Origin of the sequence: Tardiphaga sp. vice154 (genome assembly GCF_007018645.1) — a bacterium.
In the GTDB taxonomy this organism is placed as follows: Bacteria; Pseudomonadota; Alphaproteobacteria; order Rhizobiales; family Xanthobacteraceae; genus Tardiphaga.
The window spans coordinates 2693109-2806330 of the sequence record NZ_CP041399.1 but is presented as its reverse complement, the minus strand read 5'-3'; the positions used below and the strand labels follow the sequence as shown (position 1 = coordinate 2806330).

Annotated in this window: 106 protein-coding genes and 1 pseudogene (2 of these 107 cut by a window edge); 28 read left to right on the top strand and 79 right to left on the bottom strand. The window is 64.5% G+C overall.

Annotated features, from left to right (window positions below; genetic code table 11):
- A protein-coding gene (alr, locus tag FIU28_RS13115; RefSeq protein WP_143573547.1) for an alanine racemase crosses the window boundary here: on the top strand, positions 1-939 show its 3' portion. It extends 228 nt beyond the left edge of the window; the window shows 939 of its 1167 coding nt (coding positions 229-1167); its start codon lies off the left edge, out of view; it ends in the stop codon at positions 937-939.
- Here the strand turns inward: alr and FIU28_RS13110 are convergent.
- Both FIU28_RS13110 and FIU28_RS13105 read right to left on the bottom strand, forming a co-directional pair.
- The gene (locus FIU28_RS13110; RefSeq protein WP_246660959.1) at positions 912-2507 is read right to left on the bottom strand and encodes a hypothetical protein; all 1596 of its coding nucleotides are present in this window, start codon (positions 2505-2507) and stop codon (positions 912-914) included. The genes alr and FIU28_RS13110 overlap by 28 nt on opposite strands.
- Before the next feature lie 149 nt (positions 2508-2656).
- Entirely contained in the window at positions 2657-3031 is a 375-nt protein-coding gene (locus FIU28_RS13105) for a hypothetical protein (protein ID WP_143573545.1), read from the bottom strand.
- A 387-nt stretch (positions 3032-3418) separates the two neighbouring features.
- Here FIU28_RS13105 and radA point away from each other — a divergent pair, with 387 nt between their 5' ends.
- The 5 genes from radA to FIU28_RS13080 all read left to right on the top strand — a co-directional run bounded on the left by radA (position 3419) and on the right by FIU28_RS13080 (position 9540).
- A complete protein-coding gene (gene radA, locus FIU28_RS13100) occupies positions 3419-4897 on the top strand; it encodes a DNA repair protein RadA (RefSeq protein ID WP_143573543.1) in 1479 nt (492 codons plus the stop codon).
- Between the two features lie 169 nt (positions 4898-5066).
- Positions 5067-5699 carry a CvpA family protein gene (locus FIU28_RS13095; RefSeq protein WP_143573542.1) on the top strand — a complete coding sequence of 211 codons (633 nt, stop codon included), beginning with the start codon at positions 5067-5069 and terminating at the stop codon, positions 5697-5699.
- Positions 5700-5760: 61 nt separating this feature from the next.
- Positions 5761-7272: an amidophosphoribosyltransferase gene (gene purF / locus FIU28_RS13090; protein ID WP_143573540.1), complete on the top strand. Its 1512-nt coding sequence runs from the start codon at positions 5761-5763 to the stop codon at positions 7270-7272.
- 163 nt (positions 7273-7435) lie between these two features.
- On the top strand, positions 7436-8185 hold the full coding sequence (locus tag FIU28_RS13085; protein WP_143573538.1) for an SDR family NAD(P)-dependent oxidoreductase: 750 nt from the start codon (positions 7436-7438) through the stop codon (positions 8183-8185).
- A gap of 221 nt (positions 8186-8406) precedes the next feature.
- A complete protein-coding gene (locus FIU28_RS13080) occupies positions 8407-9540 on the top strand; it encodes a hypothetical protein (RefSeq protein WP_143573536.1) in 1134 nt (377 codons plus the stop codon).
- A gap of 59 nt (positions 9541-9599) precedes the next feature.
- On the opposite strand, the gene der is transcribed toward FIU28_RS13080, so the two are convergent.
- The 5 genes from der to FIU28_RS13055 all read right to left on the bottom strand — a co-directional run bounded on the left by der (position 9600) and on the right by FIU28_RS13055 (position 13848).
- Positions 9600-10988, bottom strand: coding sequence for a ribosome biogenesis GTPase Der (gene der, locus FIU28_RS13075; RefSeq protein WP_143573534.1), 1389 nt, complete (start codon positions 10986-10988; stop codon positions 9600-9602).
- A gap of 59 nt (positions 10989-11047) precedes the next feature.
- Positions 11048-11575 (bottom strand): hypothetical protein, encoded by a 528-nt coding sequence (locus FIU28_RS13070; RefSeq protein ID WP_143573532.1) that lies wholly within the window; start codon positions 11573-11575, stop codon positions 11048-11050.
- Positions 11576-11609: 34 nt separating this feature from the next.
- A complete protein-coding gene (locus FIU28_RS13065) occupies positions 11610-12263 on the bottom strand; it encodes a tetratricopeptide repeat protein (RefSeq protein WP_143573530.1) in 654 nt (217 codons plus the stop codon).
- A 148-nt stretch (positions 12264-12411) separates the two neighbouring features.
- Positions 12412-13260, bottom strand: coding sequence for a 3-methyl-2-oxobutanoate hydroxymethyltransferase (gene panB / locus FIU28_RS13060; protein ID WP_143573528.1), 849 nt, complete (start codon positions 13258-13260; stop codon positions 12412-12414).
- Positions 13261-13263: 3 nt separating this feature from the next.
- Positions 13264-13848 (bottom strand): NnrU family protein, encoded by a 585-nt coding sequence (locus FIU28_RS13055; protein WP_143573526.1) that lies wholly within the window; start codon positions 13846-13848, stop codon positions 13264-13266.
- Between the two features lie 114 nt (positions 13849-13962).
- Here FIU28_RS13055 and FIU28_RS13050 point away from each other — a divergent pair, with 114 nt between their 5' ends.
- On the top strand, positions 13963-14943 hold the full coding sequence (locus FIU28_RS13050) for a Bug family tripartite tricarboxylate transporter substrate binding protein (RefSeq protein WP_143573524.1): 981 nt from the start codon (positions 13963-13965) through the stop codon (positions 14941-14943).
- Positions 14944-15857: 914 nt separating this feature from the next.
- On the opposite strand, the gene FIU28_RS13045 is transcribed toward FIU28_RS13050, so the two are convergent.
- The gene (locus tag FIU28_RS13045; protein WP_143573522.1) at positions 15858-17477 is read right to left on the bottom strand and encodes a peptide chain release factor 3; all 1620 of its coding nucleotides are present in this window, start codon (positions 17475-17477) and stop codon (positions 15858-15860) included.
- 155 nt (positions 17478-17632) lie between these two features.
- On the opposite strand from FIU28_RS13045, the gene sugE reads away from it, so the two are divergent.
- On the top strand, positions 17633-17947 hold the full coding sequence (gene sugE, locus FIU28_RS13040; protein ID WP_143573520.1) for a quaternary ammonium compound efflux SMR transporter SugE: 315 nt from the start codon (positions 17633-17635) through the stop codon (positions 17945-17947).
- 104 nt (positions 17948-18051) lie between these two features.
- On the opposite strand, the gene FIU28_RS13035 is transcribed toward sugE, so the two are convergent.
- Together FIU28_RS13035 and FIU28_RS13030 are read right to left on the bottom strand one after the other, a co-directional pair.
- Positions 18052-19065 (bottom strand): inorganic phosphate transporter, encoded by a 1014-nt coding sequence (locus tag FIU28_RS13035; RefSeq protein WP_143573518.1) that lies wholly within the window; start codon positions 19063-19065, stop codon positions 18052-18054.
- A gap of 14 nt (positions 19066-19079) precedes the next feature.
- The gene (locus tag FIU28_RS13030; protein WP_143573516.1) at positions 19080-19724 is read right to left on the bottom strand and encodes a DUF47 domain-containing protein; all 645 of its coding nucleotides are present in this window, start codon (positions 19722-19724) and stop codon (positions 19080-19082) included.
- A 341-nt stretch (positions 19725-20065) separates the two neighbouring features.
- Between FIU28_RS13030 and FIU28_RS13025 the strand changes: the two genes are divergently transcribed.
- Positions 20066-21976, top strand: a complete 1911-nt coding sequence (locus FIU28_RS13025; protein WP_246660958.1) for a methyl-accepting chemotaxis protein — start codon at positions 20066-20068, stop codon at positions 21974-21976.
- Between the two features lie 69 nt (positions 21977-22045).
- On the opposite strand, the gene FIU28_RS13020 is transcribed toward FIU28_RS13025, so the two are convergent.
- The 6 genes from FIU28_RS13020 to FIU28_RS12995 all read right to left on the bottom strand — a co-directional run bounded on the left by FIU28_RS13020 (position 22046) and on the right by FIU28_RS12995 (position 28038).
- Positions 22046-23014 carry a branched-chain amino acid ABC transporter permease gene (locus FIU28_RS13020; protein WP_143573512.1) on the bottom strand — a complete coding sequence of 323 codons (969 nt, stop codon included), beginning with the start codon at positions 23012-23014 and terminating at the stop codon, positions 22046-22048.
- A 1-nt stretch (position 23015) separates the two neighbouring features.
- Positions 23016-23891 (bottom strand): branched-chain amino acid ABC transporter permease, encoded by an 876-nt coding sequence (locus tag FIU28_RS13015; RefSeq protein ID WP_143573510.1) that lies wholly within the window; start codon positions 23889-23891, stop codon positions 23016-23018.
- Between the two features lie 66 nt (positions 23892-23957).
- Positions 23958-25178, bottom strand: a complete 1221-nt coding sequence (locus FIU28_RS13010; RefSeq protein WP_143573509.1) for an ABC transporter substrate-binding protein — start codon at positions 25176-25178, stop codon at positions 23958-23960.
- 81 nt (positions 25179-25259) lie between these two features.
- The gene (locus tag FIU28_RS13005) at positions 25260-26483 is read right to left on the bottom strand and encodes an ABC transporter substrate-binding protein (RefSeq protein ID WP_143573507.1); all 1224 of its coding nucleotides are present in this window, start codon (positions 26481-26483) and stop codon (positions 25260-25262) included.
- 60 nt (positions 26484-26543) lie between these two features.
- Positions 26544-27275, bottom strand: coding sequence for an ABC transporter ATP-binding protein (locus FIU28_RS13000; RefSeq protein WP_441351657.1), 732 nt, complete (start codon positions 27273-27275; stop codon positions 26544-26546).
- Positions 27276-27282: 7 nt separating this feature from the next.
- A complete protein-coding gene (locus FIU28_RS12995) occupies positions 27283-28038 on the bottom strand; it encodes an ABC transporter ATP-binding protein (RefSeq protein WP_143573503.1) in 756 nt (251 codons plus the stop codon).
- A 351-nt stretch (positions 28039-28389) separates the two neighbouring features.
- On the opposite strand from FIU28_RS12995, the gene FIU28_RS12990 reads away from it, so the two are divergent.
- Positions 28390-28992, top strand: coding sequence for a hypothetical protein (locus FIU28_RS12990; RefSeq protein ID WP_143573502.1), 603 nt, complete (start codon positions 28390-28392; stop codon positions 28990-28992).
- A 17-nt stretch (positions 28993-29009) separates the two neighbouring features.
- Here FIU28_RS12990 and FIU28_RS12985 read toward each other — a convergent pair whose 3' ends face one another.
- The 18 genes from FIU28_RS12985 to FIU28_RS12900 all read right to left on the bottom strand — a co-directional run bounded on the left by FIU28_RS12985 (position 29010) and on the right by FIU28_RS12900 (position 46214).
- Complete coding sequence (locus tag FIU28_RS12985; protein WP_143573500.1) at positions 29010-29363, bottom strand: ArsC family reductase; 354 nt, start codon at positions 29361-29363, stop codon at positions 29010-29012.
- Between the two features lie 402 nt (positions 29364-29765).
- Complete coding sequence (locus FIU28_RS12980) at positions 29766-31886, bottom strand: sodium-translocating pyrophosphatase (RefSeq protein WP_143573498.1); 2121 nt, start codon at positions 31884-31886, stop codon at positions 29766-29768.
- Positions 31887-32117: 231 nt separating this feature from the next.
- Complete coding sequence (gene thiL / locus FIU28_RS12975) at positions 32118-33098, bottom strand: thiamine-phosphate kinase (protein WP_143573497.1); 981 nt, start codon at positions 33096-33098, stop codon at positions 32118-32120.
- A 149-nt stretch (positions 33099-33247) separates the two neighbouring features.
- Complete coding sequence (nusB, locus tag FIU28_RS12970; protein ID WP_143573495.1) at positions 33248-33760, bottom strand: transcription antitermination factor NusB; 513 nt, start codon at positions 33758-33760, stop codon at positions 33248-33250.
- Positions 33761-33763: 3 nt separating this feature from the next.
- The gene (gene ribH, locus FIU28_RS12965; RefSeq protein ID WP_143573494.1) at positions 33764-34255 is read right to left on the bottom strand and encodes a 6,7-dimethyl-8-ribityllumazine synthase; all 492 of its coding nucleotides are present in this window, start codon (positions 34253-34255) and stop codon (positions 33764-33766) included.
- A gap of 81 nt (positions 34256-34336) precedes the next feature.
- A complete protein-coding gene (locus FIU28_RS12960) occupies positions 34337-34945 on the bottom strand; it encodes a riboflavin synthase (protein ID WP_143573492.1) in 609 nt (202 codons plus the stop codon).
- A complete protein-coding gene (gene ribD, locus FIU28_RS12955; RefSeq protein WP_143573491.1) occupies positions 34946-36097 on the bottom strand; it encodes a bifunctional diaminohydroxyphosphoribosylaminopyrimidine deaminase/5-amino-6-(5-phosphoribosylamino)uracil reductase RibD in 1152 nt (383 codons plus the stop codon). It abuts the gene before it with no gap.
- Positions 36094-36588 carry a transcriptional regulator NrdR gene (nrdR, locus tag FIU28_RS12950; protein ID WP_143573489.1) on the bottom strand — a complete coding sequence of 165 codons (495 nt, stop codon included), beginning with the start codon at positions 36586-36588 and terminating at the stop codon, positions 36094-36096. The genes ribD and nrdR overlap by 4 nt, the downstream gene beginning before the upstream one ends.
- A gap of 24 nt (positions 36589-36612) precedes the next feature.
- Positions 36613-37914, bottom strand: a complete 1302-nt coding sequence (gene glyA, locus FIU28_RS12945; RefSeq protein WP_143573487.1) for a serine hydroxymethyltransferase — start codon at positions 37912-37914, stop codon at positions 36613-36615.
- Between the two features lie 184 nt (positions 37915-38098).
- Entirely contained in the window at positions 38099-39517 is a 1419-nt protein-coding gene (gene lpdA / locus FIU28_RS12940) for a dihydrolipoyl dehydrogenase (protein WP_143573485.1), read from the bottom strand.
- Positions 39507-39944, bottom strand: a complete 438-nt coding sequence (locus FIU28_RS12935) for an endonuclease domain-containing protein (protein WP_143573483.1) — start codon at positions 39942-39944, stop codon at positions 39507-39509. The genes lpdA and FIU28_RS12935 overlap by 11 nt, the downstream gene beginning before the upstream one ends.
- Positions 39945-40038: 94 nt before the next feature.
- Positions 40039-41433 (bottom strand): pyruvate dehydrogenase complex dihydrolipoamide acetyltransferase, encoded by a 1395-nt coding sequence (locus FIU28_RS12930; protein WP_143573481.1) that lies wholly within the window; start codon positions 41431-41433, stop codon positions 40039-40041.
- Between the two features lie 2 nt (positions 41434-41435).
- Complete coding sequence (locus FIU28_RS12925; protein ID WP_143573479.1) at positions 41436-41741, bottom strand: DUF5076 domain-containing protein; 306 nt, start codon at positions 41739-41741, stop codon at positions 41436-41438.
- A gap of 4 nt (positions 41742-41745) precedes the next feature.
- On the bottom strand, positions 41746-43140 hold the full coding sequence (locus tag FIU28_RS12920; RefSeq protein WP_143573478.1) for a pyruvate dehydrogenase complex E1 component subunit beta: 1395 nt from the start codon (positions 43138-43140) through the stop codon (positions 41746-41748).
- A 31-nt stretch (positions 43141-43171) separates the two neighbouring features.
- A complete protein-coding gene (gene pdhA, locus FIU28_RS12915) occupies positions 43172-44203 on the bottom strand; it encodes a pyruvate dehydrogenase (acetyl-transferring) E1 component subunit alpha (RefSeq protein WP_143573476.1) in 1032 nt (343 codons plus the stop codon).
- Positions 44204-44389: 186 nt separating this feature from the next.
- On the bottom strand, positions 44390-45046 hold the full coding sequence (locus tag FIU28_RS12910) for a TetR/AcrR family transcriptional regulator (RefSeq protein WP_143573474.1): 657 nt from the start codon (positions 45044-45046) through the stop codon (positions 44390-44392).
- Positions 45047-45271: 225 nt separating this feature from the next.
- On the bottom strand, positions 45272-45592 hold the full coding sequence (locus FIU28_RS12905) for an FtsB family cell division protein (RefSeq protein WP_143573473.1): 321 nt from the start codon (positions 45590-45592) through the stop codon (positions 45272-45274).
- 67 nt (positions 45593-45659) lie between these two features.
- The gene (locus FIU28_RS12900) at positions 45660-46214 is read right to left on the bottom strand and encodes an NADPH-dependent FMN reductase (RefSeq protein ID WP_143573471.1); all 555 of its coding nucleotides are present in this window, start codon (positions 46212-46214) and stop codon (positions 45660-45662) included.
- A 219-nt stretch (positions 46215-46433) separates the two neighbouring features.
- On the opposite strand from FIU28_RS12900, the gene FIU28_RS12895 reads away from it, so the two are divergent.
- Complete coding sequence (locus FIU28_RS12895) at positions 46434-47045, top strand: LysE family translocator (protein ID WP_143573469.1); 612 nt, start codon at positions 46434-46436, stop codon at positions 47043-47045.
- Positions 47046-47052: 7 nt separating this feature from the next.
- On the opposite strand, the gene FIU28_RS12890 is transcribed toward FIU28_RS12895, so the two are convergent.
- The 4 genes from FIU28_RS12890 to FIU28_RS12875 are packed head-to-tail and all read right to left on the bottom strand — an operon-like array spanning position 47053 to position 51341.
- Positions 47053-48309: an MFS transporter gene (locus FIU28_RS12890; protein ID WP_143573467.1), complete on the bottom strand. Its 1257-nt coding sequence runs from the start codon at positions 48307-48309 to the stop codon at positions 47053-47055.
- Positions 48306-49448, bottom strand: a complete 1143-nt coding sequence (locus FIU28_RS12885) for a zinc-binding dehydrogenase (protein ID WP_143573465.1) — start codon at positions 49446-49448, stop codon at positions 48306-48308. The genes FIU28_RS12890 and FIU28_RS12885 overlap by 4 nt, the downstream gene beginning before the upstream one ends.
- A gap of 33 nt (positions 49449-49481) precedes the next feature.
- On the bottom strand, positions 49482-50069 hold the full coding sequence (locus tag FIU28_RS12880; protein WP_143573463.1) for a protein-S-isoprenylcysteine O-methyltransferase: 588 nt from the start codon (positions 50067-50069) through the stop codon (positions 49482-49484).
- An 18-nt stretch (positions 50070-50087) separates the two neighbouring features.
- Positions 50088-51341 (bottom strand): alpha/beta fold hydrolase, encoded by a 1254-nt coding sequence (locus FIU28_RS12875; protein WP_143573461.1) that lies wholly within the window; start codon positions 51339-51341, stop codon positions 50088-50090.
- 301 nt (positions 51342-51642) lie between these two features.
- On the opposite strand from FIU28_RS12875, the gene FIU28_RS12870 reads away from it, so the two are divergent.
- Entirely contained in the window at positions 51643-52254 is a 612-nt protein-coding gene (locus FIU28_RS12870) for a thioesterase domain-containing protein (RefSeq protein WP_246660957.1), read from the top strand.
- A 77-nt stretch (positions 52255-52331) separates the two neighbouring features.
- On the opposite strand, the gene FIU28_RS12865 is transcribed toward FIU28_RS12870, so the two are convergent.
- Both FIU28_RS12865 and eno read right to left on the bottom strand, forming a co-directional pair.
- The gene (locus FIU28_RS12865; RefSeq protein ID WP_143573458.1) at positions 52332-55163 is read right to left on the bottom strand and encodes a glycoside hydrolase family 113; all 2832 of its coding nucleotides are present in this window, start codon (positions 55161-55163) and stop codon (positions 52332-52334) included.
- 202 nt (positions 55164-55365) lie between these two features.
- Complete coding sequence (gene eno, locus FIU28_RS12860; protein ID WP_143573456.1) at positions 55366-56649, bottom strand: phosphopyruvate hydratase; 1284 nt, start codon at positions 56647-56649, stop codon at positions 55366-55368.
- A 125-nt stretch (positions 56650-56774) separates the two neighbouring features.
- Here eno and queF point away from each other — a divergent pair, with 125 nt between their 5' ends.
- Together queF and pstB are read left to right on the top strand one after the other, a co-directional pair.
- A complete protein-coding gene (gene queF, locus FIU28_RS12855) occupies positions 56775-57272 on the top strand; it encodes a preQ(1) synthase (protein ID WP_143573454.1) in 498 nt (165 codons plus the stop codon).
- A 117-nt stretch (positions 57273-57389) separates the two neighbouring features.
- Positions 57390-58277 (top strand): phosphate ABC transporter ATP-binding protein PstB, encoded by an 888-nt coding sequence (gene pstB / locus FIU28_RS12850; protein ID WP_143573452.1) that lies wholly within the window; start codon positions 57390-57392, stop codon positions 58275-58277.
- 284 nt (positions 58278-58561) lie between these two features.
- Here pstB and FIU28_RS27350 read toward each other — a convergent pair whose 3' ends face one another.
- From FIU28_RS27350 to FIU28_RS12840, 3 genes and pseudogenes are all read right to left on the bottom strand, one after another.
- Positions 58562-59077: a caspase family protein gene (locus FIU28_RS27350; RefSeq protein WP_365947788.1), complete on the bottom strand. Its 516-nt coding sequence runs from the start codon at positions 59075-59077 to the stop codon at positions 58562-58564.
- Positions 59046-59411 (bottom strand): annotated as a pseudogene (locus tag FIU28_RS27345) (caspase family protein); the annotation flags it as partial. The gene FIU28_RS27350 and the pseudogene FIU28_RS27345, both read right to left, overlap by 32 nt.
- A 15-nt stretch (positions 59412-59426) precedes the next feature.
- Positions 59427-59837 (bottom strand): hypothetical protein, encoded by a 411-nt coding sequence (locus FIU28_RS12840; RefSeq protein WP_143573450.1) that lies wholly within the window; start codon positions 59835-59837, stop codon positions 59427-59429.
- A gap of 14 nt (positions 59838-59851) precedes the next feature.
- Here FIU28_RS12840 and FIU28_RS12835 point away from each other — a divergent pair, with 14 nt between their 5' ends.
- Entirely contained in the window at positions 59852-60109 is a 258-nt protein-coding gene (locus FIU28_RS12835; RefSeq protein WP_143573448.1) for a hypothetical protein, read from the top strand.
- Positions 60106-60519: a hypothetical protein gene (locus FIU28_RS12830; RefSeq protein WP_143573447.1), complete on the top strand. Its 414-nt coding sequence runs from the start codon at positions 60106-60108 to the stop codon at positions 60517-60519. The genes FIU28_RS12835 and FIU28_RS12830 overlap by 4 nt, the downstream gene beginning before the upstream one ends.
- A 59-nt stretch (positions 60520-60578) precedes the next feature.
- Here the strand turns inward: FIU28_RS12830 and FIU28_RS12825 are convergent, their stop codons facing one another.
- The 3 genes from FIU28_RS12825 to FIU28_RS12815 form a co-directional block, all read right to left on the bottom strand.
- Positions 60579-61769, bottom strand: coding sequence for an MFS transporter (locus FIU28_RS12825; protein ID WP_143573445.1), 1191 nt, complete (start codon positions 61767-61769; stop codon positions 60579-60581).
- Positions 61770-61803: 34 nt separating this feature from the next.
- Entirely contained in the window at positions 61804-62655 is an 852-nt protein-coding gene (gene kdsA / locus FIU28_RS12820) for a 3-deoxy-8-phosphooctulonate synthase (RefSeq protein ID WP_143573443.1), read from the bottom strand.
- A 74-nt stretch (positions 62656-62729) separates the two neighbouring features.
- Positions 62730-63056, bottom strand: a complete 327-nt coding sequence (locus tag FIU28_RS12815; RefSeq protein ID WP_143573441.1) for an NIPSNAP family protein — start codon at positions 63054-63056, stop codon at positions 62730-62732.
- 121 nt (positions 63057-63177) lie between these two features.
- Between FIU28_RS12815 and FIU28_RS12810 the strand changes: the two genes are divergently transcribed.
- Together FIU28_RS12810 and FIU28_RS12805 are read left to right on the top strand one after the other, a co-directional pair.
- On the top strand, positions 63178-63432 hold the full coding sequence (locus tag FIU28_RS12810) for a BrnT family toxin (RefSeq protein ID WP_143573440.1): 255 nt from the start codon (positions 63178-63180) through the stop codon (positions 63430-63432).
- Positions 63422-63709, top strand: coding sequence for a BrnA antitoxin family protein (locus FIU28_RS12805; protein WP_143573438.1), 288 nt, complete (start codon positions 63422-63424; stop codon positions 63707-63709). The genes FIU28_RS12810 and FIU28_RS12805 overlap by 11 nt, the downstream gene beginning before the upstream one ends.
- A 10-nt stretch (positions 63710-63719) precedes the next feature.
- Here FIU28_RS12805 and FIU28_RS12800 read toward each other — a convergent pair whose 3' ends face one another.
- The 3 genes from FIU28_RS12800 to tpiA form a co-directional block, all read right to left on the bottom strand.
- Positions 63720-65351 (bottom strand): CTP synthase, encoded by a 1632-nt coding sequence (locus FIU28_RS12800; RefSeq protein WP_143573436.1) that lies wholly within the window; start codon positions 65349-65351, stop codon positions 63720-63722.
- A gap of 166 nt (positions 65352-65517) precedes the next feature.
- Positions 65518-65898: a preprotein translocase subunit SecG gene (gene secG / locus FIU28_RS12795; RefSeq protein ID WP_143573434.1), complete on the bottom strand. Its 381-nt coding sequence runs from the start codon at positions 65896-65898 to the stop codon at positions 65518-65520.
- A 179-nt stretch (positions 65899-66077) separates the two neighbouring features.
- Positions 66078-66833, bottom strand: a complete 756-nt coding sequence (gene tpiA / locus FIU28_RS12790) for a triose-phosphate isomerase (protein WP_143573432.1) — start codon at positions 66831-66833, stop codon at positions 66078-66080.
- Positions 66834-67073: 240 nt separating this feature from the next.
- On the opposite strand from tpiA, the gene FIU28_RS12785 reads away from it, so the two are divergent.
- The 6 genes from FIU28_RS12785 (at position 67074) to lexA (ending at position 73813) form a co-directional block, all read left to right on the top strand.
- Positions 67074-68987 (top strand): peptidylprolyl isomerase, encoded by a 1914-nt coding sequence (locus tag FIU28_RS12785; RefSeq protein WP_143573430.1) that lies wholly within the window; start codon positions 67074-67076, stop codon positions 68985-68987.
- A 140-nt stretch (positions 68988-69127) separates the two neighbouring features.
- Positions 69128-70147, top strand: a complete 1020-nt coding sequence (gene trpD / locus FIU28_RS12780; RefSeq protein ID WP_143573428.1) for an anthranilate phosphoribosyltransferase — start codon at positions 69128-69130, stop codon at positions 70145-70147.
- A 3-nt stretch (positions 70148-70150) separates the two neighbouring features.
- Positions 70151-70948 carry an indole-3-glycerol phosphate synthase TrpC gene (gene trpC / locus FIU28_RS12775; RefSeq protein WP_143573426.1) on the top strand — a complete coding sequence of 266 codons (798 nt, stop codon included), beginning with the start codon at positions 70151-70153 and terminating at the stop codon, positions 70946-70948.
- Between the two features lie 205 nt (positions 70949-71153).
- Positions 71154-71681 carry a cyclic pyranopterin monophosphate synthase MoaC gene (moaC, locus tag FIU28_RS12770; protein WP_143573424.1) on the top strand — a complete coding sequence of 176 codons (528 nt, stop codon included), beginning with the start codon at positions 71154-71156 and terminating at the stop codon, positions 71679-71681.
- A gap of 23 nt (positions 71682-71704) precedes the next feature.
- The gene (locus FIU28_RS12765) at positions 71705-72913 is read left to right on the top strand and encodes a molybdopterin molybdotransferase MoeA (RefSeq protein ID WP_143573423.1); all 1209 of its coding nucleotides are present in this window, start codon (positions 71705-71707) and stop codon (positions 72911-72913) included.
- Positions 72914-73075: 162 nt separating this feature from the next.
- Positions 73076-73813, top strand: a complete 738-nt coding sequence (gene lexA, locus FIU28_RS12760) for a transcriptional repressor LexA (protein ID WP_143573421.1) — start codon at positions 73076-73078, stop codon at positions 73811-73813.
- Here the strand turns inward: lexA and FIU28_RS12755 are convergent.
- The 4 genes from FIU28_RS12755 to FIU28_RS12740 all read right to left on the bottom strand — a co-directional run bounded on the left by FIU28_RS12755 (position 73807) and on the right by FIU28_RS12740 (position 78736).
- Positions 73807-76083 carry a ComEC/Rec2 family competence protein gene (locus FIU28_RS12755; RefSeq protein WP_143573420.1) on the bottom strand — a complete coding sequence of 759 codons (2277 nt, stop codon included), beginning with the start codon at positions 76081-76083 and terminating at the stop codon, positions 73807-73809. The two genes, lexA and FIU28_RS12755, sit on opposite strands and share 7 nt — an antisense overlap.
- A gap of 244 nt (positions 76084-76327) precedes the next feature.
- On the bottom strand, positions 76328-78004 hold the full coding sequence (locus FIU28_RS12750; RefSeq protein WP_143573418.1) for a glutamine--tRNA ligase/YqeY domain fusion protein: 1677 nt from the start codon (positions 78002-78004) through the stop codon (positions 76328-76330).
- An 81-nt stretch (positions 78005-78085) separates the two neighbouring features.
- The gene (locus FIU28_RS12745) at positions 78086-78394 is read right to left on the bottom strand and encodes a transcriptional regulator (RefSeq protein WP_143573417.1); all 309 of its coding nucleotides are present in this window, start codon (positions 78392-78394) and stop codon (positions 78086-78088) included.
- Between the two features lie 12 nt (positions 78395-78406).
- On the bottom strand, positions 78407-78736 hold the full coding sequence (locus FIU28_RS12740; RefSeq protein WP_143573415.1) for a type II toxin-antitoxin system RelE/ParE family toxin: 330 nt from the start codon (positions 78734-78736) through the stop codon (positions 78407-78409).
- Positions 78737-78839: 103 nt separating this feature from the next.
- Between FIU28_RS12740 and gltX the strand changes: the two genes are divergently transcribed.
- Positions 78840-80264, top strand: a complete 1425-nt coding sequence (gene gltX / locus FIU28_RS12735; RefSeq protein WP_143573413.1) for a glutamate--tRNA ligase — start codon at positions 78840-78842, stop codon at positions 80262-80264.
- 150 nt (positions 80265-80414) lie between these two features.
- Complete coding sequence (gltA, locus tag FIU28_RS12730) at positions 80415-81719, top strand: citrate synthase (protein ID WP_143573411.1); 1305 nt, start codon at positions 80415-80417, stop codon at positions 81717-81719.
- Positions 81720-81787: 68 nt separating this feature from the next.
- Here the strand turns inward: gltA and lpxB are convergent, their stop codons facing one another.
- The 14 genes from lpxB to FIU28_RS12660 form a co-directional block, all read right to left on the bottom strand.
- Positions 81788-82945, bottom strand: coding sequence for a lipid-A-disaccharide synthase (lpxB, locus tag FIU28_RS12725; RefSeq protein WP_143573409.1), 1158 nt, complete (start codon positions 82943-82945; stop codon positions 81788-81790).
- A complete protein-coding gene (locus FIU28_RS12720) occupies positions 82942-83799 on the bottom strand; it encodes an LpxI family protein (RefSeq protein ID WP_143573408.1) in 858 nt (285 codons plus the stop codon). Before FIU28_RS12720 ends, lpxB begins: the two co-directional genes overlap by 4 nt.
- A gap of 32 nt (positions 83800-83831) precedes the next feature.
- The gene (gene lpxA, locus FIU28_RS12715) at positions 83832-84635 is read right to left on the bottom strand and encodes an acyl-ACP--UDP-N-acetylglucosamine O-acyltransferase (protein ID WP_143573406.1); all 804 of its coding nucleotides are present in this window, start codon (positions 84633-84635) and stop codon (positions 83832-83834) included.
- Between the two features lie 136 nt (positions 84636-84771).
- The gene (gene fabZ / locus FIU28_RS12710) at positions 84772-85251 is read right to left on the bottom strand and encodes a 3-hydroxyacyl-ACP dehydratase FabZ (protein WP_143573405.1); all 480 of its coding nucleotides are present in this window, start codon (positions 85249-85251) and stop codon (positions 84772-84774) included.
- The gene (gene lpxD, locus FIU28_RS12705; protein ID WP_143573403.1) at positions 85248-86327 is read right to left on the bottom strand and encodes a UDP-3-O-(3-hydroxymyristoyl)glucosamine N-acyltransferase; all 1080 of its coding nucleotides are present in this window, start codon (positions 86325-86327) and stop codon (positions 85248-85250) included. Before lpxD ends, fabZ begins: the two co-directional genes overlap by 4 nt.
- Positions 86328-86359: 32 nt before the next feature.
- A complete protein-coding gene (gene bamA, locus FIU28_RS12700; RefSeq protein ID WP_143573401.1) occupies positions 86360-88897 on the bottom strand; it encodes an outer membrane protein assembly factor BamA in 2538 nt (845 codons plus the stop codon).
- A 173-nt stretch (positions 88898-89070) separates the two neighbouring features.
- A complete protein-coding gene (gene rseP, locus FIU28_RS12695; RefSeq protein ID WP_143573399.1) occupies positions 89071-90222 on the bottom strand; it encodes an RIP metalloprotease RseP in 1152 nt (383 codons plus the stop codon).
- Between the two features lie 44 nt (positions 90223-90266).
- Positions 90267-91490: a 1-deoxy-D-xylulose-5-phosphate reductoisomerase gene (locus tag FIU28_RS12690; RefSeq protein ID WP_143573397.1), complete on the bottom strand. Its 1224-nt coding sequence runs from the start codon at positions 91488-91490 to the stop codon at positions 90267-90269.
- Between the two features lie 4 nt (positions 91491-91494).
- Positions 91495-92208, bottom strand: coding sequence for a phosphatidate cytidylyltransferase (locus tag FIU28_RS12685; RefSeq protein WP_441351297.1), 714 nt, complete (start codon positions 92206-92208; stop codon positions 91495-91497).
- Between the two features lie 5 nt (positions 92209-92213).
- Positions 92214-92969 (bottom strand): isoprenyl transferase, encoded by a 756-nt coding sequence (locus FIU28_RS12680; RefSeq protein WP_143573396.1) that lies wholly within the window; start codon positions 92967-92969, stop codon positions 92214-92216.
- 95 nt (positions 92970-93064) lie between these two features.
- Positions 93065-93631 carry a ribosome recycling factor gene (gene frr / locus FIU28_RS12675; protein ID WP_143573394.1) on the bottom strand — a complete coding sequence of 189 codons (567 nt, stop codon included), beginning with the start codon at positions 93629-93631 and terminating at the stop codon, positions 93065-93067.
- A 57-nt stretch (positions 93632-93688) separates the two neighbouring features.
- Positions 93689-94405 carry a UMP kinase gene (gene pyrH / locus FIU28_RS12670; protein WP_143573392.1) on the bottom strand — a complete coding sequence of 239 codons (717 nt, stop codon included), beginning with the start codon at positions 94403-94405 and terminating at the stop codon, positions 93689-93691.
- Between the two features lie 73 nt (positions 94406-94478).
- Positions 94479-95402: a translation elongation factor Ts gene (gene tsf / locus FIU28_RS12665; protein ID WP_143573390.1), complete on the bottom strand. Its 924-nt coding sequence runs from the start codon at positions 95400-95402 to the stop codon at positions 94479-94481.
- Positions 95403-95552: 150 nt separating this feature from the next.
- Complete coding sequence (locus FIU28_RS12660; protein WP_143573388.1) at positions 95553-96548, bottom strand: 30S ribosomal protein S2; 996 nt, start codon at positions 96546-96548, stop codon at positions 95553-95555.
- A gap of 293 nt (positions 96549-96841) precedes the next feature.
- Here FIU28_RS12660 and FIU28_RS12655 point away from each other — a divergent pair, with 293 nt between their 5' ends.
- A complete protein-coding gene (locus FIU28_RS12655) occupies positions 96842-97045 on the top strand; it encodes a hypothetical protein (RefSeq protein WP_143573386.1) in 204 nt (67 codons plus the stop codon).
- Between the two features lie 57 nt (positions 97046-97102).
- Here FIU28_RS12655 and FIU28_RS12650 read toward each other — a convergent pair whose 3' ends face one another.
- Positions 97103-98317 carry an amidohydrolase family protein gene (locus FIU28_RS12650; protein WP_143573384.1) on the bottom strand — a complete coding sequence of 405 codons (1215 nt, stop codon included), beginning with the start codon at positions 98315-98317 and terminating at the stop codon, positions 97103-97105.
- Positions 98318-98415: 98 nt separating this feature from the next.
- Entirely contained in the window at positions 98416-101949 is a 3534-nt protein-coding gene (gene dnaE / locus FIU28_RS12645; protein WP_143573382.1) for a DNA polymerase III subunit alpha, read from the bottom strand.
- A gap of 494 nt (positions 101950-102443) precedes the next feature.
- On the opposite strand from dnaE, the gene FIU28_RS12640 reads away from it, so the two are divergent.
- On the top strand, positions 102444-102722 hold the full coding sequence (locus FIU28_RS12640) for a DUF3551 domain-containing protein (RefSeq protein WP_143573380.1): 279 nt from the start codon (positions 102444-102446) through the stop codon (positions 102720-102722).
- Positions 102723-102757: 35 nt separating this feature from the next.
- On the opposite strand, the gene FIU28_RS12635 is transcribed toward FIU28_RS12640, so the two are convergent.
- The 10 genes from FIU28_RS12635 to FIU28_RS12590 form a co-directional block, all read right to left on the bottom strand.
- Positions 102758-103456, bottom strand: coding sequence for an ABC transporter ATP-binding protein (locus FIU28_RS12635; RefSeq protein ID WP_143576165.1), 699 nt, complete (start codon positions 103454-103456; stop codon positions 102758-102760).
- Between the two features lie 10 nt (positions 103457-103466).
- Positions 103467-104747 carry a lipoprotein-releasing ABC transporter permease subunit gene (locus FIU28_RS12630; RefSeq protein WP_143573378.1) on the bottom strand — a complete coding sequence of 427 codons (1281 nt, stop codon included), beginning with the start codon at positions 104745-104747 and terminating at the stop codon, positions 103467-103469.
- 76 nt (positions 104748-104823) lie between these two features.
- Positions 104824-106143, bottom strand: coding sequence for a proline--tRNA ligase (gene proS / locus FIU28_RS12625; protein WP_143573376.1), 1320 nt, complete (start codon positions 106141-106143; stop codon positions 104824-104826).
- Between the two features lie 573 nt (positions 106144-106716).
- Positions 106717-107115 (bottom strand): DUF5413 family protein, encoded by a 399-nt coding sequence (locus tag FIU28_RS12620; protein WP_143573374.1) that lies wholly within the window; start codon positions 107113-107115, stop codon positions 106717-106719.
- A 46-nt stretch (positions 107116-107161) separates the two neighbouring features.
- Complete coding sequence (locus FIU28_RS12615; RefSeq protein WP_143573372.1) at positions 107162-107437, bottom strand: DUF1467 family protein; 276 nt, start codon at positions 107435-107437, stop codon at positions 107162-107164.
- Positions 107438-107440: 3 nt separating this feature from the next.
- Positions 107441-107845, bottom strand: a complete 405-nt coding sequence (gene mce / locus FIU28_RS12610) for a methylmalonyl-CoA epimerase (RefSeq protein ID WP_143573371.1) — start codon at positions 107843-107845, stop codon at positions 107441-107443.
- A 33-nt stretch (positions 107846-107878) separates the two neighbouring features.
- Complete coding sequence (locus FIU28_RS12605) at positions 107879-109558, bottom strand: ribonuclease J (RefSeq protein WP_143573369.1); 1680 nt, start codon at positions 109556-109558, stop codon at positions 107879-107881.
- Positions 109555-110373 (bottom strand): biotin--[acetyl-CoA-carboxylase] ligase, encoded by an 819-nt coding sequence (locus tag FIU28_RS12600; RefSeq protein ID WP_143573367.1) that lies wholly within the window; start codon positions 110371-110373, stop codon positions 109555-109557. The genes FIU28_RS12605 and FIU28_RS12600 overlap by 4 nt, the downstream gene beginning before the upstream one ends.
- Positions 110374-111810 (bottom strand): NADH-quinone oxidoreductase subunit NuoN, encoded by a 1437-nt coding sequence (nuoN, locus tag FIU28_RS12595; RefSeq protein WP_143573365.1) that lies wholly within the window; start codon positions 111808-111810, stop codon positions 110374-110376.
- A gap of 25 nt (positions 111811-111835) precedes the next feature.
- On the bottom strand, positions 111836-113222 hold the 3' portion of the coding sequence (locus FIU28_RS12590) for an NADH-quinone oxidoreductase subunit M (RefSeq protein ID WP_441351228.1). 122 nt of this gene lie beyond the right edge of the window; 1387 of the gene's 1509 nt are visible here — the last part of the coding sequence; its start codon lies off the right edge, out of view; it ends in the stop codon at positions 111836-111838.

Genomic DNA, 113222 nt, shown 5'->3' with positions numbered 1-113222 from the left:
TTCGTCGCCACGCTCGAAGAGGCCCGCGCCGCCCGCGCCGCGTCAAAGGAAGCCACGATCTATCTGCTCAGTGGCTTCCTGCAAAACTCCGGCGACGCGCTGGCCGCCATCAACTGCCGCCCGGTGATCGGCGACCTGCCCGAACTCGCCGAATGGGACATTTACTGCCGGCAATCCGGCTGGCGCGGCGGCGCGGCACTGCATATCGACACCGGGATGAACCGGCTCGGCCTAAGCCTTTCCGACGCTGAAAACATCGTGCCGCGGATCGCGGCGGGCAATCACGGCATCACGCTGGTCATGACGCATCTCGCCTGCGCCGAAAACATCAAGCACCCGCTCAACGCCCGGCAGCTCGCGAATTTCCGCGCGGTCGCCGGGCGCTATGATGGCGTGCCGGCCTCTCTGGCGAATTCTTCCGGCATCTTCCTCGGCGGTTCCTATCATTTCGACCTGATGCGTCCGGGGGCCGCACTGTACGGCGTCAATCCGACACCGGAGGCCGACAATCCGATGGCGCCTGTGGTCGATCTCAAGGCCCGCATCCTGCAGATCCGCCAGGTCGAGCGCGGCGAGACCGTCGGCTACAGCGCGACCTGGACGGCGCGTCGCGCGTCGCGCATCGCGGTGGTCGCGGCCGGCTATGCTGATGGTTATCTGCGCGCCGGCGGCTCCAGCGATGGCACCCGCGGCGCCGATGTGATCGTCGCCGGGCAGCGCTGCCCGGTCGCCGGCCGCGTCTCGATGGACCTGCTCGCGGTGGATATCACCGACCTGCCCGCGGGCACCGCCCGCCGCGGGCAATGGGTGACGCTGATCGGCGACGGCATCACGGTCGATGAGCTGGCACGTCCGTTCGGAACCATCGCCTATGAGGTGCTGACCAGCCTGGGACGCCGTTACCATCGGGTCTACAAGGGCGGCGCGGCGACCTTGTAGAGAATGGCCGAACTGGTTTTCGTGACCAGGGACAGACCGTCTAAAGGCATGACGTCCGCAGGCAGGTCGGTCAGCAGGACGTAGTCGAACTTCGAGCGCCAGTTCGGGAGATAATGCGCGTCTTCCAGTTCCTTCGCCGTGTAGCTGTCCCGCCGCAGGGTTGCCCACAGCACCGGTTCCTCCAGCGGCTGCGCGATCGCCGCGTAAGCCGGCTTCACGATCAACGGCTGCTGGCTGTTGTCGGCAAACAACAAAGGCCAGGCAGCGCGCCGTTCGATCAACAGCAGGGCGGGCAAATGACCGTCCAGCCGGAAGATCGATGCCAGCGCCCGCGACGGCCGGCCGACAGCGGTCTCAACGCTAGGTCGCGCCCGGGCTGTGAGAACGCGGGCGCCGGACGGAACCGATGCAATGGCGCTGCGGAGTTCGGCGACGTCGTGCCGGTGATCGATCCAGACCCATGAAATATAGGCGCTGCGCGCGCCGATCAGGGTCGCAAGAACCACGGCGGCGACCACGGCGCGCTGCGACGTCATGCGCGGCGCGGCGCCCGCAAAGCCGACAAAGGCCAGCATCACGCAGAGCCGGGAATCGACGAAGCTGCCGCGGCCCACGGTGATCGGTGCTGCCGCGTAGATCAGCAGAAGCGCGATCATCACCAGCCCGATGCCCGGCGCGATCTCGAAATATTGCCGGTTCAACACCAGCAGGATCAGGACCGCAACAGCGGTGATGGCTGTGACAGCCATACTGTAGGTGGCGAACGGCATGAGCAATGCGCCGATCTTGTCGATGCCGCCCCAGTCGCCAAGCAGCAGCCCCTGCGAAACCGGACTGGGGAGGTACAGGCCGACCAGAGGAACGAGCACGGCGGCGGCCAGCCCCACCGTCTGCAGTACCTGTGACGTATCGAGCCTGCCCGATCGCCGCAGGTCGAACAGCCGCGTCAGTTCAAGCCCGGCCAGCATCAGCGCGAACAATACAACGCCGAAGATGTGGCTGAAGAAGATGATCGCGACCGAGACGGCGCCCACGAGCGCGGTCACCGCCACGCTGCCGCGCCGGCGCAGCGCCAGCCAGCCGGCGGCGGCGACCAGCGCCAGCCCGAGCGACAGCAGAAAATTCATGAAGCCGAGATGGAAAATCCCGTTATAGGCGATCACCCCGGACGCCAGCGGCCAGTACAGGAAGCGGCCGAAGGCCACGCGGCTGAAGACGATGACGCCGATCACCGGCGCGTACAGGCTGAGGGCCAGCAACATGCGTCCGCCGACATGGACCGGCACCACCTTGAGCAGCTCCGCACCGAGCACGTCGAACGCCAAATTGGGCAGAACACGCCAGGCCGGCGCGTAGATTTGCGAGAGTACGGGATCGTCGGGATGGGCGAGCACGAAATAGCGCGCAAGGTGGTTCGGATAGTCCAGCACCGGCGGCACATCGACGAGGAAGAACGGCACCGCCAGCACGACCGCCAGCGTCACGGCCGCGAGCCACCACAGCGTATCCTGCCGATGCGCCGGTGTCCCCGGCCCGGCGATTTCGTGAAACTCGGCCGCATCAGCCATGCAGGGCGCTCCTATCGCGCCGATCCTACCGATGCGGTGTTATGATCCGGTGAATGCCGGCCCGGTGGCCACCATGCGCTGGCCTCCCCATGGCAGATCGGCCGCACATGGCGGCCGATTGTCGTCGTCCCGAATGTTATGCCGATCGTTCAGTAGCCGCACGATCCGCAGCGCGGCCGCACCGGCACGTAATAGGTCTGCGCCGGAGCGACCATCTGGACGCGCTGCTGCGTGGCGTATTCCGGCGGGATCTGCTCGTATTCGACGCGCGACGGCGCGACCATCACGGTCTTCGGAACCATCACGGTCTCATACTGCGCCGGGGTGCGGCGGGCGATGGTGCGGCCGGGCGACACCATCACCGTCTCCTCGACGGTGCGGTACTGCGGCGGCACCACCTGCTGCTGGTAGCAGGTCGGGCACGGCGGCGGCGCGTAGCAATTGTAGCAGCCGGCCGAAGCGGAATTCGGCAACGCCATCGCGGCGAGCCCGGCGAACAGTGTAGCAGCCATCAATTTCTTCATGATCAAATCCCGTGACGAGCGTTGAAAGGGCCTTATCGTGTGATGCGCGAGACTTAAGCGAACACCACCTGCCGTCAACGACGGGTTGTTATTTACCTTGACGAACATGCTTAAGGACGGATGCGCCAGCATCGTGCGGTTTGCATTGTTGCGGCATGCGCGCCGCGGACCGAGCCGCTACCGTCCTGGAATTCTGCCCGATGTGGCGACGTCCTCTCAAGGTGAGGTGAGAGACGAGGCCACCGCCGGACAACCGCACAGCCGAACGTCAGCTATTGCAGCCCGTCCCGGCACGTTCGGCAGAGATTGCCATTGACGTGCCGCTTCATATACAGAAGAACAAACCGGAAACTTCGACAACCGCCCTCCCCGACAGCGATTGCCCCAATGGCCAAGAACTCCCTCTCCTTCGTCTGCCAGAACTGCGGTGCCGCCTATAACAAGTGGCAGGGCAAGTGCGAGGCGTGCGGCGAGTGGAATTCGCTGGCTGAGGAAGACACCACCGGCGCCACCACGATTCCGGTGTCGGCGCGCTCCAAGCGCAAGGGCCGGCTGTTCAACCTGGAAAGCCTGACCGGCAAGAGCGCCGATGCCCCGCGCATCCCGTCGGGCATGGCCGAGCTCGACCGCGTCACCGGCGGCGGCTTCGTGCGCGGCTCGGTGCTGTTGATCGGTGGCGATCCCGGCATCGGCAAATCGACGCTGCTCACGCAAGCCACCTCGCTGATGGCCCGCGCCGGGCACCGCGTCGTCTACATCTCCGGCGAAGAAGCCGTCGCCCAGGTGCGGCTGCGCGCCGAGCGGCTCGGCCTGTCGGATGCCTCGGTGCAATTGGCCTCCGAGACCTCGGTCGAGGACATCGTCGCGACCCTGTCGGAAGGCGCGGTGCCGCGGCTGATCGTGATCGACTCGATCCAGACCATGTGGACCGACACGGTGGAGTCGGCGCCGGGCACCGTGACCCAGGTGCGCGCCTCGGCGCAGGCGCTGATCAGGTTTGCCAAGAAATCCGGCGCCACCATCATCCTGGTCGGCCACGTCACCAAGGACGGCCAGATCGCCGGGCCTCGCGTGGTCGAGCACATGGTCGATGCCGTGATGTCGTTCGAGGGCGAAGGCTCGCAGCAGTTCCGCATTCTGCGGGCGGTCAAGAATCGCTTCGGGCCGACCGACGAGATCGGCGTGTTCGAGATGACCGGGCTGGGGCTGCGCGAAGTCTCCAATCCGTCGGAATTGTTCCTGTCGGATCGCGATCTGGGCTCGCCGGGCACCGCGGTATTCGCCGGCATGGAGGGCACCCGCCCGGTGCTGGTGGAACTGCAGGCGCTGGTCGCCCCCACGACGCTGGGCACGCCGCGCCGCGCCGTGGTCGGCTGGGATTCCTCCCGGCTGTCGATGGTGCTGGCGGTGCTGGAGGCGCATTGCGGCGTCAAGCTGTCCGGCTACGACGTCTATTTCAACGTCGCCGGGGGCCTGCGCATCAACGAGCCCGCCGCCGATCTGGCCGCCGCCGCCGCACTCGTCTCCTCGCTGTGCAACGCGCCGCTGCCGCCGGATGCGGTGTATTTCGGCGAGATCTCGCTGTCCGGCGCGGTGCGCCCGGTGTCGCTGACCTCGGCGCGGCTGAAGGAAGCCGCCAAGCTCGGCTTTGCCCGCGCGGTGCTGCCGGAATCGACCCGCGGCGACGCCGGCGGCGATGCCGGCCTGTCGCTCAATGCCGTCGGCGGCCTCACCACGCTGGTCGCGGATATCGCGGCGCGCGGCGTCAAGCCGGCCCGCGACAATGCCAATGGAAACGGCGACAGCAAAAGCACAGCGGCGGAGAAAAACGCCGCCCCCGCCCGATTCAAGCGCCAGGACGGCTGATCCGGCGTGACGCCAGCCGTCTCCGCCGCTATAGCGGGAAGCAACAAGGCTGTGGCGGAGTTTGGCTTTGCTGTTTTCCGCCCCTGCCGGACGTGCCATATCACCGTCACGCGGACCGGCCGCCTTGCGCCGATTCGCCTGAACGCCACCGAGCGGACCTGACCAGCCGATGCCGATAACGATTCTCGATCTTGTGCTGCTCGCGGTGATGCTGATCTCCGGCTTGCTCGCGATGGTCCGCGGCTTCATGCGGGAGATCCTGTCGATCGCGGCGTGGGGCGCCGCCGCCGTGGTCACGCTGTTCGCATTCCAGAAGCTGCTGCCTTCCGCCAAGACCTATATCGACAATGACACCGTCGCCACCGTCGTGGTGATCGCCGGCGTGTTCATCGGCACGCTGGTCGTGGTCTCGATCATCACGGTGCGGATCTCGGACATGATCCTCGATTCGCGGATCGGAGCGCTGGATCGCACGCTCGGCTTCCTGTTCGGCCTCGCCCGCGGCCTCCTGATCGTCGTCGTCGCTTTCCTGTTCTTTGCATGGCTGGTGCCCGACAAGCAGCGTCCGGACTGGGTCACCGCCGCCAAATCGCGCGTGGTACTCGAATCCACCGGCAACTGGCTGATGTCGCTCTTGCCGGATGACCCCGAGAACACCATCTTGAAGAGATTCAAGAAGGACAAGCCCGGCGAGGATGCCACTGAAACCGGACCGGCTTTGCCGGGTGCGGGCGATGGCTATTCGAAGCCGGCACGCGACAGCCTTAAAAAGCTGATCGATGGTAAACCTGCCACAAAGTAATTGTTGGTAGGCTTGTTAAGTTTTCTCGCTGAGTTTCTTGCGACAAGAGAGGCGTTGACCAATGCAAAGCCCTTTTCACGACGCAGCGAAGCCGAGCCTGGAACCTGACAGCAACCACAACCTGCGCGACAACGATCTAGACGGCGACATGCTGCGCGAAAAGTGCGGTGTGTTCGGTATCTACAACCACCCCGACGCCGCCGCGATTACCGCCCTCGGCCTGCACGCCTTGCAGCACCGCGGTCAGGAAGCCGCCGGTATCGTCGCCTTCGACGGCGCGCGGTTTCATTCGGAACGCCGGCTCGGCCTGGTCGGCGATACCTTCTCCCGCCGCGAGGTCATCGACCGCCTGCCCGGCACCGCCGCGATCGGCCACACCCGCTATTCGACCACCGGCGAAACCATTTTGCGCAACGTGCAGCCGCTGTTCGCCGAACTCAATGCCGGCGGCTTTGCCGTCGCGCATAATGGCAATTTGACCAATGGCCTGACGCTGCGCCGCGAGCTCGTCAGGAACGGCTCGATGATGCAGTCGACCACCGACACCGAGGTGATCCTGCATCTGGTCGCGCATTCCAAGCGCAACCGTTTCATCGACCGCTACATCGAGGCGCTGCGCGCCATCGAGGGCGCCTATGCGCTGGTTTCATTGACCAACAAGAAGCTGGTCGGCGCCCGCGATCCACTCGGCATCCGGCCGCTGGTGCTGGGCGATCTCGACGGCTCGCCGATCCTGGCGTCGGAGACCTGCGCGCTCGATATCATCGGAGCGAAATACATCCGCGACATCGAGCCCGGCGAAGTCATCGTGTTCGACGAGCAAGGCGCGCAGAGCCACAAGCCGTTTGCGCCGCAGCCGCCGCGCCCCTGCATCTTCGAATACATTTACTTCGCCCGTCCCGACTCGGTCGTCGGCGGTCGCTCGGTCTACGACACCCGCAAGGCGATGGGCGCGCAGCTCGCCCGCGAGACCCATGTCGAGGCCGACGTCATCGTCCCGGTGCCCGATTCCGGCGTGCCGGCGGCGATCGGCTATTCCCGCGAATCCGGCATCCCGTTCGAGCTCGGCATCATCCGCAACCACTATGTCGGCCGCACCTTCATCCAGCCCACCCAGAGCGTTCGCGAACTGGGCGTGCGTATGAAGCATTCTGCCAATCGGGCTGCGATCGAAGGCAAGCGCATCGTCTTGATCGACGACAGCCTGGTGCGCGGCACCACCTCGAAGAAGATCGTCAAGATGATGCGCGACGCCGGCGCGAAGGAAGTGCACTTCCGCATCGCGTCGCCGCCGATCACCCATCCCGATTATTACGGCATCGACACGCCGGACCGTAACGGGCTGCTCGCCGCCACCCATACGCTGGAAGAAATGTGCGAGCTGATCGGAGCCGACTCGCTGGCCTTCGTCTCGGTCGACGGCATCTACCGCGCGATGGGCGAACCCGGCCGCGATCCCGCGCATCCGAAATTCGCCGACCATTGCTTCACCGGCGACTACCCGACCCCGCTCACCGACATGCACGAGATCGAAGCGCCTAGGCAGCTGTCATTGCTGGCGGAAGCGAGCTAGCTCGCTTCCTTCGCCGTCGTCCCCGCGAACGCGTGGACTGATAGCCTCCGACCCTTTGGCTTTCGCACAAGATTAGACACGGGCCGTGTTCCGCATCATAACCCTCGGCGTGTATAGGTCCCCGCTTTCGCGGGGACGACCACCCCGAGTTATGAGCCCGTCCATGCCTGATCCCGCGCTTCCCCTCGCCTCCCGCATCGCCCTCGTAACCGGCGCCTCGCGCGGCCTCGGCCGCGCAGCCGCGCTGGCGCTGGCGCGCGCCGGCGCGCATGTCGTGGCGGTCGCGCGCACGCAAGGCGCGCTGGAAGAACTCGACGATGCAATCCGTGCGCTGGGCGGCAGCGCCACGCTGGTGCCGCTCAACCTCACCGACGTCGACGGCATCGCGCGGCTCGGCGCCGCGCTGCACGAGCGCCACGGCAGGCTCGACATCCTGATTGGCAATGCCGCCATGCCCGGCCCGTCATCGCCGCTCGGCCATATCGAGCTGAAGCCGTGGAACGAGGTGATAGCCGTCAACGCCACCGCCAACTTTCAGTTGATCCGCTGCATGGACCCGCTGCTGAAACAGTCAGACGCGGGACGCGCGGTGTTCGTCACCGCCGACGCCGCGCACCTCGCGCCGGCCTATCGCGGCCCCTACGCCGCCGCCAAGGCCGCGCTGGAAGCGTTGGCGCGGAGCTGGGCTGTGGAGACCGCCTCGACCGCCATCCGCGTCAATCTGTTCGACCCCGGCCCGATCCGCACCCGCCTGCGCGCCACGGTGTTTCCCGGTGAGGACCCGATGACGCTGACGAAGCCCGAGGACGTCGCGGAGCTGATGGTGCCGATGTGTTCGCCGGAATGGACACAGACCGGCAAGCTCTACGACTACACAACGCGAAGCCTGCTCAACTTTATGCCGCCGGCGTAAGCGACCGCGCGCACCACGCGCCTCACGCTCCCCTGTCGTCGCCCGGCTTGACCGGGCGATCCAGTAAACGCTGCTGCTTGCGTTTACTGGATCCCGGCATCCGCGGGGATGACAATCTGAGTCTGTTGACGTGCGTGCGCCGCAAGATTGACACTGCATGCTTGCGGTACTTCACTCCCTGCCAAGCGGGACCAACCCGCAACGCAAACAGGGAGGCTGCCATGAAGCCACTGTCGCGACGTGGTCATCTGGTCGGGTTGCTCGCCTGCAATGCGCTGGCATGGGTCGCGATCGCCCTCACCACCCTCTCCGCTTCCGCCGCCGACATCCCGCGCTTCGAGGTCGAGGCATCCTGGCCGAAGCCGCTGCCGAACAACTGGATCTTCGGCCAGGTCGGCGGCATTACGGTCGATGCGCAGGGCCACATCTGGGTGATCCACCGGCCCCGTTCGCTGACCGAGGACGAGAACGGCGCCGGCCTCACCCCGCCGCGCTCCAAATGCTGCGTCTCGGCACCGCCGGTGCTCGAATTCGATTCCGACGGCAATTTGCTGCGTTCGTGGGGCGGCCCCGGTGAAGGCTACACCTGGGTCGGCCGCGAACACGGCATCGAGGTCGACGAAAAGGGCTTCGTCTGGGTCGGCGGCAATCTCGACAACGACAATGCGATCCTGAAATTCACGCTGGACGGCAAGTATGTGATGCAGATCGGCACGATCGGGCCGAGCAAGGGCAGCAACGATACAACCCAGCTCGGCAAGCCCGCCGAAACCGCGATCGACAAGGACGCCAACGAGATCTACGTCGCCGACGGATATGGCAACCGCCGCATCATCGTGTTCGATGCCACCACCGGCGCCTACATCAGGCACTGGGGCGCCTATGGCAACAAGCCGAATGACGACAAGCAGGCCGCCTACGATCCGAAAGCGCCGGTATCGCAGCAGTTCGCCAACCCCGTGCATTGCGTGAAGATCGCGAACGACGGACTCGTCTATGTCTGCGACCGCATCAACAACCGCGTCCAGGTTTTCAAGAAGGACGGCACGTTCGTGAAGGAGTGGTTCTTCGAGAAGAACACGCTCGGCAACGGCGCGGTGTGGGATCTCGCATTATGGCCGGATCCGAAGCAGACTTGGCTGCTCACCGCCGACGGCGAGAACAATGAAGTCCGCATCCTCAACCGCGATGACGGCCGCGTGGTCGGCAGCTTCGGTCGCAGCGGCCGCAACGCTGGCCAGTTCCACTGGATTCACGCGATGGCGGTCGACGCCAAGGGCAGCGTCTACACGGCGGAAGTCGACACCGGCAAGCGCATCCAGAAATTCAGGCTGGTATCGGACGCGCTGAAGTAGCAATGAGCGCAGTCGCCTTGACCTCTCCCCGCAAACAGCGCGGAAGGGTCATGAGGGCCTTACCTCGTCGGTCGCTTGCGCTTGTGGGCGAAGGGGTTGGCCTTTTCGCGCAGCGTGATGCGAATGGGCGTGCCCGGCAGATCGAAGAAGGTCCGCATCGAATTGACGAGGTAGCGCAGGTATGATTCCGGCACCGCGTCGGCGCGCGAGCAGAACACGATGAAGCTCGGCGGCCGCGCCTTGGCCTGCGTCGCGTAGTTCAGCTTGAGGCGGCGGCCCGACACCGACGGCGGCGGGTTGGCATCGACCGCCTGCTCGAACCAGCGGTTCAGCGACGCGGTCGGCACCCGCCTGTTCCACACCGCGTAGGATTCCTCGATCGCCTTCATAAGCTTGTCGATCCCCTCGCCCATCAGGCCGGAGATCGGGACGATCGGCACGCCTTTGACCTGCGGCAGCATGTGGTCGACGTCGGTGCGCAAATCGGTGACCAGGCTGCCCTTCTGGCTCATCAGGTCCCACTTGTTGACCGCGACGACCAGCGCGCGGCCTTCGCGCTCGATCAGGTTGGCGATGCGCAGGTCCTGCTCCTCGAACTTGGTCTGCGAGTCCATCATCAGCACGACGACTTCGGCGAAACGGATCGCGCGCAACGCGTCGGCGACCGACAGCTTCTCCAGCTTCTCCTCGATCCGCGAGCGGCGGCGCAGGCCGGCGGTGTCGAAGATGCGGAATTCGCGGCCCTTGTGGTTGACCTCGACGGAAATCGAGTCGCGCGTGGTGCCGGCCTCCGCCGAGGTCAGCAGCCGCTCCTCGCCGAGCAGGTAATTGATCGTGGTCGACTTGCCGGCGTTGGGACGGCCGACGATGGCGACGCGGATCGGCCGCTTGGCGATGTCTTCTTCGCTTTCGATGATGTCGTCGTCGTCGAAATCTTCGACGTCCTCCGGCGGCTCCGGCATGATATCGCGCAAGGAATCATAGAGGTCGGACAGGCCTTCGCCGTGTTCGGCGGAGATCTGGATCGGTTCGCCCAGCCCCAGCGCGTAGCTCTCCATCGCGCCGAGCTCGCCATGGCGGCCTTCGGACTTGTTGGCGACCAGCACCACCGGCTTGTCGGCGCGGCGGGCGAAATCGGCGAAGGCGCGGTCGTTGGGCGTGAGGCCGGCGCGGGCGTCGATCACGAACAGCAGGGCGTCGGCGAGGCCGATCGCGGTTTCGGTCTGCTCCTGCATCCGCGCCGTCAGCGAGCCCTTCGGGCCCTCGTCCAGCCCGGCGGTGTCGATCAGGGTGAATTCGAGGTCGCCGAGCTTGCCTTCGCCCTCGCGGCGATCGCGGGTGACGCCGGGCGTGTCATCGACCAGCGCGAGCTTCTGCCCGACCAGACGGTTGAACAGCGTGGATTTGCCGACATTGGGTCGGCCGATAATGGCAATCGTGAAAGACATGCTGTTCCGTGCGCCCTTTCGCGGACGCCTGTCAATGCAATCGGCCGGAATGCGGCGATCTAGCGGGTAAAGGTGCCGGAGGGGACCGGTGCCGGGAATGGCGTGGTGGCCTGGGCCGGGGCCGGCGCGGCGGCCGCCGGGGCATCGGCGGGAGGTGCCGTGGTACGGCGCCGGGTGATCTTGCGGCCCTTCGGCTCGGCCGGCACGGCGGCAGGCGCGCCTTCCTCAGCCGCTTCGGGGGCAGCCCCCGGCTCGCTGCGCACCGCGCCGACATTGACACGGGCCTTCGACTTGCGGCCCTTCGGCTCGGCGGCCGGCGGAGCCGCGGCCGCCGCAGCAGCCCTTGCCGCCTCGTCGCGCTGCTGCTGCTCGACGCTGTCCTTGTAGAGCTCCTTCGGCACGCCCTGCTGCAGGCCGGGGACGCCTTCCGGGAAAACCGGCCTGCGGTCGCCGGGCAGCTTCTTCTTGGTGTCGAGGAAGTCGAGCAGGTCTGAGGGATCCCAGCCGGTCATGCTGCCGCAGCCGGTCAGCGCACCGGACAGTGCGATCAGGACGGCGGCGGATACGAGGCGTTGCACAGGGCGCATGGACGGCTTCTCACTCAGCGAAATATTAGCAGGATCAGCTCTTGGCGGCCGGCGGCAGCAGCGCGGCCAGCGCCTCGGCGCGGGTGCGCAGCGTCGGCGGTGTCTCGGCGTCATTGGCGATCATGTCGAGCCACTGCCGGGTCGCTGCGGCGTTGTTGGCGCGCCAGGCCGACAGCGCCAGCAATTCGCGCGCGGTGTGGCGGTAGGTGCCGGTGATCGCCGTGGCGGGCTCCAGCCGGGCCAGCAGCGCATCATAGGGCGCGGTGTCGATCTGCAGTCCAGCGGCGCGCAGCCGCGCCAGGTCCTGCTCCGACGCCGACACGGCGCGATCGGCGATGATCTCGTCATACATCTTGATCGCCGCGGCGGGATCGCGCGGGGCGGCCTCGGCGGCGGCGCGCAGCCGCGCCAAAGTGCGGTAACCGGACGGGGCTTCCGCGGCCAGCTTGGTGAAGGCGGCTTCCGCCTCGGCATGCTTGTTCTGTTCGGCGAGGTCGGCGGCGCGGTCGAACGCCGCACCGGCCTCGGCTGCCTTCTTGCCCTCGAGATAGCTGTAGCCGCGCCAGCCGCCGACACCGCCGACGATCAAGACCGCCACGGCGATAATCAGCAGAGAATAGCGATCCCAAATTCGCTTGAGCCGTTCGCGGCGCAGGTCTTCGTCAACTTCACTAAATAATTCAGACACTTGGAGATTTCCTGTCGCGATTGACCGCGCTCGACCCAGACGGCGCCCGGAATCATGTTCCCGGCAATGGCGGCGGCGATATCCTAGCGTTATGGCAGCGCCAAGGCAAAGCGGGCGTCAGCAAGGCGCAGACACCCGATGCCGGCCCTCACGCCTTCGGCTTGGTGCCGTAGACATGCTCCGGGCCAGGAAAGCTACGGGCGCGGACTTCGGTGGCGTAGCCCTCGATGGCCGCTTCGATCATCGGCCCGAGATTGCCGAAGCGCTTGACGAATTTCGGCACCCTTGCCGACAGGCCGAGCATGTCTTCCAGCACCAGCACCTGGCCGTCGCAGGCCGCCGACGCGCCGATGCCGATGGTCGGGATCGCGATCGTCTCGGTGATTTTTCGCGCCAGAGGCTCGGCGACCGCCTCGACGACGACCGAGAACGCGCCGGCCTGCGCCACCGCGAGCGCATCGTTCTGGATCGGCCCGCCTTCATTGTCGCCGCGGGCGAGAGCCTCGGCCTCGGCGCGGCCCTGCGAGCGGAACGAGCCCAGCGTGTTGATCGATTGCGGCGTCAGCCCGATATGGCCCATCACCGGAATGCCGCGCGTGGTCAGGAATTCGATGGTCTCCGCCATCCGCACGCCGCCTTCCAGCTTCACCGCGCCGCAATGCGTCTCCTTCAGGATCCGCGCCGCGGACAGGAACGCCTGCTCCTTGGAGGCTTCATAGGAGCCGAACGGCATATCGACGACGACGAGGGCTGCCTGCGAGCCGCGCATCACGGCGCGGCCCTGCAGGATCATCATCTCCAGCGTGACGGGAAGCGTAGTCTCGAAACCGTGCATCACATTGCCGAGCGAGTCCCCGACCAGGATGACGTCGCAATAGCGATCGACCAGCGCTGCCGTATGCGCGTGATACGAGGTCAGCATCACGATCGGCTCGCCGTTCTTGCGCGCAAAGATATCCGGCGCGGTCTTGCGCTTGATCGCCGATTGGACAGACATGTTTTAAGCTCCAAACACCGGGACGCCGATCACCACCGGGTGGAAGGCAAAGCCGAGCGCGAGATAGACGACGATGCCGACGGCGACCGCGATGACGTCGTTGAGCGAACCGCCGACCGGGATCGGCGGGCCGCCGGGATCGCTGCGGCGCTTCAGCGAGATACGATCGACCACCGCCCAGGCGAGGAACGCGCCGAACAGGATGATCGAGCCGAGGTCGCCATTCGACAGCAGATGCGCGAAGGCCCACAGCTTCACCGCGGTCAGCATCGGATGCTTGACCACGCGGTAGATGCCGCCGCGGACGTAGGCCGCGACCAGCAGCACCGCCGAGGGCAGCATCAAGGCCACGGTGACGTGGCGCATCCCGGCCGGCGGATACCAGATGTCGATCCAGCCGGTGGCGCGATATTTCGCAAAGCCCCAGACGATCAGCGCCAGGCCCAGCGCCGAGACCAGCGCATAGCCGAGCTTGTACAGGCTCTCGCCATGTTTCGCGATGAGCCGGGCGCGCAGCTCGCGCCGGGTGGAGACCAGGTGCACGCCCAGAAACAGCACCAGGCCGAGGATCATGACGCTCAGTCCCACCGAATTTCTCCCCCGTGCGCAGGCCATTTGCCCGCCATGCGATTCCAACTATGGTCCGCGCCCGGCGAACCCCGCCTGGTCGTTTCGGGTACCACTTTTCGAGGGAGACACGCAATGCTGCGGAACAAGGCCTGCGGGATGCTGGCGCTGGTCGCGCTGATCGCAATGGCGCAGGCGGGCTTAGCGCAGCAGGTCGCGTGGCCGCCGAAACTGGTGCGGCTGATCGTGCCGTTCGGCGCCGGCTCCTCGCCGGACATCGTCACCCGCGTGCTCGCCGACAGTCTGCAGGCGCGGCATCCCGGCTCGAATTTCGTGGTGGAGAACAAGCCAGGCGCGTCGGGCAATATCGGCACCGACGCGATCGCCAAGGCCGTGCCCGACGGCGGCACGATCGGCATTTCGCTGGGCGGGCCTTTGGCCATCAACACGCTGCTGTTCGCGCGCCTGCCGTACAATCCGGACACCGATATCGCGCCGATCACGCTGTTGACGCAGCTCCCCAGCGTGCTCGCGGTGCCGACCTCGCTCGGTGTTGCGAGCGTCGCGGAATTTCTCGCCAAGGCGAAGGCCGCGCCGGGTGGCCTCGCTTACGGCTCGATCGGCGTGGGCTCGCTGTCGCAGCTCTGCATGGAAGCGATCGCGCAACAGGCCGGTGCGCCGATGGTCCACATCCCCTACCCCTCGTCGCCGGCGGCGACGACGGCGCTGATCCGCGGCGACGTCCAGGTCGCCTGCCTGCCCGCGATCGGCGTCACGCCGCAGCTATCCTCCGGCACGGTGAAGCTGCTGGCGGTGACGACGGCTGCGCGTTCGCCGTTTCTGCCCGACGTGCCGACGCTTAAGGAAAGCGGCATCGACGTGCAGTCCGACGCCTGGAACGCGCTGGTCGGCCCCGGCGGGTTGTCGAAGGATCTGGTGGCGAAGATCAATGCCGAAGTCACGCAGTCGCTGGCCGAACCCGCGGTGATAGAGCGGCTGAAACTGCAGCTCATCACGCCGTCGCCGTCGTCGCCGGACGAACTACGCAAGCGGATGGCGGACGAGAAGAAGCTGTGGGCGGATGTGATCCAGAAGGCGAAGATCAGGATTGAGTAGTTGTAGCTAGCATGAGCGAAGCGAAATGCGGGGCGCCTGCGTTCTACATCAAACCCGCATATCGCTTCGCTCATACGGGCTACGCGACCTCGCGCGCCGCCCCAATGTTCCTCTGTGAATGTCAAACAGCGCGCACAGTTTCGCGTTCTCGCGGCGCCCGGGGCGTCCGAGGTGTGCGGCATTCCCGCCCTCTTATCCGAAGAGGGCGCGCGGAACGCCGGGTGCCCGATGCACCCTTGGGCCTGACGCCAGCCGTAGACGGCAAGTGGAATGCGCCAGGACTTTCGGATCACCGGATCAACCGGCGTTCCGCACGCGGTGGGTTTGCGACTTGCTCCACGACACCCCCTGGTGCCCGACCAGCCTTAGCGCACCATCCATGATCCAGGGCGTGGATCGGGGCCATCGCAGCTTGGGCCGTTCGCGGGCGATACGTTCGTCCGCCGCGAGATACGCGAGAGCTGTCTTCGGTCGGAGGGGACGGTGTCGCCGCGCCAGTGGAATCCTGGCGCATTGACGGTGTCCCGACCCGACGTCGGACCTCTCTTTTGCACCGCGCGACGCCGCATCTCCGGCGTCCACCGCATCCCGCCCCGCCATCGTGACGATCGCGATCGCCCCTCTCAATGGGGCAGGACGGCAAGGATTATAATCTATACAGGAATATGGTCAAGGGATGCAGGAAAACATTTGCACCGTCGCGTGCGACACGAGAGCGCCAGTAGTGCCCCTCCCCCTTGCGGGGAGGGTCGGCCGAGCGAAGCGATGCGAAGCATCGCGAAATCGGAGGCCGGGGTGGGGGTGCCGCGGGCGACGGCGTCTGTCGCTACCCCCACCCGACCCGGCTACGCTTCGCTACGCCGGGCCACCCTCCCCGCAAGGGGGAGGGTAAGAAAGAGCGCCCCGCCCCCGCCTCACACCTTCTTCTTCACGTCCTTGATATCCGCGAACACGATACCTTCGGCGCGCTCTTTGGTATAGTTCAGGTAGAAGTCGTTCTTGGCCAGGAATACCGGATCGCCGTCGACGTCGTCGGCGACGCCGGAATTGTTGGCGGTCATGAAGGCCTCGAGCTTCTTCGGCGTGTCGCTGGAGATCCAGCGCGCCAGCGAGAATTCCGAGACCTCGAAACTCACCGGCAACTGGTATTCGGCATCGAGCCGCGCCTTCAGCACGTCGAGCTGCAGGGGACCGACGACGCCGACCAGAGCTGGCGCGCCGTCGCGCGGGCGGAACACCTGCACGACGCCCTCCTCCGACATCTGCTGCAGCGCTTCCTTCAGCTTCTTCGCCTTCATGGCGTCGCCGAGCCGCACGCGGCGGACGATTTCCGGCGCAAACGAGGGCACGCCGATGAAGGTGAGGTCCTCGCCGTCGGTCAGCGTGTCGCCGATCCGCAGCGTGCCGTGGTTGGGAATGCCGACGACGTCGCCGGCATAGGCCTCGTCCGCCAAAGCGCGGTCCTGCGCGAAGAAGAACTGCGGGCTCGACAGCGACATGTTCTTGCCGGTGCGCACCAGCTTGGCCTTCATGCCCCGCGTCAGCTTGCCGGAGCAGAGACGCGCAAACGCAATGCGGTCGCGGTGGTTGGGATCCATGTTCGCCTGGATCTTGAACACGAAGGCGGACATGCGCAGCTCGTCGGCCTCAACCTTGCGCAAATTGGCCTCCTGCGCGCGCGGCGGCGGCGCGAACTGGCCGAGCCCCTGCAGCAGATCGCCAACGCCAAAATTGCGCAGCGCCGAACCGAAATACACCGGGGTCATGTGGCCCTCGCGAAACGCCTGCAGGTCGAACGGCTTGCTGGCTTCCTTGACCAGCGCCAGCTCTTCCAGCGTCTCGGAGACGTCGAGATTGGGATGGCGTGCGGCGAGATCGGCGACCTCGATCTGCTCGGCCGCACCGGTCTTGGCGCCGCCGCCTTCCAGCAGGCGGATGCCGCCGGTGTGGATGTCGTAGGTGCCGAGGAAGTCGCGGCCACGGCCGACCGGCCAGGTCATCGGCGTGGTGTCGAGCGCCAGCGTCTTCTCGATCTCGTCCAGCAGATCGAAGGTGTCGCGGCTTTCGCGGTCCATCTTGTTGATGAAGGTGATGATCGGGATGTCGCGAAGACGGCAGACCTCGATCAGCTTCAGCGTGCGCGCCTCGATGCCCTTGGCGGCGTCGATCACCATCACGGCGGAGTCGACGGCGGTCAGCGTGCGATAGGTGTCTTCGGAGAAGTCTTCATGGCCCGGCGTATCCAAGAGGTTGAAGACGAGGTCCTGGAACTCGAAGGTCATCACCGAGGTGACGACCGAGATGCCGCGGTCGCGCTCGATCTTCATCCAGTCGGAACGGGTCGAGCGGCGCTCGCCCTTGGCGCGGACCTGACCGGCGAGATTGATGGCGCCGCCGAACAGCAGCAGCTTTTCCGTCAGCGTGGTCTTGCCGGCGTCAGGATGCGAGATGATCGCAAAGGTGCGGCGGCGCGCCACCTCGGCGGCAAAGGTGGAGGGTGCGGGCTGGTCTGTGGGGATGGCAATGTCGGACATGACGTGCCTGTGGCAGGGAAACCCGGCGCAATCAAGGGAATTTGACGGGATTGCGGTGGTTGCAGCCCGATCTCGCGTGTCGCATATAGGGAGGTGGAGGACGACCTCCGACCCCAATCCATTCGCAGGACGGCCTGCTTGTTCCGGAGGCTGTCATGGCGTGGTTGCTGTTGTTCATCGCGGGTCTGCTCGAGGTCGGCTGGGCGGTCGGGCTGAAATATACCGAAGGTTTCACCAAGCTGGTTCCCTCGGTGCTGACCCTGACCAGCATGACCGCCTCGGTCGGCATGCTGGCGATGGCGCTGAAGACGCTGCCGATGGGCACGGCCTACGCGGTATGGACCGGGATCGGCGCCGTCGGCACCGCGATCCTGGGCATCATCCTGTTCGGCGACCCCTCGAGCTTCGCCCGGATCGCCTGCATCGGGTTGATCGTGGCCGGAATCGTCGGGCTGAAGCTGGTGAGCTGAGGCATGAGTAGCCTGGATGGAGCGAAGCGCAATCCAGGGCAACCGCTTATGCTGAAACGCTGATCCCGGATTTCGCTTCGCTTCATCCGGGCTACAAAACTGGGTCAGAACCTGACGTGCAGCAGCGTCACGGCCCAGTACGACAGCGCGGCGACGATCGCCGACGCCGGGATGGTGATGACCCAGGCGTAGACGATCGAGCTCGCCACGTTCCAGCGTACCGCCGAGACCCGGCGCGCCGCGCCGACGCCGACGATGGCGCCGGTGATGGTGTGGGTGGTCGAGACGGGAACGCCGAGGAACGTCGCCATGAACAGCGTGGCCGCGCCGCCGGTCTCGGCGCAAAAACCCTGCATCGGCGTCAGCTTGGTAATGCGCAGGCCCATGGTGCGGACGATGCGCCAGCCGCCCATCAGCGTGCCCAGCGCCATCGCCGCCTGGCACGACAGCACCACCCAGAACGGCACCGAAAATTCGCTGCCGAGATGGCCCTGCGAGTACAGCAGCACCGCGATGATGCCCATGGTCTTCTGCGCGTCGTTGCCGCCATGGCCGAGCGAATACAGCGAGGCCGAGACGAACTGCAGAATGCGGAAGGCGCGGTCGATCGCAAACGGCGTCGAGCGCACCGAGGCCCAGGACACGATCGCCGTCAGCAGCAGCGCCAGCAGGAAGCCGACCAGCGGCGACAGCACGATGGCCAACAGCGCCATCGACAGGCCCTTCCATTCGGCGGCGGCGAAGCCCGCCTTGGCGAGGCCGGCGCCGAGCAACCCGCCGATCAGCGCGTGCGAGGAACTCGACGGGATGCCGAGCGCCCAGGTGATCAGGTTCCAGACGATGGCGCCCATCAGAGCGCCGAAGATCACCGGCGCGTCGATCACATGCGGGTCGATGATCCCCGTGCCGATCGTGTTGGCGACGTGCAGGCCGAACACGGCAAAGGCGATGAAGTTGAAAAACGCCGCCCACAACACCGCATATTGCGGGCGCAGCACGCGGGTCGAGACGATGGTGGCGATCGAATTGGCCGCATCGTGCAAGCCATTGAGGAAGTCGAACAGCAGCGCGACAGCGATCAGGCCGATCAGCACCGGAAAAGCGAGCGTGGCGTCCACTGTGCGGCCCTGCCCTAGACTTGTTCGATGACGATGCTGTTGATCTCGTTGGCGACGTCGTCGAAACGGTCCGCCACCTTCTCCAGATGCTTGTAGATCTCCGCGCCGACGATGTAGTCCATCGTGTTGGCCTCGCGGTGCTTGAGGAACAGTTCCTTCAGCCCGATGTCGTGCAGGTCATCGACGCGGCCTTCCAGCTTGCCGACTTCCTCGGTGATGGCGGTCAAAAGCCCGACATTGTCGCCGATGTTCTGCATCAAGGGCAGCGCGCGGCTGACCAGCTTGGCGCATTCGACCAGCAGCGTGCCGATCTCGCGCATCGGCGGCTCGAATTGGCGCACCTCAAACAGGATCACCGCCTTGGCGGTCTGCTGCATCTGGTCGATGGAATCGTCCAGCGCGGTGATCAGGTTCTTGATGTCGACGCGGTCGAACGGGGTGATAAAGGTGCGACGCACCGCGGTCAGCACTTCCCGCGTGATGGCGTCGGCATCGTTCTCGAACTGGTTGACGCGCTGGCAGTACACCGGCGTCTCTTCGCCGCCGCGCAACACGCCCTGCAGCGCTTCGGCGCCCAGCACCACAGTCGCCGAATGGCGGGCGAACAGATCGAAGAAGCGCTCTTCACGCGGCAAAAAAGTTCGAAACCAGCGCAGCATGTTGACCCGGATGTCAGGAAGGCTCAGGGCACGCCGGCAGGCGGCACCCTGTCACATGGCTGTCATAAAGCATTTTGACGGGGTCGGGAAAATGCACGGGCGGTGTCCATCCACCGCTTTCTGTCGCCATGTGACAGGCACATCACAAAATTCGCCCATTCGAAAAAATACAGTTTTGCGTATCTCGTTACCATTATGCATTGATTCAGAAATGGCCGCCTAGAAGCGCACGACGTCGGTGTCAGGGGACCATTGCCATGTTCGGGCTACGCCATCACGAATCTTTTCGTCAGCGACTATCTGTTTCCCGACTTCGGATCGGTCTGCGACTGCAGATCGCGATGCTGGCGCTGGCGGGCGTCGCGCTGACCGGCGCGATCTGCCTTGCAGGCCTGCACTACGGCAGCGCCGCCCAGCAACAGGCCGACAGCAGCGTGTTGCTGCGCGCAGATGTGACCAGCCTGTCCGACAATTATTCGGAAGCCGGCCAGATCGGCGCGGCCTTCCTGCGCAAGCCCGGCGAAAAGCTGGTCGATCGACACGATCAGGTGCTGAAGCAGGCCCTCGCGCATTTGACGGCCACCGAGAAACTGCTGGAAGCGCTGAAGACCGACGCGCCGAAGCAGATCTCGGCGCTGCGATCGGGCATGAATCTCTATGCCACCCGCTTTCACAATATCGTCGCGGCGCAACGCATCATCGGCTTCACCGAGAAAGACGGCCTGCAAGGCAAGATGGCCGCAGCGGCGCGTCACGTCGAGCAACGCCTGGGCGAATTGCAGCAGCCACAACTCGCGATGCTGTTCTGGATGATGCGCGTCAACGAGAAGGATTTTGCGCTCCGCGGCGAGGACAAATATTTTGACCGGCTGCGCGAGCGCGTCAGCGATTTCGAAACAGCGCTGAAAGCACTGGCGTTGCCGGCCGGCCAGAGCGCCGAGATGGCCACGCTGATACGCAGCTACGAGAGCAGCTTCATGGCCTACAGCGTCAGCCAGGGTTCGCTCAACGAAGAGGCCGAAGATTTCGCCAGTGTCTTCGAACGCACGCGGCCGCCGTTGACGGAACTCAGCCAGTTTGCGACCGAGCGCTACGAGGCCGCCACGCGACATGCCGACGAGAGCCGCGACCTGCTGTCGTGGACGATCCGGATCGCCATTCCGGTCATCGGCCTGCTGGCCTTGATCTTCGGCCACCGAATTGCAAAATCGATCTCCCGCATGACACGCGCCATGCAGCAGCTCGCCGATGGCGAGTTCGACGTGGTGTTGCCGGGCCTCGGCCGCACCGACGAGATCGGCGCGATGGCCAGAGCCGTGGAAGCGTTCAAGATCAAGGCGGCCGACCGGGCCCGGCTCGAGGCCGATGCCAGGATCGAGCGCGACCACATCGCCAGCGCGCAACGCAAGGCGGAGATGCGCCGGATTGCCGATGCGTTTGAGAACGCGGTTGGCGAAATCATCAACACCGTGTCGACGGCCTCGACCGAGCTGGAGGCGACGGCGGTGACGCTGACGGCAACGGCCCAGTTGACCGAAACGCTCGCCCACAGCGTCACCACGGCGTCGACGGAAGCGTCCTCCCACGTCCGGTCGGTGGCCTCCGCGACCGACGAGATGTCGATGTCGGTCCGCGAGATGGGCCGCCAGTTGTCGGAATCCACCGAGATCGCCGGCGCAGCGGTACGCCAGGTCCAGGACACCGACCTAAAGATCATCGCGTTGTCACAGGCCGCGGTGAAGATCGGGACGGTAGTCGACCTCATCGCCAAGATTGCCCAGCAGACCAACCTGCTGGCGCTCAATGCCACCATCGAGGCCGCCCGCGCGGGCGATACCGGCCGGGGCTTTGCGGTGGTCGCCCAGGAGGTGAAGATGCTGGCGGCGCAGACCGCCACGGCGACCAGCGAAATCCGGACGCAGATCGGCGGCATGCAGACCGCGACCGAGGTTTCGGTGGCGGCGATCAAGCTGATCAGCACCACCATCGACCGGCTGTCGGACATCGCCAGCAACAGTTCGGTGGCGGTCGACAAACAGCAGGCCGTGACCAGCGAAATTGCACGCAACGTGGAACGCGCCACCGCGGGATCCGGTGAGGTCAATCATCAGATCGTTGAAATGAGCCGCGGCGCCAGCGAGACCGGTTCGGCATCCGCACAGGTGTTGACGTCGGCGCAACAATTGTCCGGCGAGAGCAACCGGCTCAAGACCGAGGTGGAGAAGTTTCTCGCGACCGTGAGGGCGGCGTGACACCCCGACCACGCCACCAGTCGTCCCCGCGAAAGCGGGGACGACATTCTCAAGGTTCAAGCGTCCGGATTACAGCGAGCGTTTGAAGTAATGCCCGATCTCGCCGATGATCCCGCGGCGGAAAGTCAGCACACAGACCACGAAGATCACGCCCTGGATCACCGTCACCCACTGGCCGAAGCCGGCGAGATATTGCTGCATGGCGATGATGACGAAGGCGCCGACCACCGGGCCGAACAAGGTGCCGAGGCCGCCGACCAGCGTGATCAGCACGATCTCGCCGGACATCGTCCAGTGTACGTCGGTGAGCGAGGCGTTCTGCGCCACGAACACTTTCAGCGAGCCGGCGAAGCCCGCCAGCGTGCCGGACAGGATGAAGGCCATCAGCTTGTACTGGTCAGTCTTGTAGCCCAGCGAAATCGCGCGCGGCTCGTTCTCGCGGATCGCCTTCAGCACCTCGCCGAACGGCGAGTTGATGGTGCGGTAGATCAAAAGGAAGCCGAGCAGGAAGCCGGCCAGGATCACGTAATACAGCGTGGTCGAATTGGCGAGGTTGAAGATGCCGAACAGCTTGCCCTGCGGGATGCCCTGGATGCCGTCCTCGCCATGGGTGAACGGCGTCTGCAGATAGACGAAGTACAACAGCTGCGACAACGCCAGCGTGATCATGGCGAAGTAAATGCCCTGGCGGCGGATCGCAATCAGCCCGGTGATGACCGCCAGCGCGCCGGCGCCGACGGTGCCGACGAGAATGCCGAGTTCCGGCGACAGCCCCCAGACTTTGAGCGCGTGCGCCGTGAAATAGCCGGCGGTGCCGAGGAACATCGCATGGCCGAACGACAACAACCCGCCGTAGCCGATCAGCAAATTGAAGGCGCAGGCCAGAAGCGCAAAGCACAAGGCCTGCATCACGAAGAACGGATAGACACCGGTCAGCGGCACCACCGCCAGCAACGCGGTCATCAGGACGAACGCGATCATCGCATCGTTGATGCGACGGCGCGGCTGCGGAATGGCGTTTTCAGTAATCGTCGTCATATCAAGCCGCCCGTCCCGTCAGTCCAGAAGGTTTCACCAAGAGCACCAACACCATCAGTACGAAGACCACGGTGTTGGAGGCTTCGGGGTAGAAATATTTGGTCAGGCCCTCAACGATCCCCAGCGCGAAGCCGGTGATGATCGAGCCCATGATCGACCCCATGCCGCCGATCACCACCACCGCGAACACCACGATGATCAGGTCGGCGCCCATCAGGGGACGGACCTGGTTGATCGGCGCCGACAGCACGCCGGCGAGCGCCGCCAGACCGACGCCGAGCCCGTAGGTCAGCGTGATCATTCGGGGAACGTTGATGCCGAAGGCGCGCACCAGGGTCGGGTTCTCGGTCGCGGCGCGCAGATTGGCGCCGAGCCTGGTGCGCTCGATCAGGTACCAGGTGGCGATGCAGACCACGAGAGAGAACACCACTACCCAGCCGCGATAGATCGGCAGGAACATGAATCCGAGATTCATGCCGCCCTTCAGCGCATCGGGGATCGCATAAGGCAGGCCCGAGGAGCCGAAATAGTTCTGGAACACGCCCTGGATGATCAGCGCCAGACCGAAGGTCAACAGCAACCCGTAGAGGTGGTCGAGACTGGCGATCCATTGCAGCATGGTGCGCTCAAGGATCATGCCGAAGATGCCGACAGCCAACGGCGCCAGGATCAGAGCCGGCCAGTAGCCGATGCCGGCGAAATTCAGCAGGAAATACGCCGCGAAGGCGCCCATCATGTAGACCGCGCCATGGGCGAAGTTGATGATGTTGAGCATGCCGAAGATCACGGCGAGGCCGAGACTGAGCAGCGCGTAGAACGAGCCGTTGATAAGCCCGACCAGCAATTGTGCGGACAGCGCCTGGAGATTGATCGACATGTGGTTCTCAGCTCTTGACGTCAGAATGGTGGCGACCGGCAGCGCAACACTGCCGGTCGTTGCGTATTACTTCTTCAGCAGCGCGCAGGTGCTCTTGGCGAGCGGCGTGAAGGCTTCTTCCGCCGGGATCGTGGCGACGGTCTTGTAGTAGTCCCATGGCCCCTTGGATTCGGCGGGCTTCTTCACCTCGAACAGATAGGCCGGGTGGATCTTGCGGCCGTTCGGCTGGATCGAGCCCTTGCCGAACAGCGCGTCATCGGTCGGCATATCCTTCATCTTGGCGACCACCTTGACGCCGTCATGCGGATTGCCGCCGAGCGCTTCCAGCGCCTTGAAGTAATGGATCAGGCTGGAATAGACGCCGGCCTGCGACATGGTCGGGACCTGCTTGTTGCGGATGCGGTCCTGGAAGCGCTTGGAGAAGGCGCGGGTCTGGTCGTTCATGTCCCAGTAGAACGTCTCGGTGAAGCTCAGGCCCTGCGCCACCGGCAGGCCGATGGCGTGCACGTCGGTGATGAACATCAGGAGCGCCGCGAGCTTCTGGCCGCCCTGGATGATGCCGAATTCCGACGCCTGCTTGATCGCATTGGAGGTGTCGCCGCCGGCATTGGCGAGGCCGATCACCTTGGCCTTGGAAGCCTGGGCTTGCAGCAGGAAGGAGGAGAAGTCCGAGGTGTTCAGCGGGTGCTTGACGCCGCCGGCGATCTTGCCGCCATTGGACGTCACGGCCGCGGTGGTGTCACGCTCGAGGGCGGCGCCGAAGGCGTAGTCGGCGGTCAGGAAGAACCAGCTATTGCCGCCGGCCTTGGTCAGCGCCGTGCCGGTGCCGTTGGCGAGCATGAAGGTGTCGTAGGTCCAGTGGATCGTGTTCGGCGAGCACTGCGCGTTGGTCAGGTCGGAGGTGCCGGCGCCCGAATTGAGGAAGACGGCGTTCTTTTCCTTGATGATGTTGTTGACCGCCAGCGCCACGCCCGAATTCGGCACATCGACGATGACATCGACCTTGTCGATGTCGAACCACTGCCGCGCGATGTTGGAGCCGATGTCCGGCTTGTTCTGGTGATCGCCCGAGATCACGTCGATCTTCCAGCCCTTGGTGAGAAGGCCGGAATCTTCCACCGCCATCTGCGCGGCCAGCGTCGAGCCGGGACCGCCGACATCCGAATACAGCCCCGACTGGTCGCTGAGGGAACCGATCTTGACGACCTTGTCCTGAGCGAGGCCCTGGGTAACCGCGCCCAGCAGCAACGCGCTGCCGAGCATCAGCGTCGAAACGGACTTCTTCATTTACTGTTTTCCTTGCCGTCTTTTTTGTAAGATTCACGAATGTCGGGCGGCCGCAGCGCAAGGCTGCGGCCGCAAAAATTGTCAGGTCTTCTTCAGGAGCGGGCAGCTGCTCTTCTCGAGCGGCGTGAACGCCTGGTCTGCCGGAATCGTCGCTACGACCTTCATGTAGTCCCACGGCCCCTTCGACTCTTCGGGTTTCTTCACTTCGAGGAGATAGGCCGGGTGAATCTTGCGGCCGTTCGGCTGGATCGAACCCTTACCGAAAAGAATGTCATCGGTCGGGGTTGCCTTCATCGCCTCGACGATCTTGATGCCGTCACGGGAGTTGCCGCCCATCTTGTCGAGCACCTTGAAGTAATGCAGCAGCGAGCCATAGACGCCAGCCTGCACCATTGTCGGCATAGCCTTGTTCTTCATCTTCTCCTGGAAACGTTTGGAGAAGCCCCGCGTATTTTCGTTCAAATCCCAATAGAAAGACGTCGTGTAATTCAAGCCGGCCGCCGTCTTGAGGCCGAGCGAATGCACGTCGGTGATGAACATAAGCAGGCCGGCGAGCTTCTGGCCGCCCGACGAGATGCCGAATTCCGAGGCCTGCTTGATCGCGTTGATGGTGTCGCCGCCGGCGTTGGCAAGGCCGATCACCTTGGCTTTCGACGATTGCGCCTGCAACAGGAACGAGGAAAAGTCGGCCGAGTTGAGCGGCGGACGAACGCTTCCGACGACCTTGCCGCCAAGCGCGTTGACGGCGTTCGTCGTGTCGCGTTCGAGTGCCGTGCCGAAGGCATAGTCGGCGGTCAGAAAGAACCAGGTGTCGCCGCCATTCTTCGTCAGCGCCGAGCCCGTCCCGTTTGCCAGCATGTAAGTATCATAAGCCCAATGGACGGTGTTCGGCGAGCACTGCGCGTTGCTGAGATCGGACGTGCCGCTCCCGGAATTCAGATAGACGCCATTCTTTTCCTTGACGACGTTGTTGACGGCAAGACCGACCGACGATGTCGGCACGTCCACGATGACGTCGACCTTGTCGCGGTCGAACCACTGCCGCGCGATGTTGACGCCAATGTCCGGCTTGTTCTGATGATCGCCGGAGACGACCTCTATCTTCCAGCCTTTCGCAGTCATGCCGGAATCGTCCGCGGCCATCTGCGCAGCGATCACCGAACCCGGTCCGGTGATGTCAGCATAGAGGCCGGACTGATCGTTCAGAACGCCGATCTTGATGTTCTTGTCCTGCGCCAGCGCGGCGGTTGCCGCACCGAGTCCAACAATGGTGCCGAGCATCAAAGCCGATATTGTTTTTTTCATTATAGCCTCCCTACCCTGTTTTTTGATGGTTGTGGTGCTGGACTGCTTCCTTCGACCCGGTCAGACGCCGAGATAGGTGTGAAGCTTATCCATATTCGCCGACAGCTCTGAATTGGCGAAGCCGTCGATGATCTTGCCGTGCTCGACGACGTAGAAGCGATCCGCGACCGTCGAGGCCCAGCGGAAATTCTGTTCGACCAGCAGGATCGTGAAGCCTTCCGATTTCAGCCGCTGGATGGTGTGACCGATCTGCTGGATGATGACCGGCGCGAGACCTTCGGTCGGCTCGTCAAGCATCAGGAAGCGCGCGCCGGTCCGCAAAATGCGGCCGATCGCCAGCATCTGCTGCTCGCCGCCGGACAGTTTTGTCCCTTGGCTATCCAGCCGTTCCTTGAGGTTCGGAAACAGTTCGAAGATCTGGTCGAGCGAGAGCCCGCCCGGCCGGATGGTCGGCGGCAGCATCAGGTTTTCGCGCACGTCGAGACTGGCGAAGATGCCACGCTCTTCCGGGCAAAATGCCACGCCGAGCCTGGCGATCTTGTCAGACTGCGCCTTGATGATCTCCTGACCTTCGAAGTTCACACTGCCGGTGCGCTTGCCGATGATGCCCATGATCGACTTCAGCGTGGTGGTCTTGCCCGCGCCGTTGCGGCCGAGCAGCGTCACCACCTCGCCGGCCTTCACGTTGAAGTTGATGCCATGCAGAATATGCGACTCGCCGTACCACGCCTGCAGGTTTTCCACCGTGAGCACGGTCGCGGCATTCGCCGCGGGCTTCACCGGATCGGCCATTGTCAGATCAACCATGCCCGGCTCCCAGATAGGCTTCCTTGACGCGCTCGTCCTTGGTGAGGTCGGCATAGCTGCCTTCGGCCAGCACCTTGCCGCGCGTCAGAACGGTGATGATGTCGGACAGGTTCGAGACCACGCTCAAATTATGTTCGACCATCAGAATGGTATATTTCGCCGAGATTCGCTTGATCAGGGCGGCGATCTTGTCGATGTCCTCATGGCCCATGCCGGCCATCGGCTCATCGAGCAACATCATTTCGGGATCGAGCGCCAGCGTAGTCGCGATCTCCAGCGCGCGCTTGCGGCCGTAGGGCATTTCCACCGCCGGCGTCTGGATGAACTCGCTGAGGCCGACGTCCTCGAGCAACTCCTCCGCGCGACGGTTGTATTGGTCGAGCACGTTTTTGGAACGCCAGAAGTCGAACGACGCGCCATGCTGACGCTGCAGTGCAACACGAACGTTCTCGAGCGCCGTCAAATGCGGAAACACCGCCGAGATCTGGAACGACCGCACCAGCCCCTGGCGCGCCACGTCGGCCGGCGCCAGCGCGGTGATATCGCGGCCGTTGTACAGAATCTGGCCCGCCGACGGCTTCAGGAACTTGGTGAGAAGATTGAAGCACGTCGTCTTGCCGGCCCCGTTGGGACCGATCAATGCGTGAATGGTGCCCCGTTTGACCTTGAGATTGACGTCGCGGACAGCAAAAAAGCCCGCGAATTCCTTCGTCAATCCGTGGGTTTCAAGAATGAACTCATCGGCCAAGCAGAATTTCCTCCAAGGGCCTTCCCGCGCGTGTCGTCACGGTGGCCATTTTATTTCGAGCGGTCGGGTCCAGGTCCGCTTTGTTCCCAGCCCGCTACCTCTGGCGGAATATGCCGTCAAGCCTGCGATGAACGCAAGGTGCAATGCACCCCATTCCCCGGTCCGTTCGCCGCAGCGAACTTGGTCCTTAGTCGAATGGCGCCGTCGTCCCGCCTCGTATCAGCAAGCGGCGGATCGCGCCGACGCGAAAGCCTCTATTAATTGTATCCAGACAACTTTCGGTAGCGTAATACATTATTGGAGCCTGCCGCCCAAACTATCTGAACTAATCAACAAAAGCGGATTGCAACCGTGGATTTCCAGAGCGCCGACCCATCCGTGGTCAAGTCGATCCGGCAGCGTGATCTGCTGAATTGCTGGCTGCGGCTCTATGCGCGGCAGCATCTTTTACCCGATATCGCCGATTTTCAGCCGACCCGGCTCGACGAGGAACTGCCCGATCTGGTGTACTATCGGGTTGATGACATCCGGCATCCGGTGCGGTTCGTGATCGAGAGCAACGGCACCCGGATGTCCAATGCCTATGGCAGCACCGGCCGCGGCCGATATCTCGACGAATATCTCGGTCCGATCCTCGGACCGATCGTGCTGCCGGTCTATGCAGAATGCGTCCGTTGCGCCCTGCCGATCTACACGATCTCGATGGTCGACGATGTTCACGGCCGCGCCGTCGCCTATGAACGCGTGCTGATGCCGTTCTCCAATGGCGCCGGCGTCAGCCACATCATCGCGTCGCTGAAAACAATCAGCGAGGATGGCGGCTTCGAGATCAGGGATCTGATGCGCGGCCATCTCAGCCTGCCGGTCCCCAGCGTCTGCGTGGTCATCGACAGCAAGCTGTTTCACCGGACGCCGAACTACATCGCTGCCGGCGACGTGGTGGAGATCGTCTGAGCGGATCGGCCTTCGCCCTACTTCAGTTCCTTTTCATAGATCTCGGGCTTGAAGCCGACCAGCAGCCGTCCGCCGAGATCGAGCACCGGGCGCTTGATCATCGACGGCTGCGCCAGCATCAACGCGATCGCGCGGGCCTCGGTGAGGTCCTGCCTGTCGGCTTCGTCGAGCTTGCGGAAGGTGGTGCCGGCGCGGTTCAGCAGCGTTTCCCAACCGACCAGCCCGGCCCAGCCGGCCAGCGTGGCGCGATCGATGCCCGCGGACTTGTAGTCGTGAAATCCATACGCCACGCTGTGGTCGTCGAGCCAGGCGCGCGCCCTCTTCATCGTGTCGCAATTCTTGATGCCGTAGATCGTCATCGTTTTGGCCATGCCCTACCCGCCTTGTTCCTGTCGGATCATCCATCGGACGCACCGGTCGGCAGCGCAAGACCGATATCCCGCTGATCCACATTACAGCGCTCTGCCCATCCTATGGGCTGGCCAAGGTCTATGAGCCGATCTCGGCGCACGACAATCTGCAGCAGCGCATCGCGGCGAATTTCGCGGGCTGAGTTTGCAAGCTGCCTCAAGCTCCATACGCTTGAGACGCTCGGTCACCTCTCCCATAGGGAGAGGCCGAATGTCGGCACGAAGTGACGACATTCGGGTGAGGGGTTAGGAACTTTAGTAGACTGAGAGCCCAGCCCCCTCACCCGCCCCGGCATCGCTTCGCTCTGCCGGGCCGACCTCTCCCCAACGGGGAGAGGTGAAGAGACGGCGCCGTTACGTCGCTCAGTGTGCCAGGATCGCCAGCAGCAGCAGCGCCACGATGTTGGTGATCTTGATCATCGGATTTACCGCGGGGCCCGCCGTGTCCTTGTAGGGATCGCCGACGGTGTCGCCGGTCACCGCGGCCTTGTGGGCCTCGGAGCCCTTGCCGCCGAAATGGCCGTCCTCGATGTATTTCTTGGCATTGTCCCAGGCGCCGCCGCCCGAGGTCATCGAGATCGCCACGAACAGGCCGGTGACGATCACGCCGAGCAGCATCGCGCCGACCGCCGAGAACGCCGCCGACTTGCCGGCCGCGCCGCCGCCGGCAATCGCGTAGATCAGGAAGTAGACCACGACCGGCGACAGCACCGGCAGCAGCGACGGGATGATCATCTCCTTGATCGCGGCCTTGGTCAGCAGATCGACGGCCTTCTTGTAGTCGGGCTTGTCGGTGCCCTGCATGATGCCCGGCTTCTCACGAAACTGCCGGCGCACTTCCTCGACAATCGCCGATGCCGCGCGGCCGACCGCCGTCATGCCCATCGCGCCGAACAGGTAGGGCAACAACCCGCCGAACAGCAGACCGACCACGACGTAAGGGTTATTCAGCGAGAAGTCCGGCAGCACGCCCTGGAAGTACGGATACTTCGCGGCATTGGCGATGAAGAATTTGAGATCCTCATTATACGCCGCGAACAGCACCAGTGCACCCAGACCGGCGGAGCCGATGGCGTAGCCCTTGGTGACCGCCTTGGTGGTGTTGCCGACCGCGTCGAGCGCGTCGGTCGCCTTGCGCACTTCCTTGGGCAATCCGGCCATTTCCGCAATGCCGCCGGCATTGTCGGTGACGGGGCCGAAAGCGTCGAGCGCCACGATCATGCCGGCCAGCGCCAGCATCGTCGTAGTGGCGATCGCGATGCCGAACAGGCCAGCCAGGCTGTACGTCACCAGGATGCCGGCGATGATCACCAGCGCGGGACCCGCGGTGGATTCCATCGAAATGGCGAGGCCCTGGATCACATTGGTGCCGTGGCCGGTGACGGATGAGGCCGCGATCGACTTCACCGGGCGATATTGGGTGCCGGTGTAGTATTCGGTGATCACGATGATCAAAGCCGTCACCACGAGGCCGGCGACGCCGCATTCGAACAGCGCCAGACCGGTGTACTTGACGCCGGCGAGCGGGCCGAAGCCGACCAGCCAGTAGATCACGCCGGCAACGCCGAACAGCGACAACACGCCGGTAGCGATCAGGCCTTTGTAGAGCGCACCCATGATCGACTGACTTGGCCCGAGCTTGACGAAGAAGGTGCCGGCAATCGAGGTCAGGATACAGATGCCGCCGATCGCCAGCGGCAGCGTCATCATGTTGACCAGCAACGGCGAGTTGGCAAAGAAGATCGCTGCCAGCACCATGGTGGCGACCGCGGTCACCGCATAGGTCTCGAACAGGTCGGCCGCCATGCCGGCGCAGTCGCCGACATTGTCGCCGACATTGTCCGCGATGGTGGCGGGATTGCGCGGGTCGTCTTCGGGAATGCCGGCCTCGACCTTGCCGACGAGATCGCCGCCGACGTCGGCGCCCTTGGTGAAGATGCCGCCGCCCAGCCGCGCAAAGATCGAGATCAGCGAGGCGCCGAAGCCGAGCGCCACCAGCGCGTCGACGACGACGCGGCTGTTGGCGGCGTGGCCGAGCACATGGGTGAGATAGGCGAAGTAGATGGTGACGCCGAGCAGCGCCAGACCCGCCACCAGCATGCCGGTAATCGCGCCGGCCTTGAAGGCCAGCTCAAGCCCGCCGGCCAGCGACACGGTCGCGGCCTGCGCGGTGCGGACATTGGCGCGCACCGAGACGTTCATGCCGATGAAGCCGGCGGCGCCCGACAGCACCGACCCGATCACGAAGCCGATCGCGACCAGCGCGCCGAGGAAGTAGTACAGCAGTGCGAAGATAACAACGCCGACGATGGCGATGGTCATGTATTGCCGCTTCAGATAGGCCTGCGCGCCTTCGCGCACCGCCGCTGCAATTTCCTGCATCCGCGCGTTTCCGGCATCCGCCTTCATCACCGATGCCGTCGCCCAGATCGCGTACACGATCGATAGTGCCCCGCAGAGCACAATCACCCACAATGCTGTCATGGAATGCCTCAGTCCTTCCTGCCCCGCGCCCGGTTGAGAGCGCATAAAAGGAGGCCTGCCCGCACGTGAGGACGGCCTCTCGTGCGCCAAGCATGGCAAAATCGCCCCCGCCACGCAACGCTGCCAATGGCTAACACTGCCGCTTTTTTCCCGGTGATTGCAGGCTAGCTGACGCGGGGCCCAAATCGATTGATTCAGGACAAGGCCGCCGTCAGGTGTCGCGATGGCTTGTCAAAAATGACTGTAGGACAGTCGCGACAGGATGAGTTCGGCGCCCTGCGCATCGACGAAGCGCGCCCCTGCTCCCGCCGACACGGTCCCGATGGTGGTAACGGCAATGCCAGCGCGCTGTGCCGCTTCCACGAACGACGACAGTCCGCCCGGCGGAATGGTGCAGAGGATTTCGTAGTCGTCGCCACCGGACATCAGTGTCTCCAGATCAACGATGCCCTGACGGTGCAGTCGCGCCGCCGGCTGCGACAGCGGAATCGCCGACGCTTCGACGGTCGCCGCCACGCCGGATGTCGCCAGCAGTTTGGCAAGGTCGCCGGCAAGACCGTCGGACACGTCCATCGATGCGCTGGCATGGTCGCGCACGGCCTTGGCCAGCGCAGAGCGCGGCTGCGGCACGCGATAGCGCGACACCAGCGCGTCGCGCGCCGGGGTGTCACCGGCCAGCGCCTGCGTCACCGCTCCACCGCGTAGCGCGGCGAGGCCGAGCGCGGCGTCACCGATCGTGCCGGAAACGACCACATGATCGCCGGCAGCAGCACCCGCGCGGCGCACCATTTTCCCGGCCGGCACGCGGCCGAAGGCAGTGATCGAGATCATCAGCGGCCCCGGCGTCGAGACCGTGTCGCCGCCGAGCAGCGCACAGCCGAACGCCGCGGCGTCCTCAGCCAGGCCGCGGGCGAATTCCGAAAGCCAGGCATGGTCGGTGTCGCGCAGCGCCAGCGTCAGCACGAAGCCGGCCGGCATCGCGCCCTTGGCGGCCAGGTCGGACAGATTTACCCGCAATGCTTTTCGCGCGATCGTGTCGGCAGGGTCATCGGAGAGAAAGTGCACGCCCTCGACGATGGCGTCGGTGTTGACGACGATGTCGAAGCCATCCGCCTGCAGCACCGCGGCATCGTCGGTCAGCCCGAACGCGCCGGGATCGGTGGCGAGCGGCTTGAAGTAGCGGGAGATGAGGGAGTCTTCGCCGGAGGCCATGGTGTTATGCACCGTCTGACATGGTTCACTCCGTCATTGCGAGGTCAGGGAAAGCTGGCAGCTTTCCCTTTGACGAAGCGACGCGGCAATCCAGAGGGCCATAAGCGAAGACTGAATTGCTTCGTCGCAAGGGCTCCTCGCAATGACGGCTAGCCCTTCGTAAACTCGTCGGCGCGAAACTGCCGGGCGATCTGGTCGAGCACGGCGTTGACCATGCCGGTCTCGTCGCCCTCGACGAAGGCGTGCGCGACGTCGACATATTCGGAGATGATGACGCGCGCCGGAATGTCCTTGCGGTGCTCCAGCTCGTAGCACCCTGCCCGCATCACCGCGCGCAAAATCGCCTCGATGCGGGCCAGCGGCCAGCCCTTCGACAGCGCGTCGTCGATCAGGGGATCGAGCTTGTTCTGGTCGCGCAGCACGCCCGCTACGACGTCGCGGAAGAACGCTTCCTCGGCCGGCAGATACTGGTCGCCCTCGACCTCGTTGCCGAGCCAGTGGCTCTCGAACTCGGCGAAAATGTCGTTGATCCCCGCGCCGCCGATATCCATCTGGTACAGCGCCTGCACGGCAGCGAGACGAGCCGCGCCGCGCTTGTTGGCCTTCTTCTCGGCCGGCTTGGCGGCGGGTTTCTTGGATGCGGCCTTCTTGATCTCTGCCATCGCTCAGCTCGTCGCCAGACGGCGTTTGATGCGCAGCATCGCCAGCGCGGCCCGCGCGGCGTCGCCGCCCTTGTTCAGCTCGTCGGCGCGGGCGCGCGCCCAGGCCTGCTCGTCATTATTGACGGTGATGATGCCATTGCCGAGCGGCAAGCGCCTGTTGACCGCCAGATCCATCAAGCCGCGCGACGATTCCATCGAGACGATCTCGAAATGGATGGTCTCGCCGCGCACCACGCAGCCTAGCGCGATCGCCGCGTCATAGGGCTCGTCGTTCTTCTCGGCGGCATCCAGCGCGATGGCGATCGCGGCCGGGATCTCCAGCGCACCGGGAACGGTGAGGACGGTGTGGTGCACGCTGGCGGCTTCAAGCTCGCGCACCGCCCCGGCCAGCAGCGCATCCTGGATATCGTCGTAGAAGCGTGCCTCGACAATCAGCACGCGCGCGCCGGAAATGTCGGTCTGGTCGTGCAAGGGGGCGCGTCGCGCGTCTGCCATCGTATTCCGTCTCGAATTGTTTGATTGCGCAGGGTTTTAGGCGCAGCGGCGGCATAAGCCAAGAGCCGAGGCGTCGGCGCGCTATTTCATTTCCGTCAGCCGCGCCGCATAGCGCGCCATCTGGTCGACTTCGAGATTGACCTCGTCGCCCGCCTGCCAGTCGCCAACCGTCGTCACGGTCAGCGTATGCGGGATGATCAGCACCGAAAATGTCACGTCGTCGACGGTATTCACGGTCAGCGATGCGCCATCCAGCGTTACCGAGCCCTTGGTGGCGATGAAGCGTGCCAGCTCGCGGCTGGTGCGCAGCGTGAAGCGCGCCATGTCCGGCAGCTCTTCGCGCGCGACGATGGTGGCGATGCCGTCGACATGGCCGGAGACGATGTGGCCGCCGAGTTCGTCGCCGATCTTCAGCGCACGCTCAAGATTGAGCCGGGTACCCGCCTTCCAGTGCTTCGCGGTGGTCAGGCCGAGCGTCTCGGCGCCGGCATCGACCTCGAACCAGGTGCGGTTGCCGGCCGTGCCGGAGCCGGTCACGGTCAGGCAGACGCCGTTGTGCGAGATCGAGGCGCCGTCCACGATGCTGCTCTGGTCGTAGTGGCTGAGCACGCGCAGCCGGTGCAACTGGCCCTGCGCTTTCGGCGTCAGGGTCTCGATTTCGCCGATGTCGGTGACAATGCCGGTAAACATTTATGCACGCTCATAGATCGTGAGGGTATCATTCTGCAGGGCTTCGCTAGCACGAGCCTTGAAGCGCGGCGACCCGGTGATCGCCGATAGCGGCATTGCGTCCAGCGCCGGCACGCCGCCCTCGCCGATCTCGCGGGCGCCGCGAAACAGCAAGACCTCGTCGACCAGATCGGCTGCCACGAACGATGCCGCGATCCTGGCGCCGCCCTCGACCAGCAGCCGTGTGATCCCCCGGCCCGCCAGCGCGTGCAGCACCGCCGGCAGATCCAGCCCCGCCGGGGAGGTAATGACCGGCGCCCGGATCACCTGGGCGCCGGCGGCTTGCAGCAGCATCGCCGCGGGCGCCTCCGAAAGGCTTGAGGTCACCACCCATAGCGGATGCGCGCGCGCCGAATGCACGAGTTTGGTCTTGCCCGGCAGCCGCAGCGCGCGGTCGAGTACCACCCGAACCGGCGAGCGCGCGGCCATGCCGGGCAGCCGGCAGGTCAGCTCCGGATCGTCGGCAAGCACGGTGCCGATACCGACCAGCACCGCGTCGCATTGCGCGCGCAGCAGATGCACGCGCGCGCGCACGGCCTCGCCGGTCACCGCGAAAGGCTTATGCCCGGCCGCCCCGATCATGCCGTCCGGCGATACTGCGAGTTTCAGGATCACGTGCGGGCGGTGGTCGCGGATGCGGCGGAAATGTCCGGCATGGTCGCGCGCGGCATCCTCCGCGCAGAGTCCGGTATCGACCCGGATGCCGGCGGCGCGCAGTCGGGCATGTCCCTGCCCGGCCACTTCCGGATTGGGATCCTCGATCGCTGACACCACCCGGGCAATGCCCGCCGCGATAATGGCATCCGCGCAGGGCGGCGACTTGCCGAAATGCGAGCACGGCTCCAGCGTCACATACAGCGTCGCGCCGCGGGCGGCGTCGCCGGCCTGCGCCAGCGCCACCGGCTCGCCATGCGGCCGGCCGCCGGGCTTGGTCCAGCCGCGGCCGAGGATCACGCCGTCCTTGACAATCACCGCGCCGACGGCAGGGTTGGGCCAGGTGCGCCCCTGCCCGCGACGGCCGAGCGTCAGCGCGAGCTGCATGAAGCGGCGGTCGGCGGCCTTCGCCTCATTGGATTTTTCGGCATACTGGTCTTCCAGGATGCGAAAGATCATTTGCGCAACGGGATCGGCTTGGGTTCGTTCTTGAGGTCTTCCTCGCCAGACAATTCGCCGAGCACTGCCTCGAAATCCTTGGCCTCGCGAAAATTGCGGTACACCGAGGCGAAGCGGACATAAGCGACATCATCGACGCCGCGCAGGTGCTCCATCACGATCTCGCCGATCGTCTCGGAGGAGATCTCGGCCTCGCCGCCGCTTTCCAGTTCGCGCACGATCGCCGACACCATCTTCTCGACCCGCTCCGGATCGACCGGCCGCTTGCGCAGACTGATCTGCAGCGATCGCACCAGCTTGTCACGATCGAACGGCACGCGGCGGCCGGCGCGCTTTATCACCGTCAACTCGCGCAGCTGCACCCGCTCGAAGGTGGTGAAGCGGAAATTGCAGGTGATGCAGACCCGCCGCCTGCGGATGACGGCGGAATCTTCCGTGGGACGCGAGTCCTTGACCTGCGTATCCAGGCTATTGCAGTTCGGACAACGCATTCCAAAGACCCTTAGTGGACGGACTTACTGATAGATCGGGAAACGGTCGGTAAGTGCCTTGACGCGTTCCTTGACGGCGGCCTCGACCAGCGGCGCGGTGCCGTCGCCGGACTGCGCCACCGCGCTCAGCACTTCGGCGATCATCTCGCCGGTCTGCTTGAACTCGGCGATGCCGAAGCCGCGCGTGGTGGCCGCCGGCGTGCCGAGACGGATGCCCGACGTGACCCACGGCTTCTCGGGGTCATAGGGCACGCCGTTCTTGTTACAGGTGATGCCGGCGCGAACCAGCGCCTTCTCCGACACGTTGCCTTTCAGGCCCTTGGGTCGCAGGTCGACCAGCATCAGATGGTTGTCGGTGCCGCCGGAGACGATGTCGTAGCCCTGCGCGCGCAGCGTTTCGGCCAGCGCGCGGGCATTCTCGACGACGTTCTTGGCGTAGACCTTGAAGTCCGGCTGCAGCGCCTCCTTGAAGGCCACGGCCTTGGCGGCGATGACATGCATCAAGGGCCCGCCCTGCAGGCCCGGGAAGATCGCCGAATTGAACTTCTTGGCCAGCGCCTCGTCATTGGTGAGAATCAACCCGCCGCGCGGGCCGCGCAGCGACTTGTGCGTGGTGGTGGTGGTGACGTGGGCGTAAGGCACCGGCGAGGCATGCACGCCGCCGGCGACGAGGCCGGCGAAATGAGCCATGTCGACCAGCAGGTAGGCGCCGACGCTGTCGGCGATCTCGCGGAAGCGCTTGAAGTCCCAGCTACGCGAATAGGCCGAGCCGCCGGCAATGATCAGCTTCGGCTTGACCTCCTCGGCCTGCCTGGCGATGGCATCCATGTCGAGCAGCTGGTCGTCCTGCCGCACGGTGTAGTGCGCCGGCTTGAACCACTTGCCGGACATGTTGACCGGCGAGCCGTGCGTCAGATGGCCGCCGGCGGCGAGGTCGAGGCCCATGAAGGTGTCGCCGGGCTGCAACAGCGCCAGGAACACCGCCTGGTTCATCTGGCTGCCGGAGTTTGGCTGCACATTGGCAAAGCCGGCGCCGAACAGCTTCTTGGCGCGCTCGATCGCCAGGTTCTCGGCGATATCGACGAACTCGCAGCCGCCATAATAGCGCGCGCCCGGATAACCCTCGGCATATTTGTTGGTCATCACCGAGCCCTGCGCTTCCATCACGGCGCGGCTGACGATGTTCTCCGAGGCGATCAGCTCGATCTCGTGGCGCTGGCGGCCAAGCTCGCCCTTGATCGCCGCGGCGATCTCCGGATCGGTGTCGGCGATGGTGGCGGTGAAGAACGAGTCGGGCGCGGAAGCGCTGTGGGCCGAAGACGTCATGGGCGAATATCTCCACCGCCGCAGCCTGTTGCAGGGTACGGGCGGTCACGGGTGGCGATCAGAAGCGGCGCGCGCGGAATACCATATCTGGCCGGTTTGGCCAAGGTTTTGAGCCGAACGGGCAAGATTTAGGCAGGTGGTACGCCTGTAGCCCGGATAAGGCGACGACATCCGGGCTACGGACTTACATATTCAGGGCGATGCCGTAGGCATCCAGCACGGCTTCCTTCATCGTCTCCGAGATCGTCGGATGCGGGAAGATGGTGTGGAACAGCTCTTCCTCGGTGGTTTCGAGGTTCATCGCGACGACAAAGCCCTGGATCAGCTCGGTGACTTCGGTGCCGACCAGATGCGCGCCGAGGAGCTGGCCGGTCTTCTTGTCGAAAATCACCTTGGCCATGCCCTGGTCCTCGCCCATCGCGATCGCCTTGCCGTTGGCCGTGAACGGGAAGCGGCCGACGCGGATCTCGCGGCCGCTCTCCTTGGCTTTCGCCTCGGTGAGGCCGACGGAGGCGATCTGCGGGTGGCAGTAGGTGCAGCCGGGAATGAGCAGCTTGTCCATCGGGTGCGGGTGCAGGCCCTTGATGGCCTCGACGCAGATCACGCCCTCATGCTCGGCCTTGTGCGCCAGCATCGGGGGACCGGCGACGTCGCCGATGGCGTAGATGCCGGGCACGTTGGTCTTGCCGTAACCGTCGATCACGATGCAGCCACGCTCGGTTTTCACGCCGAGCTTCTCGAGGCCGAAGCCCTCGATGTTGCCGACCACGCCGACCGCGGAAATCACCCGGTCGAACTCCTGCGTCACCGGCTTCTTGCCATCGTCGATGGTGGCGACGACACTGTCGGCCTTCTTGTCGAGCTTGGTCACCTTGGTGTTGACGAGCATCTTGATGCCCTGCTTCTCGAACTGCTTGCGCGCAAAGGCGGCGATCTCGGCGTCCTCCACCGGCAGCACCTGCGGCAGCACTTCGACGACCGTCACGTCGGCGCCCATGGTGCGATAGAACGACGCGAACTCGATGCCGATCGCGCCGGAGCCGACCACCAGCAGCGACTTCGGCATGCGGTCGGGGTTCATCGCCTCGAAATAGGTCCAGACCAGCTTCTTGTCGGGCTCGAGACCCGGCAGCACCCGCGGTCGCGCGCCGGTGGCGACGATGATGTGCTTGGCGGTGTAGCTGCCCTCGCCCAGCGAGCCCTTCGGCGCCTCGGCCTCGGCCTTCTTCACGGTGAACTTGCCCGGCGCGTCCAGCGTGGCATCGCCCCAGATGATGGCGATCTTGTTCTTCTTCATCAGATATTCGACGCCGCCATTGAGCCGCTTCACGACGCCGCGCGAGCGCGCGATCACCGCCTTGATGTCGAACGAGATGTTGTCGCAGGACAGGCCATAGTCCTTGGCATGCTGCATGTAGTGATAGATCTCCGCCGAGCGCAGCAGCGCCTTGGTCGGAATGCAGCCCCAGTTGTTGCAGATGCCGCCGAGATGCTTCTTCTCGACGATCGCCGTCTTGAAGCCGAGCTGCGCGGCGCGGATCGCCGTCACATATCCGCCGGGACCGGATCCGATCACGACGACGTCAAAAGAATTATCGGCCATGTTCTTCTCTGCTCTTTCTTCCCTCTCCCCTTGTGGGAGAGGGGGGATGCGCGCCGCCAGGCGCGCAGACGGGTGAGGGGGAGGTCGAGGCGACGTCGATGATCATTTCGAGTACCGCCTGCGGCCGCGCCAGAACGTCGTTATTCCAGAAACGTAAAACGCGAAAACCGCGCTCCGACGAATCGTAGTCGCGCCGCTTGTCGTCTTCGCTTTCCGCATGCTGGCTACCATCGGCTTCGACAACCAAACGATGTTCGAACGATACGAAATCAACGATCCAGGGGCCAATCGGTACCTGACGGCGAAATTTCAAACTTGCAAGGCGGCGAGAACGTAGCAGTCGCCACAGTTGTTTCTCCGCCTCGGTCGCATTGGCGCGGAGGGTCTTGGCGAAGGTGCGTTTCTGCTTCGGTACGGCTTGGCGCATACCCCTCACCCGTCTCGACCGCTACGCGGTCGATCCACCCTCTCCCACCCGGCGAAGCTTCGCTTCGCCTTGGGGAGAGGGAAGGAAGACAGAACTACACCACCATCATCACCGGATTTTCGATCAGTCTCTTGAACGCCGTGATCAGTTCGGCGCCGAGCGCGCCGTCGATGGCGCGGTGGTCGCAGGACAGCGTGACGCTCATCATCGTCGCGGCCACGATCTGGCCGCCGCGCACCACCGCGCGCTCCTCGCCGGTGCCGACCGCCAGGATTGAGGACTGCGGCGGATTGATCACGGCGGTGAAGTCCTTGATGCCGAACATGCCGAGATTGGACACCGAGGTCGCGCCGCCCTGATATTCGTTCGGCTTCAGCTTCTTGGACCTGGCGCGTGCGGCCAACTCCTTCATCTCGTTGGAGATCGCCGAAATCGACTTGATCTCGGCCTGGCGGATGATCGGCGTGATCAGGCCGAACGGCAAAGCGACAGCGACGCCGATGTCGGAATGCTTGTGACGGAGCATCGCGGATTCCGTCCACGACACGTTGGCTTCCGGCACCTTCTGCAGCGCGACCGCCATGGCCTTGATGACGAAATCGTTGACCGACAATTTGTAGAGCGGCTTGCCGTCCTTGTCCTTGCCGGCGGCGGCGTTGATTTCCTCGCGCGCGGAGGAGAGCTTGCCGAGATCGCAATCGACGGTGAGATAAAACGTCGGCATCGAATTGACGGCCGCGGTCAGACGCTGGGCGATGGTCCGGCGCATCGAATCGTGCGGCACGCTCTCGTAGTCGCCCTGCTGGTACAGGCCGAGAATTTGCTGATCGGACATCGCCGGCGCGATAGCGCCGCCGGGCGCGACGGTCGGCAAGGCCGGCGACGCGCCAGCCGCCGGAGCCTTCAGGCCGCCGCCAGTCTTGGCCTTCTCGACGTCGGCCTTGATGACGCGGCCGTGCGGGCCGGAGCCATTGATGCGGCCGATCTCGATGCCGGCGTCCTTGGCCAGACGCTTGGCCAGGGGCGATGCAAACACGCGATCGCCAGTCAGGCCGTTGGTGACGACATTGCCGGCTGAAGCCGGTGCTGCAGCCTTGGCCGGCGCGGGCGCTGCAGCCTTCTCGGCGGGTGCCGGCGCTGCGGCGGACTTTGGCGCTTCCTTGGCGGCTTCCTTTGGCGCTTCGGCGGCAGCTGCAGGCTTCGGCTTCTCGGTCGAGCCGCCTGCCCCAGCCGCCTTCACGTCCTCGCCGTCGGTGGCCAGCACCGCGATGATCGCATTCACCGCCACGTCCTGGGTGCCTTCCGGCACCAGGATTTTCGCGATCGTGCCCTCGTCGACGGCTTCGACTTCCATCGTCGCCTTGTCGGTCTCGATCTCGGCGATCACGTCGCCGGACTTGACCGCGTCGCCCTCTTTCTTGAGCCACTTGGAGAGGTTGCCCTTCTCCATCGTGGGCGACAGCGCGGGCATCAGAATGTTGATTGGCATTGTCAGTGACCTTGTTGCGACCGCGTCGTGGTGTTGCCCACGTCGGTCGGCCGCGCGATTTCAGCGTCAAACATATCGACGATGCGCGCCAGCGCCTCGTCCTCGGAATAGTCGCTCTCGCGCGCATAAGCGCGCGCGGCGTGGCGGGCGATGTCGACCAGCAGCATGCCCCACATGTCGGGCTCCTCGAAGGCGCGGGTGAACGCGATCGACAGGCCACCGTCGACCACGAAGGCGCGAAGCACCTCGACGGCCTCTTCGCGGCCGACGACATCGGGGGGAAGCGGCTGTTCCTTGGGCCCGGCCATCAGATCACCGATAGCAGACGGCTTTGGCGGCCGTGACGACATCGGCGACCGACGGCAGCGCGAGCTTTTCGAGATTGGCGGCGTAGGGCATCGGCACGTCCTTGCCGGAGACACGGCCGACCGGCGCGTCGAGATAGTCGAACGCCTGCTCCATGATGCGGGCGGCGACTTCGGCGCCGACGCCGGACTGCTGCCAGCCCTCCTCCACCGTCACCGCGCGGCCGGTCTTCTTGACCGACTCGATGATGGTTTCAGTGTCGAGCGGACGCAGCGTGCGCAGGTCGATCACCTCCGCCTCGATGCCTTCCTTGGCGAGTTCTTCGGCGGCCTTCAGCGCGTAGTTCATGCCGTTCGACCACGAGATCAAGGTGACGTCCTTGCCCTTGCGGGCGATCTTCGCCTTGCCGATCGGCACAATGTAGTCGTCAAGCTTCGGCACTTCGCCGGTGTGGCCGTAGAGCATCTCGTTTTCGAGGAACACCACGGGGTTCTTGTCGCGGATCGCGGATTTCAACAGGCCCTTGAAGTCGGCCGCGGTGTGCGGCGCGACCACCTTGAGGCCGGGGATCTGCGAGTACCAGGCCGAGTAGTCCTGGCTGTGCTGCGCGCCGACGCGGGCGGCGGCGCCGTTGGGGCCGCGGAACACGATCTGCGCGGTCATCTGGCCGCCCGACATGTACAGCGTCTTGGCGGCAGAGTTGATGATCTGGTCGATCGCCTGCATGGCGAAGTTGAAGGTCATGAACTCCACGATCGGCTTCAGCCCGGACATCGCCGCACCGACGCCGACGCCGGCAAAGCCGTGTTCGGTGATCGGGGTGTCGATGACGCGGCGGGCGCCGAATTCCTGCAGCAGGCCCTGGGTGACCTTGTAGGCGCCCTGATACTCGGCGACTTCCTCGCCCATGATGAAGACGTCTTCGTCACGGCGCATCTCTTCGGCCATCGCGTCGCGCAGCGCTTCGCGGATGGTCATGGTCACCATCTCGGTGCCTTCCGGAATTTCCGGATCCTGCTCGATGACCGAGACCGGCGCGGTAGGAGCCGTAGCAGGTTCTTCCTTCGGTGCAGGCGCGGACTTGGCGTCGGCCGCCGGCGGCGCGGACTCTGCGGCCTGCTCCTGCTTGGCAGGTGCCGGCTCGGCGGAAGCATCCTCGCCGTCAGCCAGAATGGTGGCGATCGGCGTGTTGACCGCGACGTCTTGGGTGCCTTCGGCGACCAGGATCTTGCCGAGCGTGCCCTCGTCGGTCGCCTCGACTTCCATCGTCGCTTTATCGGTCTCGATTTCGGCGATCACGTCGCCGGACTTGATGACATCGCCTTCCTTCTTCAACCACTTGGAGAGGTTGCCCTTCTCCATGGTCGGGGACAGCGCGGGCATCAGCACTTGAATGGCCATAGTAACTCCAGATCGACTGTAAGCTGCGCGCTTAGCGATAAATATCGGTGTAAAGTTCGGACGCATCCGGCTCGGGATCGTGCTGCGCGAACTCCGCCGCTTCATTGACGATGTCGCGGACTTCCGCGTCGATCGCCTTGAGATCCGCCTCGGAGACCTTCTCCGCCAGCAGGCGGTTGCGGACCTGCTCGATCGGGTCCTGGTCGTGGCGGACTTTGTCGACTTCCTCGCGGGTGCGGTACTTGGCGGGATCCGACATCGAATGGCCGCGGTAACGATAGGTCTGCATCTCCAGAATGTAGGGACCCTTGCCTTCGCGACACCAGGCAACCGCCTTGTCGCCGGCGGCCTTGACGGCGCGAACATCCATGCCGTCGACCTGCTCGCCGGGAATGTTGAACGAGATGCCGCGCTTCGAGAAGTCGGTCTGCGCCGAAGAGCGCATCACCGAGGTACCCATCGCGTAGCGGTTGTTCTCGATGATGTAGATCACCGGCAGCTTCCACAGCTCCGCCATGTTGAAGCTCTCATAGACCTGGCCCTGGTTCGAAGCGCCGTCGCCGAAGTAGGCAAGGCTTACGAAATCATTGCCGCGGTAGCGGTTGGCGAAAGCGAGGCCCGTGCCGAGCGACACCTGCGCGCCGACGATGCCGTGTCCGCCGAAGAAATTCTTCTCCCGGCTGAACATGTGCATCGAGCCGCCCTTACCCTTGGAATAGCCGCCGCGGCGTCCCGTGAGTTCGGCCATGACGCCCTTGGCGTCCATGCCGCAGGCCAGCATGTGGCCGTGGTCGCGGTAGCCGGTGATCACCTGATCGCCCTGCTTCAGCGCCATCTGCATGCCGACGACGATGGCCTCCTGGCCGATATACAGATGACAGAAGCCGCCGATGGCGCCCATGCCGTAAAGCTGCCCGGCCTTCTCCTCGAAACGCCGGATCAGCAGCATGTCGCGCAGCGCCTGCATCTCCTGCTCGCGTCTGAAATCGGGCGGTGACGACTGGGTGGCGCCATTGCCCGTTGCCTGCCCTGCGGGAGCGACGCTTTTCTTCGGTGCGGCCATAAGGATTCCGGATGCGAGAGTGAATGGCCCTCTCTACTCCATCATTCTGCGGTGTGAAAGGACCGGGCATCGCGGGTGATGGTAGCTGACGTCATAAAACCCTTATATCGCAGTGCAATACGCGCAACTTTCGAAAGCGAATGGCAGCCGTTTTGTAATATGCGGGATGGATCCGGATAGGTGTTCTTAGATGCGGCGAGTGGCAGCGACGCCGCCCATCTCATTGGCGCTCGGTTGTTGCCCCATTGGGCTGTTTTCGATGAGCAGAATCGGCAGCGCCCTGGCCGCCGCCCGTGCCACTGCTACGACGCGATCCTCGCTCATGCCTTCGCGTGCGCTGGCAGATAGTCCGGACATCGTGCTGGCGACGAAGTCCGTCACCGCATCGGCCGCGTCCGGGTTCGATAGCGCCACGAAGACGCGGATGTGACTACGCTTATGTTGCGCGCTGCGACGGGCGAGATTGGCGCTCTCGTCGTCATCGCCACCGCGCGCGGCTTCCAGCACGAGACAGCCGCGTTGTTGAGGATCGCGCGCATAGGTTTGCGCCGCGCGCTCCAGCAGATCGGCAAGCGCTTCTGCGGCCGACCGCCCGGGACGCAGTATGTCTTCGAGCGCGAGCACGGACTGCGAGTAGCGTTCGAGGATGCGCGCGAAGTAGCCGGCCTTGCTGCCGAAGGTCCGGTAGAAACTCGTGGGCTTGATGCCGAGCGCCTCGGTCAGCGCGGCGAGCCCGACCGCATTATAGCCCCGCGCGTGGAACAGGCGCTGGCCCGTTTCGAGCGCGGTCTCGATTTCGAAGCCCCTCGGCCGCCCGCGGAGCGACAATACTTTAGTGATCACTTACATATTCTCGCTCAATTTTTCGTTATCCACATTTATAGTGCTCACTAACAAATCGCAATGACGCATGTTTGAGATGATTTCCACGATACCACCGGTAGTGAGCGAACCGCACCTAATCAGGCGTTAATGACGTGATTAACGTATTGCCGGCATATCGGTGGAAATAGGGGCCAGGCGCGCAGCCGATCCCCGAATTCACCCGCAAGACAACGCTGCCGACCCTTAGTTGCGCTGGCGGATGACTTTGACGAGATCGCGCGGATGGGCGTAGTCGAGCTGGAATCGGACGCGCTCGTCGAGCATGTCGGGATCGAGGCCGCTGGAGCGCAGCGACGACACGCGCAACTCGCCCTCGGCACGTTCCTTCTTCAGCCGCACCAGCTCCGAGGTCAGCGCGATGATTTCCTGGTCGAGTTCGCCGCGGGCGGTCAGGCCGTATTTCCCGGTATAGGCGTTGACGCCGAAATAGCCGATCATCATCGCCGCCAGCGCATAGAGCGCGAGCCCGGTGAGCAGGGATTTCAGGCGGGTGTGCTTGACCATGCCCGAACATGCGACGGCCCGGTTAAGGCGAGGCTAACAACCGGGCCGCGGCGTTGGTGGTATTGGCTTATTTCTTCTGCTTTTCGACCCAGGCGGCGAAGGCGTCGATATAGGCCTGCATCACCGGGCGGATCGTTTCCTTGATGATCTCGCCTTTCTCGTCAAACGCATCGCCGACCATGTTCAGATAGATTTCCGGCTGCTGCAGGATCGGACCGGTGATCCCCGGCAGGATGCGCTTCAGGTCCATCGCAGCGTTGACGCCGCCCTGCGGACCGGGCGAGGAGACGACGATGCCGGTCGGCTTGCCAAGGAACGAACTCTTGCCATAGGGGCGCGAGCCGACGTCGATGGCGTTCTTCAGCACGCCCGAGGTGGCGCGGTTGTATTCCGGGGAGACGAAGATCACCGCGTCGGAGGCCTGGATGGTCTCGCGGAACTTGACCCAGTCGGCCGGGGGGCTGGCTTCCAGATCCTGGTTGAAGAAGGACAGGCCTTCCAGCGTCACGATGTTGAGCTTGAGCGAGGCCGGGGCCAGCTTGGACAACGCCTGGGCGATGCGGAGCGAGAATGACTGCTTGCGCAGGCTGCCGACGACGACGGCAACGGTGTGGGTAGCCATGGAAATTCCTTTGATGGACTGCGTCGGGAAAGCGACCGGGAACCTCTCGCTCATCCCTGAACAAGATGCAAGTGCATGAATTTGGCAAGCGCGCCGTTCGCTGCCGGAAAGCCCACCTATCTGCGGGCTGCATTAAACACTTCTACGTTATAGGCACCGGCATCAGCTTAGCAGCTATGTTAGCGCGCCCGGACGCGGCCAGAGTTGGGGGATGACTTCATGACCATCGAATTCCTGATTACCTCGCTGATCGTAGTGGCCTCGCCCGGCACCGGCGCGCTGTACACCCTGGCAGCCGGCTTTTCGCGCGGCGCACGCGCCAGCATCGTCGCCGCCTTCGGCTGCACCCTGGGCATCGTCCCACACATGGCGGCGGCGATCCTCGGCGTAGCGGCGCTGCTTCATGCCAGCGCGCTGGCGTTCCAGATTTTCAAATATGTCGGCGTCGCCTATCTGCTATACATGGCGTGGAACACGCTGCAGGAACATGGCCCGCTCAAGGTCGAGAAAGACGTCGATGCCCGCTCGGCGCGGCAGGTCACCGTGACAGCGATACTGATCAACATCCTCAACCCGAAACTGTCGATCTTCTTCCTCGCCTTCCTGCCGCAATTCATCCGTACCGACGAGGCCCACGCGTTGTCTCAAATGCTGCTGCTGAGCGCTGCATTCATGGCGATGACATTTGTGGTGTTTGCGATTTACGGCCTGTTCGCTGCCGCGATCCGCGACCACATCATCTCGCGCCCGCGCGTTTTGACCTGGATGCGCCGTAGCTTCGCGGCGGCCTTCGCGGCGCTCGGCGCCAAGCTGGCATTCGCGGAGCGTTAGTAGCGCCCTACTCCAGCCGCTCCAGATCGCGCAGGGTCGGAAACAGCTTCATCCAGAGCAGCGCGACCGCGACCGTGCCGATGCCACCCAGCAGCGCCGCCGGCATGGTGCCGAACAGAGCCGCGGTGAGGCCGCTCTCGAACTGACCGAGCTGGTTGGAGGCGTTGATGAACAGATAGTTCACCGCGCCGACCCGGCCGCGCATCTCGTCGGGCGTCTGCAATTGCACCAGCGACACCCGGATCACGACGCTGACCGTATCGGCCGCGCCCATGATGGCGAGAGCGATCAGCGACAGCCAGACCCATTCGGAGACTGCGAACACCGAGGTCGCCAGACCGAACACGATCACCGCCTGAAACATCCGCATGCCCACGCGGCGCTTGATCGAGGTGCGCGCCAGCACCACCGTCATCAGCAGCGCGCCGACCGCCGGCGCTGCGCGCAGAATACCGAGGCCCCACGGGCCGGTCTGCAGGATGTCGCGGGCATAGATCGGCAGCAATGCCACGGCGCCGCCGAGCAGCACCGCGAACAGGTCGAGCGAGATGGTGCCGAAGATCGCCGGGTTGCGGCGGACGAAGCCGACGCCGGCGAACATCGCGCGCAGGCTCGGCGGATCGCCGGCGACGACCTGGCGCTCGAGCTTGATCGCGCTGTTGAGCAGGCCGCCGAGTACCCAGAAGCCGGCCATCAGAGCATAGGGCAGACCGGGCGACACGGCGAAGGCAACGCCGCCCAGCGCCGGGCCGCCGATCGTCGCCAGCTGGTAGATGCCGGTGGTCAGTGCGGTCGCCTTCTGCATGGTGCCGTCGGGTGCGACGGCCGGCAGCAGCGCCGCGCCGGCCGGGCTTTCAAAGGCTGTAGCCGCGCCGAACACGGCCACCGCAGCAAAGATTTCCGGCACGGTGATCCAGCCGGCAAAACTGCCCCAGGCCAGATAGGCCGCGGCCAGCCCCTGCGCGATCTGGCAGAGCTGCACGACGCGGCGACGATCGTAACGGTCCGCGGCGTGGCCGCCGGCAAACACCAGCAGCAGCATCGGCAGGAACTGGACGAGGCCAACCATGCCGAGCTGGAACGCGCTGCCGGTCAGGTCGTAGATCTGCCAGCCGACAGCGACCGCTGCGATCTGCGAGGAGAACCGCGAAAAACTGCGCGACGCCACGTAGAACGCGAACGGCGGATGGCGCAGTAGCAGGCTGGCGCCATCCGGCACGATCGCAGCGATGGGGGCCGAGGTTGGTGGAACGGCGGAGGTCATCCCGCCTTGTTCGGATTGATCAGATACTTGGTGCCGGTGGCGCGCTTGGCATAAGCATGAAGGTTGTCGATATCGAGCACTTCCTGCAGCGAGATCACCTTGCTGTAATGGCTGGCGAAGGTGGTCTTCAGTTCGGCGACGACGCGGGCGCGCAACCTTGCAGCGTCGGCCTGGCCGATCTTCTGCAGGAACGGAAACAGCAGCCAGCCGCCCATGCCCCAGGCCATGCCGAAGGTCGGCGAGAATTCGATCGGCTTGGATTCCAGCCGGCCGTAGACATAGACCTGCTTGTGGGTGGTCGAGCCGTAGCGGCTGTATTCCTTCATCGCCTTGACGGCCATGACTTCCATCGCGGTCAGGATCTGGCCCTGCAGTCTGCCGCCGCCGGTAGCGTCGAACGCGATCGTCGCGCCGGTGGCGATCAATGCTGCGACCAGATCGTCCATGAAGCTCGCCGACTGAGAATTGCAGACGTATTTGGCGCCGAGGTCGCGCAGCAGTTTTTCCTGCTCCTCGCTGCGCACGATGTTGACGAGGTCGATACCGTCCTTGAGGCAGATCTTGTTGAGCATCTGGCCGAGGTTGGAGGCCGCTGCGGTATGCACCAGCGCCTTGTGCCCTTCGCGCTTCATGGTCTCGACCATGCCGAGCGAGGTCAGCGGGTTGACGAAGCAGGATGCGCCCTCGGCGGCGGTGGTGCCGTCCGGCAGCGGCAAGCAGGCGGCGACCTTCATGGTGCGATACTGCGCGTACATCTCGCCGCCGATCATTGCGACCGTCTTGCCGAGCAAAGCCTGCGCCTCCGGCGACGAGCCGGCCTTGATGACGGTACCGGCGCCCTCGTTGCCGACAGCCATCGATTCATCGAGCCGCCCGCCCATCGCCTTCATCGCCACCTGCGGCACGGTGGCCTTCACCACCACGGCATCGCCGGTCCCGGTGGCCTTGGCGGTGGCGGGATCGGCGGCGCCGATAAGCAGACCGAGATCGGAGGGGTTGATCGGCGAGGCCTCGACGCGGACGACGACTTCATCGGCGGCCGGCTCCGGGATCGTGACCGGCTTGAGCGACAGCTCGAGTTCGCCGGCCGAGGTGATGAGGGAGCGCAGTTGCAGTCCGGTGGTGACGTCGACGCTCATGGTTTTTTCCTCTGAATTTCTTGTTTGCCGGCGTTAGTAAATGCCGGGGATAATGCGCTTGGTCTCGCGCATATAGGTACGATAATCCTCGCCGAAAGCCTCGATCAGCATCCGCTCCTCGAAGTCGATCCGGGTGAAGAACAGAATGCCGATCGCCACCAGTCCGCTCATGGCCGCCATCGTGTTCGGCAGCAGCAGCGCCTGCGCCAGCGCCCACAGCCAGAACGAGGTGTACATCGGGTGCCGGATCCGGCTGTAGACGCCGTTGCGCACGATCTGGTGGCCCTCGCGGATTTCGAGGCTGGCCGACCACTGCCGTCCAAGATCCTCGTGCGAACGCCGGAATAGCCAGAGCGACAACAGAAACACCGCCGCCCCGACGGTCACCGCGGCGTAGCTGAGATCATAGTTGAGCGCGGACGGCCAGCCGGTGGAAAGCCAGATGACGGGCACCACGACCAAGCCGAAGGTCGCCACCGCCAGCAGGATGCGCTCGCGACTCCAGCCGTGGCTGCGCACCGTCGCCGTACGCCTTGCCTTGCGGGCGTACGGAAAGCGGATCACGAACCAGGCGATCACGCCAAGGGTCCACACGCAAATTCCGAGCTGTGAAGCAGTCATATCTTTCCGTTCCGGCCATCACCCGGCATGGACGGCTGCCCCGGGCGTCAGCGGTTGTATCACAGGCGCCAGCGGCACGTCCGGCACCAGCAACGCGCCATCCCGCGCGAAGCGGCCGACGCCGCCGTCGGGCGCGGTGATTTCATCGAACGGCAGCGGGCCTGATATCACCATGCAGTAGTCGTATTTCGAGCGCTGGTCGTTGCCCATCACCATCTGGTAATGCATGCGCATGAAGTTGAAGCGGTGCCGCTTGAACGAGGCCGGATCCATCATGTTGTGCATCTGCACGCGACGGATGTTCGGCCGGCCATCGCCGCGCTCATGGCCGACGCGCTTCAAGGTGACGGGATCGAAGCGGTAGAAACTGATCGCGTCGTCGCGGGCGTGGTATTCCGCCCAGCGGATCTCGGTCGCTTTGGCCACCGCCTGCGTCGCGGCGCGGACGCGGCTGCCCGCCGGATGCAGCGCAAACTTCGGGATCGTCGCGCCTACGGTGAGCACGTTGATGGTCGGGCCATGCCGCGCCAGATCCGGATCGATTTGCAGCGCGCGGGACACCGTCTCCATTACCAGCGCGGCGCCGAGGCAGTGGCCGACGATGACGATCTCGTCGGCATCGTTGGCGCGGGCGCGCGCGACCAGCGCTTTGGCAAATTCATCGACGCGGGCCTCCATCTTGGGGCGCTGGCCGTAGACGTACTGCCGCGAAAAAATCCAGTCGTCGAATACATGGTTGATCGGCTTCTTCCAGCCGAGCCAGCGCAGCAATACGGCGAACACCGCAAGCGCGATCAACGCGCCGGCGACCCACGCCCCTGCCCCGTGCAGCCCTGCCAGCCGGGTCACGCCGAAACCGAGACCGGCGCCGACCAGCGCAAAGCCGGTTACCCACAGATAGGGAAACAGAAAGAAGCCGGCATACTTCCAGCTCGATTTGATAAAGCGGAACAGCGTGCCGGTGACGATCCAGTCGATCAGCGTCATCATCGACGCGGCCAGCCGCGAGACCGGGTGGCGCGAATGGTCGGCGAGGATCAGGTCGTCCCAGCGCAGCATCTCGTAGCGGGTATCGGTCGACCAGTTCGGGCCGGAGCTGTGCGCCGACCAGGAAGCACTCACCTCGTTCGACACAATCGGCCCAGAGGCCTGCGCGGACACGTTCCAGGTCTTCGCGAAGCTCGACAGCGAGCGCCGCAACCGCGCCAGCTGCGTGTCGGGCACAATCGGGTCGTAGCCGCCGATGTGGAAGACATGTCGCCGAGCGATCATTGTGCGTGAAATCCCTGTTGCAGCCAGCGTCGGACGGATTCGCCTTGCATAGCAAATTCGCTGGCCTCCACAAACCCGCAAACCGTGGAACCGCGATGTCGCTCACGGGCCACATGCATCATGTTTTGCATCGTTCCGGGCATAACAAAGCGGGCATCGCGGTGCCGGATCATTGACGACAAAGCCGGTTGTCTGAATATGTCCTCGCCATTTCCCCTGTGAGATTAAAGCGATGTCAGCAAGCGGTACCCGACGCCCTTTCCAAAGTTCCATTTACGGTTTTTTGGTGATTCTTCTCACCATGGTTGCATCGCTCTCCATCTGCACGGACGCCGCCGCCGCTGGCGGCAAGCGCCCCGGCCACGTCTACCTGCTGCGCGGCATCCTCAACGTGTTCTCGCTGGGCATGGACCAGCTCGCCTACAAGCTCGAGGCCGTCGGCGTCGCGGCCACCGTCTCTAACCACACGTCGTGGCGCGGGTTGGCCGATGACATGGCCGCGAAGTATCGGGCCGGTAATCGCGAACCGATCATCCTGATGGGACACTCGGCCGGCGCCGACGCCACGATCTCGATCGCACGAAGGCTGCAAGACGCTGGCGTGCCGGTGGCGCTGATCGTCAATTTCGATCCGGTCAGCCCAGACCCGGTGCCGCCGAACGTCAAGCAGGTCGTGAACTATTATGTACCGGCCGGCTGGGGCGCAGCGGTCGCCGCCGACAAGAAATTCAAGGGCCAGCTCGCCAACGTCAACGAAAACGCCACCACCAACCACTTCTCCATCGACAAGGACGACGGTCTACAGCGCCAGACGATCGCCCGCGTGCTGGCCGTGACAGGCGGCGGTGGTGCTCGCCGCGGGCCGGTGAAGAAGAAGCCGGCCCAGCAGATCTCGGCCGCACCCGCGCAGTAGAACATTGCGAAACGAGCGAGCCGCGGCGAGAAATCGTCGCGGCTTTTTTTGCGCGTATCACGCAGACGCTGTCCAGCTCAAACGATCAGCACGTCGTGGGACGTCAGCGGCGCGACCACCCCGGTCAACGTGATCGACGCGTCGTGGCCGAGGTCGATCAGCGTGTCTTGCCCGACCACCTGCACCGAGAGATGGGCGAGATCGACGGCCACCGATGAATCGATCTGGATGACGTCATGGGCGGCGCCCTCGCCGGTCCGGAAATTGTTGATGACATCGTGCCCGGATGGCTGCCTGAAGACGAAAGTGTCGCCGCCGGCGCTGTTCATCACATCGTTGGCCGGCGTTGACGTCAGCGTCACGCCGGAGGTGTAGGCGGTCATGGTGTGGCTGCCGTCGTGGTTGTCGAAGGTCGTGGCCAGCCGCTGCCCGGTCGCGCTGAAATCGTCGTGTCGTGCCGCATAGGCCTGCCCGGTGACACCGAAAATATCCACATGCCGGGTGCCGTCGGCGTGCCGCGCCGTCTCAGTGGCGAGCGTGCCGTCGGCCAGATAGTTCGACTGCAGGAACGATCCGTCCTTCTGCGTCACGGTCTGCTGGTCGAGGTGTCCGCTGCTGTCGTACTGCGCGAGCGTCCGGACGCCGTCGATCATCGTCTGCCGCAACGCCAGCGAACCATCGTCGCGAAATCCTTCGGTCAGCACGCTGATGCCGGCGGCATCGCGAACGACATGCTCCGTTGTATAGGCCTTGCCGACTACATCGTAATTGGTGATGTCGCGCGTGCCATCGACATGACGCTGGATCTCGCTGCTGATTTCGCCGTCCGCGGTAAACGCCGACTGCACCCAGGACCCATTCTTCTGCGTCACGGTCTGCTGGATCAGATGGTCCGAGCTGTCATACCGATCGAGATGGACGACCCCGGCCGCATCCACGGTCTGTCTCATGACACTCGACCCGTCGGCGCGAAAGCCCTCGACCAGGCTGGAATGCCCCGTGGTGTCGATAGTGGCGTGCAGCGACGCGTAGTCCTTGCCGACGATCGCACTGTCATAGACGTCGCGCGTGCCGTCGGCATGGCGGACCGTCTGACCGGTCACATGGCCGGCGCTATCGACCGCGTCGAAATGGAAACGATCACCAGCCAGCGCCGTGGTCAATGGCGGAATGATGCTGTCGGAGCCGACCGTGGCATTGGCAAATTTCAGCACTTCGACATTGCTGATGCGGTCGCTGCCGTCGCGACCGGCAATCCTGTCGGTCACCACGATCGTGGCGCCTTCGAAGCTGACGTCGTAATAGCTGGCATTGCCGGAGAACACGGCCGTATCGATGCCGCCGCCGCCGTCGATCACATCGTTGCCGCCACCGCCGGTGATGACGTCATTGTCGGAGGCCGCGCCGACGAACCAGTCCTGATGCCCGCTGGTGTCGAAACTGATGGTGCGGACATAGAGATCGAACGAGCCGGGCGAACTGGCGTTGGTTGCCTGGGACGGCGACAGCGCCACCCCGTTGATGGCAAAGTCCTTGACGTGCAAAGCGCGCCCGGAGGCCGAGTTGATCAACTCGATGGCAACGCTGCCGACCTGATCGGGGTTGTCGAAGGTCACCGCATAGGTCTGGTAACCCTGGGGATCGGTGGCCGGCGTGAATTCCATCACGCCGGAGACCGCGACGCCGTTGACCAGAATTCGCGCCTGCGCGCCGATCCCTGCGACCACCGAACCGTAGGCGGTGATGGTCACCGTCGTCGTCGTCAGTTTCTCGGTGACATCGGGCCCGCCGACGATGGTGTCGTTGCCGTCGCCGCCGCGGATCAGATCGCCGCCTGCGCCGCCATGGATCGTGTCATTACCCCGGCCGGAATCGATCACGTCGACAATCGACGAGCCGGCAACGACGAGGTCGGGCACGACACCCTTGCCGTTGAAATACTGCGACACGACGTCCTGCGCCGGCTTGCCCTGCACGGAATAGCCGGTCGGGGAATGGTTGCCGTTGAGGTCCCATTGCCAGAACTCGACGCCCTGCAGCCAGTCGCCGCCATGCGCTGTCCAGACCTGGAAGAAGGCGTTGTAGGCATCGGCCTGCTCGGCGAGATCTGCGGGCGCCTTGGACGAACCGCCGCCGGGATTGATCGCCGTGCCGTCGATGCTGCGATAGCCGACCTCGGTCATCAGGATCGGCTTGCCATATTCCAGCGACAGCGAATGCAGGAAATCGACCGGCGATTTGTAATCGAAGGCGGCAGCGTAATACGGATTGAACGGCACCTCGGTCCAGGCATGGACGAGATCGGCCACCGTCGGCGTCGTGCTGGCGGTCAGCGGCGGATAGGTGTTGACGCTGATGGTGTCGAGCTGGCTCCAGAAACTGACCTTGGAGGCCTCGTCGGTGGCCGCCGAATAGGTGAGTTCACCGTGGTAGACCGAGCGAACGGCCGAGATGAGATCGGTCCATTGCGGCAGATACCGCGCGCCCGAGAGTTTGCTCATCTCGTTGCCGATCGCAAAGGTCGCCACGCCGCCCTGCTCCGCGATGTCAGCCAGATGCACGATCTCCGCCTTGTACGACGCGAAGAACGCATCGACGTGGGCGGGCGCAAGGCTGCTCGAGATGGTGCTGTCGAGCCCGGTGATGCCGGCCTTGAGCACGACGTCGAGTCCCGCCGCATGCGCGGCCTGGAATCCGGCGAGAAGGCTGGCATCGCTTTCGGTCTTGTCGGGATGGGCGATGACCGTGCTGCCGGTCTTGCTGTCGGTCCAGATCCGGACCGTCAGCGCGACCGAGTTGGATCCCAGCGCTGCCACGTTCTGGAATGCCTGCGCGGCGGACGCGCTGCCGAACTGGCCGTTCCATTCCGATAGCGCACCAAAACCTTGAACCCGAAAAATCCCCGCCATCGATGCCCTCCATCCCGGTGTGACGGATAGGGTCAGGCCGTGACGTGTTTGTTAAGAGACCAAGGTTCGTTCAAAACAAGTGCGCAGGAAAACGCCTGCAGTTCCGGTGGCGGAACTGCAGGCGTTAGAGTGACGTCTCGATGACGAAACGACGATCGTCGCCGGATAAACGCGTGGCGATTACACGTTCACAGGACGCACGTTACGCGAGCGCCTTCAGCGCGGCGCGGCCGGCATATTTCGCCTGCGTGCCCAGTTCCTGCTCGATGCGCAGCAACTGGTTGTACTTGGCGACGCGATCCGAGCGCGACAGCGAGCCGGTCTTGATCTGCCCGCAATTGCTGGCGACCGCGAGGTCGGCGATCGTGGAGTCCTCGGTCTCGCCGGAGCGATGCGACATCACGGCGGTGTAGCCGGCCTTGTAGGCCATCTCGATGGCCGACAGGGTTTCGGTCAGCGTGCCGATCTGGTTGACCTTGATCAGGATAGAATTGGCGCGACCGTTCTTGATGCCGTCGGCCAGTCGCGTGACGTTGGTGACAAACAGATCGTCGCCGACCAGTTGGCACTTGCTGCCGATCAGGTCGGTCAGTTCCTTCCAGCCGTCCATGTCGTCCTCGGACATGCCGTCCTCGATCGAGACGATCGGATAGCGCGACGCCAGATCGGCGAGGTACTTCGCCTGCTCCGAACCGCTGCGGGTCTTGTTTTCGCCGCCATAGACATAGGCGCCATCCTTGAAGAATTCGGTGGCGGCGCAATCCAGCGCCAGCATGACATCCTTGCCCGCGCTGTAGCCGGCCTTGTTGATGGCGGCCATCACGAAGTCCAGCGCCTCGTCGGCCGACTTCAGATTGGGCGCGAAGCCGCCCTCGTCGCCAACATTGGTGTTGTGGCCGGCCTTCTTCAGCTCGCTCTTCAGCGTGTGGAAGATCTCGGCGCCGCAGCGCAGGCCTTCCGAGAAGGTGGCCGCGCCCACCGGCATGATCATGAATTCCTGGAAGTCGATCGGATTGTCGGCATGCATGCCGCCATTGATGATGTTCATCATCGGCACCGGCAGCGTGCGCGCCGAGGTGCCGCCGACGTAGCGATACAGCGGCATGTCGAACGATTCCGCCGCCGCCCGGGCGACCGCCAGCGAGACGCCGAGGATCGCGTTGGCGCCCAGCCGCGACTTGTTCTCGGTGCCGTCGAGGCCGATCATGATCTCGTCGATCTGGATCTGCTGCTCGGCGTCCATGCCGCCGATCGCGTCGAAAATCTCGCCATTGACGGCCTCGACCGCCTTCTGCACGCCCTTGCCGGCGTAACGCGCCTTGTCGCCGTCGCGCAGTTCCACCGCCTCGTGGGCGCCGGTGGAGGCGCCGGAGGGCACCGCGGCACGGCCCAACGACCCGTCTTCCAGAATGACATCCACTTCGACCGTGGGATTGCCGCGGCTATCGAGAATTTCGCGGCCGATGATGTCGACGATGGCGGTCATGGGAGCCTCTTTGGCATGCGGGGTGGATGGTGCGCCGCTTCTACAGCAAGCGACCGGGTGGGAAAAGGCCGCGCAGGGTGACGGCGGCCTGCCAATTGGCTAGAACCACGACAACGGAGACCCTGATGTCCAAAGCCCCCAAAAAGACGCCCGAATCCAAGCCCGCCAAGCTCGACCCGTCCGGCCTGCAACTCGGCCATGAGGTGACCTGGCCGACCACCCCCGAGCAGGCCAGGCTCGACCGGGTACCGAATCCGCAGGCCGACACCAATTACGTGGTCCGCTTCACGGCGCCGGAATTCACCTCGCTGTGCCCGGTCACCGGCCAGCCGGACTTCGCCCATCTGATGATCGACTACGTGCCGGGCGACTGGCTGCTGGAGTCGAAATCGCTGAAACTCTACGTCGCCTCGTTCCGCAACCATGGCGCCTTCCACGAGGACTGCACGGTCTCGATCGGCAAGCGGATCGCCGCCGAGGTCAAGCCGAAATGGCTGCGAATCGGCGGCTACTGGTACCCGCGCGGCGGCATCCCGATCGACGTGTTCTGGCAGACCGGCAAACTGCCCAAGGGCATGTGGATCCCCGACCAGGGCGTCGCACCGTATCGCGGCCGGGGGTGACGTAGCGCACCGCCCAGCCAATCACCTGGCTGTATTCCAGGGGTTTTGACCCTGATCAATCAATCCCGTCGGCGCTGGTCTAGTCTACCCACCAGTGCAACGGTGGATGGCTGATCAATGACGGAAGTCCTGACGACCAAGCCGAACACGGTGGAGGCGATCTGGCGTGCCGAAGCCGCACGCAAAGCGGCCGCTGCGCGCGACCATCTGGCTCAGATCATCAGATCAAAGGTCGATCATGAGCCGGTTCGGGAAAAGATCACCGTCCGCAATCTCAATTTCTACTATCAGGATGGCATCCGCGCCCTAAGGGACGTCTCGCTGCCGATCTATACCAACCGCGTCACGGCTTTGATCGGCCCCTCGGGCTGCGGCAAGTCGACCCTGCTGCGCGTCTTCAACCGCATGTACAGCCTTTATCCCGGACAGCGCGTCGAGGGCGAGGTGCTGCTCGATGGCAAGAACATTCTGGCACCCGATGAGGATGCCGCCGTGCTGAGAACGCGGGTCGGCATGGTGTTCCAGAGACCAACACCGTTTCCAATGTCAATCTACGACAACATTGGATTCGGGATCGGCCTCAACCGGAATATTTCCAAAGCGGACATGGACCTGGAAGTCGAACAGGCGCTGCGCCGCGTCGCGCTGTGGGATGAGGTCAAGGACCAGTTGCGCAAAAGCGGCCTCGATCTTTCCGGAGGACAACAGCAGCGCCTCAGCATCGCCCGCGCCATCGCCCTGCAGCCCGAGGTGCTGTTGCTCGACGAACCGTGTTCGGCGATCGATCCGATCTCGTCGGCCAAGATCGAGCAGACCATCGACGAACTCAAGCGCGATCATACGATCGTGATCGTCACTCATAATTTGCAGCAGGCCGCGCGCGTGTCCGACTATGCGGGCTTCATGTATCTCGGCGAACTCAGCGAATTCGGATCGGTCAGCGAAATCTTCCTGACCCCGAAAGATCCGCGCACGCAGCGCTTTGTCACCGGGCGATTTGGCTGACCTTGTCGATCTGGCTTCTGCATCCGCCGGCATGCTCGGCCTGAGCAAGACCGCGCAGGCAGAAGCCCAGCGCATCGATGATCGTCGATGCAGTCAGCAGCGGCCGCGCAGCTTGCCAAAGCAAAGATTGTCAATGACACGGACGATCAGGACTATCCTCTGCCCCATGGAGCAGCAAATCTCATGCAGTGACATCGCTCGGGCACCGGCCTTGCTGTGCCGGAGAACAACTAACCACCGCCGTGCGCCTGCCCGAACGAGATCCGACGCCGGCAACCATCAGCCTAGATCTTAAAGGGCCGCTGACGATCGAATTCCAGCATTTCCTTGCCGATGACCGTATGGTTGGGGGATTGGCTCGGCGGCAGCTCCTTCTGGACCGCCCGATGGAAGGCGCCGTAGTCGCCGTCGAATTTGCCGCGGTTCCAGACCCGCAGGAGCTTTTCGGTGAACGCGCTGTTGAAGGTGCCGTCGAGCGAATACTGGTTGTCCTGACAGCCCGAGATCAGGCGAACGGTCGCGAGTATATCGCTGGCTTCGCTGGAGGAGGCAGCGCCCGTCCGCTGCAGATCGTCGTAAAACGCGATTGTTCTTATAGGTGCGGCTTGCGATGGGCGGCGGCATGAACTTGTATTTGGGCGGTGAAGCGCTGGGCGCGGTAGGATCGCCCACCCATCCCGATGCCAGCGCCGCCATATAGAACATGCTCTTGAGCATGGTCCCGCTATGGCAACTATCCGAAAGTACGAAACCGCGTACACCTGCGGACAACCCCCGATAGAGCTGGTAGATCTCGTCATCGATGAGTTGGCCGTCATACAGGCACCAGGTTTCGTCCTGCCCGTCGGGCTCGTCGCCGTTGATATCGGGCAGACGGCCGCCGTGGCCTGAATAGGTCAGCAGGAAGATATCGCCGCTCTGCAATTGCTGCGCGTCCTTGCTCAAGAACGATATCACGGTGTCGCGCTTGGCTTCTGTCGTAAGTGCGATCCGGGCCTGGTAGCCGCAGGCCTCTGCGATTTCCTTCATCGATTCGGCGTCCGCCTCGCAGGCGTTCAGCGCGCCGTCCCATCCGGCATAATGCGTGGGGTCGATGGCGTTCAATCCAAGATGCAGCGAAATACCACGCGCCATGGCGCTCTCTCCTGTCTAGCCGTCTGCTGTTGTAGCTCGTTCGGTGATCACCCAGCGGCAGGCCACGCAAATTTCGGCACCATGTTCGGCGTGCCACTGGCAACGCGTGCGAATGGCGCAGTCGGGGATATTGCCCGGATCGGCTTGCAGGTCGTGCTGCAGGGCAAGCGCGCTGGCGCGCTCCGCCACCCCGCAGCCGCCCTGCCATTTCGTGCAGGCGCTGCGAAGGCACGGTGCCGAAAAGCGAAACCTCGCTTCCGGCATGCGCCCCTGATGGGCAAGCTCGGAAAACCGCTCCGTCACGGCCAGCGGCGCCGCCAGGAAATCGACAGTACCGGTCGATTGCACCACACCCAGCAGCAGGCTGCCCGGCGCGCAGCGCGCGCTCGGACAGAGCTTGTGTCCGGCCTTGCTATTGGCAGCCATCGTACGCACCAGCCGTGAGCCCGCCCGACCTGTCGCTGTGCGACGCCTGCGGTGAATTCTTTGCCAGCCACCTTCCGGCTTGTTCGCACTGCCAGGCGGGAGCCGCGCCAGAACGCGACATCGCGGCCAGGCGCGAGATGCTGTCCCGCGTCGAAGCGCAGATCGTCGATCTGCAGCGACACGGCAGCGCGCTGGAAAACACGATCGCGCGCATGCTGCGCGATAACACAGCCGGCCAGCCGGACCGGCCTGACCAGAGGAGTCTCCCATGACCGAAGAGATCACCGACGTCGCCGCCGCGTTGAAAGTTATTCCTGTTTCCTGGCTGCACCAGCCGCGGCTTGCGCTGACCATCAAGGGCGATGGTCCCGCACCGAAGGTGGCGCCGCTGGTCTTAGTCGCCATCGGCGTCGCGACCGGAGCCGGCATCCAGCTTGCCGGTCAGGCGCTGCGCAAGGCCCCGCCCGAGGAGCAAAAGCGCCTGGTGGATTCCGTCGAATGTAATCTGTCGATCGACGAATTGGAGCGCAACGCCCGCGGTGTCGTAGAGAGTATGAAAGGCTCCAAGGGCGGCCCCAACGAGCTGCTGGAACTGCCCGAGCCGGGAGCCAAAGTGATCCCCGTTCCTGTGGTCATATTCCTCGCAGGCGTCGCCGCCGGTGCCGCGGCGGCGCGGCCGTAACGACCGAACGGCCGCTGAAGACGCCGGAGCCCGGCATGCCTATCAGGCCGGGCTTCGGCTCAGGTGAGATCGTTCGGCGCCGGTGCATCCGCCGGCCTGATCGGCTTCAGCCTTTTCGCGCAGAAAAAGCCGAGCGCGCCGATGATGACGGCGATGGTCAGCAGCGTCGGCAGTTTGCCGAGATGTGCGATGCTGAAGCCATAGGCGATCGGCCCCACGCTCTGGCCCATGAAGAAGCAGAACGCATGCAGCGACATCGCGCTGGCGCGGGCTTCCTGTGACAATTCGCTGGAGAATATCTGCAGCGAGCCGTGCAGCATGTAGAAGCCCCAGCCCATGGCCAACAGGCTCAGCGCCTGGACCTGCCACGGCGGGCCAAAGGCCATCACGGCGAGTTGCGCGCCCATCAGCAGCCCGCCGGAAACCATCATGCCGTTGACGCCGAGCCGCGGCAGCATCCGCGACACGCTGCCGGTATAGAACAGCCCGCCGAAGGCAAAGCACGCCAGCACCAGGCCGGCGATCGACAGGCTGGTGACGCCCCGCTCGAACAGGAACGAGGCGATATAGGGAAACAGGCCGAAGATGCAGCTGCCTTCGATGAAGACTGCGCTGTAGCAGATCAGGGTATTCGGGTTTCGGAAGATAGTGCGGTAGCCGCTGCGCAGCACCTTGAGATCCACCCTGCCCGGCGGCTTCGCCAATTTTGCGTTCTTGAAACCGATCGACACGGCTACCGAGGACAAAATCGCCAATCCGCCCAGGATCGCCAGAACGCCGCGCCAGCCGAACATGTCGCCGATCACGCCGGAGGCGGTGGCGCCGAGCAGATTGCCGGCCATCGAGCCCGCCAGCACGCGGCTGATCGCGACCTGCCGCTTCAAGGGGCCGACGAGGTCGGCGGTCAGGCTGAGCGTCACCGGAAACACCCCGCCGGCGCCGATACCCGCGAGCACGCGGGTGGCGAGCAGCAGCGGATAGGACGTGGTCAGCGCACCCAGCACATTGGCAAGACCGAGCAGCACCAGACAGAACACCATCAGCCGAGCCTTGCCGAACATGTCGGCGGCGGCGCCGAGCACCGGCTGGGTGATGGCAAAGGTGAAGGCCAGCGCCGACGACAGGCCGGCCGCGATCGCGATGGTCACGGACAGTTCGTCGGCGACATGCGGTAGCACCGGATCGAGCGCCCGCATCGACAGCGCCGCGGCGAATGACGCCAGCGCGATAATGTTGAGGACCGGCGGCATCAGCGCGCCGGAATCGCCGCAAGAGTGCGCAGCATCACACCGGGCCGGCCTTGGCGAGCTTGTCAAACGCCATAAGGTTGCTGAGCAGCGCCTCGAATTCGCGCAGCGGCACCATGTTGGGTCCGTCAGACGGCGCATGGTCGGGATCGGGATGGGTCTCGATGAACACACCTGCCACGCCGACGGCTACGGCCGCGCGCGCCAGCACCGGCACGAATTCGCGCTCGCCGCCGGAGCTGGCCCCCTTGCCGCCGGGCTGCTGCACCGAATGGGTGGCGTCGAAGATCACCGGTGCGCCGGTGGTGCGCGCCAGGATCGGCAATGCGCGCATGTCGGACACCAGCGTGTTGTAGCCGAACGAGGCGCCGCGCTCGGTGACGAGCACGCGATCATTGCCGCCGCTGACGATCTTGGACACCACATTGGTCATGTCCCACGGCGCCAGGAACTGGCCTTTCTTGACGTTGACCACTTTTCCCGTGGCCGCAGCCGCCAGCAGCAGGTCGGTCTGCCGGCACAGGAAGGCCGGGATCTGCAGCACATCGACCGCCTCCGCCGCGCGGGCGCATTGCGCGATCTCGTGCACATCGGTTAGCACGGGCATCGCGAAGGTCTCGCGGATCTCCGCAAAGATCGGCAGCGCCTGTTCGAGCCCGAGGCCGCGGGCGCTGGACGCGCTGGTGCGGTTGGCCTTGTCGAACGATGTCTTGTAGACGATGCCGATGCCCAGCCGCGTCGCGATGTCCTTCAACACGCTTGCCACCTCGAGCGCATGCGCCCGGCTTTCCAGCTGGCAGGGGCCGGCGATGATCGACAATGGCAGCGCGTTGCCGAACTGCACGGCGCCGGCTGACACGATCGCGGCGGCGGAAGGGTTGGCGTTCACAGACTATTCCTTTGTCGATCGCGATGCGGGCCGGATGGGCGGCGCAAGCGCTCACCCACCCGTCATGGGCTCTGTTACTTCAGCGCAGAGAAAGCGGTCGGCGCCAGCAACTGGCTGACGATGTTGCCGACGATCTGGCCGCTTTCCTCGGTCTTGGCGCGCGCCGAAATCCAGTCCGGATCGGCCTGGAACGCATTCCACTTGGTTTCGCGATCGGCCATCGAGTCCCATGCCAGGATGTAGGTCAGTTCCTGGTTGGATTCGCCGATCAGCGTGGTGAAGAAGCCGGCCTGCTTGATGCCGTGCTTGTCCCACAGTTTGAGCGTGGTGTCGGTGAAGCGTTGGAGCAGTGCCGGCAGCCGGCCGGGCAGACAACGGTACACGCGCATTTCGTAGATCATCGGTTTCCTCCGGTTTTGTGCAAGCGTTATAGCGGGCGAGTTACCGGCTGTCTTGCCGCGATCGGCTCATGGGCGCTCTGCGTCGCTTGACCGGACAAGGGGCAGATCGTATATACGATAAATGGTTGACTTCGATCCGAAAAAGGAAGCGATCAATCTTTCGAAGCACCATGTGTCGCTGGCACGCTGGGTCGATCTCGAAATTCGCGCCATCGTTGCCGATGATCGATTCGACTACGGCGAACCACGATTTAGAGCTTACGGACATATCGACGGCGACGCGCATTGCCTGGTTTTCACGATCCGCGACGGCGGCTATCGGCCCATCAGCCTACGCCGCGCGCACGCAAAGGAGATGAGACGTCATGCCCCGTAAAATGAAGGAGCCGGTATTCGACGACGACAATCCGGAGTGGACCAAGGAGGACTTTGCCAACGCCACCCACTTTGATCCCCCAATCAAGGTGACCGACCTGACCCCGGAAATACTTGCAGGCATCGTGCGGCGCGGACCTCAAAAGGCGCCGACCAAGGTCGCCGTCTCGATCCGGCTCAGCCCGGACGTGGTCGCGCACTTCAAGGCCAAGGGGCCTGGCTGGCAATCGCGGATCGACGACGCCTTGCGAAAGGTCGCCAAGCTGAAGGCTGGCTGAACGCCCTGTCCTACACCAGCCGGCTTTGCGCCGCCGCCGCCTTGATAAAGGACGCGAACAGCGGGTGCGGCTCGAACGGGCGGGATTTCAGCTCGGGGTGATACTGCACACCGATGAACCAGGGATGGTTTTCATATTCGACGATCTCCGGCAGTACGCCGTCCGGCGACATGCCCGAGAATTTCAAGCCGTGCTTTTCTAGCCGGTCCTTGTAGGCGGTGTTGACCTCGTAGCGGTGGCGGTGCCGCTCCGAGATTTCCAGCGCGTTGCCGTAAACTTCCGAGACCTTGCTGCCGGCGCGCAGCGCCGCGGGATAGGCGCCGAGCCGCATGGTGCCGCCGAGGTCGCCGGCGTTGTGGCGCTTCTCCAGCTCGTTGCCGCGCAACCATTCGGTCATCAACCCGACCACCGGCTCCGACGTCTCGCCGAATTCGGTGGAGTTGGCGTCCGCAATGCCGGCGAGGTTTCGCGCGGCCTCGATGACCGCCATCTGCATGCCGAAACAAATACCAAAATACGGCACGTTGCGCTCGCGCGCAAAGCGTGCCGCGCGGATCTTGCCCTCGGCGCCACGCTGGCCGAAGCCGCCGGGCACCATGATGCCGTTGACGTGTTCGAGGAACGGCGCGGGATCCTCGTTCTCGAACACCTCGCTCTCGATCCAGTCGAGATTGACCTTCACCTTGTTGGCGATACCGCCATGCGACAGCGCCTCGGTCAGCGACTTGTAGGCGTCCTTCATGCCGGTGTACTTGCCGACGATGGCGATGGTCACCGTGCCTTCGGGATTGCGCACGCGCTCGTTGATGTCATGCCAGCTCTGCAGCGCCAGCGGCGCCTTCGGCGTCAGACCGAACGAGGCCAGAACTTCGTCGTCCAGCCCGGCATCGTGATAGGCCTCGGGCACGGCGTAAATGTTGTCGACGTCGCGCGCCTCGATCACGGCACTTTCGCGGACGTTGCAGAACAGGCCGAGCTTGCGGCGCTCTTCCTTGGGGATCTCGCGGTCGCAGCGGCACAGCAGGATGTCGGGCTGGATGCCGATCGAGCGCAATTCCTTGACCGAATGCTGGGTCGGCTTGGTCTTCAGCTCGCCGGCGCTCGGGATGAATGGCAGCAGCGTGAGATGCACATAGATGCACTGGCCGCGCGGCAAATCGTTCTTGATCTGGCGGATCGCCTCGAAGAACGGCAGGCCCTCGATGTCGCCGACGGTGCCGCCGATCTCGACCAGCACGAAGTCGTAGTCTTCGTTATTGGCGAGGACGAAATCCTTGATGGCGTTGGTGACGTGCGGAATCACCTGGATGGTGGCGCCGAGATAGTCGCCGCGGCGTTCCTTGGTCAGGATGTCCTGATAGATCCGGCCGGTGGTAATGTTGTCCTGCTTGGTCGCAGGGCGCCCGGTGAAACGCTCGTAGTGGCCGAGGTCGAGATCGGTCTCGGCGCCGTCGTCGGTGACGAACACTTCGCCGTGCTGGTACGGCGACATCGTACCGGGATCGAGGTTGAGATAGGGGTCGAGCTTGCGAAGACGGACCTTGTAGCCACGCGCCTGCAGCAGGGCGCCGAGCGCCGCTGAAGCCAGACCTTTGCCGAGCGAGGAGACCACGCCGCCGGTGATGAAAATGTACCGCGCCATGGGGCTTAACCTTTAAGGCTCTGTCGCCGATTCGCAAAAGCCAATCGCAACCTTTCACCAGATCGGGAAAAAGGTTGTGGGTGACGTAAAAATACAAATGAGTACAGCCCCTTAATGGGGGCTGTAAGCGCAGGGCGGAAGTCGCCGTCCTGCATGGCGGACCTGCTTATTGCGAACGCGGCGCCTGCGGGCCGGCCGGCGCCTGCGGCTCGTCGGCCTTCTTCAGCGAATCAAGCAGCCCGCCCGAGGTCGGCGGCACCAGGGCGCCACCGGGCTGCGACACCGGCGCCGTGGTGCCGTTGATGATCGAGGTCGGCTTGCGCTCGTAGCCGGCCAGCCACGACAGAAACAGGCTGGTGACGAAGAACCCTACCGCCAGGAAGCCGGTGGTTCGGGTCAGCAGATTGGCGGTACCGCGGCTCGACATGAAGCCGCCACCGCCGCCGCCACCGACGCCCAGGCCACCGCCCTCGGATTTCTGCAACAGTACCGCGGCAATCAAGGTCGCGACGATCATGAGGTGAATGACGATAATGACGCTTTGCATCGGATCCTTCCGTCACAAGCGCGCTGCGCCGAGGAGCCGGCTGCGGCAGAACTTGCGGGAGTTGAAGTCGAGGGCTGTCTACACGATTGCACGGGGGATTGTCACCCCCGGAAAGCCGGCGCCTGGCCGCAGCCTGGGAGATCGCCCGCCCCGCGGCCGAACGTCCGGTTTGCCTGGGATCAAGGACATCCCGCCGCGATGCCCAGGAAATCGGCCGCCTTCAGGCTGGCGCCGCCGACCAGCGCGCCGTTGACGTTCGCCACGGCCATCAACTCGGCCGCGTTGGACGGCTTGACCGAGCCGCCATACAGGAGCCGCATCCGGGCGCCCTCCGCCGCAAAGCGCGCTTCTAGGCGACCGCGGATGAAGGCGTGGACCTCCTCGACATCCTTCGCCGTCGGCGTCAGCCCGGTGCCGATCGCCCAGACCGGCTCATAGGCCACGACGGTATTGGCGGCGGTGGCGCCATCCGGCAGCGAACCGGCGAGCTGCGCGCCGCATACGTCGAGCGCTTCGCCGGCGTCGCGTTGCGCGCGGGTCTCCCCGATGCAGACGATCGCCACCAGTCCGGCGCGCCAGGCCGCCTGCGCCTTCTGCTGCACGATGGCATCGGTCTCGCCGTGATCGGCGCGGCGCTCGGAATGACCGACGATGATCGCGGTGGCGCCGAGGTCGGCGAACATTTCCGCGGAGAGGTCGCCGGTATGGGCGCCGGACGCCTTGGCATGGCAGTCCTGCGCGCCGATCTGGATGCCGGTTCCCTCGACCATCACCGCCATGGTCATCGTCAGCGTCGCCGGCGGGCAGATCATCAGATCGAGTCTGTGCGTCAATTCGCCCTGCTCCGAGATCATCAGGCCGAGCTCGCTGACCTGATCGGTCAGGCCGTTCATTTTCCAGTTGCCGGCGATCAGCGGCCGAATGGCGTCAGTCATGAGGAAATCCCGCGAGAAAGGAGGTGACCTCTGGGCTAACAGAGCGTGCGGGATAGCTCAAGTTGGGGTGGCCAGGCGGCGGCGGGGCCGACCGCCCGGACCGCTTCAATCCGCGCCGTTCCCTGGCGGTTGCGACGCAGCTTCGGCCACTTTATGGTGCGCCTCCCATCCGGCGACGCCCTTTTGCGGATTCTGCGTCTGGCGCCCGCCGGTTTCCCTCCTGACAAATAAGATGATCCCATGCTTCGCGGAATGCGCAACGCCTCGAAAAACTGGCTCGGCAAGACCATCATGACTGCCGTGATGGTGGTGCTGATCGGCAGCTTTGCGATCTGGGGCATTCAGGACATCTTCAAAGGCTACGGCAAGTCCACGCTGGCCAGGATCGGCAACACCGAGATCACGACCGAGCAGTTTCGCCAGCTTTATACCGACCGGCTGCAGCAGATCGGCCGCCAGTTCGGTCGTCCGTTGACGTCCGACCAGGCGCGCGCCTTCGGCATCGACCGCCAGGTGCTGCAGCAGGCCGTCGCCGAAGCCGCCCTCGACGAAGACGCCCGTCGCCGCGGCCTCGGCGTGTCCGACGCCGAAGTGAGGCGCCAGATCGTCGACGATCCGAACTTCAAGGGATCGACCGGCTCCTTCGACGCGCCACGCTTCCAGCAGTTGATCCGCTCGCTCGGCTATACCGAACAGCGCTACATCAGCGAGCAGCGCAAGGTGTCGCTGCGCCGCCAGATCGCCGGCACCATCACCAATGGCCTGGAGCCGTCGAAGACCCAGATCGAAGCGATGAGCCGCTTCCAGAACGAGGCCCGCACCATCGACTACGTCAAGCTCGACACCGCCCAGGTCGGCACCGTCGAGGCTCCCACCCCGGAGGCACTGGCGGCCTATTTCGAGGACCACAAGACGCAGTTTCGCGCGCCCGAATACCGCAAGGTGGCGTTCGTCGTGCTGACGCCGGACGAAATGGCGAAGTGGTCGGTCGTCTCCGACGACGATGCGAAGAAAGTGTTCGAGCTGCGCAAGGACAAGCTCTCCACGCCGGAGCAGCGCCAGATCTCGCAGATCGTGTTCCCGACTGCGGAAGAAGCCGCCGCCGGCCGCGCCAGGCTCAGCGACATTTTCTCGTTCGACGACCTCGCGAAAGAGCGCAAGCTCAGCGCGTCCGACATCGACCTCGGCATGATCACCAAGGCGGGCATCATCGATCCCAACGTCGCCGATGCCGCCTTCTCGCTGGCGCCCGATGGTATCAGCCAGCCGATTGCCGGGCAGTTCGGCGTGACGCTGGTCAAGGTCGGCAAAATTCAGGCCGGCAGCCAGCCGAGCTATGACAGCGTCGCCGCGACGCTGAAGCGCGACCTCGCGCTGGAGCGCGCGCGTGCCGCAGTGTCGGCAATGCACAACAAGATGGAAGACGAGCGCGGCGGCGGCGCCAATGTGGTCGATGCGGCCAAGAAGCTCGGCCTGACCGCCGTCACCATCGACGCCGTCGACCGCTCCGGCCGCGCGCCGGACGGCCAGCCCGTCGCGGGCGTGCCGGCCGGCTCCGACATCATCACCAAGGCGTTCGCCAGCGATGTCGGCGTCGACAACGAGACGATCCAGCTCGGCGGCGGCTATGCCTGGTTCGACGTGCTCGGCGTGACGCCCGCCCGCGAGCGCCCGCTCGACGAGGTCAAGGACCAGGTCACCGCGCGCTGGCGCGACGACCAGATCACCAGCCGGTTGCGCACCAAGGCCGACGAGATGCAGAAGAAACTCGCCGCCGGCGCCAAGCTGGCCGATGAGGCCGCCGCGACCGGCCTGAAGGTTGTGACCTCCGCGCCGTTCAAGCGCGACGCAAACCTGCCCGAACTGTCGCCCGGCGTGATCCAGTCGGTATTCCGCAGCGCGAAGAATGATGCCGGACAGGCGCAGGGCACGAGCTCCAGCGAATGGATCGTGTTCCGCGTGACCGATGTCAGCGCCCCCGCCGTCGACATGGCCTCCGCGGAGGTGAAGACGCTGAAGGAGACGCTGCAGCGCGGCCAGACCGACGAACAGGTCGCGCAATACGTCACCCGGCTCGAAACCCAGATCGGCACCAGGATCAACGAGGAAGCCGTTGCCGTCGCCACCGGCGCGGCGGCCGCCGACACCAACTAGGCCCAACGCCGTCATTGCGAGCGAGCAGCAACATTGGCCTTGCCAATGTTGCTCCGACGAAGCAATCCAGAAGGCCACACGAGGACTGGATTGCTTCGTCGCAAGGGCTCCTCGCCATGACGAGATACTGAAAGCATCTGATGGACAATCTCAGGGCACTCATTGCCAAGGTCGCCACCGGCGCCACGTTGTCTCGCGAAGAGTCGTCGGCGGCCTTCGACAGCATGATGTCGGGCGAAGCGACGCCGTCGCAGATGGGCGGACTGCTGATGGCGCTGCGGGTGCGCGGCGAGACCGTCGACGAGATCACCGGCGCGGTCGCGGCGATGCGCGGCAAGATGCTGCGCGTAGATGCTCCTGCGGGCGCCGTTGACGTGGTGGGCACCGGCGGCGACGGCTCCGGCTCCGTTAACGTCTCGACGTGCGCCTCCTTCATCGTCGCCGGCTGCGGCGTGCCGGTCGCCAAGCACGGCAACCGGGCGCTGTCGTCGCGCTCCGGTGCCGCCGACGTGCTGGCCGCGCTCGGCATCAAGATCGACATCACGCCTGACCACGTCGGCCGCTGCATCACCGAGACCGGCATCGGCTTCATGTTCGCGCCGTCGCATCATCCGGCGATGAAGAACGTCGGCCCGACCCGCGTCGAACTGGCGACCCGCACCATCTTCAACCTGCTCGGCCCGCTCTCCAATCCTGCCGGCGTGACCCGGCAGATGGTCGGCGTGTTCTCGCGGCAATGGGTGCTGCCGCTGGCGCAGGTGCTGAAGAATCTGGGCTCCAAGCACGCCTGGGTGGTTCATGGCTCCGATGGCCTCGATGAAATCACGCTGAGCGGCCCGACCTTCGTGGCGGAGTTGAAGAACGGCGAGATCCGCTCGTTCGAGATTACGCCGGAAGACGCCGGCCTGCCCCGCGCCGGCCCCGACGCGCTGCGCGGCGGCGACGCCGAGGCGAATGCGATCTCGCTCAAGGCCGTGCTCGACGGCAAGCCCGGCGCGTTCCGCGACGTCGCTCTGTTCAACGCTGCCGCGGCCTTGATCGTCGCCGGCAAGGCAGCCGACCTGAAGCAAGGCATAGCGATGGGGCAGACGTCGCTGGACAGCGGCGCCGCCCTGGAAAAGCTGAAGCGGCTGGTCACGGTTTCGAACGCGAAGGACTGAGCGATGTCCGATATCCTCACCAAGATCGAGGCCTACAAGCGCGAGGAAATCGCCGCCGCGAAGCGCGCGCACCCGTTGTCCGAGCTGGAAGCGCTGGCCAAGACCGCGTCGCCGCCGCGCGGCTTCATGACCGCGATCTACCGAAAGCTCGACAAGGGCGACTTCGCGCTGATCGCCGAAGTGAAGAAAGCCTCCCCCTCGAAGGGCCTGATCCGCGAAGACTTCGACCCGCCCACGCTGGCGAAGGCCTATGAGGCCGGCGGCGCGGCGTGCCTGTCGGTTCTTACCGACACGCCGTCGTTCCAGGGCCACCTCGATTTCATGGTCGCGGCGCGCAACGCCGTGAAGCTGCCGGTGCTGCGCAAGGATTTCATGTTCGAAACCTATCAGGTGGTCGAAGCCCGCGCGCACGGCGCGGACTGCATCCTGATCATCATGGCGGCGCTCGATGACGCCGCCGCCCGCGACATCGAGGATGCCGCGATCGAGCATTGCATGGATGTGCTTTTAGAGGTCCACGACCAGCCGGAGCTGGAGCGCGCGCTAAACCTGCGCTCCCCGATGATCGGCATCAACAACCGCAATCTGCGGACCTTCGAGACGACGCTAGCGACCAGCGAGACGCTGGCGCCGATGATCCCGAAAGACCGCCTGATGGTCGGCGAGAGCGGCATTTTTGAAGCCGCCGACCTCGCCCGCCTCGAGCGCGTGGGCATCTCCACCTTCCTGGTCGGCGAAAGCCTGATGCGGCAGGCAGATGTTACGGCCGCGACCAAGGCGCTGCTGAAACGCGCGGCGTGAGTCGCATCCTTGCTTTCTTCCCTTCTCCCCTTGTGGGAGAAGGTGGCGCCGACGAAGTCGGCGTCGGATGAGGGGGAGCTGCGGAGTGCAACACACGCCCCCTCACCCGCCCGCGCTATCGCGCGGCCACCCTCTCCCACAAGGGGAGAGGGGAAGAAAGAGCAGCGGCGCGCAAGTCCGTTTTGCAAAGACAGGATCCAAAGTCATGGCCGGCAAGAAATCGAGGCGCACCGCGAGCGACGCCCCCGCCCTCACCCACATCGATTCCGCCGGCGAGGCGCGCATGGTCGATGTCTCCGACAAGCCGGCAACGGAGCGTCTCGCCGTCGCCGAAGGCCTGGTGATCATGAGCAAGGCGACGCTGGAACTGATCGTCTCCGGCAACGCCAAGAAGGGCGACGTGCTCGGCACCGCTCGGATCGCCGGCATCATGGCGGCCAAGCGCACCTCCGACCTGATCCCGCTGTGCCATCCCCTGATGCTGTCGAAGGTCACGCTCGATATCACGCCGGACAAGAAGTTGCCGGGCTGCCGGGTCCGCGCGTCCGTGAAGGTCTCGGGCAACACCGGCGTCGAGATGGAAGCTCTGACCGCGGTTTCGATCGCGTGCCTCACGATCTACGACATGATCAAGGCCGTCGAGCGCGGCGTCCGCATCGAAGGCCTTCATCTCGTCGAAAAGAAGGGTGGCAAGTCGGGCCATTATCTGGTCACCGACAACGACGCCGATTGATCACGACGCCTGGAGATTGACTGATGGCCCTGATGCCGGTTGCCGACGCGATGGCTGCCATTCTCGCGGGCGCCGACGCCCTGCCCGAGGAAATGGTGCCGCTGGAGGCGGCGTACCACCGCGTGCTGGCGCGCGACATCGCCTCCAATCGGACGCAGCCGCCGCAGCCGATGTCGGCGATGGACGGCTATGCGGTGCGCGCCGCCGATGCCGTGATGGGCGCGCGGCTCACGGTGATCGGTGAGGTCGCCGCCGGCCGGCCGTTCGAGCGCGCGCTGGCCGCCGGCGAGGCGCTGCGCATCTTCACCGGCGGCGTCGTGCCGGACGGTGCCGACGCCATCGTGATCCAGGAAGACACTTCGCGCGACGGCGCCGTCGTCCTCATCAACGAAGCCGCCACCGTGGCGAAGCACATCCGCGCGGCCGGCATCGATTTCGCTGAAGGCGACGTTCTGCTGCGCGCCGGGCAGCGCCTCACCGATCGCGATCTGTCGCTCGCCGCCGGCATGAACCACCCCGAACTGCCGGTGCGCCGCCGCCCGGTGATCGCCGTACTCGCCACCGGCGACGAACTGGTGCTGCCCGGCGCCATCCCCGGCCCCGGCCAGATCGTCCTGTCCAACGGCTTTGCGCTTCGCGCCCTGGCGCGCGCCGAAGGCGCCGAGGTGATCGATCTCGGCATCGCCGCCGACACGCTGGAATCGACCGCCTCGGCGATCCAGCGTGCGATCGACGCAGGCGCCGATATCCTCGTCACTACCGGTGGCGCCTCGGTCGGCGACCACGATCTGGTCAAGCCCTCGCTGGAGGCCGCCGGCGTCGAGATGGCGTTCTGGAAGATCGCGATGCGGCCGGGCAAGCCGATGATGAACGGACGGCGCGGCGCGATGCGGGTGATCGGCCTGCCCGGCAATCCGGTGTCGTCCTATGTCTGCGCCTTCCTGTTCATGGTGCCGTTGATTCGCGCGCTGTCCGGCCGCGCGCAGGTCGCCCATGCCATCGAATCGGGTCGGGTCGGTCGCGATCTTGCCGCCAATGATCAGCGCGAAGATTATCTGCGCGCGGTGCTGACGCCGGGCGACGACGGTAGCGTGATCGCGACGGCGGTATCCAGGCAGGACTCCTCCTTGTTGGGAAATCTCGCTGCCGCGCAAGGACTTCTGATCCGTCGGCCGTTCGCTGTGGCGGCGCCCAAGGGTTCGCTTTGCGAGTTTGTGCGATTGCCGATCTGAGCCCTCTTGCGGTTTTGTTGACCGGAATTTAAGCGTTGCGGAACACATATGGAACAGATAGTGTTCGTTCATGATTTGTTTCGAGATGTCGTGGCTTTGCCCGGTCCTGAAACCGACGATGATGATGCGGCGGCTGATCCCGTCAACCAAGGATGGCTCCAGATGCTCACGCGCAAACAGTATGAACTTCTGAAATTCATCGACCAAAGGCTCAAGGAAGCCGGCGTGCCGCCGTCCTTCGACGAGATGAAGGACGCGCTCGACCTGCGCTCCAAATCCGGTATCCACCGCCTCATCACGGCGCTTGAAGAGCGCGGCTTCATCCGCCGGCTGCCGAACCGGGCGCGCGCCATCGAAGTCATCAAGCTGCCCGAACTCGGCGGCGCCGCAGCACCTGCCACCGGCCGCCGTGGCTTCACGCCCAGCGTCATCGAAGGCACGCTCGGCAAGGTGCGACCCTTGTCGACCGGCAATGGCAACAACAACGGCAACGGCGATTACGAGGAAGACAGCCGCCGCTCGGTGGCCGTCCCGGTGATGGGCCGCATCGCCGCGGGTACGCCGATCGAGGCGCTGCAGACCCGCAGCCACACCATCAGCGTACCCCCCGACATGCTCGGCACCGGCGAGCACTACGCGCTGGAAGTGCGCGGTGACTCGATGCAGGACGCCGGCATCCTCGATGGCGACATGGCGCTGATCCAGAAAAACGAGAGCGCCGATACCGGCGACATCGTGGTCGCGCTGATCGACGAGGAGGAAGCCACCTTGAAGCGCTTCCGCCGCCGCGGCGCCTCGATCGCGCTGGAGCCCGCTAACGACGCCTACGAAGTCCGCATCCTGCCGCCGAACCGGGTTCGCATCCAGGGCAAGCTGGTCGGGATCTATCGCCGCTACTGAGCAGCGGAATCATCGGCCTGCACGTCGGCTTCGGCCGGCGTCGCATCGACCGGGCGGTTGCCCCGTCCTGCAGCGCTTGATGGTTCGGCGGCATCAGGCACTGCGCCCGACCACGGCCGGTTGACGCCTTTCGGCCGGACGGCGGTGGTTGCAAATCCGTCGCCGCTTCGGCGCAAAATCAGTGCGCCGCTGGCCCGCAGGGTTTCCGCATCGATCACCTTTGCGGCGCAATTGGCCGGCGGCTGATTTGACGTGACGATCAGCACCGCTTGCGCGCAGTCATCGGCAAAAGCGTCGGGCTGCAGCGCCAGCGCAACCAGAGCCCCATCGGCCAGCGCCGCGACGCATCCCGCGACATCGCATGCCACGCCGTGGCCGAGCGACGCCTCATTCGGCAGCCGCGGATCGGCGTCGGCCCCGAGCCACTCTTTCTGCAAAAACGTATCCTTGGTGCTGCGCATCCATTGCAGCCGTCCATCGCGGCCGCGAACCGCGACGTGGTGGCCGTCATTTGATATCAACACGTCCGGCATCTTGACCGTGAGCACCGCGGCAATCGATAGCGCCAGCACACCGGCGCCGATCCAGCGCAGCGGCGTGCGCAGCAGCCCGAGCAGGATGATCCCCAGCGTCGCGGCGATCAGCGGCCCCTGCCCGAACGCGGCGACCCGTCCGATGGCTCCCGGCAAGGCCGCGACCCATTGCGTCACCACGATCATCCATTGGATGCCGACATCCATCAGCCGCCAGAACACGCCGTCGAAACCGAACGGCATCGCGGCCAGCCCGAGCAGTCCGGCCGGCATCACCAGCACGGAGACCACCGGCATCGCCAGCAGATTGGCGAAAACGCCATACGGCGTCACGCGGTGAAAATGAAACGCCGCATAGGGCGTGGTGGCGAGGCCGGCGACCAGCGACGCCAGCGTCAGCAGGATGATCTCGCGACCGCCCCAGAGCGCGGCGCGCGCCGTTGCGGAATGGTCCGGCGATGCCAAGAGGACCGGCACGCCGCCCTGCACCAGCGCCACCAGTCCCAATGTCGCGGCAAACGACATCTGGAAGCTCGGATGCACCAAGGCTTCCGGCATCGCGACCAGCACGATCATCGCCGCCACCGCCAACGTGCGAAAGGTGATGGCGCGGCGATCGACCATGATCGCGAGCAGCACCACCGCCGTCATGAAGAACGATCTCTGCGTCGCCACCTCCGCGCCCGACAGCAACAGATAGAACAGCGCCGCGGCGAGGGCCGCGGCAGCCGAATATTTCTTGATCGGAAAGGTCACGGTAAACGCGGGGATCAGCGCCAGTAGCGCGCGCACCGTAAAGAACACCACGCCGGCGACCACCGCCATGTGATAGCCGGAGATCGACAAGACGTGGCCGAGCCCCGAGACAAACATCGCATCATTGACCTCCGGCGAGATCGCGTCGCGCCGCCCGGTCAACAGCGCGGTGGCGATGGCGCGGGCGTCGCCGGACAGCACGGTGCGGATGCGCGCGTCGATCGCATCGCGAAAGCCCTGCATGGTCGCGGCGTAGCGCAACCGCCAGCCCGGCACATTCGGCGGATCGACTGCCTTGATGCTGCCGGTGACGAAGCCGGAGGCGCCGATGCCCTGGAAGTACAGGTCGCGACCGAAGTCGTAGCTGCCGGGTCGTAACGGCTGCAGCGGCGGCTGCAGCCGCGCTTTCAACTGGACGAAACTGCCCACCGCAGGTGCGGCGCCCTTGCGCACCGACAGCCGCACCCGTTCGAGCCGCACCTGCGAACGCGGGCTCTCCATCGTCGTCACCCGCAGAACGAAGCGATCGGTGCGCTCGCGCTCTTCATGCGTTTCGACGTAGCCGGTGAGCGCCACGCCGTAGAGCGGCTTCGCCAGCACGGCGTGCGCAATCCGCGCCGTCTTCAGCGTGACAATCGCGAAGCCTGCCGCAATCGCGGCGAGCATCACGATAAGCGGAAACCACTTTTGCCGGCGCGACAGGAACGCGGCAATGGCGAGGACGGCCGCTGTCGACGCCGCGACCCAGGCCACCGGCTCGTGCTCGGCGGCGAAGTACAGCGCGATGCCGGCACCGAACGCGACCGGCACCCAGGGCAGCAGCCGCCCCGGCCCGGCTTCCGCGCGCGCCCATGCCTGCAACGTGCCGATTAAGGTCTGCCAGAGCCGCGTGCCCGGCCGCGCAGTACCAGCCGACGGCACCGCCTGCGGCGGCCAGGTGCCGGCATGCGCGCGCGGTTGGTTGATGTTGCGGTTTGCCATCGCCGTCGCCCGGCTGTTCCCGCCAGCATGCTAGCGGAAGGAATTACCGGTCGACTACGGGAACGGATGGGGAATATGGGACTGCTTGCAGTGCTAGTTGTCATTCCGGGGCGCGAGCGCTGCAGCGCGAGCGAACCTCAGCCACTCCAATTGGAGTGGCGGGCAATCCCGAGATGGGACGATGAACAATTCGGGATTCCGGGTTCGCGGTCGGCTACCGCCGCCCGCGCCCCGGAATGACAGTTCAGGTCGCCTTGGCGTAACTGTCCCTCAATCCCACCGTGCGGTTGAACACCAACTTGCCCGGCGCGGAATCCTTGTCGCGGCAGAAATAGCCCTGGCGCTCGAACTGCACGGCGGCGTCCGAATTGTCCGATGCCAGCGCCGGCTCGACCATGCAGCCGGTCAGCGTCTCCAGCGATTCCGGATTGATCTGCGCAGCAAAATTGGCCGCGTCCGGCTGCGGCGCGGTGAACAGCAGATTGTACACCCGCACCTCGGCCGGCACGGCCTTGGCCGCGGCGACCCAGTGAATGGTCGCCTTGACCTTACGGCCGTCCGGCGCGTTGCCGCCGCGGGTTTCAGGATCGTACGTGCAGCGCAGTTCGATCACTTCACCGGACGCATTCTTGATCACCTCGCGGCAGGTGATGAAATAGCCGTAGCGCAGCCGCACCTCGCGGCCCGGCGCCATCCGGAAGAATTTCTTCGGTGGCTCTTCCATGAAGTCGTCGTGCTCGATGTACAGTTCGCGGCCGAACGGTATCTTGCGTGACCCCAGTGTCTCGTCCTCCGGATGGTTGACGGCGTCGAGCTCCTCGACCTGCCCTTCCGGATAGTTCTCGATGACCACCTTGAGCGGCTTCAGCACCGCCATGCGGCGCTGCGCGGTGCGGTTCAGCGTCTCGCGCACGGCGAAGTCGAACATGTCGATGCCGACCGTCGAGTTGGCCTTGGCCACGCCGATGCGCTTGACGAATTCGCGCAGGGCTGCGGCCGGCACGCCGCGGCGTTGCAGCCCGGCCAAAGTCGGCATCCGCGGATCGTCCCAGCCAGAGACATGGCCGCCGCGCACCAGTTCGGTGAGCACGCGCTTCGACAGCAGCGTGTAGGTCATGTTGAGGCGCGCGAACTCGTACTGGTGCGGCCGGGACGGCACCGGCAGGTTTTCAAGGCACCAATCGTACAATGGCCGGTGGTCCTCGAATTCCAGCGTGCAGATCGAATGCGTGACGTGCTCGATGGCGTCCGACTGGCCGTGGGCGAAGTCGTAGCTCGGATAGATGCTCCACGCCGTGCCGGTGCGCGGATGGTGCGCATGCAGGATGCGATAGATCACGGGATCGCGCAGATTGATGTTGCCCGAGGTCATGTCGATCTTGGCGCGCAGCACGCGGGCGCCGTTCGGGAATTCGCCGGCGCGCATCCGCGTGAACAGATCAAGGTTCTCCGCCACCGGTCGGTCGCGGAACGGGCTGTTCTGTCCGGGCTCGGTGAGCGTGCCGCGGGTCAGGCGGATCTCTTCCTGCGACTGGTCGTCGACATAGGCCTTGCCCGCGCGGATCAGCTCCTGCGCCCAAGCGTAGAGCTGCTCGAAATAGTCCGAGGCGTAATGCAGGTTGCTACCCCAGTCGAAGCCGAGCCAGCGCACGTCGCGCTGGATGGCATCGATAAATTCCTGCTCTTCCCTGGTCGGGTTGGTGTCGTCGAAGCGCAAATTGCAGATCCCGCCGAACTCCTCGGCGATGCCGAAATTCAGGCAGATCGACTTGGCGTGGCCAAGATGCAAATAGCCGTTCGGCTCCGGCGGAAAACGCGTCACCACGGCCTTGTGCGCGCCGGAGGCGAGGTCCGCGGCCACGATGTCGCGGATGAAGTCGCGGCCAACCTCTGCGGTGTCCGCTGCCGATTCGTCTGTCATGGGGTGCCTTTCAAGCTGCGCCCTATGTGCCAAATCCGGGGGGCCGCGCCAAGGGGCGTGGTTCACCGAAACGGCACCGTCTCAAGCGGCTTTCTTCGGCTGGCCGACGTGCTTGCGCAGGTAGCCGATCACGCTGAAAATGTTCTTGGCCTGCGGATTGCCGCGTGGGCCGAACATACGGATCAGGCTCTTGGGCTGTACCCCGATGGCTTCGCCTAGCTTCTCGAAGCCAATGGTTCCCTTGATGTAATCTCGTAGCAGGGACCTGCCTACATCGACCTCGCCATCGAGCAATGCGTCGATGCCTTCCTGCAGCAGCGCTTCAGCAAAATCGGGACGCTTCCGGGCGTAATCTTGTAGCCACTCCCCAAAGTCTCTCGTTGTTGCCATCGTCCATCTCCATCACTGCTGCGTGCGTTTGGTTCGCTTGTAGTCGCGCCAAAACGCGCGCGCGGCCAGGATGTCCTGCTGCTGCCGTTTCTTCGTTCCGCCGGTGAGCAGGATCACAAGTGTGTCTCCATCTCGCCCGAAATAAATGCGGTATCCCGGCCCAAAATCGATGCGGAATTCCAGAACGCCTTCGCCGACACCCTTGGAGTTGGAGAAATTTCCCATCGCCATGCGCCGCAACGCACGGGCAATCTGCGCAGATGCGAAAACGTCCAGCCTCTCCGCCCAGTCGGTGAAAGGCGCTCTGCCATCCTCGTCCACATAATAGCGGATCTCGACCATAGATCATGGTAACATATAGGTTACCCGTTTTCAACGCCATTGGGCCAGACGATCCCATGTGATACACGGCCGCAAACGTCTCCAGCCTTGATCGAAGCCCTGAATGACCGCACCCATCGTCACCCGTTTCGCGCCCTCCCCGACCGGCTTCCTGCACATCGGCGGCGCCCGCACCGCGCTGTTCAACTGGCTGTATGCGCGCGGCCGCGGCGGCAAGATGTTGCTGCGGATCGAGGATACCGACCGCGAGCGCTCCACGGAGCCGGCGATCGCCGCGATCATCGAAGGGTTGAAGTGGCTCGGCATCGAATGGGACGACAACACCGTCTACCAGTTCCAGCGAGCCGGCCGGCACCGCGAGGTTGCCGAGCAGCTGCTGGCCGAAGGCAAGGCCTATTATTGCTACGCCTCCGCCGACGAGCTCAAGGAGATGCGCGAGAAGGCCCGTGCCGAGGGCAAGTCGAAACTCTATGACGGCCGCTGGCGCGAACGCGCGGCGTCGGAGGCGCCGGCCGGCGTCAAGCCGACCATCCGCCTGAAGGCGCCGCTCGACGGCGAGACCGTGATCGACGACCAGGTACAGGGCCGCGTCACCTGGAAGAACGAGAACCTCGACGACCTCGTCCTGCTGCGCGGCGACGGCAACCCGACCTATATGCTGGCGGTGGTGGTAGACGACCACGACATGGGCGTGACGCATGTGATCCGCGGCGACGACCACCTGATCAATGCCGCCCGCCAGAAGCAGATCTACGACGCGCTCGGCTGGCAGGTTCCCAGCATGTCGCACATCCCGCTGATCCACGGGCCGGACGGCTCGAAGCTCTCCAAGCGCCACGGCGCGCTCGGCGTCGATGCCTATCGCGCGATGGGCTACGTGCCCGAGGCCCTACGCAATTACCTCGTGCGGCTCGGCTGGAGCCACGGCGACCAGGAGATCTTCTCCACGGAGGAGATGATCCGCGACTTCGACCTGCCCGCCATCGGACGCTCCGCCGCACGGTTCGATTTCGCCAAGCTGGAGAATCTCAACGGCCACTACATCCGGCACGCCGACGATCGGTCGCTTGTGACCCAGTTCGAGGATGTGCTGGAATACGTGCCTGATGGCGCTGATCTCAAGGCCAAGCTCAACGACACGTCGCGCGCGCAGCTGTTGCAGGCGATGCCGCAGCTCAAGGAGCGCGCCAAGACGCTGATCGAACTGATCGACAGTTCCTATTACATCTTTGCCGACCGGCCGCTGGTGATGGAGCCGAAGGCCGCAGCCTTGCTGACGCCGGAAACCCGCGCCTTGATCGGCAGACTGCACGGCGCACTCAAGGGCGTCACCGACTGGACGGCGGCGACCACGGAGGCAGCTACCCGCACGTTTGCCGAGGCCAATGGCCTGAAACTCGGCGCGGTGGCGCAGCCCCTGCGGGTGGCGCTGACCGGAAAGACGACTTCGCCCGGAATCTTCGACGTGCTGGCGGTATTGGGGCGGCAGGAATGCCTTGCCCGGCTCGCCGATCAAGAAGCGGTTTAGCATAGCAGCAGGTCGCGCTTGGCCGTCTTGCAGCGCACACGCCAATGCGATACCCATCTGCGAAGCCTGAGGCATATCTGGCCTGGTCCAGCCATTTCCGGATGGCTACGACCGACCGGCCCTCTCAACGATCTCATCGGGGACTACACGATGGACGCAAAAACCAATACCAAGAACGCCACGATGACCGTCGATGGCAAGAGCTTCGACTTCCCGATTCTGAGCGGGACGGTCGGTCCCGATGTCATCGACATCGGCAAGCTCTATGCCCAGTCCGGCATGTTCACCTATGACCCCGGATTCACCTCGACCGGCAGCTGCCAGTCGAAGATCACTTACATCGACGGCGATGCCGGCATCCTCGAATATCGCGGCTACCCGATCGAGCAGCTCGCCGGCCACGGCGACTTCCTCGAGACCTGCTACCTGCTTCTGTACGGCGAACTGCCGACCAAGGCGCAGAAGGCCGATTTCGACGGCCGCGTCACCAGCCACACCATGGTTCACGAACAGATGGCCCGCTTCTTCCAGGGCTTCCGTCGCGATGCGCATCCGATGGCCGTGATGGTCGCGTCGGTCGGCGCACTGGCCGCGTTCTACCATGACTCCACCGACATCAACGATCCCAAGCAGCGCATGATCGCGTCGATCCGCATGATCGCCAAGATCCCGACGCTCGCCGCGATGGCCTACAAGTACACGATCGGCCAGCCCTTCGTGTACCCGACCAACTCGCTGGATTTCGCCTCGAACTTCCTCAAGATGTGCTTTGCGGTGCCTTGCGAGGACTACAAGGTCAACCCGGTGCTGGCCAAGGCACTGGACAAGATCTTCACGCTGCACGCCGACCATGAGCAGAACGCCTCGACCTCGACCGTGCGCATTGCCGGCTCGTCGGGCGCCAACCCGTTCGCGTGCATCGCCGCCGGCATCGCCTGCCTGTGGGGACCCGCGCATGGTGGCGCCAACGAAGCCGCGCTGGCGATGCTGGCCGAGATCGGCACCGTCGACAAGATTCCGGAATTCATCGCCAAGGTGAAGGACAAGAATTCCAGCGTCCGCCTGATGGGCTTCGGTCACCGCGTCTACAAGAACTACGATCCGCGCGCCAAGATCATGCAGCAGACCTGCCATGAAGTGCTCAAGGAAACCGGTCATGGCGGCGACGAGATGCTCGCCGTGGCGATGGAACTCGAGAAGATCGCATTGAGCGACCAGTACTTCATCGACCGCAAGCTGTACCCGAACGTCGACTTCTATTCGGGCATCACCCTGAAGGCGATGGGCTTCCCGACCTCGATGTTCACCGTATTGTTCGCGGTCGCCCGCACCGTCGGCTGGATCAGCCAGTGGAGCGAGATGATCGAGGATCCGCAGCAGAAGATCGGCCGTCCGCGCCAGCTCTACACCGGCGCCGCCCGCCGCGATTACGTCGATATCGCCAAGCGCGGCTGATAGGTCACTTCAAGGATCCAAACAGCAAATCGGCGGACCGGAAACGGTCCGCCGATTTCGTTTGTGAGCTAGCCGCGCCGCTTCAACATCCCGATCACGATTTCCGCCGCGCCGATGCTCGGCGAGGTCTTGCCGGTCGCCATGATGGTGTCGAGCTTCGCAAAGGCCTCGACCTGGCGCTGCCGCAGCGCCGTGTCGGCGAGCACGTCGCGCAGCGCCGGCGCGAGATTGTCCGGCGTGCAGTCCTGCTGGATATATTCCGGCACCACGTTTTCACCGACCACCAGATTGGCGAGGATCACCGAGGCCGAGCGGATCACGCGGCGTGCGATCCAGGCCTCGACATTGCCGCCCTTGTAGGCAGCAACCATCGGCACACCGGCGATGGCCAGTTCCAGCGTCGAGGTGCCCGACTTCGCCAGCGCGGCGTGCGCGATGCGAAATGCGGCGCGCTTGTCGGCCTCGCCGACCACGACGCGCGGCTGCACCGGCCAGTCCTTCAGCGCGACGGCAATGGCCTGTTCGAGATGCGGCATGGTCGGCAGGATCAGCTCGAATGCCACACCCTGCTTCCGCAACAGCCCGAGGGCTGCGCCAAAGATCGCCATGTGATGGCGGATCTCGCTGCGCCGGCTGCCGGGCAGCACCAGCAGCACCGGCGGGCTGGCGTCGCGGCGCGCCTGCTCTTCGGGGTTCGGGCGGAGCGATGCAATCTGCTCGATCAGGGGATGGCCGACATAGCTGCACGGCGGACCGCCGAGCTGCCGGTGCACCTCGGGCTCGAACGGCAGCAGCCCCAATACGTGGTCGACATAACCGCGCATCGCCCGCGCCCGGCCCGGCCGCCACGCCCAGACCGATGGCGAGACGTAGTCGACGATCGGAATGTTGGGCGCGCGGCGGCGTACGCGGCGCGCCACGCGATGGGTGAAATCGGGGCTGTCGATGATCACCAGTATATCGGGGGCGGCCTTCAGCACGGCGTCGGTGGCCTCGGCCAGCCGGCGCAGGATCATCGGCAGCTTTTTTGGAATCGCGGCAAAGCCGATGATCGACAGCGCCTCGATCGGAAACAGCGAGGCCAGCCCCTCGGCGGCCATCGTCGAGCCGCCGATGCCTTCAAAGCTGACGTCGTCGCCGAGGCGCTGCCGCAGCACCTTCATCAGCGCCGAGCCGAGGCGGTCGCCGGATTCTTCGGTGGCGATCAGAAAGATCTTTCGCGTCACGCCGTTACCCCCGTCACGAACAGGCCGGCGGCGTCGGCGGCGTCCACCATCTGTTGCGGCTCGGCGACGATGGTGTTGCCGGCGACGATGGCGATGCCGGCCAGCCCCGCCTCGGCCGCCCGTGCAATTGTTTGCGGACCGAGCGTCGGCATGTCGAAGCGCAAATCCTGCCCGCTCTTGGGCGCCTTCACCAGCACGCCGCGGCCCGGCCTGGCACGAATACGACCCTGCGCGCGCAACTGCGCCACGCGCGCCAGCAGCCCGTCGGTGCCCTCGATGCCCTCGACGCCGACCACGTGGCCGTCGATCACGACGGTCGCCTGGCCGATGTCGAACGGGCTCAGCGCGCCGAGCACAGCGAGCCCCTTGGTGATATCGGCCTCCGCGCCGGCATCGGGCCGCGCGCGGCACAACGATCCCGCCGGCATCAGCAAATCCGGTGCTACGTCCTTGATCCCGAGCAGGCGAAAGCCATCGTCTTCGAAGATGCGGCCGATGCCGGTGAGCAGGTGATCGTCGCCGCCGCGAAACGCGGACAGGATGTGCCGCATCGCTCGCAGCGTTCCCCAATCCATGCGAATTTCGGACAGCGCCGGCCGCACCAAGGTGCCGATGAAGACCAGGTCACGGCAATGTTCGTCGCGCATCAGGCTTTTCAGCCGGCCGATCCGGCCGAGCGGCACCCAGTGATGCCTGAACCTGCTGGCGGCGACCGGATCGCAGAACCCCTTCAGCGCAAACAGGATCGGCGTGACGCCGCGCGCCTTGAGTGAGTCGGCGACCGCGAAGGGCAGCACGCCGCCGCCGGCAATCAGGCCGACGTGGGAAGCGAGAACCGGTTCTTGATGCGTCATGGCCTGCCCCGCGCCGCGATCAATTGGACCAATCAGGATTTGCCCTTGCCATCCTCGGGCAGGCACAGCGCACGATGCTGGCCGGCGGCGATGAAGGCGAGTATCTCGGCGATCGCCGGATCCTCGGAGGCCAGCGGCTGCACGCGCGCCAGCCGCTCGGCGAAGATACCCTCGCCGTGAAACAGCTTCTGGTAAAATCCGCGCACCAGCGCCAGGCGCTGCTTGGTGAATTTGCGGCGCTTCATGCCGATGATGTTGAGGCCTTCCAGGCTGGCGTACTGGCCGTTGACCAGCGCGAACGGGATGACGTCGCCGCGCACGCCGCAGATGCCGCCGACCATCGCCTGCGGACCGATCCGGGTGAACTGGTGCACGGCCGAGAGCCCGCCCATGAACACGAAGTCGCCGATCTCGCAATGGCCGCCGAGCGTCGCCGAGGTCGCGAAGATCACGTCGTTGCCGACATGGCAGTCATGGCCGACATGGCTGCAATTCATGTAGTAGCCGCGATCGCCGACCGTGGTGACGCCGCCACCCGCGACGGTGCCGGCGTTCATGGTGACGGATTCGCGGATCGTGCAGCCGTTGCCGATCACGAGCTTCGTCAACTCGCCCTTGTAGCTCAGCGACTGCGGCGGCGTGCCCAATGATGCGAACGGATAGATCGTGCAGCCGTCACCGATGGTGGTCTGCGCGGTGATGTGGACATGGGCGATCAGCTTGCAGTCCGCCCCGATCACGACGTTCGGCCCGATGATGCAATACGGCCCGATGGTGGTGCCCTCGCCGATCACCGCGCCATCTGCAATTCGCGCCGTGGGATCGATATTGCTCATCGCAGGGTCCAGGTTCTGACAGCGCCAAGGCTGTGAATATGTATGGTTTTCGGCTGGTTAGCGCCGGGAACCAGCCCTGTCCAGTCACGTCTGGTTTCGCTTCGCCAAAACCAGGCGCCCGCCAGCAACGGCAGCGTCAGTCGGTCAGCATCGCGCCGACGTCGGCGGAAGCGACGATGACGCCGTTGACCTTGGCGTCGCCGTGGAACCACCACATCGACTTCTTCCGGCCGATGCTGCGCATGTGATACTCGATCGTGTCACCGGGCATCACCGGCTTGCGGAATTTGCATTTGTCGATGGTCAGGAAGTACACCGCGCGCGGCTTCTGCGTGCCCTCGACCGACATGATGCCGATCACGCCGGCGGTCTGCGCCATGCCCTCGATCATCAGCACGCCCGGAAATACCGGACGGTCCGGGAAGTGACCGAGGAAGGCCGGCTCGTTGATCGTGACGTTCTTGACGCCGATGCCGCTGTAGTCCTTGCGGATGTTGACGACGCGGTCGATCAGCAGAAACGGATAACGGTGCGGCAGCGTCTTCAGGATGGTGTTGATATCGACCAGATCATACGCAATCGGTGACTCCTGATCGATCGATGAAACTTCGCTCATTGCCCCTCGTCCTTCGCGTCCTGCGAACCTGTATTGGCGCCCGGTGCGCTGTCGCGCCCGAGCTTTTCAACCGCGAGGATCTCGCGAAACCACTGCTTGGTCGGCTTGGCGAAGAACCCGCCCCAACGCCCCTTGGCGGGGATCGAGTCCTTGACGCCGCTCATCGCGGTGACCTGCGCGCCGTCGCCGATCGTGATGTGATTATTGAGGCCGACCATGGCGCCCAGCGCCACATGGTCGCCGAGCGTCAGGCTGCCGGCCAGCCCGCATTTGGCGGCAATCAGGCAGTGCCGCCCGATCGTCACATTGTGGCCGATCTGAACCAGATTGTCGATCTTGGTGCCCTCGCCGATCACGGTGTCGCGCAGGCTGCCGCGGTCGATCGCGGTGCCGGCGCCGATCTCGACGTCGTTCTGGATCAACACGCGGCCGGTCTGCGGCACCTTGAGATGGGTGGCCGCGAAGATGAAGCCATAGCCGTCCTGCCCGATCAGGCAGCCCGGGTGGATCAACACGTTGTTGCCGATCAGCGCGAACTGGATCACGCAATTGGCGCCGACATTGCAGTCGCGGCCGATCTTGACGCCGGCGGCGATCACCGCGCCGGAGCCGATCACGGTGCCGGCGCCGATTTCGACATCCGGCCCGATCACCGCGAGCGGATCGATCGTGACGTCGTCTTCCAGCATCGCCGTGGGATGGATCACGGCGGAGGCCGCGACGCCGTTCAGGCCGAAGCCGGACCGCGGCCGCAGCGCGTCGTCGTGCCAGTCGCGGCTGAGCGCCACGAAAGCGCCAAACGGGCTTTTGGCGCGGAGAACGGCGATGTGCGGGGGAATGTCGCCCTTGAAACGCTCGCTCACCAGCACCGCGCCCGCGCGGGTCTGCGCGAGCTGGTGGATGTAGCGGACGTTATCGAAGAAGGCGAGATCGTGCGGGCCTGCACCGTCGAGCGCGGCGAGCCCGGTGATCAACTGGTCGGCCCTGGAGGGATCGACCAGCTCAACCTTCGCTGACGCGGCGATCTCGGCCAGCGTCAGCGACGGCGTTTGCTTGAAGAAGTCCGGCTGTGCCATGCCACCCGTCGCGGTACGGCGCGTGATCAAACTCAGAACGAAGTTCCGCCGCCAAACTTGAACTGCTGGACGCGATCGTAGTCGCCCTTGGTGATCGGCACCGCGTAGTCGAAGCGCAGCGGACCGAACGGCGACTGCCAGATCAAGCCAACACCGACCGACGAGCGGATCGTGTTGCTGGTGTCAGCCTGCAGACCGGTACAGGTACCAACGGTCGTCTTGCTGGCGGGAGTGCAGCCTGCGGTGTTGACTTCACCCGTCTGCGCCCACGACGTCGGACCCTGATAATCCCACAACCCGCCGGCATCTGCATAGACCGCGCCCTTGATGCCAACTTCCTTCGGCAGGAACCAGAACGGCATCTGCAATTCAGCCGACGCGCCCCAATACTTCGTGCCGCCGATCGCATCGCCCGTCGCACCCAGGGCGACGTAGCTGATGTCACGCGGGCCGATGCCGTTCGGCGCGAAACCGCGAACCAGGTTCGGACCCATCTGGAAATGGTCAAGCATGCGGATGTCCTTGCCGACCGAATTCAGCATGCCGCCCTGGACCCGCAGCAGGCCGACGATGTCGGCGACCAGCGGGGTGTAGTACTTCGCATCGATGGTCGATTTCAGGTAGCTGACGTCGCCGCCGACGCCGGCGTAATCCTGCTTCCATTCGACGAACAGGCCGTCGGTGGGGTTCTTGTTGTTGTCGAGGGTGTTGTAGTTGAGCGTGTAGCCGACCAGCGACGTGATGGTCGCGCCGCCAGCCAGTTCCCTGCGGACCGGCAGCGAGGATTCACCGTCGGCGTAGCAGCCAAAGGTCGCTGAATTAGCTGGGTTTGGGGTGCTTCCCGCAGCATTCAGCGCGGCTGGTGTCTGGTTAAATGCGAGCAGGCCATTGGCTGTGTTATTATTACAGTTGTTGTAGGTCGACGGCAGCGAGATCTTCTGCTGATACAGCGAATAGCGCAGCTGCAGGGTCAGATCCTCACGCAGACCGAAGCCGAGACGCGGACTGAAGCCGATCGTCTTGGTGTTGTACGAGATGTAGCTGTTGGAAAGCTGCTCGCGCTGGAAGAAATCCAGGCCGAGCGCCACGCGGTAGTCGAGCAGATAGGGCTCGACGAAGGACAGCGAGTAGCCGCGGGCATACTGGCCGTACTGCACCGACGCCTTGGCGAACAGGCCGCGGCCGAGGAAGTTGCGCTCGGAGACGCTGACTTCGCCCAGCGCGCCGTCGGTCGTCGAGTAACCGCCCGAGACCGAGAAGTCGCCGGTGGATTTTTCTTCGAGATCGACGACCAGGATCACGCGATCGCTCGACGAGCCGGGCTCGGTCGAAACCTTCACGCTCTTGAAGAAGTCGAGGTTCTTGAGGCGACGCTCGGCACGGTCGACCAGCGCGCGGTTATACGCGTCGCCTTCCGACAGGTCGAACTCGCGACGGATGACATAGTCACGGGTGCGGGTGTTGCCGCGAACGTTGATGCGCTCGATGTAGGTGCGCGGGCCCTCTTCGATCGCGAACGAGATCGAGACGGTGTGGGCTTCGAAGTTGCGATCGCCACGCGGACGGACCACGGCGAAGGCATAGCCACGGCGCGAGGTCTCGATCTGCATCTCCTCGACCGACTTCTCCAGCGCTTCCGCGTTGTAGAGCGAGCCGACATTGACGCGGGAGAAGCTGCTCAGCGAGCGGCCATCGAGGGTCGGGATGGTCGACTGGTAGTCGACGGAAGCGACGCGGTACTGCTGGCCCTCCTCGATCTTGAAGGTAACCAGGAAGCCCTTGCGCTCGGGATCGTATTCGGTGAGCGCGGCGACGACCTGAACGTCGGCGTAGCCGTTCTTCAGGTAATAGCGGCGGATCAGGTCGCGATCGGCTTCGACACGGTCCGGATCGTAGATGTCGCCGGAGGCGAGGAAGCTCAGGACGTTGGATTCGCGGGTCTTGATCACGTCCTTGAGGCGGTAGGACGAATAGGCCTTGTTGCCGATGAACTCGATCTGCTTGACGCCGGTCTTGACGCCTTCATTGACCGTGAAGATCAGGTCGACGCGGTTGTTGGGCTGCTCGATGATCTCGGGAACGACGCTGACGTCGTAGCGGCCGGAGCGGCGATAGATCTCGGCGATACGGGAGGCGTCGGCCTGCACCATCGGGCGCGACAGCGTACCGCGCGACTTCGACTGCACTTCGGCGGTGAGCTGGTCGTCCTTGACCTTCTTGTTGCCCTCGAAGGCAACGCGGCCAATGACCGGGTTCTCGACGACGGAAACCAGAACACGCCCGCCTGGCTGGCTGATCCGGACGTCCTGGAACAGGCCGGTCTCGATCAGGGCCTTGAGGCCGTCATCGAGCACGCCCTGGTCGAGGCGGCCACTCGGGCCGGGCCGGAAGTAGGAGCGGATCGTCTCGACGTCGACGCGGCGATTGCCCGCGACGGAGATCGACGCCACGGTCTGGGCAGAAGCAGACGACGAAACCAGCGCAGCAGTCACCGTAGCGGCGACCGGCATGGCGACCATGATCAGAGAAGCAACCAGACTTCCCCGCAATACCCGCAAACCAAACTTCATGCGCTGCGCGCCCTTATCATTCCATCGCCAGCCCGCACCCCTACGGTCTGACAGAATCCCATTTGTTGCCCCGCTTGTAGCCAATTTTACCAGACTGGCAAACGGCCTTTCGCGTGGCGATTTCATTTTCGTTCCAAGACGTTGCCTATCGGCCACGTTGTCCCGAAATCGCATCATGATGATGCCAGATGAAGAATGTCGTTATAGGTCGCAAACACCATCAACATCAGCACAAGTCCCAGTCCGACGCGGAACCCCATCTCCTGGGCGCGCTCCGAAAGTGGCCGGCCGCGCACCGCCTCGAAGGCATAGAACAGCAGGTGACCGCCATCCAGCAACGGCACCGGAAACAGGTTCAGCAGGCCGATCGAGATCGAAAGTACCGCCGCCAGGTGGATCAGCGCGGTGATTCCGATGGTAGCCACCTGCCCCGAGATCTGGGCGATTCGCAGCGGGCCGCCGACCTGGTCGGCCGCCTCGCGGCCGGTGAACACACCACCGATATAGGACAGGGTGCGTTCGACCACGAACCAGGTCTCCTTGACGCCGAGCACCAGAGCCGCCGCCGGGTTGACCTTCTCGGTGGTTGCCTCGCCGGCCGCGGCCGAGCGGGTAATCCCGAGCACGCCAAGGCGATGCACGTTGCCGAAGCTGTCTTTGACTTCCTTGAGTTCAGGGGTCGCCTTCAGCTCGACGATCGAATCGCCGCGCTTGATGCCGAAGGAGAGCTGCTCGCCGGCCTTGGTGCCGACGATGCGCTGCATGTCGGAAAAGCTGCCGATCGCGTTGCCGTCGATCGACTTGATGACGTCGCCGGACTGGAAGCCGGCTGCTGCGGCGGCGCTGCCGACCTGCACGGTATCGACCTGCGCGGTGGTCGAGGGCTTGCCGAAGAAGGTGAACAGGCAGGTGAAGATGACGATGGCGAGGATGAAATTGGCGATCGGGCCGGCCGCGACGATCGCGGCGCGCTGCCCTACCCGCTTGTGGTGGAAGCTGCCCTGGCGCTCGTCGGCCGACATGCCCGACAGCGTGGCCGACGACGGCGTCGAGGCTTCGCTCTCATCGCCGAAAAACTTGACGTAACCACCCAGCGGGATCGCCGAGATCTTCCAGCGCGTGCCGTGGCGGTCGTTGAAGCCTATGATCTCCGGCCCGAAACCGAGCGAGAAGGTCAGCACCTTCACGCCGTTCCAGCGCGCGACCAGGAAATGGCCGAGTTCGTGGAAGAACACCACAATCGTCAATACGAACAGAAACGGAATGATGTAACCTATCAATCCGTGGCTTAACGTATTGAAACCGTGTTCAAAAAACCCGAGCATCGCAATCCCCTACACGCGAAGCCGCAAGCTTCGTCCCCAATTGACTAGGTTGCCTTTGCGGCAATTTGAGGCAAGAGGGTGGCAGCCATTTTTCGCGCGCTATGGTCAACGGCGATGGCGTCATCGGCCGACGAAAGCGGTGCCAAATTACCTGACCGCACCCAGTCATTCATGGTCGCCTCGACCAGCCGCGCGATCGCACCGAACCGGATTTTCTGCGCGATGAAGGCCGCGACCGCGACTTCGTTGGCGGCGTTGTAGACCGTGGTCGCGCCGTGGCCGGTGCGCAGCGCGTCAAAGGCCAGTTTGAGGCCGGGGAAACGCGCATAATCCGGCGCCTCGAAGGTGAGCGTGCCGATCTTGGCCAGATCGAGCGGCGCGGCCCGGCCCGGAATGCGGTCCGGCCAGCCCAGGCAATGCGCGATCGGCGTCCGCATGTCCGGCGAGCCGAGCTGCGCCAGCACCGAGAAATCGCGGAATTCGACCATGCCATGGACGATCGACTGCGGATGCACCAATACGTCGATCTCGTCCGGCGTCAGCGCGAACAGATAGGAGGCCTCGATCACTTCGAGGCCCTTGTTCATCATCGAGGCGGAATCGATGGTAATCTTCTGCCCCATCGACCAGTTCGGGTGCTTCAAGGCCTGCGCGAGCGTCGCCTGCTCGATGTCGGCGGCGGCCCAGGTGCGGAACGGCCCGCCGGACGCGGTGATGATGACCTTCGTCAGTTCTTCGCGGCTGCCGGAGCCGAGCGCCTGGAACAGCGCATTATGCTCGGAATCCGCCGGCAGGATGCAGGCCCCCGCCTTGGCGGCGCGCTGCATGAAGAAATCACCGGCACAGACCAGGCATTCCTTGTTGGCCAGCGCGATGGTGGCGCCGCGGTCCACCGCCGCCAGCGCCGGCTTCAGCCCGGCCGCGCCGGATACCGCGGCCATCAGCCAGTCCGACGGACGCTCCGCGGCCTCGACGATGGCGCTGTCGCCGGCGCCGCACTGGATGCCGGTGCCGGCCAGCGCCGACCGCAATTCGGCCAGTTTGGACGCATCGGCGACCGCGACGAAGCGGGCGCGGAATTCCTTGGCGAGTTTCACCAGGCCTTCGACGTTGGTGTTGGCGGTCAACGCCTCCACCTGATAGCGTTCCGGCGCGGCGCGGATCAGGTCCATCGTGCTGTCACCGATCGAGCCGGTGGCGCCGAGAACGGTTACGCGGCGCACGCTGGACGCGGCGGCCTTGTTGTTTCGCAGAGGAACAGCACTCATCGGATCACCAAACCATAAGACCGCGGCCGACACCATCGGCGCCGCCGCGTAAAAGACCGATCACCGCGGCAGCGACAATCGCGAAGACGTAGCCATCCAGCCGGTCCAGGAGACCGCCGTGGCCGGGAATGATGTGGCTGGAATCCTTGACGCCGAAGCGGCGCTTGACCGCCGATTCGAACAGGTCGCCGAGCTGCGACGTGACCGTCAGCGCGGTGGCGAGTACCAGCAGCGGCCCGATCCGGCCGATTCCGTAGGCCGCAAAACCAAAGGCCACGCCGAGGCTGAGCACCAGGCCGCCGATCGCGCCGGCCCAGGTCTTCTTCGGGCTGACCCGCGGCCACAGTTTCGGGCCGCCGATCCCCCTGCCCGCGAAATAGCCGCCGATGTCGGTGACCCAAACGACCAGCAGCACGAACATCAGCGCCGCAAAACCCCAGACCGGGTCCAGCCGCACTACGATGGACGCCGCCAGCGCGGCTGCGGCATAAAGCAAGCCGAGCGCGATCCAGCCCATGCTGCCCGCGCCGACAATCATCCGCCATTCGACGAACAGGCCGATCGAAACCGCGATCACCAGCGCAGCCCACCACCAGCCGCCGGCATAGGCGACGCCGATCGCGACCGGGATCAGCACCAGCGCGGCGAGCACGCGCATCAGGAGGTTTCGCAGACCGCGGTCATCGACCTGTTTCGGCGCGCCGCCGTCGTGATCCACGTCCGTCACGAACCGGTCTTCGCAGCAAGACCGCCGAAGCGGCGCTCGCGGCGGGCGTATTCGGCGATCGCGCCTTCCAGCGCGGCCTTGTCGAAATCCGGCCAGTGCATCGGCACGAAAACAAGCTCGCTATACGCGGCCTGCCACATCAGGAAGTTCGAAAGTCGCTGTTCGCCGGAGGTGCGGATAATCAGATCGGGATCCGGAATGTCCGGCGCGTCGAGATACTGCCCGAGCGTATCGACATTGATGCTGTCCGGCGTGCGCTTGCCGTCGGCGACTTCCTGCGCCAGGCGCTGCGCGGCCTTGGCGATCTCGTGGCGCGAGCCGTAGTTGAAAGCCACCACGAGATTGAGCCGGGTGTTGCCGCGGGTCAGATCCTCGGCTTCGGAGAGCAGCGAACGGATATCGGGATCGAGCCCTTCGCGCTCGCCGATCACGCGAACGCAGACGCCGTCGGCATGCAGCGTCGCCAGATCGTTGCGGATGAAGCGACGCAGCAATCCGAACAGGTCGCGGATTTCTGTCGCCGGACGCGACCAGTTCTCCGAGCTGAAGGAGAATATCGTGAGATAGAGAATGCCGATTTCGTTGGCGGCACGGACGACGCGGCGCAGCGCATCGACGCCGCGGCGGTGGCCCTCGGCGCGCGGCAGGCCGCGTGCGGAGGCCCAGCGCCCGTTGCCGTCCATGATGATCGCGACATGCAAAGGCGTGGATCGGTCCGATCCATCAGTTGCGGGCGCGGCGGCGTTCGACATCGGTTGGTCCCTGCGCATGACATCATGCGCTTTCAAGTCAAATAGGGGCGCGACGGCAGGCCTTGCTGTCCGTCGCGCCAGCGCGAAGGATCGCGCTAGACCGTCATGATTTCCTTTTCCTTGGCGGCCAGCATCTGGTCGATTTCGGCGATCGAGGCGTCGGTCGCCTTCTGCACGTCGTTGTCGAGGCGCTTCTGGTCGTCCTCGGTGATGTCGTGCGCCTTCTCGAGCTTCTTGATGTGGTCGATGCCGTCGCGGCGGACATGGCGGACGGCGACCTTGGCGGCCTCGGCGTATTTATTACCGACCTTCACCAGTTCCTTGCGGCGCTCTTCGTTGAGCTCGGGAATCCGCAAGCGCAACGTCGTGCCCTCCGTGGCGGGGCTGAGGCCAAGGTTGGAATCGACGATCGCCTTTTCGACGGCCTTGACCATCGACTTGTCCCAGACCTGCACCGACAAAAGGCGCGGCTCCGGCACCGAGATGGTGGCGACCGACTTCAACGGCACATGGCTGCCATAGGCTTCCACCTGCACCGGCTCCAGCATCGAGGCCGCGGCGCGCCCGGTGCGCAGTCCGCCGAGTTCGTGCTTCAGCGCGGCAGTGGCGCCCTGCATACGGCGCTTGAGGTCGTTGATATCGAATGGGGCCAACGGGGCCATGCAGCTCTCCTCTTGAAACCTGCCCTGCTCCGCACCGCGGCCGGGCTACACTGAAAATCAGCCCGCGACGATGGTGCCGCGGCCTGTACCGGTCAGAATGGCGCCGATCGAACCCGGCTCGGCGATCGAAAATACGATGATAGGCAGCGCCGTCTCGCGGGCAAGCGCGAAAGCGGTCGCGTCCATGACCTTGTAGTTACCCTCGACCGCCTGCGAATGGCTGAGCCGCTCGAACCGCGTGGCGGCCGGGTGCTTCTTCGGATCCGCGCTGTAGACGCCATCGACATTGGTCGCCTTGAGCACCGCCGCGGCGCCGATTTCGGCGGCGCGCAGCACCGCTGTCGTGTCGGTGGTGAAATACGGATTGCCGGTGCCGCCGGCGAGCAGCACGATGCGGCCTTCGGAGAGATATTTGTGCGCGGCAGCACGGGTGAACAGCTCGCAGACCTGCGGCATGACCATCGCCGACAGGGTGCGGGCCGGCACCGCGCGACGCTCGATCGCAGCTTCAAGCGCCAGGCAGTTCATCACGGTGGCGAGCATGCCCATGGTGTCGCCGGTCGGGCGCGACACGCCGCGCGAGGACACTTCGACGCCGCGAAAAATATTGCCGCCGCCGACCACGACGGCGATCTCGACGCCGAGCTTCTGGGCCGCGATGAGGTCGCCGGCAATGCGGTCGATGGTGGGCTGGTCGATGCCGAACGGCTGGCCGCCGGCAAAATATTCGCCTGAAAGCTTGATCACGACGCGACGATAGAGCGGCTCACCCATGATGCGATCGCTTCCTTTCGAGGCGGCAACTCCCGGCGTCGATCCGCCGGGAGTCTTATGTAACAAGTCGTGCTTACTTCTGACCGCTGGCGGCGGCGACTTCGGCGGCGAAGTCCGAGGTCTGCTTCTCGATGCCTTCGCCGAGCGCGTAGCGCACGAAGCCGGTCAGCTTGATCGGCGCGCCGACCTTGCCTTCGGCTTCCTTGACGGCCTGGGCGACCGACTTGGCGGTGTCGTGGATGAAGGCCTGATCGAGCAGGCAGACTTCCTTGTAATAGGTCTTCAGGCCGTTCTCGACGATCTTCTCGATCATCGCTTCCGGCTTGCCCTGCTGGCGATACTTGTCCGCCATCACGTCCTTCTCGCGCGCCACGACGGCGGGATCGAGCGAGGTCGAATCAAGCGCCTGCGGGTTGGCGGCGGCGACATGCATCGCGATCTGCTTGCCGAGCACGGCGAGTTCGTCGGTCTTGCCGGTCGATTCCAGCGCGACGATGATGCCCATCTTGCCGAGGCCTTCGGTCACGGCGTTGTGCACGTAGCTGGAGACGACGCCGGCCGAGACTTCGAGCAGGGCGGCGCGGCGCAGCGACATGTTCTCGCCGATGGTCGCGATCGCTTCGGTGATCGCGGTTTCGACGGTGGCGTCACCGACCTGGTGCGCCTTGATCGCATCGACATCGCCGCCGACCTTGAGCGCGACCTGAGCGATCATCTTGACCAGGCCCTGGAACTGCTCGTTGCGGGCGACGAAATCGGTCTCGGAATTGACTTCGACGACGACGCCCTTGGCGCCGGCGGTGACGACGCCGATCAGGCCTTCCGCGGCGACGCGGTCGGCCTTCTTGGCGGCCTTGGAGAGGCCCTTGGCGCGCAGCCAGTCGATCGATGCCTGCATGTCGCCGTCATTGGCAGTGAGCGCGTTCTTGCAGTCCATCATGCCGACGCCGGTGGTCTCGCGGAGGTCCTTGACCATCGCTGCGGTAATCGTTGCCATCGTTGAACCCTTTGCCTGCCAGGGCTGAAGCGGGCGCAGCCGATGCTGCATGCCACGCGACGCCACAGGAATTTTCATCGTGAGGAAGTAGAACCGAAAAAGTGTGGCCGGAACCCCGGCCACACTTAACTCTCAGACGCGTGAGCGTGATTACTCGGCTTCCGCCGTCATCGCCTTGGCCTGGGCGACCCAGCCATCGGCACGGGTCGGCAGGCCGACCTCTTCGCCGATCTTGTGGGCGTTGTCGTGATCGAGCTCGGCCAGCTGCCAGAAGTGGAAGATGCCGAGGTCGTTGAACTTCTTCTCGATCTCGCCGGACACGCCGGTGAGCTTCTTGAGGTCGTCGGCGGTGCCGCGGGGACCCGCCAGACCCTGGAAGCCGGCGGCTTCCGGAGCCGCGATGGCTTCCTCGATCGGGGCCGCCGAGGCGCCGATGTCGTAGCCGGAATCGCCCTGGGCGCGCGAGATGCCGTCGATGACGGCGCGGGCGATCAGGTCGCAATACAGCGTCAGCGCACGGCCGGCGTCGTCATTGCCCGGGACCACATAGGTGATGCCCTTGGGGTCCGAGTTGGTGTCGACGATCGCCGCCACCGGGATGCCCAGGCGCTGGGCTTCCTGGATCGCGATGTCTTCCTTGTTGGTGTCGATCACGAAGATCAGGTCGGGCAGACCGCCCATGTCCTTGATGCCGCCGAGCGAACGGTCGAGCTTGTCGCGCTCGCGCTGCAGCGTCAGGCGCTCCTTCTTGGTGTAGGCCGAGGCATCGCCCGAGTTGAGCACTTCATCGAGGTGGCGCAGGCGCTTGATCGAACCGGAAATGGTCTTCCAGTTGGTCAGCGTGCCGCCGAGCCAGCGCGAATTGACGAAGTACATCGCCGAACGCTTGGCAGCTTCGGCCACGACGTCCTGGGCCTGGCGCTTGGTGCCGACGAACAGGATGCGACCACCCTTGGCGACGGTGTCCGACACAGCCTGCAGCGCGCGGTGAAGCAGCGGCACGGTCTGGGCGAGATCGATAATGTGGATGTTGTTGCGCGCGCCGAAGATGTAGTCAGCCATCTTCGGGTTCCAGCGGTGCGACTGGTGGCCAAAGTGGACGCCGGCTTCGAGGAGCTGACGCATAGAAAATTCAGGAATCGCCATAGTTCTAATTCTCCGGTTGGTTCCTCCGGAAGCGTGTGAGCAATCAAGCGTTTAGGCAGGAAATCTGCTGTGAGGCCGGAATGCCACCGGATGGCCGTGAGGCCGTGCTTCCGTGTGAGATGGCGCGGTATATAGCCGGATTCCCGGGATAAGCAAGGCAAACCGGACACTTGCAGGTTTTTCTGCGTGACTGGCGGGATATGCCGTCACAAATACCCCGCCGGGCATTTTGAGGATATAACACGGCAATTGGGCACCATGACCGGATCAAGCACCTCTTTGGAGGGCAGACCATGACCGAGACACCATCGGAACAACTCGTCGTATGCCTCGATAACGACGGCTACGACGCCTCGCTGGAAAGACGAAAGATCTACATCGCGCTGGTTGATCAGGATGCTGACAAGCATGGGATGCTGCGCGTCATTGATGAATCCGGAGAGGACTACCTCTATCCGAAAGCTTCATTCGGCCCGATCACCCTGCCCGCCGCCTGAACAAAGCCGTGCTGTCCGCCTGAACGGCGCGGAGCACCCCGCCCGCTGGCCCCTGCATCATGGCTTCTGATAAATGGTCCGCCCGGCCCGGATAGTCATGCCGACCTTCGCAAGGTTGCGGACGTCGGCGGCAGGATCACCGTCCAGCACCACCAGATCGGCATCCATTCCCACCTCCACTCGCCCTTTTCGCGCGGCATGGAAGAAGCCCGCCGGATTGGTGGTCAGCGCCGCGAGAACCTGACTGGCCGACAGCGCGCGTCCCATCAATTCCAATTCCAACGTGGTATCGACGATTTTTGTGAAGCCTACGTCTGTGCCGAACAGGATGGTGCCGCCATTGTCCGAAAAGGTCTTCAGTTGCAGCACTCCGGCGTCGACCATGCTGGACGCCAGCAGCGGCGCTGTCGTCCATAGCGTCAGCGTTGGGATCAAGGCCGTGCCCTCGGCTCTGGCGAGACTCAATTGTTCCTCGCTGTAGTTGTGCTGCGCGGGTACGGTGTGAGCCATCACATCGACATGGGTCGCCAGCACGATGTCCACGCCTGCCTTGTTCTGTGGATGGGCGAAGACCGGCCTGCCTCGCGCATGGGCGACATCGACGGCTGCCTTGGCCACAGCCGGGTCCATGTTGACCACCGGCTTGGGGCCCCTGAACGAGCCGGTAAAAAGCTTCACGCCGTCGCTGCCCATGCCAAACGCCTCAGAGACCAGATTTGTCATCTCGCCCGGCGTCCCAGGCTCGGGCACCTCCACGTCGGCCGGCACATAGATCGGATGGCCGCCTTTCGGAAAGAAGTTAGGCGCGAGAAGTATTTTGGGCCCTGCGACCTCGCCGCTTTCGACGCGAGCTCGCAATGAAAGAGAGTTTTGCGGCACGGAGCCGAGATCCCAAACGGTGGTAAAACCCCAGCGCGTCAGCATCTCCTGCATGCGCAGCGTCAGTTGCCCGGCGGGCGCGCTGTCAGCCCGAAGCCATTGCGGTCCGGTGAAATGGACGTGGCTGTTCCAGAAACCGGCGACTACGGTCTTGCCTGTGCAATCGATCACCTGCGTGTCGATCGGCACCTGCACGTCCGACCGTTTGCCTACGGCGGTGATCATGCCGCCGGAGATCAACACCAAGGCATCGGCAATCGGAGACGCTGTTGGCGACGCGTAGACGGTCGCCCCTGTCAGCATCATCGACGGCCCATCACTGGCGTGCGCCTGACCAGCAAGCAATGCGAAGACCCAGATGATACTCAGCAATCGACCCATGGCACGGCTCATGGCTTTTCAAACCAAACAGCCGACCGCGCCCATCGTTCATGGCGTCGACTGACAAGGTAATTCTGCGCCTTAAGGGTGAAGAGTCCAGTGGACCGAAATCACAGCATCTCGACCTGTACCACCCCGGTCACCGCCTTGATGGCGCCGGCGATCTGCGGGGAGATGCGGAAGCGGCCGGGGAGCTTCATTTCGACCTCGGTTTCCAGATTCAGCATCATCACCACCGAGACGTCGCCCTCCCCCGCCCCGCCGGACGGCGCGGTCGGCTTCGGTGCCAGCACGCCGCGGCCGGAGGCGGCGGCCGCCGGCGCGTCACCGGACAGGCGCTTGACGATCGAATCCAGCGGCTTGGTGTCGCGCAGGAAGATGCGAAGACCCTTCTGGGTCTTGGCGGCGGCGGCATCCAGCGGCTCGGCATGCAGCACGCGGGCGCGAACGTCCTCGCCCTGCAGTTCGGCGCCGAGCTGCAGCAAGACGGCAGCGCCCGGCTCCAGCACGTCACGGAACTGGGCGAGGCCTTCCGAGAACAGCACGGCCTCGAAATGGCCGGTGGGATCGGACAGGCCCATGATGCCCATCTTGTTGCCGGTCTTTGTGCGGCGCTCCTGACGCGTCACCACGGTCGCGGCGACCTTGCCGGCGGTCGCGCCCGACTTCACGGCGCGGCAGAATTCCGCCCAGCTCTGCACCCGCAGCCGCTTCAGCACCACGGCGTAGTCGTCGAGCGGATGGCCGGACAGGAAGAAGCCGATGGCGTCGTATTCGCGGCGCAGCTTTTCGGCCGGCAGCCAATTGTCGATCTGCGGCAGCATGATGGTCGGCGCGTCCGCAGCACCTCCGAACATGCTCTTCTGACCGATCGTCTTGTCCTCATGCGCGCTCTGGCACGCCGCGAGGATCGCCTCGGCGCCGCCGAACACGCGGGCGCGGTTGGCGTCCAGCGTATCGAACGCGCCGGCGGCCGTGAGGCTCTCTATGACGCGCTTGTTGATCGCACGTGGACTCGCCCGCGACGCAAAATCCGCCAGCGAGGTGAACAGGCCTTTCTTGCGCTCCTCGACGATCAGGTCGACCGCGGCGCCGCCGACGCCCTTCAGGCCGGCCAGCGCGTAGAAGATGGTGTTGTCGGCGACCTCGAAGGTGGCAGCCGAGAGATTGATGTTGGGTGCCTCGAGCTTGATACCAAGCCGCTGCGCCTCGGCGCGGAATTCCGACAGCTTGTCGGTGTTGCTCATGTCCAGCGTCATCGACGCGGCGATGAACTCGACCGGGTAATGCGCCTTCATATAGGCGGTATGGTACGACACCAGCGCGTAGGCCGCGGCGTGCGACTTGTTGAAGCCGTAGTCGGCGAATTTGGCGAGCAGGTCGAAGATCGTGTCGGCCTGTTCCTTGGCGACGCCGTTCTTGACGGAGCCCGCGATGAAGATCGCGCGCTGCTTTTCCATTTCGGCGCGGATCTTCTTGCCCATCGCGCGGCGCAGCAAGTCTGCGTCGCCGAGCGAGTAGCCGGCCATCACCTGGGCGATCTGCATCACCTGTTCCTGGTAGATGATGACGCCGTAGGTTTCCTTCAGGATCGGCTCCAGCATCGGATGCATGTATTCCGACTGCTCGTCGCCATGCTTGCGCGCGCAATAGGTCGGGATGTTCGCCATCGGGCCCGGCCGATACAAAGCCACCAGCGCGATGATGTCCTCGAACCTGTCGGGGCGCATATCGACCAGCGCGCGCCGCATGCCCTGGCTTTCCAGCTGGAACACGCCGACCACTTCGCCCTTGGCCAGCATCGCATAGGTCGCGGCATCGTCGATCGGCAGCGTCGGCAGGTCGACGTGGATGTTGCGCTGCTTCAACAGCTTCACCGCGACGTCGAGCACGGTCAGCGTCTTCAGGCCCAGGAAGTCGAACTTCACCAGGCCCGCGGGCTCGACCCATTTCATGTTGAACTGGGTGACCGGCATGTCGGATTTCGGATCGCGATACATCGGCACCAGCTCGGAGAGCGGGCGGTCGCCGATCACGATACCGGCGGCGTGCGTCGAAGCGTGGCGCGTCAGGCCCTCGAGCCGCAGCGCGATGTCGAAGGCGCGTTTGACGATCGGGTCCTCGTCGCGAAACGCCTGCAGCTTCGGCTCGGACTCGATGGCGGCGGCGAGCGTCACCGGCGCCGCCGGATTCTGCGGCACCAGCTTGGTCAGCTTGTCGACCTGGCCGTATGGCATCTGCAGCACGCGGCCGACGTCGCGCAGCACGCCGCGCGCCTGCAGCGTGCCGAAGGTAATGATCTGCGCGACCTGATCGCGGCCATAGCGATTCTGTACGTAGGTGATGACCTCGCCGCGGCGGTCCTGGCAGAAGTCGATGTCGAAGTCGGGCATCGAGACGCGTTCCGGATTGAGGAAGCGCTCGAACAGCAGGCCGAATTTGATCGGGTCGAGGTCGGTGATGGTCATCACATAGGCGACCATCGAGCCCGCGCCCGAACCACGGCCAGGGCCGACCGGAATGCCCTGCTCCTTGGCCCATTTGATGAAGTCGGCCACGATCAGGAAGTAGCCGGCATAGTTCATGCGGTTGATGACGTTCAGCTCGAAGTCGAGCCGCGCGCGGTAGTCCTCCTCCGTCATGCCCAGCGAGACGCCGTGGACGGCGAGCCGCCGCGTCAGGCCCTCCTGGGCCTGCCGCTTCAGTTCCTCGGCTTCCTCGCTTTCGGCATCGGCGGCATTGGAGCCCGCGCCGACCGTGAAGCGCGGCAGGATCGGCTTGCGGGTGCGCGGCCGGAACGAGCAGCGCTCGGCGATCTCCACCGTGGAGGCCAGCGCCTCTGGCAGGTCGGCGAACAGCACGGCCATCTCGGAGCGGGTCTTGAAGCGGTGGTCGGGGGTGAGCTGGTCGCGCTCGGTGTCGGCGATCATCTTGCCGCCGGCGATACACAACAGCGCATCATGCGCCTCGTAATCGTCGGCCGTGGCGAAATACGGCTCGTTGGTGGCGACCAGCGGAAAACCCTTGGCATAGGCCAGATCGATCAGCCCGGCCTCGGCGCGGCGCTCCTTCTCGACGCCGTGGCGCTGCAACTCGATATACAGCCGGTCGCCGAACAGCGAGCCCAGGCGGTCGCAGCGGGTGGCGGCGAGTGCCGCCTGATCGGCATTGAGCGCCATAGCGATCGGGCCTTCCGGCCCGCCGGTCAGCACGATCAGGTCCTCGGCCTCCTCCAGCATCCACTCGAACTTGATATGCGGGGTCTGGTGGATCGGGGTTTCCAGGAACGCCCGCGAGTTCAGCTTCATCAGGCTGCGATAGCCGCGCTCGCGCGCCGCCAGAAATACCATGCGCGCCGGCACTGCGTTCAGCGCATTGCGGGCGTTAGGATCCTGGTCGCCGAAATCCACCGCGATCTCGCAGCCGACGATCGGCTGGATGCCGTAGCCGACCAGTTTCTCGGAAAATTCCAGCGCGCCGAACATGTTGTCGGTGTCGGTCAGGGCCAGCGCCGGCTGGTGGTCGGCCTTGGCCAGCGCCGCCAGCTTCTCGACCTTGATCGAGCCCTTCAGCAGCGAATAGGCCGAATGGGTGTGCAGGTGGACGAAACCGGCATTAGCCGCAGCAGCGGGTCTGGAACTCATGGCGTCAGGCAATCATCGACTGGAGGAAACGCGGCGACCTCGAAAGATCGACTCGCCAGTCCATGGTGATGGCTGGACCCGGGGCTGTCCACGCGAAACGAACGCGCCACCCAAAGCATCCCCGCTTTCCCGTCGCCGGCTTACGCCGCCCGAACGGGCCAGGCTCAGAGCTGGGGGATCAATTGCGCCCACACCGCAATCATGCCCACGAACAGAACGATCGACGCCAGTGCGGCAGCCTCTTCAACGAAAGTCTTCAACATGTCAGCCTCCGTGATCTCTAGAACGTATGAAGAACATAGTTCTTCCTTTGTTCTTTAGTCAAGCGAGGCGACAGCGACATTCACCGTCTGGTTGGGCGATGGTTAATCGCCTGCCGGGCATCGAATGCCCGGCCGTCACTCATTTCGACGATGTGAGTTGACGAATGGCCGGCGCGTCGATGTTGTGCGGTCCGAAACCAACACGCCGGTCGAGTCGGCAGGAGAAACTCAATGCGCAAAGCCCTGTTCGCCCTGATGGCCATCGGCACGATGACGGCAATCGACATCGCCCCTGCTGCTGCCGCCGGCGGCAGCTATCCGATCTGCATGCGTACGCGGTACGACCAGGATGACTGCCGCTTCGTGACCTTCGAGCAGTGCATGGCGTCGGCCTCCGGCCTCGGCCAGAGCTGTTTCCAGAACCCGGCGCTGGCCTACAGCCAGGAGCGCTATATCGATGAGCCTGCGCCGCGCCGCCGTCCGCGCAACCGCGACCGCTACGCCTACTGATTTCGAGCGGATTGACCGGCCCCTCACCGGGCCGGTCAGGCCAGCTCGATGACCTTGCCGTTTTGCAGCGACACCCGGCGGTCCATGCGGCCGGCGAGTTCCATGTTGTGGGTCGCGATCAGCATCGCCACCCTCGTCGCCCTGACCAGCTGCATCAGCGCCTTGAAGACGTGATCCGCGGTGTGCGGGTCGAGGTTGCCGGTCGGCTCGTCGGCAAACAGCACGCGCGGCGCGTTGGCGACGGCGCGGGCGATGGCAACGCGCTGCTGCTCGCCGCCCGACAGTTCGGACGGCCGATGCGTGATGCGCTCGCCGAGACCGAGATAGGCCAGGATCTCCTTGGCCCGCACCACGGTCTCGGAACGCTTCAGGCCGCGGATCATCTGCGGCATCATGACGTTTTCCAGCGCGGTGAATTCCGGCAGCAGGCGGTGCGACTGGTAGACGAAGCCGATGTCGGTGCGGCGAATCTGGGTGCGCTCGGCGTCGGACAGGCCGGACGTCGCGGTGCCGCCGACATAGACCTCACCCTCGTCCGGACTCTCCAGCAGGCCGGCAATGTGCAGCAGCGTCGATTTGCCGGAGCCCGACGGCGCCACCAGCGCTACCGACTGGCCAGCCCACAGCGCCAGCTTGGCGCCGTCGAGGATGCTCAGCACCGTCTCGCCCTGGGTGTATTGCCGCTTGATGTCGTGCAGGTAAACGACCGGGACTTCTTCGCCGGGCTGCGCCATGTCAGTCATGCTACTCGTACCTTAGCGCTTCGACGGGATCGAGGCGCGCCGCGCGCCAGGACGGATAGAGGGTGGCGAGGAACGACAGCGTGAGCGCCATAATCACCACGGCGCTGGTCTCGCCGATATCGACGTCGGCCGGCAGCTTGGACAGGAAATACAGTTCCGGCGAAAACAGCTCGGTCGAGGTCATCCAGGAGATGAACTGCCGGATCGATTCGATGTTGAGGCAGACGACGAGGCCAACGACGAAGCCGGTCAGCGTGCCGACCACCCCGATCGCAGCCCCCGTAATCAGGAATATCCGCATGATCGCGCCTTGCGAGGCCCCCATCGTGCGCAGGATGGCGATGTCGCTACCCTTGTCCTTCACCAGCATGATCAGGCCGGAGACGATGTTGAGCGCCGCCACCAGCACGATCAAAGTGAGGATCAGGAACATGACGTTGCGCTCGACCTGCAGCGCATTGAAGAAGGTCGCGTTGCGCTGCCGCCAGTCGACCAGGAAGACCGGCCGCCCCGCGGCCTCCGTCACCAGCTTGCGGTAGACTTCGATCTTGTCGGGATTGTCGGTGTAGACCTCGATCGAGGTGACGTCGGAGGCCCTGTTGAAATACGCCTGCGCTTCGGTCAGCGGCATGAAGACGAAGGTGCCGTCATATTCCGACATGCCGATCTCGAACACCGCGGCGATGCGATACGGCTTGATGCGCGGCGTGGTACCCATCGGCGTCACGGCGCCACGCGGAGCCACCAATGTGATGTTGTCGCCGGCGTGGACCGAGAGTTGGTCGGCCAGCCTGCGGCCGATCGCGACGCCCTGCCCGTCGTCGAAATTCTCCAGCGAACCCTGCTTGATGTTCTGGGCGATCGAGGTGAGGTTGTTGAGGTCGGCCGAGCGGATGCCGCGCACGAACACGCCGGACGCGTTGAACGGCGACGACGCCAGCGCCTGGCCATCGACCACGGGCGCGGCCAGCCGGATTCCCTTGACGCCGTTGATGCGGTCGGCCACGTCCTTCCAGTCGGTCAGCGGACTCTCCAGCGGCTGCACCAGAATATGGCCGTTCAGTCCGAGGATCTTGCCGAGCAATTCCTTGCGGAAGCCATTCATCACCGCCATCACGATGATCAGCGTGGCGACGCCGAGCATGATGCCGAGAAACGAAAAGCCGGCGATCACGGAGATGAAGCCCTCCTTGCGGCGCGCGCGCAGGTAACGGCCGGACAACAGCCATTCGAAGGCCGCAAAAGGTGGGGTTCGAACTGGCTCGCTCATGACGTCATCCATCCTGCGAATCGCATGGGATTCGGGCTAATTCTAGCCGCATCGTCGGCTCCCTGCCGACGGCGCGGTGGATAAGTCGTCAGGACGACAGCTTTGCGACGGCATCGGCCGCGCTGAGGTTCTCACGCGAACCGTCGCTTCGCCGCTTCATCTCGACCTTGCCCTCGGCCAGCCCCTTCGGACCAACCAGGATCTGCCAGGGCACGCCGATCAGGTCGGCAGCGGCGAATTTGGCGCCGGCGCGCTGGTCGGTGTCGTCGTAGAGCACCTCGACGCCGGCCGCATTGAGCTCGGCATACAGCGCCTCGCAGGCCGCGTCGGTGTCCGGCGATCCCTGCTTCAAATTGAGGATGACCGCCTTGAACGGCGCGACGGCTTCCGGCCACTTGATGCCGTTCTCGTCGTGGCAGGCCTCGATGATCGCGCCGACGAGGCGCGACACGCCGACGCCGTAGGAGCCGCCATGGATCGGCTGTTCGGCGCCGTCGGGACCGGCGACGAAGGCCTTCATCGACTCCGAATATTTGGTGCCGAAATAGAAGATCTGGCCGACCTCGATGCCGCGGGTGTGCACCTGCTTTTCGACCGGCACTTCGCGCGCGTAGCGTTCGGCGTCATGGACGTCCTCGGTGGCCGCATAGACCGTGGTCCACTGCTTGATGATGTCGGTGAGATCGGAATCATAGTCGATGTCATCGCCGGGCACCGGCAGGTCGAGCACGTCCTTGTTGCAATACACCGCGGACTCGCCGGTTTCGGCCAGCAGGATGAATTCGTGGCTGTGGTCGCCGCCGATCGGACCGGTCTCGGCGCGCATCGGGATCGCCTTGATGCCCATCCGCGCGAAGGTCCGCAAGTACGCGACGAACATCCGGTTGTAGCTGCGCAGCGCGGCGGCCTCGTCGACGTCGAAGGAATAGCCGTCCTTCATCAGGAATTCACGGCCGCGCATCACGCCGAAACGCGGGCGCTGCTCGTCGCGGAACTTCCATTGGATGTGATACAGGTTGAGCGGCAGGCTCTTGTAGGACTTCACATAGGCGCGGAAGATGCCTGTGATCATTTCCTCGTTGGTCGGCCCATACAGCAGCTCGCGCTTGTGGCGGTCGGTGATGCGCAGCATCTCCGGGCCATAGGCCTCGTAGCGCCCGCTTTCGCGCCACAGATCGGCGAGCTGCAGCGTCGGCATCAGCAGCTCGACCGAGCCGGCGCGGTCCTGCTCTTCCTGCACGATCTTCTCGATCTTGCGTAGCACCCGCAGCCCGAGCGGCAGCCAGGCATAGATGCCGGCGGCTTCCTGACGAATCATCCCCGCGCGCAGCATCAGCCGGTGCGAGGCGATCTCCGCGTCCTTCGGCGTTTCCTTGAGGATGGGCAGAAAATAGCGCGACAATCGCATGGGAAAAGCTCAAGAATCGGAGGGACACGGGGTACGGCGAGTGAAACCGGATCGGCCGCCAAAACACAAGGGCAGCCGCTGGCACGAAGGGAGTCCCCCGCTTTGATCCGACAAAGCGGGCTTATTTCGGATCGTGCTGAAAAAGGATGCGGAAGATTTTCCGGATGGACCGATGACGCGCGTCAACGACTATAAATGACGAAGGGCGCATCATTTTCGTGAATGCCTCAATTTTGAACAGCCATGCTGAAATTGATGACAAACAAAAAAAGATCGGCTACGACTCCAGCCTAGGCGGTATGCGAGGAAGAAGTCTGGTGGTCGAAGTATAAAGCGGTCCAAGTCTTAAACGGCTTAAGTCTTAAACGGCTTAAGTCTTAAGCGGTCCAAGTCTTAAGCGGTCCAAGTCTCGGGAGGAGCCCTGACGCGCTCAAGCTGCGTCAACCCGGTCATCAAGGATAAATTCCAACAATACGGGTAAAATAGGGTCAATACGATTTTCGAGCAGGGCTTTGGCCCTGCTCTTTTTTTGGTGTTCTGTTTTGGTTTTTTGCCGCTCGACGACGGCGTGCTTCAGGCCTTGCGGCCAGCCGGGTTCACGTCGGCTTCCTCGGCATCGCCTGACAACCACGAACACACCGCACCCTGCACTGCACCGACGCTCCCGAAGGTCAGGAGGTGCGCCAGCGGCATCGGGATCGCCGTCCATACCGACATCATCGCGACGCTCGCGACATAGCCCACCGCCGCGCTGATCAGCACCCTGGGCCACAGGCTGATCCTGTCACTGAGGAAGCGATCGATGAAGCCGATCACCAGGGTCGGAAGCACACCGAAAATATAGGCAAAGGGCAGCCCGAGCAGCACGCCCTCGGCGCCGCCGATCAGCCGGCCGACAGCCAACTGCCAGAGCAAGTAAATTGCATAGCCAAGCGCCGGCCCAAGCAGCAGAAAGATCAAGATACGCTTCACCGCCGTCTCCCTCGATACCCGCTTCTGCCGGGAGCACCATCGAACTTTAGATGGGGATGCCCATCAATTTTGAAAGCCGCTCGATGTTGAAATAGTCCATCCGGTAGGCGTACATCCCGATGCCGAAGAACACCGCCGAGATGACCGTGGTCCAGATCAGCTTGCGCCCCATGCGGGCGAGGATCGGCGCCCCCGGATCGGTGCCATCGGCGCCCTCGCCATCCTCATGCTGACTGCGCACGCCGAACGGCAGCGTCAGGAACAGCGTGATCCACCAGATGACGAAGTAGACCGCGAGAGCCGTGGAGATTGTGTAGGCCATCGATCAGGACTGTTCGATTTCGACGAGCGCGCCGGAAAAGTCTTTCGGATGCAGAAACAGCACGGGCTTGCCGTGAGCGCCGATCTTCGGGACGCCGTCGCCGAGCACCCGCGCGCCTTCGCCTACCAGCGTATCGCGTGCCACCAGGATATCCGGCACCTCGTAGCACAGGTGATGAATGCCGCCGTCGGGATTGCGCTCGACAAATTTGGCGATCGGCGAGGCCTCTCCGAGCGGCTGGATGAACTCGATCTTGGTGTTCGGCAGCGTGGCGAACACCGTGATGACGCCATGCTCGGGCAGCGGCACGGCGGCGGAGATCTCGGCGCCGAAAGCGGTGCCGTAGATTTTCGCCGCATTTTCCGCGTCGCTTACCGCAATCGCGACGTGATTGAGCCGGCCCAGCATGACGTCCTCCCTGTTTCGTTGGTAGCTTATATCCTACTTCTCGACCTGCATCAGGTGGACGTAGCACATCGTCTTCTTGCCCCACTGCTCCTGCAGGGCTGCCCGCACCGCGCGCCGCACCGCTTCGGCAATCGCATCGGGATCGCGCTTTTTCGCCTTCGGCAGATTTTCGACGATATTCACGACGATGTCGAACACGATGTCGTCCATCATCTCGCCCTTGGCGTTCTTCTCGGGGATGCCGATCAGGTCGACCGCGGGCTCGTCGGCCATATCGCCCTTGGCGGTCACCGCCAGACCGATGAAGGCGCAGCCGGCCATCGCCAGGCGACGGCGTTCCGCCACCGCGCGCGACTTGGAATCTTCCAGCAGCAGACCGTCCTTGTAGATCTTGCCGGACGGAATTTCCTCGATCACCGCGGCATCGCCCGGCCACAGCCGGACCAGGTCGCCGTTCTTGACGATCATGGTGCGCGGCACGCCGCATTCGCGCGCCAGCTTGGCGTGCTCATGCAGATGCAACGCTTCGCCGTGCACCGGGATCAGGAGCTGCGGGCGGACCCAGGAGATCATGTCACGCAACTCGTCGCGACGTGGATGGCCGGAGACGTGAACCAGATGGGTGCGGTCGGTGACGACCTCGACCCCCTGGGTGATCAGGCCATTGATGATGGTGCCGACAGCCTTCTCATTGCCGGGAATGGTCCGCGACGAGAAGATCACGGTATCACCCTTGTTCAGGGTGACCATCGGATGATCGTCGTTGGCAATGCGCGACAATGCGGCGCGCGGCTCGCCCTGGCTGCCGGTGCACAAAGCGATGACGCGGTCCGGCGGCAAATGCCCGTACATGTCAGCGCCACGGAAGGCCTTGATGCCCTCGAGGTAGCCGGTCTCGCGTGCGATCTGCACGACGCGCTCCATCGCGCGGCCGACCACGACGACCTCGCGGCCCGAGGCCTCCGCGGCTTCCGCCACGGCGCGCAGCCGCGCCACATTGGAGGCAAAGGTGGTGACGGCAACGCGGCCCTTGGCGGCCTTCACCAGTTCGGTGATGGTCTTCGCCACTTCCATTTCGGAGGGCGAACGCCCTTCCCGCACGGCGTTGGTGGAATCGCCGACCAGCGCCAGCACACCGGCGTCGCCGAGTTCGCGCAGGCGGCGCTCGTCGGTCGGCTTGCCGATGATCGGGGTCGGGTCGATCTTCCAGTCGCCGGTGTGCAGCACGGTGCCGGCGGCAGTGTGGATCGCCAGTGCATGCGATTCCGGGATCGAATGCGCTACAGGAATGAACTCGACCTTGAAGGGGCCCAGTTCAAGGGTGCCACCCGACGGCACCACGGTCACGGGGATCTTCGGCGGGTTGCGCTCCGAGGCGCACTTGGCCTGAAACAGCGAGGCAGAGAACTGCGTCGCATAGATCGGGCATTTCAGCTTCGGCCACAGGTCGATGATGGCGCCGAAGTGATCCTCATGTGCATGCGTCAGCACGAGCCCGACGATGTTCTTGCGCTCCTTTTCGAGGAAGCGGACGTCGGGCATCACGAGATCGATGCCCGGCAGATGTTCTTCGTCGCCGAAATAGACGCCGAGATCGACCGCGAGCCATTTCTGGTTACCGCGATTGCCCATGCCGTAGATCGACAAGTTCATGCCGATCTGGCCGACGCCGCCGAGCGGCGCGAAGGTGAGTTGGTCTGGTTTGGTCGTCATGGTGTTGATGTCCCTGCCGACGCCGTCGATCCGAAGTGAACGTCCCCGGCAGAAATCGGAACGCGTAACCCGTCCGGTGTTCTGACGATCAGACAGCCGCTCTCGTCGATGGTGTCGAAAATGCCTGAAATGGTGGATGAACCCGATTGGATAGAGACCGGCTCGCCGAGTCCTGCGGCGCGTGCCAGCCATTGTTTGCGGATCTCGGGAAAGCCGTGGCCTTCGTCCCAGACGCCGCGATATTCCGACCATGAGTCGGACAATGCGTTGAACAGATCTTCGGCGCCGACCTGCACGCCAAGCGCGTGCAGCGACGTCGCCGGGTAGGGCGTGTCTTGCGGAAATGCGACCACGTTGGTGCCGATGCCGACCACGACCGCGAGGCGATCATCGGCCACGGCCTCGGCCTCCAGCAAAATGCCGGCGAGCTTGGAGCGCCCTGCCAGCACGTCGTTGGGCCATTTCAGCGCGAACTTCATATCTTCCGATCCAGGCGACCTCAGCCGCGCCTCCATGCTGACCAGCCGGAGCGCTGCTTCGAGTGCCAGACCCGCTGCAAAACCGAGGGTGGCTGCGATGGCGGGCGGTACGTCGATGACTTCAAGAATAGAACAAGCGAGATTGCCCCGCGGCGCGATCCACGGCCGGTGCCGTCGTCCGCGCCCTGCGGTCTGCTGCGATGTGACGAACCACATCGGACCGCGCTCGCCGGTGCGGGCGCGGTCCAGGGCTTCTACATTGGTTGAACCGGTGCTGTCGAATGCCGCGAGCGAGGTACCCGCGGCCAGGGCTCGGGGACCGAGCGAAAACACCATTTAAAACAATGACTTCGCCGCAAACGAGGCGGCGCTGACGAGCGGTCCGGGATAGACGAAGAACAGCACGTTGAAAATACCGGTGACGGCCAGCACGGTGCGCAGCTCGACTCGCATCGGATCCAGCGCTCCCTTCGGCTCGTCGAAATACATCAGCTTGACGATGGTCAGGTAGTAATAGGCGCCCACCACACTGGCCAGCATACCGACCACGGCGAGCACGAACAGCCCGGCCTTGATCGCCGCGATGAAGACGTAGAACTTGGCGAAGAAGCCGGCCAGCGGCGGGATGCCGGCCAGCGAGAACAGGAACATCGCGAAGAAGAACGCCAGCAACGGATTGGTGCGCGAGAGGCCGGCGAAGTCGCTGATCTTCTCCAGCGGCTGGCCGTCACGCTTCATGGTCAGGATGATGGCGAAGCTGCCGAGCGTCATCGCGACGTAGATCGCCAGATAGACCAGCACACCCTGCGCGCCCTCGGCGGTGCCGGCGGCGAGGCCGACCAGCGCGAAACCCATGTGGCCGATCGAGGAATACGCCATCAGGCGCTTGATATTGGTCTGGCCGATCGCGGCGAACGAGCCGAGCACCATGGAGGCGATCGAGACGAACACGACGACCTGCTGCCACTGCAGCGTGATGCCGGGGAATGCCGTGAGCGCGACGCGCGTAAACACCGCCATCGCGGCAACCTTCGGGGCGGAGGCGAAGAACGCGGTGACCGGGGTCGGCGCGCCCTCATAGACGTCCGGCGTCCACATGTGGAACGGCACGGCCGAGACCTTGAAGCACAGGCCGGCGAGCAGGAAGACGAGCCCGAACACGATGCCGACGCTACCGGTGGTCGCGGCCGCCGCGATGCCCGTGAAAGTCACGGTGCCGGTGAAGCCATAGATCAAGGATGCGCCGTACAGCAACATGCCGGACGACAGCGCGCCGAGCACGAAGTACTTCAGGCCGGCTTCGGTCGATCTGGCGTTGTCGCGGTTGGACGCGGCGACGACATAGAGCGCAAGGCTCATCAGTTCGAGGCCGAGATACAGCATGATCAGGTCGCCGGCCGAGATCAACACGAACATGCCGAGCGTCGAGAGCAGCACCAGGATCGCATATTCGAAGATGCGGCGGGACTGGTGCTCGAGGAACTCGCGCGACAGGATCAGCGTGACGGCCGAGCCGATCACCGCCAGCACCTTCATGAAGCGGGCAAAGTCATCGACGATGAAGCTACCGCCGAAGGTGACGAGCTTGCCCGCGGGCAGCGCCAGCTCGATGACGCCAACCGCGACCAGCAGGATCACGGCGAGCACCGTCACCGGTCCCGTCGTCTTTGGCCCGCCATAGGCGCCGACCATCAGCAGCGCCATGGCCCCCACGGCGAGCACGATCTCCGGCAATACGGGGAGCAGTGAATATCCGGCGGTCTCAAAAGTCATTGCGCGTTGTCCTGACCTGCTGCGTTCATGGCAGCAGCGCGGCTGCCTTCACGGCAGATGTTGCAGCGGCGTAGTTGTTGACGAGGAGTTGCACCGAGGCGGCCGACATGTCGAGCACCGGCTTGGGATAGAAGCCGAACCAGATGGTGAGCACGACCAGGGGGGCGAGCAGCAAGCCTTCGCGGAACGTGATGTCCTTGATGCTCATCAACGACGGCTTGGTCAGCCCGCCGAACACCACCTTGCGGTACAGCCACAGCGCGTAGCTCGCCGACAGGATCACGCCTGTCGTGGCGATGACCGCCGCGGGGATGCTGGTCTTGAAGGTGCCGATCAGCGTCATGAATTCGCCGACGAAGCCGGAAGTTCCGGGCAGACCGACATTGGCCATGGTGAACACCATGAACATCATCGCGTAGATCGGCATCCGGTTGACGAGGCCGCCATAGGCCGCGATCTCGCGGGTATGCAGGCGGTCGTAGACGATGCCGACGCAGAGGAACAGCGCGCCCGACACGATGCCGTGCGAAACCATCTGGAACACGGCCCCGGCGACGCCCTGGGTGTTGCCGGCAAAGATGCCCATGGTCACGAAGCCCATATGGGCGACCGACGAGTAGGCAATCAGCTTCTTGATGTCTTCCTGCATCAAGGCCACCAGCGAGGTGTAGACGATGGCGATCACCGACAGCGTCAGCACCATCGGCGTAAAATACAGCGAGGCGTCCGGGAACATCGGCAGCGAGAAGCGCAGGAAGCCGTAGCCGCCCATCTTCAGCATGATCGCGGCCAGCACGACCGAGCCCGCGGTCGGCGCCTCGACATGCGCGTCCGGCAGCCAGGTGTGCACCGGCCACATCGGCATCTTCACCGCGAAGGACGCGAAGAACGCCAGCCAGGCCCAGATCTGCAGGCTGCGCGGCACGGCGGTGTGCATCAGGGTCGGAATGTCGGTGGTGCCGGCGTTCCAGTACAGCGCCATGATCGCCAGCAGCATCAGGACCGAGCCGAGCAGCGTGTAGAGGAAGAACTTGAACGAGGCATAGACGCGGCGCGGGCCGCCCCAGACGCCGATGATCAGGAACATCGGGATCAGGCCGCCTTCGAAGAACAGGTAGAACAGCACCAGATCCAGCGCCGAGAAGGTGCCGATCATCAGCGTTTCCAGGATCAGAAACGCCATCATGTATTCGGGCACGCGCTTGGTGATCGATTTCCACGACGCCAGGATGCAGAACGGCATCAAGGCGGTGGTCAGGATCACGAAGGGCAGCGAAATGCCGTCCACGCCCATGTGGTAGTTGATCGCCGTGGCCAGCCACGGCAGCTTCTCGACGAACTGGAAGTCGCCATTGGCCGCGTCGTAGCGCATCACCAGGATCAGCGAGACCGCGAAGGTGATCAAGGTTGCC

What these genes read in the sequence shown, in the direction of transcription:
- FIU28_RS12920 (WP_143573478.1), bottom strand. Translation starts at nt 43,140, where the DNA reads ATGGCCATTCAAGTGCTGATGCCCGCGCTGTCCCCGACCATGGAGAAG.
- FIU28_RS13095 (WP_143573542.1), top strand. Translation starts at nt 5,067, where the DNA reads ATGCCGATAACGATTCTCGATCTTGTGCTGCTCGCGGTGATGCTGATC.
- eno (WP_143573456.1), bottom strand. Translation starts at nt 56,649, where the DNA reads ATGACCGCCATCGTCGACATCATCGGCCGCGAAATTCTCGATAGCCGC.
- FIU28_RS12935 (WP_143573483.1), bottom strand. Translation starts at nt 39,944, where the DNA reads ATGCGCCAAGCCGTACCGAAGCAGAAACGCACCTTCGCCAAGACCCTC.
- nrdR (WP_143573489.1), bottom strand. Translation starts at nt 36,588, where the DNA reads ATGCGTTGTCCGAACTGCAATAGCCTGGATACGCAGGTCAAGGACTCG.
- FIU28_RS12690 (WP_143573397.1), bottom strand. Translation starts at nt 91,490, where the DNA reads ATGAGTGCTGTTCCTCTGCGAAACAACAAGGCCGCCGCGTCCAGCGTG.
- FIU28_RS13070 (WP_143573532.1), bottom strand. Translation starts at nt 11,575, where the DNA reads ATGCGCCCTGTGCAACGCCTCGTATCCGCCGCCGTCCTGATCGCACTG.
- lexA (WP_143573421.1), top strand. Translation starts at nt 73,076, where the DNA reads ATGCTCACGCGCAAACAGTATGAACTTCTGAAATTCATCGACCAAAGG.
- FIU28_RS12740 (WP_143573415.1), bottom strand. Translation starts at nt 78,736, where the DNA reads ATGGTCGAGATCCGCTATTATGTGGACGAGGATGGCAGAGCGCCTTTC.
- FIU28_RS12805 (WP_143573438.1), top strand. Translation starts at nt 63,422, where the DNA reads ATGCCCCGTAAAATGAAGGAGCCGGTATTCGACGACGACAATCCGGAG.
- gltA (WP_143573411.1), top strand. Translation starts at nt 80,415, where the DNA reads ATGGACGCAAAAACCAATACCAAGAACGCCACGATGACCGTCGATGGC.
- FIU28_RS12630 (WP_143573378.1), bottom strand. Translation starts at nt 104,747, where the DNA reads ATGGATGACGTCATGAGCGAGCCAGTTCGAACCCCACCTTTTGCGGCC.
- FIU28_RS13080 (WP_143573536.1), top strand. Translation starts at nt 8,407, where the DNA reads ATGAAGCCACTGTCGCGACGTGGTCATCTGGTCGGGTTGCTCGCCTGC.
- dnaE (WP_143573382.1), bottom strand. Translation starts at nt 101,949, where the DNA reads ATGAGTTCCAGACCCGCTGCTGCGGCTAATGCCGGTTTCGTCCACCTG.
- mce (WP_143573371.1), bottom strand. Translation starts at nt 107,845, where the DNA reads ATGCTGGGCCGGCTCAATCACGTCGCGATTGCGGTAAGCGACGCGGAA.
- FIU28_RS13045 (WP_143573522.1), bottom strand. Translation starts at nt 17,477, where the DNA reads ATGTCCGACATTGCCATCCCCACAGACCAGCCCGCACCCTCCACCTTT.
- pyrH (WP_143573392.1), bottom strand. Translation starts at nt 94,405, where the DNA reads ATGGGTGAGCCGCTCTATCGTCGCGTCGTGATCAAGCTTTCAGGCGAA.
- tpiA (WP_143573432.1), bottom strand. Translation starts at nt 66,833, where the DNA reads ATGACTGACGCCATTCGGCCGCTGATCGCCGGCAACTGGAAAATGAAC.
- FIU28_RS12900 (WP_143573471.1), bottom strand. Translation starts at nt 46,214, where the DNA reads ATGGCTACCCACACCGTTGCCGTCGTCGTCGGCAGCCTGCGCAAGCAG.
- FIU28_RS12635 (WP_143576165.1), bottom strand. Translation starts at nt 103,456, where the DNA reads ATGGCGCAGCCCGGCGAAGAAGTCCCGGTCGTTTACCTGCACGACATC.
- moaC (WP_143573424.1), top strand. Translation starts at nt 71,154, where the DNA reads ATGGCCGGCAAGAAATCGAGGCGCACCGCGAGCGACGCCCCCGCCCTC.
- pstB (WP_143573452.1), top strand. Translation starts at nt 57,390, where the DNA reads ATGACGGAAGTCCTGACGACCAAGCCGAACACGGTGGAGGCGATCTGG.
- FIU28_RS12600 (WP_143573367.1), bottom strand. Translation starts at nt 110,373, where the DNA reads ATGGTGTTTTCGCTCGGTCCCCGAGCCCTGGCCGCGGGTACCTCGCTC.
- FIU28_RS12930 (WP_143573481.1), bottom strand. Translation starts at nt 41,433, where the DNA reads ATGCCAATCAACATTCTGATGCCCGCGCTGTCGCCCACGATGGAGAAG.
- lpxA (WP_143573406.1), bottom strand. Translation starts at nt 84,635, where the DNA reads ATGAGCAATATCGATCCCACGGCGCGAATTGCAGATGGCGCGGTGATC.
- FIU28_RS12980 (WP_143573498.1), bottom strand. Translation starts at nt 31,886, where the DNA reads ATGACAGCATTGTGGGTGATTGTGCTCTGCGGGGCACTATCGATCGTG.
- tsf (WP_143573390.1), bottom strand. Translation starts at nt 95,402, where the DNA reads ATGGCAACGATTACCGCAGCGATGGTCAAGGACCTCCGCGAGACCACC.
- nusB (WP_143573495.1), bottom strand. Translation starts at nt 33,760, where the DNA reads ATGGCAGAGATCAAGAAGGCCGCATCCAAGAAACCCGCCGCCAAGCCG.
- panB (WP_143573528.1), bottom strand. Translation starts at nt 13,260, where the DNA reads ATGTCTGTCCAATCGGCGATCAAGCGCAAGACCGCGCCGGATATCTTT.
- FIU28_RS12785 (WP_143573430.1), top strand. Translation starts at nt 67,074, where the DNA reads ATGCTTCGCGGAATGCGCAACGCCTCGAAAAACTGGCTCGGCAAGACC.
- sugE (WP_143573520.1), top strand. Translation starts at nt 17,633, where the DNA reads ATGGCGTGGTTGCTGTTGTTCATCGCGGGTCTGCTCGAGGTCGGCTGG.
- FIU28_RS27350 (WP_365947788.1), bottom strand. Translation starts at nt 59,077, where the DNA reads ATGACGAGATCTACCAGCTCTATCGGGGGTTGTCCGCAGGTGTACGCG.
- FIU28_RS12840 (WP_143573450.1), bottom strand. Translation starts at nt 59,837, where the DNA reads ATGGCTGCCAATAGCAAGGCCGGACACAAGCTCTGTCCGAGCGCGCGC.
- FIU28_RS12815 (WP_143573441.1), bottom strand. Translation starts at nt 63,056, where the DNA reads ATGATCTACGAAATGCGCGTGTACCGTTGTCTGCCCGGCCGGCTGCCG.
- trpC (WP_143573426.1), top strand. Translation starts at nt 70,151, where the DNA reads ATGTCCGATATCCTCACCAAGATCGAGGCCTACAAGCGCGAGGAAATC.
- ribD (WP_143573491.1), bottom strand. Translation starts at nt 36,097, where the DNA reads ATGATCTTTCGCATCCTGGAAGACCAGTATGCCGAAAAATCCAATGAG.
- glyA (WP_143573487.1), bottom strand. Translation starts at nt 37,914, where the DNA reads ATGACGTCTTCGGCCCACAGCGCTTCCGCGCCCGACTCGTTCTTCACC.
- FIU28_RS12765 (WP_143573423.1), top strand. Translation starts at nt 71,705, where the DNA reads ATGGCCCTGATGCCGGTTGCCGACGCGATGGCTGCCATTCTCGCGGGC.
- FIU28_RS12655 (WP_143573386.1), top strand. Translation starts at nt 96,842, where the DNA reads ATGACCGAGACACCATCGGAACAACTCGTCGTATGCCTCGATAACGAC.
- FIU28_RS12885 (WP_143573465.1), bottom strand. Translation starts at nt 49,448, where the DNA reads ATGAGCGTCGACGTCACCACCGGACTGCAACTGCGCTCCCTCATCACC.
- nuoN (WP_143573365.1), bottom strand. Translation starts at nt 111,810, where the DNA reads ATGACTTTTGAGACCGCCGGATATTCACTGCTCCCCGTATTGCCGGAG.
- FIU28_RS12825 (WP_143573445.1), bottom strand. Translation starts at nt 61,769, where the DNA reads ATGCCGCCGGTCCTCAACATTATCGCGCTGGCGTCATTCGCCGCGGCG.
- FIU28_RS12830 (WP_143573447.1), top strand. Translation starts at nt 60,106, where the DNA reads ATGACCGAAGAGATCACCGACGTCGCCGCCGCGTTGAAAGTTATTCCT.
- gltX (WP_143573413.1), top strand. Translation starts at nt 78,840, where the DNA reads ATGACCGCACCCATCGTCACCCGTTTCGCGCCCTCCCCGACCGGCTTC.
- FIU28_RS13025 (WP_246660958.1), top strand. Translation starts at nt 20,066, where the DNA reads ATGCTGGCGCTGGCGGGCGTCGCGCTGACCGGCGCGATCTGCCTTGCA.
- FIU28_RS12890 (WP_143573467.1), bottom strand. Translation starts at nt 48,309, where the DNA reads ATGACCTCCGCCGTTCCACCAACCTCGGCCCCCATCGCTGCGATCGTG.
- FIU28_RS13110 (WP_246660959.1), bottom strand. Translation starts at nt 2,507, where the DNA reads ATGGCTGATGCGGCCGAGTTTCACGAAATCGCCGGGCCGGGGACACCG.
- FIU28_RS12875 (WP_143573461.1), bottom strand. Translation starts at nt 51,341, where the DNA reads ATGATCGCTCGGCGACATGTCTTCCACATCGGCGGCTACGACCCGATT.
- pdhA (WP_143573476.1), bottom strand. Translation starts at nt 44,203, where the DNA reads ATGGCCGCACCGAAGAAAAGCGTCGCTCCCGCAGGGCAGGCAACGGGC.
- frr (WP_143573394.1), bottom strand. Translation starts at nt 93,631, where the DNA reads ATGGCCCCGTTGGCCCCATTCGATATCAACGACCTCAAGCGCCGTATG.
- FIU28_RS12800 (WP_143573436.1), bottom strand. Translation starts at nt 65,351, where the DNA reads ATGGCGCGGTACATTTTCATCACCGGCGGCGTGGTCTCCTCGCTCGGC.
- FIU28_RS13050 (WP_143573524.1), top strand. Translation starts at nt 13,963, where the DNA reads ATGCTGCGGAACAAGGCCTGCGGGATGCTGGCGCTGGTCGCGCTGATC.
- secG (WP_143573434.1), bottom strand. Translation starts at nt 65,898, where the DNA reads ATGCAAAGCGTCATTATCGTCATTCACCTCATGATCGTCGCGACCTTG.
- FIU28_RS12640 (WP_143573380.1), top strand. Translation starts at nt 102,444, where the DNA reads ATGCGCAAAGCCCTGTTCGCCCTGATGGCCATCGGCACGATGACGGCA.
- der (WP_143573534.1), bottom strand. Translation starts at nt 10,988, where the DNA reads ATGTCTTTCACGATTGCCATTATCGGCCGACCCAATGTCGGCAAATCC.
- FIU28_RS12810 (WP_143573440.1), top strand. Translation starts at nt 63,178, where the DNA reads ATGGTTGACTTCGATCCGAAAAAGGAAGCGATCAATCTTTCGAAGCAC.
- FIU28_RS12865 (WP_143573458.1), bottom strand. Translation starts at nt 55,163, where the DNA reads ATGGCGGGGATTTTTCGGGTTCAAGGTTTTGGTGCGCTATCGGAATGG.
- queF (WP_143573454.1), top strand. Translation starts at nt 56,775, where the DNA reads ATGTCCAAAGCCCCCAAAAAGACGCCCGAATCCAAGCCCGCCAAGCTC.
- rseP (WP_143573399.1), bottom strand. Translation starts at nt 90,222, where the DNA reads ATGCTCGGGTTTTTTGAACACGGTTTCAATACGTTAAGCCACGGATTG.
- FIU28_RS12895 (WP_143573469.1), top strand. Translation starts at nt 46,434, where the DNA reads ATGACCATCGAATTCCTGATTACCTCGCTGATCGTAGTGGCCTCGCCC.
- FIU28_RS12960 (WP_143573492.1), bottom strand. Translation starts at nt 34,945, where the DNA reads ATGTTTACCGGCATTGTCACCGACATCGGCGAAATCGAGACCCTGACG.
- lpdA (WP_143573485.1), bottom strand. Translation starts at nt 39,517, where the DNA reads ATGGCCGATAATTCTTTTGACGTCGTCGTGATCGGATCCGGTCCCGGC.
- FIU28_RS12680 (WP_143573396.1), bottom strand. Translation starts at nt 92,969, where the DNA reads ATGTCGAACGCCGCCGCGCCCGCAACTGATGGATCGGACCGATCCACG.
- FIU28_RS12755 (WP_143573420.1), bottom strand. Translation starts at nt 76,083, where the DNA reads ATGGCAAACCGCAACATCAACCAACCGCGCGCGCATGCCGGCACCTGG.
- FIU28_RS12750 (WP_143573418.1), bottom strand. Translation starts at nt 78,004, where the DNA reads ATGACAGACGAATCGGCAGCGGACACCGCAGAGGTTGGCCGCGACTTC.
- FIU28_RS12745 (WP_143573417.1), bottom strand. Translation starts at nt 78,394, where the DNA reads ATGGCAACAACGAGAGACTTTGGGGAGTGGCTACAAGATTACGCCCGG.
- FIU28_RS12720 (WP_143573408.1), bottom strand. Translation starts at nt 83,799, where the DNA reads ATGACGCATCAAGAACCGGTTCTCGCTTCCCACGTCGGCCTGATTGCC.
- FIU28_RS13030 (WP_143573516.1), bottom strand. Translation starts at nt 19,724, where the DNA reads ATGCTGCGCTGGTTTCGAACTTTTTTGCCGCGTGAAGAGCGCTTCTTC.
- FIU28_RS12905 (WP_143573473.1), bottom strand. Translation starts at nt 45,592, where the DNA reads ATGGTCAAGCACACCCGCCTGAAATCCCTGCTCACCGGGCTCGCGCTC.
- FIU28_RS13010 (WP_143573509.1), bottom strand. Translation starts at nt 25,178, where the DNA reads ATGAAGAAGTCCGTTTCGACGCTGATGCTCGGCAGCGCGTTGCTGCTG.
- proS (WP_143573376.1), bottom strand. Translation starts at nt 106,143, where the DNA reads ATGCGATTGTCGCGCTATTTTCTGCCCATCCTCAAGGAAACGCCGAAG.
- radA (WP_143573543.1), top strand. Translation starts at nt 3,419, where the DNA reads ATGGCCAAGAACTCCCTCTCCTTCGTCTGCCAGAACTGCGGTGCCGCC.
- lpxD (WP_143573403.1), bottom strand. Translation starts at nt 86,327, where the DNA reads ATGGCACAGCCGGACTTCTTCAAGCAAACGCCGTCGCTGACGCTGGCC.
- fabZ (WP_143573405.1), bottom strand. Translation starts at nt 85,251, where the DNA reads ATGAGCGAAGTTTCATCGATCGATCAGGAGTCACCGATTGCGTATGAT.
- FIU28_RS12660 (WP_143573388.1), bottom strand. Translation starts at nt 96,548, where the DNA reads ATGGCGATTCCTGAATTTTCTATGCGTCAGCTCCTCGAAGCCGGCGTC.
- thiL (WP_143573497.1), bottom strand. Translation starts at nt 33,098, where the DNA reads ATGGCCTCCGGCGAAGACTCCCTCATCTCCCGCTACTTCAAGCCGCTC.
- FIU28_RS12615 (WP_143573372.1), bottom strand. Translation starts at nt 107,437, where the DNA reads ATGGCCTACACAATCTCCACGGCTCTCGCGGTCTACTTCGTCATCTGG.
- FIU28_RS13015 (WP_143573510.1), bottom strand. Translation starts at nt 23,891, where the DNA reads ATGTCGATCAATCTCCAGGCGCTGTCCGCACAATTGCTGGTCGGGCTT.
- FIU28_RS13105 (WP_143573545.1), bottom strand. Translation starts at nt 3,031, where the DNA reads ATGAAGAAATTGATGGCTGCTACACTGTTCGCCGGGCTCGCCGCGATG.
- FIU28_RS12985 (WP_143573500.1), bottom strand. Translation starts at nt 29,363, where the DNA reads ATGGCCAAAACGATGACGATCTACGGCATCAAGAATTGCGACACGATG.
- FIU28_RS13020 (WP_143573512.1), bottom strand. Translation starts at nt 23,014, where the DNA reads ATGACGACGATTACTGAAAACGCCATTCCGCAGCCGCGCCGTCGCATC.
- FIU28_RS12925 (WP_143573479.1), bottom strand. Translation starts at nt 41,741, where the DNA reads ATGGCCGGGCCCAAGGAACAGCCGCTTCCCCCCGATGTCGTCGGCCGC.
- FIU28_RS13000 (WP_441351657.1), bottom strand. Translation starts at nt 27,275, where the DNA reads ATGGCCGATCCGGTGAAGCCCGCGGCGAATGCCGCGACCGTGCTCACG.
- FIU28_RS12880 (WP_143573463.1), bottom strand. Translation starts at nt 50,069, where the DNA reads ATGACTGCTTCACAGCTCGGAATTTGCGTGTGGACCCTTGGCGTGATC.
- FIU28_RS13005 (WP_143573507.1), bottom strand. Translation starts at nt 26,483, where the DNA reads ATGAAAAAAACAATATCGGCTTTGATGCTCGGCACCATTGTTGGACTC.
- ribH (WP_143573494.1), bottom strand. Translation starts at nt 34,255, where the DNA reads ATGGCAGACGCGCGACGCGCCCCCTTGCACGACCAGACCGACATTTCC.
- purF (WP_143573540.1), top strand. Translation starts at nt 5,761, where the DNA reads ATGCAAAGCCCTTTTCACGACGCAGCGAAGCCGAGCCTGGAACCTGAC.
- FIU28_RS12650 (WP_143573384.1), bottom strand. Translation starts at nt 98,317, where the DNA reads ATGAGCCGTGCCATGGGTCGATTGCTGAGTATCATCTGGGTCTTCGCA.
- bamA (WP_143573401.1), bottom strand. Translation starts at nt 88,897, where the DNA reads ATGAAGTTTGGTTTGCGGGTATTGCGGGGAAGTCTGGTTGCTTCTCTG.
- FIU28_RS12870 (WP_246660957.1), top strand. Translation starts at nt 51,643, where the DNA reads ATGGTTGCATCGCTCTCCATCTGCACGGACGCCGCCGCCGCTGGCGGC.
- FIU28_RS13085 (WP_143573538.1), top strand. Translation starts at nt 7,436, where the DNA reads ATGCCTGATCCCGCGCTTCCCCTCGCCTCCCGCATCGCCCTCGTAACC.
- FIU28_RS12605 (WP_143573369.1), bottom strand. Translation starts at nt 109,558, where the DNA reads ATGACGACCAAACCAGACCAACTCACCTTCGCGCCGCTCGGCGGCGTC.
- trpD (WP_143573428.1), top strand. Translation starts at nt 69,128, where the DNA reads ATGGACAATCTCAGGGCACTCATTGCCAAGGTCGCCACCGGCGCCACG.